Raw genomic sequence first — 85,458 nt, forward strand, 5'->3', positions numbered from 1 at the left:
GGTATGACAGATCTGTCAAGGAATTAATGCCGTTATAACCTAAACTATTAGGATTAATAATAAAAATTCATAATATTTATACAGAAATATTACTTATATAACGTAATATAAAGTACTTTTCTACAAAATAACGGAAAATTATCAGTAATAATTTACGATAGAACATATAAATCTAAGTCTGGTTCATTAGGTTTGAATTTGTAATATCCTTAAAAATAAACTGAAAGCTCCTGCGATGATCATCGTCAAGCGGTCGTCAAAGCTACAATATTGCGCAATGGAAAGATATTAACTGCTTCGCCAGTGGTAGGCTAAACTGTGAGGTCGTACCTGAAGCTTGAGATAGCGGCATCTATAATGCCTCTGATCACAGTATTCGCAACATACTGCGACCTGCCTATGCTGGCGGTTATAGCCTTACGTATCACATTACATTTTCATTTGTTGTGCCCTTCTTTCTATACTGGAAACAAAGTGAGCAGGTTATATTGCACTATCGAATGTTCGGGTAATGTCACAATTCGTGCAGCATTATAATCTTTGAATTTGCGTGCTGCCTCTTTGCGGAAATACGCATAGAGTAAAATAATGATGCCCGGGAATAGAGTCTTATTTCTCTTTTAATGCACATAACAAGAAACTGAAGCGGGACCATGATTACGTCACATATTTGCTCTAGCAAAACGAATTTCCATAACTGCATTTACCGCCACCGTGCTTCGAAGCATAACAATACCTGCAAAAATGGTCGCAGATGATCGTAGCAGACCTATATGAACTGATGCGCTGATAGTCATAGAACGAACACACAAGCTCGCACTATAAGCCGGCTCTATAGCTGAAAAGTGCACTGACAAGTTGTGTTGTAAAACATTTTGCTATTAATGGTCCTGCCAGAAATCCCGGTCAGAAATTATCTCATAAATAACGCATGTAACTTACTTTTTGACAACAGGCGAAACTGACAAGATCCTGATACAAGCCATATCTACAAAGGAACTCTGGCAACCACTTTTACTTCTATGATCTTAACCAGCGTCATGGCTGTACTCCGACAATCTTTTTGATGCTTTAGAGTACCTATACAACAATGACTCAATTTAAAATCAAAGTGCAACACAGCTCACATGAGCGTACTGCCGTTTTCCACAAACGCAACTTCACAGCTCTCCCAACTATAAAAAACCTCATCTGATAGCAGAGTAAACAACTGCTACGATGACTCAAATAACAAACATTTTTCCGATAAAGATCCATGCCTTACGCTCATGAACCAAGGAGCGATTTCAGAAGATTTGCGTAAACGTTACAACAAAGAAAGGGCAGCACATACGCTGCCCCAAACATAAGAAAAGTACACAAATGGTTTAAAAACCAGCGCGACGCTAGAACCCAAACTTCAGACCGAACACCGCTATAGCACCATCATGTGTGTTCTTATACGTCTTACCACGCTCAAACACACGACCATCAACAAGATTGTGCACATTGATACTATGCCGTGTAAAGAACATATGACAGTTCAAGAAGGTATCAAGACTTGTGGTACCTTTCTTGTATAGACTGTAAGCAAAGCCCACAACAATATCACGCAGCACGTTCTCACCATCAAAAGTAGACTTTAAAAAGTCGACTTGGTGACCAAAGTCAACCGCAGGAGGATTATGAGCCAAGATGCTTTCAAAGTACGTTACACTAGCAGAAAACGCACCCTTAGTATAAGACAAAGAGGACGCAAGATAATAGGACGGCACATCCTTGACGTAAGGTATCTTTCCGCGAATCTTATCTGTAACATATACCTTAGGACGCCCAGACTTCCCAAGATATCCTCCACCAACAGCAAACCTCAATCCCCGATAACCCGACTCGATCCCGGCAGAAACAGCCTCAAGGTTGTTATACTCTATAAACACCCCCTCTTCCTTCTTGCCGTCATCACGTCCAGGGACGAGATCAGACCTTCTCTTAGGCTTAGCATACTCCCCAGCAAGAGAAACACCCAAAGTTGCACCATCTTCTGACCCTATGTCGTAGCGGATGGCACCACTGAGTATATTCTTGTATACCGGACCGAAATCAAACCTGGGACGAGTCACAGTCAACATCTTCTTTTCGTGAACCAACTCTTGCGATGAACTTACATACTTAACACTGGTCACACCTTGATCTACAGTAAAATCGCCACCCCTAAACGTATCATCACGATACCCAGACAGAGAATAACTGAACCCAACAGTTACACCACCCATCTTTTCCGACACATAAGATAGTCTCATGGGCATAGAATTCAACACATCCCTAAACTTTGCGGAAAAGCCACTCACTCTATCCGAACTCCCTCTGGAGCGGAACAGATTCTCACTATAAAGACCAGGATACATATGGAACGGAACTCCGTTTGCATATCGCAAAAAATTCCTCAGATACCTACCCCACGCGCTTCCACTCTCTCCGGACATGTTACCCAACACATCCACCTTCATCAGAGCCTCAACACCTTCTTGGTATCCCATAGAGAAATTACCCAGAACCGTATCTGCAAACACTCTACTACCAACCCCTGGACTACCGTAAACCACAGAGCCACCACCCGAACCAGCAGGCACTATAAGAGTAAAGTCAGCACCATAGACGCTACCAAGCGCATCCCGCTTCGAGCGCAATCCCATCGACAGCACGGCATCGTAATTCGCCCCCCAGGCATTTGAATTCCTAGAAGGAGAGAAAACATCCCCATGCCCAATATACCCATAATCTCGATAGCCGACCTTAGCACCATATATCTTAAGAGCCAACTCACGACCTTCTTCACTACCCTTCACATCCCCATCGCTCAGCAGCCATGCGTACGACAAAACCTTTCCCGTTACAAACGCACGTTCCTTGTCATAAGCTTGCGGACCCGATGAAGACAAAGCAAGAACACTCTCCGACGATGCTAAAAGCAGCGACACAGCCCCACATAAAGCCGCCACAGAACTCCTCATACTAAACATCTCTACACTCCTTAAAAATCCACACTCTAGAAGGCAAGCTTAACACCAAAAACTAGCACGCCGAAATCGTACCGCAGAGGCTCTATACCTCTGTCTCCCTTACTCTTACCACCTCCCATAGAAACAATCAGAGGCGTATAATCCCACCTATCAGTGAACCCCTGTGAAAATCTATAATCAGCCCTCACCTTATGAAGCTGCGTAAACAGCACGCAGCGCATACCGTCACCCTTGTACAGCTCATAACTCATCCGCATACCAAGGTCACTAAGATTAACCAGCGTCAAGTACCCACCCTTCCTACTTCTGAAATACGCTCCATCTACACGGAAAGGACCTATAGCATACCCAGCACCAACAGCTACATAGCTTGATGGCTTTAGGGTGTCATCTGACTCAACCTCATCCCAAAATACCTCAGTCCCAGCCCACGGGCCCTCAGGATACCCAGACTTCCCAAGGTATCCGTAACTCCCACCTACGGAAAACCCGCGTACCTTAACCGATGCGGAAACTTCCGCAGCAGCAAGTGATCTGAACCAACCCTCTGGCACTATGACATCTTCTGTATGCAACTTTGGCCCCGCAGGCGCATACTCGGAGCTCAACGAAAGATCGACATTCACATCGTGACTCCCAACGCGGAATACCCTCTTCACGGACCACGCAGCACCTAAAATGCTCTTGTACGACGGAGCATAAGCATACTGTCTACCTGCGAAGCGATTATAAACCCGCCTATATTTACCCAAGTACTTGGATATCAGCCACATACGCTCCTGAAGTTTACTTATGTTTTTATGGAATGAAACCTCAACATCCAGATTAGGATGCGACATTCGTTTATCATGAAGAGTCATAATACGTGCATCTTCGGGCAACCACGCAGTAAACAAGTCAGGCGCATACCCCGTAGGAGAATAACTCAGACCCACCTGCATACCAAAGAACGACGGAGACTGGTATGCAATCCTCAGAGGAAGATTATTCACAAAATACTTACTGTAATACCTGTCCTGCCCATCTATACCATAGTAATCGAGGTAATTATTGGAACGTGAGATACTTTCACTATAAAGACCAGGATAGAGGATAGCGGTATTTGATAGCCACCACTGACCACCACCATGCGAAAAGAAATCCCCCTTGAGCAGAGGCAGCTGATACTTCAGAAGCGTAGAATCCAATCCTCTTATGAAATCATCAAAGTTGCTACGCTTCACAGACTCAGCACCCTGCTGATATCCCACAGAAAATTTACCTATGCGGGACAGCAAATAAATGCGACTCCCCCTATTCACCAACGCCTTACCAACCTCGATCGCAGAACTCACAGCCGGCACTAGCACTTGGAAATCAGCACCGTAAGAAACTCCAGAGTTGCCCAGATATTCAAAAGACATTTCTCCTGAGAAATCACAGTCGCCACTCCAACCCAAATTGCGCCGCTCCGGCTCGCCAACAACATTTACCGCGTCGCGCATATTACCTAACAAAGGGTGCTTGATGCTTGGGCGAGACGGCACATGATCAGGCATCCTAATATCAGGCACCTTACCAACACCACCCCAGTTATAGAATGTCACCCTGCCATCAAACGAGAAATTAGCCCCCTCATCTATTGCGGCAACGTCCTCGCCAGTACGGAACACATCCACCTCATCCGGCATATTTACCGTGGCATCTGCACCTAACCCTATCCCCAAAGACACAAAGCAAGAAATCGCGCACAACGCCAACCTGGTCCGCATAGCAAAAAACCCTCGAAAGCAATACACAGCGCAGGTTACAGTATTTGTATCGCTAATACAACTAAAATATACACTTGCGTTTAGGTACACCTACGCACATACAAACTCTTGGAATGAACATACGCGCAATATACCCAATCACCCGGGTTATCCACAAACAATAGATATAGATGCGAAAACAGCGCGAGTCTGTGTGTATTTTCGGATGGCAGGGCTTTTTAGGCTCCTTAAAATTATACCCTTCACACAAAACGTCAATAACGCATGCAAAAGTATAACTTCACATTTTGGAAACAAGACAGGAACAGCAGAATATAACAAAAAGAAGCTTCCTCACATGCATAATGAAGGAAATCTGGCCAATTTAACCTAAGTACATGCCATGCATAGCAACGCAGAAAGCACCAAACTCCTCACAGCTTCCCATAACTAAAAAAACAAATGCCCTAGTGCAACTACTTATACAGCACACTCCACAGTCTCTTATTGACTATGAAGACAAGTACCGTGCCTATCATGAGAGACACTACTACTTTGATACCCAATTTTTTCCTGCTTTCCATCTCGGGTTCAGCCGCCCACTGTAAGAAATTGACCACATCGAATGCCATATTCTCTACTTTAGAGGAAGTTCCGTCTAAGTAACTCACCAAATCATCGGACAGTGGCGGCGCCATAGCTATCCTACCTCCTGGAAAGGCTGAGTTAGAATATAGCCCATTCTCGTCGGCTTCTGTCCCTTTATACCCAGTAAGCAGTCTGTATACATAATCCGGACCACTGTGCCTAGCTTTAATAATCAATGATAGATCGGGCGGATATGCACCGTTGTTAGAAGCAGCTGCAGCCTCTCTGTTTGGAAATGGGCTCGGAAAGTAGTCAGACGGGATACCAGGCCGTTCAAACATGTCACCAGACTCATTGGGTCCATCAGTTACTGTGTAAGACCCAGCAATCGCCTTCACTTCCGCCTCAGAAAAACCAATTTCCCGCAAATTTCTAAACGCAATCTTCCTCATTGAGTGGCAACTTGAGCAAACTTCCCTGTACACCTGATACCCTCTCTGCACAGCAGGACGGTCAAACGTGCCGAAAATACCTGAAAACTTCCACTTAGGCACCGGGCCACTAGGTTTAACGTGAGAACCCTCAACTGCCCCCGTAATACCCACAAACAGAACAATACTTATAAGTGACACAAACCGCATCATCATACTACTTCATCTCCGGAACAGTATCACTCAGAGTATCTGGCAACTTTTTACACTTTTCGTACTTTCCAAGCACAGGCAACACAATAACGAAGTACGAAAAGTAATACAGCGTGGAAATCCTTCCAAGAGTCACAAACGGCTCCTTAACCTCCTGACCACCTACCCACATCAGGAAGCAGAAATTCAAAACAAACACCCAATAGAATACCTTAAAGACTGGCCGGTATTTACCACTTTTCACCCTGGACGTATCAATAAACGGTAACAAAAACCATACTAGTATTGAACCAAACATCGTAATAACACCCAGTAGCTTACTAGGTATGGAACGGAGCATTGCATAAAATGGCAAAAAATACCACTCGGGCACTATATGTTCCGGAGTGACCATAGGATTGGCCTCGATATAATTATCCGGGTGTCCTAGATAATTCGGAGCGTAAAAGACAAATAGGTACAAAAAAATGAAAAAGAGTCCAAAAGTAATGCAGTCCTTTATTATGAAGTACGGATATATGGGAATAGTATCGCGCTTATCCTTAACTTCAACGCCACTGGGATTCCCAGAACCAAATCTGTGCAACGCGATCACATGTAGCCCCGCAAGACCCAGTATAGTAAACGGAAGCAGATAGTGCAGCGCAAAAAACCTATTAAGAGTCGGATTATCCACAGAAAAGCCGCCCCATAGCCACCTTACTATACTTTCCCCCACCAACGGCACAGCAGAGAAAAGATTTGTTATCACAGTTGCGCCCCAAAAGCTCATTTGCCCCCAGGGTAATACATACCCCATAAACGCAGTTGCCATCATAACAAGGAATATTATTATCCCCGCAAACCACACAAGCTCCCTAGGCTTCTTGTACGAGCCGTAGTAAAGCCCCCGAAAAATATGTATGTACACGACAATGAAGAAGAAAGACGCCCCTACTGCGTGGGTATAGCGCACTAGCCAACCATAATGTACATCTCTCATTATGCGCTCTACGCTGTCAAACGCGTAATCAACATGCGGCGTATAGTGCATCGCAAGAAAGATACCAGTGATTATCTGGAGAATGAGTGCAATACCCGCAAGGGACCCAAAATTCCACGCATAGTTCAGATTTTTAGGAACTTGGTAATTAGCTAACTCCTTCAGAAAAGCACATATGGGAAGCCGGTATTCTATCCAAGCCAATACACCCTTCCCCACGTCAGAATCGTTGTTTTCGTTTTTTAGCATCTTTACCCCTGTGACGTAGAGCCTTTCTTCCCAATAACCATGACACTATCATCCACAAAATAGTAGTCTGGCACAAGAAGATTCAACGGTGCTGGCCCTGTAACTATACGGCCTGACGTGTCATATTTTGAGCCGTGACAGGGGCAGTACCACCCCTTCTCAGCACTCTTCACTTCAGTCGGGACGCACCCAAGATGTGTACATATCCCAACCATAACAAGCCACTCTTCTTTCCCAGCTTGTGTGCGCTGTTGATCACTCTGAGGATCACGTAAACTATTCACGTCAACCGCCCGAGCAATATCTATCTCCTCTTTAGTGCGTCGCCTGACGAATACAGGCTTGCCCTGCCACTTAACTACCTTAGTGCTACCTTCCTTTATGCTGGTAAGATCAACTTCAACAGAAGACTGCGCCATGACCTCAGCTGAAGGGCTTAATGACTTTAACAAGGGATATATAAATGAAAATATACCCATGCATGCCATGGAAAGTGTAGTCAGCCCCAGAAAGTCTCTTCTATGCACCTCTCCAGGAAAGCCACATCTCTCTTTACCGTCATCAGCGATCTCATCGTCAGCCATACTATCTACCCATTACACACGTTAAACCAAAACCACTGCACGCAATCAACGCGCCCACGACCATTATATTGCGACAAAAACACACAGAGAAGAAATACAACCAAATTTTAAGATTCAAATCAAGATATATTCCGCGAAACTACAACACATCAGCAACCTTCCACAATCCAGCGCAAGGCATCTGTTTATCTTACACCTAACCTGAAAAAATAGAACATACCTTATACATTAAACCAACAATACACATGTCTGCGATCACATTTTCATAACAATGTTGTTTCTTTTGTTCCACATCGCAGAGCATAGAGCGCAGCAAACACAAGAACAGCAAACCCGTAAGCGCTCACACAGCCAGCACAAACCCACTGCCACTCACGCGTATAAAGCAGCATTTGCCAAACTTTCCTGCTCTACCTCTTTCAACACCTTTTCAGCCACTTTTTCAGTGAGCGTGCCGGCCAAAATTTTCTCCTGTATGAACTCGGAAAACCGTTCCGAAACCCTAATCTCGTATCTCACCCACTCAGGAAGGGAGTTGTATATTTTAACGCTACTAACCACGCCGTCATACTTTTTTCTTTCCTTGATAAAAGCAGAACTTAGTTTTTTGCACGCATCAGCGGGCTTGGACGCGGCATTCCTTCTCTCTAAAAACATACCTGCAACACACAATATTATAAGTACACTAAATGCTGATACCGCCAAGGAATATACAGTGTTGTTACTTGCTGCGTGCCCAAGCACAAAATTATTATGTGATGAGAGTTGACGCATGATCACCAAAGCCAGTATAGCCCCTATAGAAAGGAAAAATACAACCCTATAAACCGAACCATACGCCAATTTATTGCGTTGAGACAGATTACAATTTGCAAAAGAAAACCACCTCTGCGGAATATCTGTATCAATAAGATCTTCGGTACAAAACAGCATAAAGTGATCACTAATTCGTCTCTCCATGATAAGACGCTTCAAACGTATCGCCTTTAAATCGTTCCTAAGAGTACGCTCTTTTCTTCTAGCCGCATTGTAATCTGCACCAATATCCTTTGAGGATCTGGTAAACAAAAGTAGTACACATATTGACGCAGCCACCGCGCACAATATTTTGCAGCAGTATCCAAATTTGCTCCCAAGAGCCAACTGAGACAATCCTTCCATTTCTACGCCCTTAACTATCACGAATGTAATCCAAATCATTTTACTGAGACGAATCATTAGCTACCTATCAGCTCAAGTCCTATATTTCAAGTGAGAACTTTGTACGCATTTATACACTGTATATACAAGGGTGTATTGCGCCATGGCAGCTGTTCTTACCAGTATAGTACTACTGCATCCTAATGCGCGTTAAACCACTACAATGCCACCGAGACGTATAGCTTCCGAAAGCCTCCCTTACCCGCAAAAATCTAGAACATGTCCCTGCAAGAAAGCATTCCTGTACTTAGCAAAACCAATTCACTACAGTAGGAAGACCAGTTGTGTAAAACCGTATCGTTGGCCGACTCCGGCAAAAACTCGTTACAATTGCATAACACAAGGCAAGTAGAACTTCTCCAAAAAATGTGCACAAGTTATAGGAAGGCTCAAGTTGTCGCCGTTGCGATATTATGAGCACTAAATTTCAGGTCTCAATCACTTTGCTAAAACAAGCATTAAAAAGAAAGGGCATGGCAGACACAAGTTTGAAGACATGTACTGCACCGAAAAGAGGAGTTATTGACGATGTAAAATGTGTATCAATATCCCAGATACTCACCCAGCAAAAGCGTGAGGAAACCCATATCCCAAGCAGGTACAGGGTTATTTCCTACTAAAAATCTGCGCTAGAACCAAACAGCAAAACGAAGTTATTATTGTCATAGGTCCGGGAAATGTATCAAACTTCACGGAAAGAACTAGCCCTAACATGCCAGACAGGCTCGATATTGCGGCCGATACCAACACCATCTGCAACGGAGTTTTGGAAAGCAGCCTAGCACCTGATGCTGGTATGATTAAAAAAGCAGTAATGAGAAGTATTCCAACAGACCGAGAAAATAACACTACGGCAAGTGCCGCCATGACCAAAATCTCCATCTTTATACGACGGGGATTGATTCCTGTAGACAACAATAGGTCACGACTAATCGATACCGATACCCAATATCTCCATCTGTATACTACAATGGTAACCCCAACCAGCGAGACAATAAGCATTTGAAGAAGTTCATTGTCACTCACCATAAGTATGTCACCAAACAGTGAGTGAAGTATGCGCTCTCCAGATGACGGAACAAATGACAATATAATCATCCCCAGTGACATTACGACGCTAGTCATAATGTTGAGTATGGTATCTACTGAATGAATCTTATCAATTACAAACGACATGATAACAGCGAGGATCAATGCCACAAATAGCACTGTCAACGAGGCATTTACCTGCAGCAACGCTGCTATACCCACTCCTAGCAATGAAGAGTGCGCTATGCTATCCCCCATGTAAGATAGCCTATTCCACACCATCATAGAACCAAGCGGCGCTGTGATGATGCTAGCTATGAGAATTGCGCAAATACCGTTTATGAAAAAGCTCTCCGAGAGAATGTTGAGCATGACAACCTACAACACGAAAAACAAGAAACATAAATGCATCCCGCTTTCACAAAACAGACACAATAAGCGATAGGAAAACCCTTGAACAACACACACCGCCCCTAAGCTCCGCAAAACACCAGACAGCAGCACAGAAACACAACACATGTAAATCACCACATGCTAAAATGTAACTACACTGAGAAGCCCAGCTGCTGCTACCCAATAGAAAACAGCCTATACCCTACGAGGCGCACATCACAGCCCCAGTTCTGCCCCTTCTGCTTAAGAAGATCACAGACCTTGGTCTGCCCATCAATGATGAATACCTGCTCCAAAAGCACCATATCCTCAAAAAACTTCTGCATTCTGCCATCCACTATTCTCTGCACTACAGATTCAGGCTTACCCAATGCAGCAACCTGCTTAGACACAACGCTCCTCTCGTTCTCAATTACGTCCTTACTCAACGTATCCACAGATAGCGCTTCTGGCTTCGCAGCAACAACATGCATAGCAAGCTGCTTAGCTAAATCAGCCAGCTCCACAGGATTTGCAGAAGACTCCAATGCAACAAGAGCAGCAGCCTTACCGAGACCATCGCCTATAGCACTGTGCACGTAGCTACCTATCACGCCCGGGCCGCTCAACTCGATAAAACCAATTCCACCCAAGACAACATTCTCACCAAGAACAGCTGCAGCAGAGACTACTTCGTCTGAAACACTCGGTCCTGAGCTACCATCGTAGTGAAGAGCGGAAAAACCCTCCATATCCTCAGACTTGCAATCATAAAGACGCCGAGCCAGACCTCGAGCCAAGTGGCAAAACTTCTCGTTGCGCGCAACAAAATCGGTCTCAGATCCCAATTTAACTATCGATCCCCGCGCCCCATCAACGTACACAGATACTATTCCGTCTGGAACATCCCTGTGTGACTTCTTGTACGCCTTAGACAAACCTTTCTCGCGAAGATATTCTCTAGCCTTATCTATATCACCAGAACACGCCTCAAGCGCCTCTTTGCAGTCACCAATACCCGCACCCGTTGCCTGACGCAACTCCTTGATAATCTCGACACCAACTTTCATTCCACCACCTTAAAAACAAGAAGAACAGTACAAGAGGTTACTATTTGCCAGACTCTACATCGCCGGGAACGGCACCTTCAACGTTCGTATCTTCACCACTCAGAACTTCTTTTTCAGAAACCTCAGCACCCTTCTCACGTTCCTCTGCAACAACGGACGAACCCTTACCCTTTCCGGCAGCAGCTGCAATATCTACTCCGGACTTCATCAAGTCTGAGCGTATAGCCTCAAGTATGGTATTCGACACGGCCCTACAGAAGAAGTCTATAGACCTTATAGAATCGTCATTACCGGGAATAGGATAATCAACACCCCTAGGGTCAGAATTTGTATCTAAAACCGCCACGACGGGAATCTTCAACTTATTAGCTTCCTGAATAGCGATATGTTCCTTGTTAGTGTCAATAACAAACAGTATATGCGGGATGCCACCCATCTCACGAATACCACCAAGAGACCTCTCAAGCTTTTCCCTCTGCTTGTTGAACATTAAAAGTTCCTTTTTCGTAAACTGAGCATCTGTATCGCTCAGAAGCTTTTCAAACTCGAGCAGCCGTCTGATGGAACTGTCTCCCAGTTCGTTAGCATACCGCCCAACCACCTGTGGTTTACATAATACTGACCACACCGAACAGCTTCCTCAGCAACAATATTAGCCGCCTGTACCTTAGTGCCCACAAACAGCACCCTGCCCCTACGATGTACAACATCGTACAAGACATTAAGCGCATTTTTAAGCAACACGACGGTCTTCCTCAAGTCTATGACATGAATGTCCTTGTACTTGTGCACACCGTAAATATACGGCGCCATAGCCGGATTCCACCTGCCGGACTTGTGCCCAAGGTGAACGCCAGCCTCTATTAAATCACGTATGCTAAACTCAGGTATATTCCCCATCAATCTCTCCGTAAATCACAACAGTTGAACCTCCACAGCACAACCCGCAACTAAGCAGGACCATCGTGCAGCTGTGTGCGAAATGTCGGGCCGCAGACTACGCAAGCCCACACGATACTACCAGGCGTCTATAGCTTTATCAAGGAATATGTACTAAATCGAAATATCCACTCAACAAACAGTACGTTTCATGCAATGGCAGCCCTACTACCGCAGAATACGAACCCTGCATCCAAGAAATCAGCGCGCTACTCCATCCCTGAATACTGTAACCACCCGCTTTGTTTTTCCACTGGCCAGAATGCGCATAATAGCTTATCTCGCCTTCCGACAGTCGCTTGAACTTTACTATACTAACAACACTGCGTGTACGAAACTCACCTTCGGGAGTGCTAAGACAAATCGCAGTACAAACCCTGTGTCTTCTACCCGAGACGAGTCTTAAGTACCCAATAGCCTGATCAACGTCATCCGTCTTTAACATCACCCGTCTGCCACAGTAAGCAACTGTATCAGCTCCGAGCACAAACATACCGGGCCTGGTTGCAGCCACCTTTACCACTTTGTCTTTAGCAACACGCTCAGCATACGACCTAGGCAACTCACCGCGGTTAACAGACTCATCAACATCGGGAGAAACAACCTCACCGGGCACTACCCCGATCTGCTCCAACAGACTAAGACGATACTCCGAAGACGATGGTAGTACTAAACTATCTATTTTTAGCACAATGCCCTCAGTCCTTGTTCCTAAGCCTACTGACTACTCTACCCTTACCCAATCCTTCCTTATGCACACCATACGTACTAACTTCAACTATGACCCTGTCATGCATAAGTATACGTATCTTACTCTTGCGTATTCTACCAGAAGCGTGCGCCATTATCTCATATCCATCGCTCAGCCTTACTATAAAAACTGCATCCCTGAGCAATTTCATGACAACACCTTCAACCCTTGCAACTCCCTCCTTAGTTTTCACCATTCACCAGAAAAAACGACATGGCCGACATTGTAAGATATACGTGCAACCATTGCAATCAGTTTGAGCTCTGCACACTATGAGTTATACCTTCCATTAACTCTCCATCCAGCGCATATTCATGCCCTCTAACTATCAATCTGACCTCGCCATAGGGTATACCAGAAACCCACAAATGACCTTTATTGTCGTCGTCAACTATCTCAACACCCAGAAACCTTACCGTGTCATTTTCATCAAGTATCTTGACTCCCACTACACCATCGTCACCAAGACTAAGGGATGTAGACGGTATTTTATACGCTCTCACCTCTCCCACAGCAAGACCCACTTCTGCAGACATGCCATCCGCCACGTAAGCACCATTGTCTCTGTAATCAACCAAAATTTCTACCCTGCAGGACTTGGTCTCTGGAGACACAACCCTTCCCACAAAACTCACTTCCCCAGGCAACACAACCCCGTTACGCCCCAGAGTCACTCCTGCAAGATCACCTACTCTCACATAGGGCACATCTCCCTCTGGCAAATACGTAACAACCTTGAGAGTCTCAAAATCCGCTATCCTAGCAACAAGCTGCCCTGCACCAATAACAGAGCCTACTTGAGGAAAAATTTCATCAACCACCCCTGAAAACGGAGCCCTAATAGCGGTATTCTTGTAGTTAAACTGTGCATTCCTGTGATTAGCTTCAGCATCCTTGAGCGCGACTAGAGTCGCCTGTTCATGCACCTGAGACCTGTACCCCGTAGAACCTAGCGATTCCGCAGCGTCATACTCAAGCTTTCGCTGCCTTAATAACTCTTCTGCTTGCTCCAGAAGCTCTAACTGACCATGCTCCTCTATCTTCAGAATCACTTGATCTTGCACAACAGAGCTGCCACCCTTTAGCAAAATCTCTTCTACCCTACCACCAACCTCAGATACAACTCCTACAGACCTCACAGCATGCACCTTAGCAGGCAGTATTTTCAACACTTTCCTGTTGCTAACACGCAACTCGGCAATGTCTATAATGTCACCAGAATCCGCCGTACCTACTATGGTACTATCTAACGCGCCCCTATGATAAAACCGGCCACCATTGAGCCACAACGCACATACAATAACTAATGCAATAGCTACCTTATACCTTAGCTTTAGCTTCAATGCACTCTCTGCAAGTCTCTTAGCGCTTATTGTGAGCAATCTCGCACGCATCCCTAAATACCTCATTCACATCAGGATGAGAATGACAAACATGACAGATATCCCTAGCAGTAGCCCTATAGCCCAAAGCAACAGCTGCTTCATTGATCATAGTATCGGCACTAGCGCCAACAATATGAACCCCAAGTATCACATCAGTCTCCTTACAGACAACCACCTTCACAAAGCCATCAGTATCACACGACACCCTAGCCCTACCATTAGCGGCAAAATTACTTTTCCCTACTTTGTATCCATAACCAACACTCTTGAGATAATCCTCACTTTTGCCCACAGAAGACGCAGCAGGATGTGTATATATGACCGTTGGCACAACGCCGTAGTCAACACGCGCAACACCACCTGCCAAGATCTCAGCAACAGCGTGACCTTCTATCTCCGCCTTATGAGCAAGCATCGCACCACCTATCACATCGCCTATGGCATAAATGCCTTTTATGCTAGTCTCTAACATGTCATCAACGCGCACGAAGCCCCGGTCATCCAAAAGCAATCCCGCCATCTCCACAACACCCTTAACATTGGGCTTACGACCAACAGCCACCAAGACAACATCCGCTTCAATAGTAGATGTCACACCACCGCTAACAGACTCACATTTTGCAAAAATCCCAGTTTTCTTTTTTTCAACAGAGACAACCTTCTGAGACAAGCAGAAGCTTATACCTTGCTTTTCAAGGCACCCAAGCAACACCTTGCTCACTTCCCCATCGAACCCGGCGGCAATCCTATCAGCATACTCTACTACAGTAACTTCGGCTCCCAACCTACTCCATATCGAGGACATCTCTAAACCTATGGCTCCAGCTCCTATGACCAGAAGCCTCTTTGGCACCTGCATATTCAAGGCTAAATCGGAAAAAATAACCGAAGCACCATCAACATCTATACCAGGCAATCCTGCTGGAACAGATCCAGTAGCCAAAACTACGTTCCTAGCCTGCACCTTTTGCACAGACCCATCATGCATACCAACAGAAACTGCAAAGTAGTCACCCTCTTTACCCTCAACCTTTGCAATTCCATGCAGTCTACGCACACCCGCAGACGCGAATAAACCTTCTATTCCCGAACTCAGAAGAGACACTTCTTTGTCCCTTACCTCAAACATGCTCTTAAGGTCAAAGGTCACATCCTTGGCCATGACCCCAAATTTGGGAAAATGCTTCTTGGCAGCGTAGTAGCTGTACGAGTACTCAAGTAAAGCCTTAGAGGGTATGCACCCTACTCTAAGGCATGTCCCACCACACTGGCTATTTTCGTCTATACACGCAACGCTTAGCCCTAGTTTTGCAGCCTTGAGAGCACACTTATACCCACCAGGCCCCGCTCCTATAACGACGACATCGTAGTTACAGCTACCCATGACAAATACCTATGAAATGACTATCAAGCCCCGTCTCCCCGCTGCAGCATATACGGTAGAGGCTACATGAAGTGGAGTACGTGAAAACACACCCATGCCCGGAATCAGATACGACTCCTCTAAAGCACCAGAGAATGCATTTATTCCCAAAAAATGTCCTTCACTACTCATAAGCCACAGCTTATCACCAACCATGATTGGAGAATTCCATCGCAGGCCATTCCTATTCCTGAACGATTTCAACGAAAGCTTCCAAAGATGTGTTTTACTTTCCGCATCTATAGCCAGTAACTCATCGCCTCCTGTAACAACAAACACAGATTCTTCATCTACCTTAGAGATGCCCTTAACACCAAGGACACCAGCCACCTGACTTTCTCCCGTTGTGAGATTGATGCCAACTAGCGCACCATCGCTATCAGCTGCAAATACCCAATTTCCAACAATCACTGGTGAAATGTTCACGCGACCCACAAGGCCTTCACTCACCTTATTTAGCGTACTGCCCCACATTTGATCCCCACTGTATGAATCCAGGCACAGTACCCTGCCATCCGGCAAAACGACCACAACAAAGTGCTTATCTGCAGAATACGCCACAGACAAATCGCTTCTAGTTCTAACTTGCACACCTGTCTCTTCGCGGTGCCAAAGCAACCCGCCTGTCCCTACGTCAAAGACATACAGATATCCGTCTATAGTAAATGCAGCAACGGATTGTCCTTCATTAAGAAGCACCAAATCTCCGCCCAAGAAGTTCCTCAAAACGCTCTTCCACTTTACCTGCCCAGTGCCAGGATCCAAACCATACAGTACATTGTCTATGGAGCACAAAATCACACCCTGCGAGTAGAGCAGGCTCACAGAATACGCAGGGCGCCTTCCATCGGCCAGAGCAACATACCATAAAACCTTACCAGAATCGTCTCCCCTATTAAGGGCTGTAAGCCTACCTTGATCGTCCAGCGCAATAACAATCACACCACTGTCACCAGGAATAAGCGCCAAGTGCGACGCACTTCCCTTAATAACACTAACTCGTGAAAACGTATCATCAGCTTCAGACGCCGTTTTCATTATGTTTCGCAAAAAATGCACATCTTCATTTACACCAGTGTTGGTAGATACTCCAGCAACAGCACCGGCACCATGTACAAAAGACAGACATACAAACACAGCCGCAAGAAAACGCATCTTGATTACGATTTTACAAAAAACCCGGTCCATGATCGGGCAACTGATGCAAAAAATCAACCTATTTTATGCGGCCATTTTGACTAGAACGATGAGAGTAACATTTACGAAAAGTACAATCCAGATACAGCAAAATAGGGATATGTGAGGTATTCTTTAGATTGGAAATCTATACATGCTGTTTATGGTATAACATGCTATGTAAGTTCCTGAAGTATGTGTAAGCTTCACAGTTAAGATATTGCAGGTATAATCCCTAGGGTAAGTACTACTCGGGTGTTAATTATGCAAAAAGTAGCTATAGTTGGGCTACCAAATGTTGGAAAATCTACCTTATTCAACCGACTAACAAAAAGAAAGTCTGCCATAGTTAGCAATGTACCTCACGTTACACGAGACAGAAAGGAAGCCCCTGTTAGTTTCTGTGGCCTTAATTTTATAGCAATCGACACTGGCGGAATCGCTGACGGTGACGGAATACAATCAGCTGTCACAAAGCAAGTTGAACTTGCACTTGAGTACGCTGACATAGTTTTTTTTGTCGTAGATGCCAAGAATGCTGAAGATACAAACAATTCGATATTAGGTAAGTGGCTTAGTAAAACAACCAATAAGCCAATAGTTTTGATAGTAAACAAGTGCGAAGGTAAAAAGGAATGTGCGCCACCAGTAGATACTATGGAGTACTTTGGATTCCTAGGTCCTGTGTACATATCTGCAGAACATAACCTTGGCATGCCTGACTTGTATGATGTTTTAGCTCCGCTTATAGATGAAAATAAGAAACAAAAACGAGAATCTCGCAAACCAATCGCCATATCTATAATAGGCCAACCCAATGTCGGGAAATCCACATTTTTGAACAGTGTTTTGGGAGAAAAGAGAGTAATAACGGATTCCACAGCGGGCACAACCCGTGATGCTATCAGCACTGAGTACGCATACAAGGGAATAAAACTTCTCATCACCGACACTGCAGGAATACGAAGACGAGCGAAAATCACTGAAAACATGGAGAAGCTTTCTGTGCAGTCTGCTATGAACGCTCTTTCACAATCCAACGTGGTGATATTAATGGTAGATTTTACCCAGGGCATAAATCACCAAGATCTAGCAATTGCGAGTGCTGCAATCGAGGATGGGAAAGGCATTGTAGTAGCTTTGAATAAATCTGATCTGATAGATAATAAGGCAGTAGTAGATTCAATATTGAGCGAGATCCGACAGCATAGCAGGGTGGATTTTGAAGTGCCAATATTGAAAATATCCGCATTAAAAAACGTGGGGTGTGATAAGGTCCTGGACAGAGCAATAAAGCTCTATGAGGCATCCAGTACACATATAAGCACATCAAAACTCAATAAATGGCTAGGTGCGGCTCTAGATCACCATCCGCCACATCTTCAAAGCAACAAAAGGAAGGTGCGGCTAAAGTACATATCTCAAATTGGAACCCTTCCGCCAACCTTCGTGATACACACGAATACCCTAGACCTTGAGAAAACTTACAAATCGTATCTAAAGAACCGATTCCTAGAGCATTTTTCCATGCAAGGAGTACCGATTAGAATGATCTTCAGAAAAAGCGCAAACCCTTACTCTAAGGACAACTGACACCACAAAGCGCGTTCTAACTTTCTATGCTCGCAAGTAGACACAGAAAACTGCGGTCAACTCTCACAATCACTGAACCAACAGAGAGAGACCTGTCATGGCATCAGGCTTTCTGATACCCATAAGCTCAAGTACCGTGGGCGCTACATCGCAAAGCCTTCCATCCGCAAGCTTTACCTCACGCCCTGCATTGCATATAACAAACGGCACTGTGCTTGACGTATGTGCAGTAAACGGAGAGCCATTTTGAATATCAAACATCTTCTCTGCATTTCCGTGGTCTGCAGTAATTAGCATTATGGCGCCAGTGCGATTCGCTGCATCAAAAACCCTCTGCAAACAGCTATCAACAGCCTCCACTGCTCTTTTCGCTGCTTCTATATTTCCAGTGTGTCCAACCATATCGGCATTAGCATAATTTACAACGACAAGCGCATATTCGTTGGAGTGTATCCTCTCAACAAGGGAATCGGTAACAGCAATAGCCGACATTTCAGGCTGCAAATCATATGTGCTCACCTTAGGAGAAGGTATTATGACCCTGTCCTCTCCATCAAACGGAGCTTCCCTTCCCCCATTGAAGAAAAAAGTCACATGAGCAAACTTCTCCGTCTCGGCAATACGTAGCTGCTTGAGAGAACACTCAGACACTACCTCGCCCAGAGTTCCATTCAAATCAACAGGGGCAAATAAGCTTTCAATGTTTAACTTCTTAGAGTACCTTCTCATGCCCAACATGCCACTCACTTCAGGCAACTTGCTCAGAAACATATCTAGCAGCTGTAGGACCCTGTCATTTCTGAAGTTCGTAAACAGAACACCATCCTCTGGCATAATGCCACGGTAATTTCCAATAACCACAGGCACAACAAACTCATCCGTAATGCCATCACCATAGCTTCGCTCAACAGCCTCAAGAGCACTCCCTCTCTTCTCACCCTCAGCATGCGCAATAGCACAGTATGCTTTGCTTGTCCGGTTAAGGCGGTTGTCTCTATCCATAGCGTAGTAACGACCAGAGACCGTCGCTATCTCAACGTTGAGATGACCAACCCTGGCGTTTAGACCCTCAATATACCTTTTCGCAGAGCTAGGCGGAACATCTCTCCCATCCAGGATAGCGTGTACCAACACCTTTATGTTGAACCCAGTAACTGCTTGTATCAAGGCCTCCATGTGGGCCTGATGAGAATGCACGCCTCCATCAGAGAGCAAACCGACCATGTGGCATACACCTCCCCTGTCAGCAATCTTACGCACAAAATCGAGCAACTTTGGGTTCTGGCGCACGTCCTTGATCTCAAGATTTATGCGCAGCAAGTCCTGTAGAACCACTCTCCCACATCCTATGCTTATGTGCCCGACTTCCGAGTTCCCAACCTGACCGGGAGGAAGCCCTACGTCTTCACCGCTGGCTGACAGGCTGCTGCGCGGGCAGCGCGCTACAACGGAATCCCAAAACGGTTTATGGGCCCCGTGTATGGCATCGTACTTCCCCCCAGTGCCGTTACCCCACCCATCCAGGATGCAGAGAACAACGTTATTACTACCTGTCATAATCGCCAATGCTACACGCCAAACAGGGCGATTTTACCTACGTCATGCCTACACGTAAACAACTATCACACACAACTAGAGTTTTTCCTCCTGCCCATCGCATACCAACATGTTTTTCATGGAATATGAACAAATTTCGCGCATGCATCCGACCAAAAACCGTTTGCTGTGTAACCCTAATAAAAAATCTATAGGGCTGCTTGGAAACAAAAACGACAAGTTCTCTCATCTGCTTGAGCCTTGCGCACATTATGCATCGCGATAATTTCCCACAGCTGTGGTTTCTTACATAAATGTCTGTTAATACGCCGACGTCTTTGTTATGATATGGGAGTTTGACTTTTGCGCAAGTATAGGACGTGGCATTTCATAATGCGGTGATTGTACTTTCCGATGGAAGGTACTTTTTTGGCAGATCACTCGGGAGTAGAGTAGACTGTGTAGGGGAAGTGTGTTTTACCACTGGATTCACTGGGTATCAATACACAATAACTGATCCATCGTTTGCTGGACAGATAGTTACATTCACATTCCCGCACATTGGCAATGTGGGCATAAACAATAAAGACTTCGAGTGTGGGCGTGCTCTAGCCAAAGGCATAGTGGTGCGAGAGGTCTCGTGCGCATCACATGTGTCGTCCCATACAGATCTTAATATTTGGATGGAGGCCAACTGCCTCACTGGTATAGCTGATGTCGATACTCGTGCGATTACACGTCACTTGCGTGAACATGGCACAAAGATTGGTGTGATACACCACTTTAGTGACACCGGAAAGGTAGACATCCAGGGTCTACAGGGCATTGCATGTGCTTATAAAACCCGTACTCTTGCTACCGAGCTTCCTCACTTGGTAGACCACAATGTATCCGCTGCTGGTCTTAGGGTGTGCGTGATAGATCTCGGTGCGAAGCGCGGCATATTTAGTGCGCTAACGCGGTTGGGTTGCGCAGTAGATGTTGTTGCAGCACAGCATGATTTCGCGGCTCGCGCACTTGCGCTGAAACCCCGTGGAATAGTAATATCGAATGGGCCTGGTGATCCGGCTGATCTCTGCCCTCATGCAATTGATCAACTACATATATTGCTTGACTCTGGCATTCCAATATTGGGCATATGTTTAGGCCATCAGCTTCTTGCAATGGCGCTGGGAGCGAAAACCGTAAAGATGCACCATGGCCATAGAGGAAGCAACCACCCCGTGTATAATGTTGAGACTAAAGCCGTCGAGGTAACTAGCCAAAATCACGGATATGCTGTGGATGAACAGACCCTACCGAGCAACGTAGAGATAACACATACGTCTCTCTTTGACGGAACTGTGGAGGGAATTAGGCTTACTAACAGGCCTGTTTTCTCCGTACAATTCCACCCAGAGGGTTGCCCTGGACCCACAGATTCCCATTACATTTTCCAAGACTTCACAAACCTTGCCAGGTCGACATTTGTCTAAGTACCCTGACGGTCAAAACTGCATTGTTCTGGTCTCTTCTGTCCCGAACTTGCAGCAAGTACTGTAAGTGTAAATACACATGGGTAGCTTTTTTTATTGTGCAGCCTAGTCTCTATAACGCCATCTTGCACCTGGCCATTATTCTGGGAGGCATACTGTGAACCACAGAAGCCAAACCATGTACATGACTACATTTTTCGAACCCTCCGTATAGAAAACATAAAACTCGTGCTGTAGCATGTACAAAGTCGTTCGAAATGCGCTTCCCGTAACCGTAACATGTTGTCACCAAGACAGAATGCTACGCTGGGATTATGCTACAATATGCTTACACGGCATCCTAATGTTGGGACCAAGATATTTAACGCCCAGAAACAACGGTTTTGCCGTTATACGCGCAGTAAAATATCAGCCAAGACCACTAACACGGCCAATCATTAAGACAAAGCTTCACTGCATTCTTAATCCCCATAGGGGTACCACGAATACTTGTGCTCTACAAAAAGGCCATGATGCCGATAACATTCACTGTACTATGTAACAAAAATTGGTCTCCTGTTATAGCGTATTTGAAGACACTACAGGTACTCCAAAACTACATACAGCGTTGGGTTATAACAAAAATTGAAAACTCCACAAATACACTGAGTGTGCTTTACTTACCGTATCGGTGAACTGAGAAAGTGCCATAAATCCGTGATAAAGTACGGCAGCTGATCGCTGGAAAATGCGATACACCCAGAACTTACAGTAGCATCTGTGTGTTTACTAAAAACCATCCCCCTCCAGAAAAAGCCATGCAGAAACTCACTGCACACATCATGTAACGTAATTATAGGACCTCACCACTAATGTAATCAGGAAGAAACAACACTGTTAGCAGGAAAAAATACCGGAGGGCAAAACACCTACACGAAAACCTACCGAGCGCAGCCCATTAACGCTGCGCACCTGTCAAAGTGGCAATTTTCCACTTTGAAAACAAAACCCCTAGGATCCCGTAAAGCCGTGAGTTGCTGTACAAAAAATTGCCGCAGTAACAGTTTTACAAAACAAACCTGCATGTACAGAAGTGACAAACTCAAAAACCCGAGAAAAAGGCAAAAACTTTGTGCGCACGTATAACAAACAGCATGTTGCTATCGGAATATGCGTAGCGCCAAAAGATATAGAGTTCGCCAGCGTATGCAATAGCCACCCTGCGAGCACTCTTCCTATAAAATAGCAGAAATCACTGGACCTGCTTGGAGCTATGCACGTTCATTCAGTATAACCCTACCAAAATCGGGAAATAATTCTGGTAATCCATATGTTTTTGCAGCATTACCTTAATGGCACAAACAGGAATCTCTACTATGTACATAGCATATCCGGAGCTCCAACATAGGCATCTTTACCTCTTAAAGGCTTCACCTTGGCGTGTGGAAAAGACTGTACAAACATCTTGACACATGGTAACCTGGGAAAAAGTGTGTGCGGTCGCTGTCCCGGAATTGGGTTTGACTCGGCGTCCATGTGTGTTTGGTTAATTCCTGGCATGTCTCTGATGGTAGGCGCCGTTGCGCATTGTCGTTCTGTGTCTAAAAGGAGGGTTACGCTGTGGGTTCTAGTGCAGCACAGGTAGAGATTGTGCTTGCTCAGCCTCGCGGTTTTTGTGCGGGGGTTGAGAGGGCGGTTCTGATCCTAAATGCAGTGGTTGATAAGTATTCGCCACATAAGCCTGTATATGTTCTGCATGAGATTGTACACAACTCGCACGTAGTTGAGAGCTTCAGAAGCAAGAACGTAACATTTGTGAACTCTCTTCATGAAGTCCCTCAGGGAGCAGTTCTGGTTTTTAGCGCCCATGGAGTTGCTAAGCAAGTGCGTTTTGAGGCACAGGAGCTCGGGCTGTTGCTTGTCGATGCGACTTGTCCTCTTGTTACCAAGGTACATCTGGAGATTTGTCGCTATTATAAGAGCGGTTATCAGGTCATCCTGATAGGTCACAAGGGCCACAGAGAGGTTGAAGGCAGTCTGGGGCAGGTACCCAGCAACGTGTTGTTGGTTCAGAACGCTGATGACGTGCGTAGCCTGGAGGTGGAGGATGATACAAAACTTGCTTACGTAACGCAGACCACCCTGAGCATTGACGATACACGGGTGATTATAGATGCACTGAAGGAAAGGTTTCCGAATATTGTGGGTCCGGATTTAAAGGACATTTGCTACGCTACGCAGAATCGGCAGAATGCTGTCAAGCAGCTCTCAGAAATGGTCGATGTAGTCTTAGTGGTTGGTGGGACGAATAGCTCGAATACTAGAAGGTTACTCGAATTGGCCAAGGTGCGGAATCCGCGTTCTTTCCTGGTGGGATCTCACGAAGATGTGGACATGAACTGGTTCACTGGAGTAAGCAAAATTGGCGTTACCGCAGGAGCGTCCGCCCCGGATTATGTAGTACAGGAACTCCTTGACTACCTTGGGTCAAAAATGAAGACAACTGTCTCTACGATGGACGGAGTACGCGAGAACATAGTGTTCAAGTTGCCTGAGTTAAAGGACGCGTAAAGGACAAGATAACAGCAGTGTTAAGCTAAAGTGGTGCCAGTTGAGCAGAATACTATTTCCAACCGGCGGTACGAGTTGCAGAATCAGCCTGGGTCGTAATTAGCTTGCCTAATATGTGAAAGAGAGCTATCATGCGCGTCTTGTGACTGGTTTCTACAGAAGATGAAGGTAGGTATTGTAAGAGTAGAGGGTGGAGAGAAGTTACCGCTGCCTTCTTATGCAACACAACAAAGTGCTGGTCTGGATTTGTATTCAGCACATGATGAAGAGCTCGTAATACACCCCGGTGAGAGGTGTAAGGTACGTACCGGCATAATCATTGAGCTTCCCGATGGGTATGAAGCCCAGGTCAGGTCAAGGTCGGGGCTGGCTGCAAAAGCTGGAGTAGTCGTCTTGAACTCCCCAGGAACCATTGATGCTGACTACAGAGGGGAGATAGTCGTAATATTGGCAAATTTCGGTAGTGATGCATACGTTGTTCATTATGGTGACAGAATAGCGCAGCTTGTTGTAGCTCCGGTTACACGGATTGTTTGGGAGGAAAAAACAAACATTTCTGATACCCAGCGCGGCAGCGGCGGTTTTGGTTCTACTGGCACATAAGAGGCCAATCTCAAATTAAAGTGTCACCACATGGGTTTTGTCTCTGTTCTGTTCGTGCCGGCACATTTTATTTCGTGTGCTAGCAGCTGACAGAGCACTCGGTGTCAGTGCACTTATACATGCTTGGGTAGAAAGTCAATCATTGTAAATGTGGATTATGAACATGGGTGCGTAGCTGCATATGTTTATTCTGCTGAGCATTACAAAATAAAGTGATTACCGTAAAGGATAGAGACTGGTATAAGACATTACGCTATGTACACTGAGATGTAATGCAAGAAGATATCGCAAGGTTTCCCGTAGATATATCGTACGGCTCTGTAGGCGGTCCTTATTTTTCGACAAATGTAGTCAAACTGGAAAATGACCATGAACACAGAATCATTAATTGGGTTCACTCACGCTGTAAGTACAATGTGATCTATGGTGTAAAATCTGAGGCGGAATTTTCAGCTTTGGTAGAGTTTTTTTACGCCCATAAGGGGAAAGCTATACCTTTTCGTTTCAAAGACTGGGCTGATTACAAAGCTGTACACCAAAAAATTGGCGTGGGCGACGGAATTCTATCAAAGTTTCAGCTCATAAAAAAATATTCTGCGGGCACCAATCTTTATAGGCGAACTATTACCAAACCTGTGGAAGGAACAGTAAAGATATACCTGAAAGACGCATTGCAGGCTCATAAGAAAGACTACGCAGTTGATTACAACAGCGGCCTTGTGAGCTTTACTAATCCCCCTGCACCAGGAGTAGACATATATGCAGATTTTGAATTCGACGTGCTCACAAGATTTGACACAGACTACCTTCCCTGCTCAATTGACGGCTATGGAAGATACCGATGCCCAGAAATACCGCTTATCGAGGTCAAAGACTAACCCAAATCACCCGTGCCTCGTACTCTTACCATACAACATGAGTCGTGCACCCCACTATATCTCCGATTTGGGCTTAGGTCTTATATCCACCCCCCCCTCCTCTTGGTTAAGCGATCTTATCGCAGCTTCGAGCTCTGCGATTCTCTTATTCAAATCTGCACGCTCTTTCTCCTGAAGGTTACCACGAGCAGCACGAACACGTAATTCTTGAAGCTGACTCTGTAGACGCGACATATTCCTCCTGTATTTTGCGTCATTATCCTTAGAAGTGACTTCTGCTCTGCTCCGTACCTTTCCTTCACTAGAAACTAATTCATCGGGCACAATCGATGTAACTTTCTTTTCCATGCGTTCTTTAGCACCCTCAGACACGGCGCTATCAATAATCTTGACAACATCACTCACTTCTCCACCGACCGGCTTGCCTCTACCCAAGCCCTTAAACAGTGCACTCTTCAAAGCACCTGCTGCTAGCGCTCCAACGTCAATGCCATCATCTTTCTTACGTAATTTCGCAATTGCTGAGGCAACTGCTTCTTTTTCTTTCTCCTTGCTCTTGCCAGCCTTAGGCTCTTTCTTCTTCAGTTCGTAAATGCCTCCAGACTCTTCTTTGGTCGACTCAGAACGCCCAGATCCACTCGAGCTAGCTTTTCCTGCACCACCCTTAGAACTCTTAGGGCTCATCCCAATTGGCTTCTTCATAGCTTTATGTAAGTCTTCTTCAGCAGCCTTTTCTGCGCTATATGCACTTCCATAATCATCATGCAACGCTTCCGGTGACTCATAGTGATGAAGCTTCTCTTCATCAAACAGCTTTGTAAACTCCTCGGAATGGTCGTCAAGATGCTCTAGTTCATGCTCAACATGATCCTTGGCAGCTTCACTTTCGTCAAACATCCTAGCAAAAGCTTCCGAGTAATCATCGTCCTCCTCTGCAGCTTCCCCTGCATCCGGATTTTCATCGAAGAGCTTTGCTAAATCATCTGAGTAATCGTCATCTTCCTCACCGTCATCAGCGCCTCCTTCCGTATCTTCACTGAATAGCCTTGCAAAAGCTTCAGAGTATTCATCACCCCCCAGTTCATCCTCGTTGGCAGCACCTTCTTCTGTATCTTCACTAAACAGCCTTGCGAAAGCATCGGAATAATCATCGTCGTCTTGATCAGGTTCTGCATCCCCTGCACCCTGCGTCTGATTTTCATCAAACATGCGAGCAAAGGCATCTGAGTAGTCATCGTCGTCTTCTTCGGTGGTTGCAGGAGTTTGCTGCTCGGTACCTTCTTCGTCTTTCTTGTGTACTGAGTCATCGGCTACCGGATCACCTGATTCTTCAGTTCTTTGCTGCACGCTATCAGCGCCTAAGTCATGATCCTTACCTGATTCTTCTGTAATATCACCTAAGAACTCTTCAACACCACCACGTGAACTTGTGAGCGCATTGCCTATGTTTTCCTCATCGTGGTCGCTGGTTTCACCCTCTCCTTTCTTATCATGCTCATCTGGAGACGAACTTGCAGCTTTAGCAAACCCTTCACTCTCCGACCCATTATCCCCTGCCGTAGTGTCGTTACTACTTCCATCATCATGCACCGTGCTCGATGCACCGGCCATCAAATCCTCTGTAATAAGGTCAATATCCTCAACACCTGCAGCTCTACTAACAACGGGTTCCTGGTTATCATCAACACTCGCCCCCACCTCACTGCTGCGCTTCTGGATTTCCTCATAAATAACCTCTGCCGCATCTGGACGTGCGCCAGACAATCCCTTATGCTCAACCGCAGCATAATTGAGTGCTGTAGAATCATCTCCATGCGTAGCTTCGCGCACGTCATCTCTCGTGCCTTCTTGCACAATATCACCCGTTTCTCCAGGCCCTGACACTGTGCTATATACAACAGATCCATCTCCTGGATCCTGCAACAAGTCACCATCGTACTGCTGAGCAAACCCGTGAACTTGTTCAACATGATGCTTATCGTGCCCTATGACACCCCTGCGCTCAAGGGCGCGCGCCTCCAGACCATCAAAGTCCACAGATCCGGGTGAAAATATGTATTCGCTTAATTCTGGCACTCTATCTGGAGCCTTATACGACATTACATTAATTTCATCCTTCAAGCGCTGTATATCTTCCCTTATCTTGAGCGCTGCTTTCTCATCTTTTGCGTGCTTCAGCATAACTTTGAGACCATGAAGCGTATCTACAGCTTCCCAGAAGTTATGCCTATTGATATGCATACCTCCCTTATCCCCGAAAAGCGAATCATCCCCTTTATGGCGATGCTTACCCTTACCCATAGCAGAATCCGCACGCCTGAAAGGATTATGCGTGTCATCATCAGCCTTGGCCGGCACGTATTTGCTCGGTTTGTGCTTATCAACACCAATAGTCAGAGCACGAAGATTTTTCAGCAATGTAGCACGATCCTGTCGGATGTTCTTCATAATACTTCCGCTGGTAGAACCCGTAAGCTTACCTACAGAAAACGACCCTACGTACTTCATCGCGTCCAAAGGTGATAATCCTAAGTGCGCCCCAAGCCATGCGGTAGCATAGTCAAACCTTGGAGAAATGGACTTCATTGAGTACATTTCCTCCTCTGTATACGATGCCGTTAACGCGGACGCCGTGCGTCGCATACCCGCCATTACAGCACCAAATGCACCGCCAACAACAGGAACCCTACCAAGCAATTTCTCAGGAGCCGATGCAGCTCCGCCCACTACATCCATGATCTTGGACCGAGCAAACATCCTTACCCCGTCCACACCTCTATCAACAGTTTCTATAACCCTACCTAATACCGGAACGCTGGAGAAAATCCTCGCAAACCCTTCACTGTACATAGATCCAACGGTCTGTGACATCATTCCACCACCAGATAGCATGACCGCCACATTCTGGACGAAAGCTCGCATTTGCCATATGAGGAATGTAACTAGTATTAGGCCAAAAACTTCAGACCACATTACTATCCAGCCTTGCTTGATGTTCTTGATAATATTGTAGTCATACTGCTTTTCCAGATCCTTCAAAGGTGTTCCAGGAACTGTATGATTAGTCAGTACTTGCGATGCCAATACGCTAACTAGCTGAGTTTTAAAACCTGGCTCGTCCCATCGTGTTTGATTTGTGCTAGCCCGTGCCTTATCTACAAGATCGGCAAATGTCTTTTTGGCCGAAGTGCCGACATGTTGTGACTTTTCCAGTACCTCTAGCTCTTTCTCTATTCTGCTAACTATACGTGCTATTGCATTAGCTCTCTCTGCCGCAACAAGCATATTAGTGAGTGTAGCTAAATTCTCCATAGGATTGACCTTCGGAGCAGTCGCCGCCAAAGTGCTACTAACAACACTGTCTTTAAGAACGACGCCGCCATAAACCGTACTGCTCTTCGTATCCGGATCTAAAAATGGATAGTCAACGTACCGGAAGTCTTTATACTTGTAGTCCGGTGGAACCTTTATAACCGCACCACCGCCAGTAAATGAATATCTAGCAGTAGTTCCCGCAGCTGGATAGGATCTTTTCTCTACCCCACTCCAGCCAATTTTTATTGAGTCGTACTTTTGTCCAGGAGTCCATTCATAGAATTTCTTGTCCAGGATATACAGAAACTTAAGATGCATCCACTCGTTGTAGCATGCTGTAAATCCAAAGATCCTGTAGTAGTAATGCATTATCAGCGTGCCAAACATCGCTATAAGCGTGAACATCAGTATCGCTTGCATAGAGAAGCTTATGCACTGTGTAAGCCATCCGTCGAAGAGACTTCTAAACCTAGAAAACAATGCCCCAATAAACAAAATCGGCATCAGCGATATGAGGAACGTAATACCCACAAATGCAGTTAGGTAAATAACGAACCCATACATGCATAGGCCTATGTAGAAAAGTACCGCAATTATAATGATCAGGAGCGCGAAAATTGACGACCAGTCGGCGGTGATAAGAGCCCTAGCCTTGGCTTCCCACACAACCGGAGAAAATATTCTGTCACGTATCATTATGTCCATGAAGGAGAACGGTGTATCCGCTCTGAACTCCTGACCAATGGCGTAACCATTTATTATCGCAATTATTTCGTCCACACCTTTTATGAACATCTGCAAAAGGTGGTTATAGAAAAAGTCCCAACTGTTGGGCGAAATTAAGAGCAGAACCAAAATGACTTTCAGCAACCTGACAATCAAGTCCACTAGAGGTGTCCGCACCATACCCATAACGTATACGAGGGACGTAACCACTAAGAACAACGTGATAATCGCGTATACAAGATTCTTAAAAGTCTTGTTGCTGGTTATATTCTTGAATATTCCTTGACCTGCCTTGTCGAGCTCACCTCTTACTAACTTGCGTACGTACTCAAATATGTCAGTGTTCTTCCCCCGCACTACGCCTTTGGTGAACTCGAGACTATATCCCCCCGCATTGTCATAATAGTAATTGTCTAGAATCTTGACGTATATTTTCCAGCCGGCCTGTGGTTTTATCTTCTTGCAGCCTATATCGTATATACCATTCGTGTCAGAGTGGTACATTGCTTCACCGCCTACTTGAGCACCCTCATAACCCAAATGTGTGGTGGGTGATTTCGGAAACTCTATTATGTCCAGCGTAGCGTTAGGATCCTCATCACCGGGCTTTTTGAACAACAAATACGCACCGTATCCCTGTTCCAACCAGCATGGCCGTCCATACTTGCCTACTGCAGTTTGATCTCCTGCTGGGATACTAAAGCACTGCAAATCGCAGTTACCCACCTTCTTGACATTTTTCTCATAAGGACCACACACTCTGTCAATATCAACCACAGAATCGTAGAACTCGTTTGAAAGGTCTGCGGGCCTCGATATACCCGTATTGACTGAAATCTGCGAACTACTGCTGTTTCCATGTTTTTCCCAGGGGATCCATGCACCTTGTATCTTCGCAACGATCTCATTACCATCCGTCACTAGCCCTGTATCTTGCCAACGAACCAGTTGCTTGGTTGCTCCAGGAACCGACCCATTACCAAGAGCTCCATTCTCTGCTCTAAAAGCATCAACGTTTCCCTCTCCAAAATAAGCAGACACTGCAACTGTGGTGCCACCACTGAAGTTCTCTGCAGAAACACATCTTGGAAATGGTACATCACTCCCGCATGAGGTCAAAAATAAGCAAAGCAGAACCAGCGATCCCAGTAAATTTCCGTAAGTAAATCTAATCACCATTGCCTTTCCACCAGATCGGTTCCACTTCTCTAATCCCTTCTAAAAGGACCATTATCAGGATCCTTACTTAACTTTTGCTCAAAATAGCCTTCATTTACGCTCTAGAACCGCCTTACACATCTCTTCACGTAACTAACAACCCGTTATGACCAACCGCTACGAAACATAGAATACGCATACTCACATGTCGACAGAAAGGGCCTCCTCTGAGCCCCTTCATGCGACCCTATTTATCCTTATCTTCTCCCTCTTCAGCGCCGCCACCTTCGGCTACATCCTCGTCTTTGCTATCACCTGTGCCACTACGGCTACGCACATCCTCATCTGCATCTGTGCCTTGTACATCACTCAATAAATCTTCAAACTCTCGTATATCTGCCCTGTCTCTTGTATCAGAACCCATGTCGCCATATTCTCCTGAAGCAATATCCCTTCCCTCATCACCCGAAGATCCGCTGCTTTTTGATGCGCTACGATTACGCCCCGAATCTCTTCGTTCAGAAGACCCGCCACCCATATCTTGGCGCCTGTCGGTAGCCCCAGAAGTAGCACCTGATATTTTATCGTGCTGCAGAGCTTCTCCAGCTGCATGTGCTGCACCTAACCCGTATTCTTCCCCAGAGCCGCCTCCAGCAGGAGTATTATCAACACTGCTCTGCGTGTTACCAGTAGGGGCACTAGAGCCCTGAGCTACGTCTTCAAAACTAACGTCCCTGCTACGGCTGCCACCATATTCGCCCAGCCCCACTTCTAACCTTTCAGCTCTTTCTGGGCTAGAAACAATATCCTCTGAACCTTGGCCACTGAAGCCTTGAGCAGCACTAGTTCCAGCACCACCTGCAGCACCAGAACCTCCACTAGCATTGTCCATATTCTCATATTCGCCCGAAGCTATGGACGCCGTATCGCTGAGATCGCCAATGCTCTCATATAGATGTTCATTCCGCCCACCTCTTCCCTGCATACCTGTGCCGCTACTAGTTGCATGCCTTGGAAGCTCCGAATACCTGTCATCATCCACAGTATTTCCGCCTTCCACTCTATCTTCTAGCAATTCATCTAATCCTCGTGTACCACGCCTAGCCTGAGAACCTCCAGATACTCTATCGTCGCCATGATGACCTACATCTTCACCAGATATACCGGGTACACCAGCACCATGGCGCGCAACTGCATCATGACGCGGCTGCGACAACCCCTTACCTTCAAATTTGATCTTCTCTGTGTGTGGAGGCGTCATGCTTCTAGCAGACTTGATCAGACTCTGAGTCATGTGATCAAGACCAACAACTCCCAACATCGCTTGTGTAGCACCTACTGCCGATGCAGCAATACCCGAAACGCTACCCGATATCGAATGTGCCAATGTTTCCGATATCTGCACAAATTCACTTGTGGCCTTACATGCAAGTATCAAAATAAGCACCATGGCCACACTAAACGGCAATCCCATGAAACCTGTATCATTTCTCGCAAGCCCTTCTCGGATCCTGTCGTCAACACTGAGCTCATTTGAGTATCCTATGGGTAACAATGCGGGAATGATGCATATATCCTTTTTGCCCGGAGACTCTGGGTCTTTCGAAGAGAGGTCAAAGCCCACAGCACATGACTCACATGCAGCAAAGTCAGTCACTGCATGCAAGCTCGTAACGATGACCTGGTTTAAAAATGCCAAGGCCGCAAACAGTATTATAGGCTGAAGCGCGAAGTTCACTATCATCTTCAGCCAGCCATCGAATATTCCCCTTGTATATTGGAAGAGCAGAAATGTTATGAATAACGGCGCCAGAGTAATAAGAAACGCCAGGGCAACCATTACAAAAAGATACTTGATGATCGCGCTGATCATCGCAACAAACAAAGACCACAACGCCCATGCTATTCCAAACAACAACAGCCAGCCAACGGGCCCTGCCGTTAGCAGCGATAACATACGTAGCCAGAACTCAGACGTTATAAACAAGCCAATTGTTGAATCAAGAAATACAAATGCCGAATCGCCTCCCAAATATCCATTAAAGGCAGAAATAATGTCCGGAATACCTACTGTAAATAAACTGAAACAATGTTCATTGAAAAACTTCCAACTAGAGGGCGAGACTAACATCGCGATCAGAGCCATCTTTGCAACCCTGACACTTAGATCGTACTTAGTAATTTGTATCACCCCTATAATGTATCCAAGAACAGAAAACATCAGATATAGTACTAGTACCGCCCGTGTCGCATTCCAAAACGGCTTTGAGACAACTTGGTTATTGTAAATTTGCTGTACAGCACCTATCTTTTTCTTTGTACCACTGGTACGGTCCTCACCGAGCGCTTTGCTCAAGGCTTGTGAGACATCTTGCACTTTAGAGTCATTAGAGAATACCGGTGCCTCAGTGCCATACAATACATGTAAGATTGTCCCCTGCAGATATACAAAAAATCTGGAAAAGATTGGGGTCCAGCGGGGAATCCATAACCTAACAGAATAGTAGTTGTCTGCACTGTCAGATTTCTTGAGCTCTGCCTCGTACCCAGGGTCAACATCTACAGCAAAATACAAATAGCCCTTTTTCTTCTCTCCACTATCCTTCTTATTGATAACGTAACTGCCGTTATGCATCTTGCTTCCTACCCGCTTATCCCGCTCGGCCTCGAGATCAAGTTCTACTATGTCACTACCTAGAGTTTTCCTAGCGTTTTCATCAACACCAACAGTAGGTGGGGTTTCCCCTATGTACATATATAGTTTCTTACCACCAGTAGCATAGCATGTTCTATGTACATCTAGAGCGTAAAAGCCCCGTAGTGCCGTACCAAGTTCATCTTGAGGAATTCCGACAGTTGACTGCTGAGTAGTTACCACTGCCACCTTACCCTGTTTGGGCACAGATACTTTATTGCCCTGGTCTACAATAATCGCAGGCCCTCCCGCACGTAAATCACTTAATGCATTGTCTCCAGTCCGAGCATTCTTGCTTACAGTAGATTCATCGTGATGCCAAAACCTTCTCTCTAAGTATTCATCCAACATGGTTGGTTCGTAATACTTTGTACCCTTCTGCTCCACAAACTTGTTACCACTCTTTCTGTACGCAAGAACAACTTTGGCTTTTGCAGCTTTACCTTTATGGTAAAGCTGATTCAGCTCATCTAGAGGTGGCCAGTACACCAACATCACACGACCAGCATCCTTAACTTCATAAACATGATTCAGCTTCAAGCTACCAGTAGCAAAGGTAGGAGCATTACCATCAGAAAATTTCGTACGCTGAAGACCGGTAATCGTTTCCGGCAAATACTTACATTTTTCGTTATATGAGCAGTAGTTGCTAATATTACCCTTATCCCTGTAGTTCTTGTTCTTCGGATCAACAATGACCGCCACAACACCTTCTGCCAGTTCGTATGTCTTTTCGTGAACTTCTTTAAAGCTCTTATTATCATTCTTCAATGCTTTCGTAGTTGCTGAAGATTCCAAAATCTTAATAGATTCCACAGCCTTTTTTAGATCGTTCATGTTTTTACTAGTAAGGTCTGGAATCGTGATATTAGGAGCACTACTACTCCCAGTACCCGTATTGTCGTAGAGACTAAGAGCTTTTAGATCACCAACAGGTGTAGGGCAGACTAACTTGTTGTTCAGAACACTGACAATGGTCCTTACACAATCCTTATCACCCATTTTTTTATCAGGCGAGCATATGAAACCGCAGTTACAGTTAATATCGTACTCTGTATACTCACGTAGCATCTGTGCGATTTTTTTCTTATCCTTCTCTTCAACTGCAGGCTGTCCTGGTGTCGTCAGCGTCGAGACACTGTCTGTATTTTTCTTTTCTGTTTCATACTTACGAGTATACCTGCCTCGCTCAGCTGCGTTACTTAGTTGTTTGACACTTAGAAGATTTTCCAAGGTGGTTGAAACTTCACTCTTTTTGAAAAGTTCGCAATTTTCTGTCGTGAGCTCAATAGGAACCTGCATACGGATAGTACGAGCATCGTGTAGCTTACCACTTGCCACCACATGCTTAGCAGAAGTCTTCATCACATTGGATGAAACTCTATCCACTATCCCTATATACCCAAGAGGGAATTGCAATCTGGGCATTCTAACATGGCCACCACCAACCTTAGGAAAGCTAATTTTGGCGTCTAATTCTCTACAATTGCCCCCGGCTTCCTTCATGTATAGTTTGTACTTCTTATCTTCAGCCCCACTAGGAACATCAACAATAGGAGCTGCCCCGGAAGAACAAATTTGCTCCGCTGGAATGGCTTTTTTACAGTTACCGTCTTTGAAAACCGTGTTGTCATCATAGTATATTAGTGGACTATCGCCGTTTACTATCTTGCTGCACGGAGGATAATCAAAATCATACGTATGCGCAGTAAATGTGAGCTGATCTCCCGGTAAAACGTCGATATGAGAATTGTGAAACCTCTTTGGCTCCGTAGAGAAGTAATCTTGATACATTCTAACAACAGTCGGCGGTGCCTTCGTAGACACGGGACAGAAATTTATAGTGCGCTCAACTGTAAGTTTGAGCTCTTTACCCTCCTCAACACGGTATCCTGAATTTACCCAATACCTTGCTGGATTTTTGCTATCCGCCCCCTCCGGCATCACAGGAACCTTCACCTCAGTAGAATTGGTACTCACGCCTAAGCCCGGCTCAATGCACTTTCCACCACCACAGCCCGAGAGTAGTATTACCAAAACTAAGAGTAGTAATCTCACCATTGCAAACACTCCCTAAAAGCTTGCTGGGGGATCAGCCGGATGGATGATAGGCCTCCTGCGCGTTCCACCACCTGAACCAGAAGCTGTACCACCAAACCCAGACATCGGTCCAATAAGAGAACTATCTGCCCGACCCCCGCCTGATCCCCTGTGGAAGCGACTGGACTGCAATTTGTGCTGATCCAACATATGTCCAGTCGTTTTGTCAAAGCCAAATGTGCTAAGTATCGACTGCGCAGCATTGCCGCCAACATCAGACAGATTTGTGAATGCGCCAAACATGATGCTACACATATCCCCACTGTTCAGTACAAAATCCCTAGCCGCATGAACGAGCGCCAGGAAAATCAGAATGTTAAATACCGGACCCGGTAAGCCCAAAAGAACTGTCTCACCCGTGTTTGTAATCTCCCTTATAGTGTCATTAATCGGGGTCATGGGTATAACGCCTATAGGCAGGGGGAAGCTTAACACACATATTTTAGTCAGCATTAAGTCAGCCTTGTAAACACAGGCATCACAAACCTCAAAATTAAGCATTGCGTATATCACTTCGTTAATCGCGTTAATAAGTAGCGCAATACACGAAAATATCAGAACAGGCTGAACTGCAGTCTGAAGAAGAGTTTTGATCCACATATCAAATATGTTTTTAGTCCGCTTGAACAAAACACATATGAGGAAATAGGGCGCAACACTCAAAAGTAGCGCTATTGTCATCATGGAAATCAGGTATATAACAACTGCCTGAAACAAAAACTGCACTAGAACAAAAATGCCCCAGAAGATAAGAACCACAGACAACCACCCAACAGGACCAGCAAATATCATTGCCAACAATTGAATCCAGGTCTGCGACACACTAAACCTGAACAGTATTCCGTCCATAAATCCAAAATCCCCGTCGGATCCAATGCCCCCTGTCATAGCCCCTATCAAGAATTTTGGCCCCCCGATAAAGAGGTTGAACAGTTTGCCATTGAAAAACTCCCAGCTCCCAGGCTGAAGGACCAACATCACGATCACAACCTTGGAGATCATAATCGCAAGTTGAAATACCGAAGCTCTAGAAAAACCGAGGAAGAAATACAAGGCACTCACGACAACATACAGAACTAACATCGCATTCACTGTGGCCATGAAAGTGCTTCGCGTACTGATATGCTCATACATCTTGCGCACTGCGTTATCGGAGCCACTACGCCCATACAGCGCTGCACGAACCTGGCCTTCTGTCCATGACGCAATGTGGCTAAACACCTTTGGAGGAGTCTTCATTACCTTGGCACGGATTTCAAAAAACCCTAGGTTATTCTCATAACCATCACCGTTATCCTTAACACCTATGTATAGATCCCCACTGTCTCCACCCTTTATCTGAATGGGGAAAGTAGAGAAGAAATTTATTTTTTTGTGCTGCGTATCGTTAGAACCGGGTAAACCTACGGGTATACCACTGGAAAACGTATAGTAGAGACTATTTTCTATATGAGCCGAACACTCTTTCTTGATCCTGATGTTATATCCTCCGGCTATACGTAGCTTGCTATCGTTCTTAACAACCAACGTAATTTTATGCTCCTCCTGCTGTGATTCAGTACCACTCGCATCATTAAAAACATACGCTTGATCTAAGTATAGAGGATTTCTTTCTGCCACATGCTTTACAGTGCTTGTTGTTGCAGAAGTACCGTCATACTTGCTTTTAACTTGACCCAACGCTTCAGTAAGGTTTTGCACATTACTGCCACCACGAATACTGTCACTATTGGGAAAAGTACTTGTCGCCTGACTGGCGGCTGGCGCTGTTTTTAGAGTCAAGTCGCTGCCTTCAATGCGAACCATAGGAAGTACATTTTTTCCACCTACGGTAAGTAAATGCCAACCTTTGCAGTCAGTTTTACCCACGTCGCCTTCAGTGGTTCCACCAGTCTTACCGTCACTGCCACACAATTTGCCACAGTTGACATTGATGGAATATTCATCCATGGTGTCCACCAGTCCTTCCCGCAGAGCGCGCATCTCGGCGTGCATATCTGCAAGTTTTTTTTCCTTTTCTTTTTTGTCTTCCTCGTACCTGCTTTCTCTGGTAGAGCTGGTATCGGGAGGAAAGTCCCTTTCAATCTTCTTTTTTATTTCCCCCCTGCTTAGGCAGAGCATCGTATTGCCGCGAGTGTCGCTCGGTTTCACAGTTTTTCCACTGCCGCCTGTATGCATTAAGTACGGCACAACATATTCATCTATCAAAGGTGTCCCCGTACCATCCAGTTGATACCAACTGTTCGAAAATCCATATTTAGAACTAAGCTTGCCGCTAAAGTATATGTAATGCTTGTGATTCATGTTATTTTTCAGGCATGCATCCGTATCCGTAACATGCACATCCTCGTCGTAATTTCTACATATACTCTCATCCACAATGAAATCCTTAACAGGATTAAGTGAAAATGTGATCTCTTCCCCTTTCAATATACGCACAGGAAACTTGATGTCGAACCTCTCTTCCTGCCCAGGTTGAAGCGATGCCGCCTCCGGTATGCGCAAATCATATGCTTCAACCCTAGCGTTTTCACAAAAATTCAGGTAGTAGTTGTCGATTTCTAATGTTATGTCCTTGCCGTTTACAGGAAAATCTACCTTAGTCCAGTAGCTAACCTTTCCCTCAGCACCAGAACCTGGATTTGTGTACACAACACTTCTGATAATATCCCTATATACGTCAGCCTGGGATATGCAGCCATGGTATCCGCACCCAGCTAGAAACATTACAAAAATTATGGGGATAATCCTCGGCACTACACGCTCTCTATCTACTTCAGTTACGCATCACTAAGGTCAGGAAAAACGACATGTCAACAGCCCCAAAATCACGCGAGAGATCCACCATGTCTTTTCCATCACTTACCGCAGGCCACTACCCGCCACTATCTTTTGCACCCTTTGCACGGACACTGCCACCTGATACCTTGTCTGTACCATCTGCACCCTTGTCTCCGCCACTCATGCCGCTACGGAGCCGATTTCCAAGATCCGCAGCCTTACCTGATGCAAAGCTCCTCATCGAAGCAGCTGCACCCATAGCGCCACGAGCCATACTTCGCGGATTCATACCGCCACTACCGATAGCACCAGCCCTAGGATCTCCAGCAAGCTCACCAGCTATGTATGATATAGAACTCAAGAAGTGGTAGAACAGGAAACCAATCAAAACAAAGACCCCTAGCTTAGTCCACATCTCTGCAGTAGCAGCCTTAAACTCCGGTGAACTTACAGAAATCCCCAGGAACAATGGCTTTGTATGGAATCGAACTGAATCGAACATACAAGCAAGATTGCTTTCATTCTCTGGCTTTTCGCACGCCTTACGATCTTTAAGCTCAAACCATATCTTACTGCTGGATGATCCCTGCACCTTAACGGCAGTACTATCACCACGTTTGAACTCTAATTTACCAAAATATAGGTTATCGAAAACGGTGAACATCAGCGACATAAAGGCGAACAGGATAACCGGATACAAGGAGTACGTCATCAACTGCCTAGTCCATCCATCGAAGAAGCCCTTTGTAGCCTGAAACAGACACATAGGAATCATGAGGGGCGAAATTATTGTCAAAACCGTAAGCGCGATCAGCGACAAAAGGAAGACGTACACTGTCCATATGACGGTGAATATAAGCATTAGTACCGCGAAAAACGCCACCAAACATATGATGACCTTTGCATTAATAAGTATCGCAGCAATTAATAACCCCGCGCTAAGCAGCATTGTCAGCACAATGCCCGTGCCAGTACCCATAGTCAGCTGACTACCGAGATAAAACATTACGCGACAGTCAAGCCTATCCCATGGCATTAGGTACACATACCCAGGTGCGTAATCCGATGCCTTGAAATCACAGACACCATTACTGCTCCCAGCAGCTTGCAAGACTATATCGGAAAGTCCAATCGAAAGCTTGGTAAGCTGGTCATATGCGTGAGACATCGCACTGCCCTGAGTGAAGTAGATCACCAAAGCGAACTTTATTACAGTCATGTAAAGCTCTGATGCGTTTTGTACTCCACCCAAAACTGCTTTTATAGAAAACAGTATAAGAGCCAAGATCAGCGCAGCCATCACGCCTTTTTTCAATTTTTCCTGAGCAACTTTCAAAAAGCCAGGGTTAACTGATCTCACAGAGTTAACCCTATTAGAACAGCCTTGAGGAGGCTCAAGCAGATTCTTAAGAGAGTCTACAATACATCCAACTATAACTGCAGTCACAGGGAATACAGATTTAGAGTGCAAATTTGCCACTCCCTTGCATGTCTCAGCCACATAACAGCTGTAACACGCACTATTGTCGTAGCTTTTAATGACCTCTATCCCCTCCTTCGTTGTCTCTTTGTTCGGAACAGATTGCGCGCACATGGGAACTGGCGCAGAATTGGGCCGCAACTGGCAACCAATTTCTGGCTGCCCCGCTAAGCGCATACCTGACAACTTAACCGCATCCACACACAACCTAGAGCCTCTTTCAACCGCTCTATAGGTAACATCATAAATAGTGCCTTCTTGCCCTGCTTCAAGAACTATGCAATCAACAGCATTGTCATTACTGCTCCATGCCCCTGAAACTGCGAGCTTGGCCTTATGCATGTCAACATCACCAAATGTAGACTCCCGGGGATACTTCCCCTCTTTCAGAAGTTCCGTATACGATTTATCTGCAAAGTGCATAGCAAACAGCGCGAAGGGAGATGTAACCAGAGTATTAAGAGGATGGCGATAGCATACCTCTATTTGACGCGAGCTCGAAACACGATTTTTTGGCCATGCGTACTCACTAGCTTGTTTAAATTTTCTCTCGGGGCACATTGGCTCATTCTTACTAGCCTCTTCCAAACTCGTACCAGGAGAAATACATGCGTAGTAATCCGCCATGTTTACGAATTCCTTGTTACAAGTGCCATTTTTGTATTTATCGACAATACTCGTCGCGCCACCTTTGGGATCTGTACACTCCTTGTAGTTCTTTTCCTTATGATCGGGATTTGTTTTGTACTCTTTCTCACCGCTTTCAAATCGCAGCACAGGATGGCGCACAAAGCTCCAGTGACAGGCAAAATATGGCGCTGACGCAGCAACACCTGCCGCTATGGTTGTGATGGATCCAACCATCAGTAGAGTACCAACGAACCTAGACCCAGGCAAATGTGTGTTGAATACTATAACGCCAGTGAGTCCCGCAGCCATAGCTGCACCAATGCCGGCACCACCAATTATCGCCAACTCATCTGAGCCTCCACAACGAGGATTAGTAGCCTCTGCGTGCCGGTAGTTAACTAGGTGATCATCTCCTGCATTGGCACCTTCTGCACTTTTTGTATCTACCGATGCGTACGTTGACAGCGGAACCGCCACCAGCAACACTGCCATTAGTGATATAACCCTGGCTATATTAAGCATTTTTCACCCTTCGATGAAAAATAGGCAACCATACATTAGGGTCATTACCAACCTCTTCCAAAATATCGCGAAGCACAGCAACAGTCTCAGCCCTGCCCGACAAAACATTTATTGTGTCGTCAAGCCCTCTAAGATCTATCCTTGCCACCACAGCACTAACACCCTGCTTCACAAGAAAGAATCTAGTACCAGGATCTGTAAATTTTATTAAAGAATACTCCCGTTCTGTTAGCATAAACACATCCCTGTAGGCACTGGTAGCCTTTAAGTTTGGCAAAAATATCTGCGTCGCGGTTTGCTGAACCAACGTATCACTGATCTGACTCTTGCTCGCGTCCTCCACACTCTGTGTAGCAAAGATAACAAAGGTGTTAAGCTTCCTGAGTACCTTAAGCCAGTCTTTAATTCTCGGAGCAAACACAGGATTGTCTATTAAAGCCCACGCTTCATCCAATACAATTACAGACGGTGTTCCATCCAGAGAAATGCTTATCTTGTGGAAAAGATATAACAACGTAGGAGCAAGTGCTACAGGATCCTTGAGTAGATTACCCATCTCAAAGCCAAAAACACGAGATTTTGTGAAATCTAGAACATCTTCCTCGTTGTCAAATAATGACGCATGAGATCCCTCTGAGTGCCACATCATCATGCGACTTGCTAACGTATCTTCGCCCCCTATACCCAAAAAAGGCACAAGATTACGCAGCATCCTGTCTTCTTTCTTCAGCTTGAAATTTCCTACTATAGCGTCATCAATACGCAATACATCTTCGGGTGTTAATTTGTCAGAAAGCGTAGTAGCAAGTATCTTGAACCACTCCATAAGGAAAGTCCTATTGTCCGCAGTGTCATCAAGATGAAGTGGATTTAACCCGGTAACACCCCTGGGCTCAATTACAGAGTATACGCCGTTCAGCGCCCTTATAAATATTTCAGCACCGTGATCTTTGTCAAAGAAGAATATTCTCGGGGAAAACTTCATCGCTTGAACGCACAAAAAGTTCATCAGCACCGTTTTACCGGCACCTGTAGGGCCTATAATTGCCGTATGCCCTACGTCACGTATGTGAAAGCTGAAGAAAAACGGAGTCCCTGAAGTTGTATCAAAAACGGTCACAGCTTCGCCCCAGTGATTGCCAAATTTCTTGCCACTGGGATAATTGTGCTGGGACGCAAAACCCGCCATGTTGAGAGTGCTTATGACGGCCTTCCTAACAACATACGAAAAATTACCAGGCAGCTGCGCCCAAAATGCAGGCTCCAGATTCACCTTCTCTCTAACTGGGTACACACCACAGTTAGACAATTCCGCCTCTACAAGTGAAAGAGCATTTTCCAAATTTTTCGGCGTTTTTTCTATACATAGAACCGTGAGATGGTGCAATCCAAACGCTATCTTACCACTTGTAGCATCATCCAGAGCTTTAGATATCTCATAGATCTGAGACACAGCCTTATCGGAAGACTGTATCATACGATTCTGCTGAATCTGCATTTTCGTGATCGCAGCCTGCCTATTAGTAAACTTAAAGGACTGCGTTATTATGAACTCGTACGGAAGCTGCAAGAACGCGTCCAACATACCGGCTGATGTAGTCTGCCCATATTCTTTTAGGCTGATAATACCCGCATACCTCGACTCATCATACCCAACCACCTGCACAACCTTGCGCCCAAAATATAACCTGTGCACAGGAAGTTGCCTGGAGATATCACCAAGGTTAACGGCCACATTGTGCACTGCACTACAGTTCACAATCTGTAGTAAAAATTCCATAATTTCAGAGAAGTTACCAGCAGGCGTCTGCCTTATTCCAAGCTCTCTGGGCGCATAGTTGCGCAAGCTGGTAACTACACGATTGGTCACCTCTTCGAGATCCTCATAAGTGGCCCTCATGTCGTTTCTCCAGCCTTCTGTAGCCGCCTTTTTATTTATCTTCTTGAGTAAGTTCACAAACAGCTCCGTGCTTTTCTTACTCCCCTCCCTGACAATCGTTATGTACAGCTCATTGACAAAAGACTGCTTGGTCTTATGCTTCTCTCGCCATTGTAGGTTGACCGAATCTGCAAACGCATTGGAAAACTGCTTACTGGCAAATCCTTCGGTAAATGCATTCCTCCTACGCCTTATTATGTGGAAATACAGACCAAACGAAGACGAGGACATACTGCGCAAAGTCTGGTTACGTATGGAGTTCTGTATAGTGAGATCTTCATCATCCGCAGTCTCAAACGCATATCCCGACAACTTGATAACCTTGAGCAGCGATCCGTCCTTGGTTATAAGAGTGGTGCTGTTCCAATGCCCATGATATGGAAGAAAGTGCGACTCATGACATTCCTTCTCAACGATCTTTCGTTTTTTCGTTGTCGCTATCCTTCCTATTTTTAGCATCTACATGACATCGTAAGAGTTGGCGTTGTGATAGAAGCGATTTAGACATCTGCTGCACTTCTGCATCTTTATGATGAACAAATCCATAAACAGAGGGTCTTTAGCAGATGCCGCAAATCCTAGCGCATGTATACCGGGCGCAAGTATAAACAACACCCTGAAGTCGTTGCTGTACATGAATATCATTACCGAAAGCATGAGATTGGTAATCGCAAAAGTATAGCTAACCCCGAACAGCATAGTGGGCCTAGTCAACCCCTTGAATAGCTGATCTGCTTTCACGCTACCGGACATCACTGAACCACACTTGGTACATGCAACTCTTGACAGACTCTAGCAACAAAAGGTTATCAAACTTTTAACCGCTACAAAGCTACCTTGATGCCCTACAACGCACCTATGCTCTCCAACCTCTGCAAGACAAAGTCCCAATTTAGCAAGTAATCTAGAAATACGTCAATGTATTGCTTCCTAACATTGAGATAGTCAAGATAATAAGCATGCTCCCACACATCCATGGTCACCAAAGGTACTTGCCCTGGCGTCAGTAGGGGCGAATCCGCATTGGGGGCATTGACAACACGCAACTTCTTTGACTCCTGTTCGTATACAAGCCATACCCATCCACTGCCAAACTGCCCTAATCCGCTCGCGGTAAATGCGTTTCTGAACTCATCCATCCCGCCAAAGCTGACATCTATGAGGCCAGACAACTTTTCTGGAGGGTTACCACCACCTCCACGCTTCATGGATTTCCAATAAAAATCATGATTCCATATCTGGGCAGCGTTATTAAATATCGCCCTGCCAGCACTCCCATTTTTGTGCGACCGAACTACTATATCTTCCAAGCTCTCGTTGCCAAGACCTTCAAACTCAGTACCAGCAACAAGTTTGTTCAAGACATCCACATAAGTCCTGTGGTGCCCGTTATAGTGACGGTCTAACAATTTAGCAGAGATATGAGGCTCCAAGCCATCGTAAGGAAGACTGGCTAATTCAAACATTCCTAAATCCCTCGCTGTGCAAACGTAAACTTATAACAATTATATTGTCAAAATGCAACAACTAAGCCCCTGAAGCCATCTAACCCCGCATATGGCACTTACACTTATTTTCCATTTCTGGTAGAAAATATGCATCGCCTCTTGCTCAAGAAGTTGTAAGACACATTGCCACTGCACGTAGCAGTTCTTGCCCCACAGTATCGCATCTCATGCACGAGATCCGTGGCTATTTATACAATCTGGGCGCGAAGATGAATTCTTTTTCGCACAAAACTCTTTCTAATGACTTTCAAAGGATGTAGCATCTTTACCTGAGCGTGACTATCGGTACCTAGTGGTCTGTGGTTTCTCTTTTCGCTGTATTTTCGGAACATTATGGGAAAGAACTTGGCAATGTTGCTCAGGCAACACAGAAAAAGTGTGCGTGTCTTCTTAAGAAGTAAAAAAGACCGTTTCTTCGCCCTGCTTTCTTTGTCAGCGCTAGGCACTTCCGTCGGTATGCTTGTGCTTGTACTGTGCAGTATTGTTACAAATGGCTATAAGGCCTTAACCGTGACGAAAATTTTACTCCATGTGGAAAATACCGAACACGTTAGAAAGGAAGGCTTTTATCTGAGAGAAGACTGCATAAAACTCATAAACAACGCACTGGACAAAGCTCTAGAAGATCACATTGACCTAGAAGACCCAGATGTGAAAAAAGCTGCTCGTAGCGTTATAAGCGATACAGCACATCACGATCTTGCGTGCTTCATCAGCAAGGGTTACAAACTCACTGACGGGCTTTGGCTCAATGCATCTACTGACTTCCTAAACAATGTAAAAAGCAACCCATTGTACTACGAAGTTCTGCGGACGTTGGACAAGCAACATCTGGTGAAGAGAGTCTTTAATCGCGCTTTATTCACGCGCTCTCACTCGAAAGTCCCTGAAAGTGCAGGTATTCTAGGTGCGCTAGTTGGGTCACTACTGACTATAACTGTCTGCCTTGCTATTGCTATTCCCCTGGGAATAATGACTGGCATATGCATGCAGGAGCTCCTGGCAAGCAGTAAAATCGCTTCCATAGTTGAAGTAAGCATAAACAATCTGTCTTCGGTACCGTCCATAATCTTCGGGGTACTGGGTCTTGTTGTGTATCTAAATATTTTTGGCGTTCCGCGATCTTCTTCGCTTGCGGGCGGCATAACTTTGTCTGTAATGATTCTCCCTTACCTGATAGTAACAACTCGGCAGGCACTTGCGTCCGTACCAGACTCAGTGAAGCAGGCTGCTTTCTCCTTAGGGGCTACAGATATACAAGTGATAATGCATCACTCCCTTCCTATGGCTCTGCCTTCGCTAGTTCAGGGCGTAATGGTAAGTGTTGCCAGAATAATAGGGGAATCTTCTCCATTGATTATGATAGGAATGGTGGCGTTTGTCATTGATCTACCCAAAACTTTCTTAGACCCTGCCAGCGTATTGCCAGTGCAGATCTACATATGGGCAAACAACTCAAGTGCTGAGTTCACAAAAATCTCCGCAATAGCGATCATCGCTCTTCTACTTATACTGCTAGTATTGAATATGATAGCCCATTTAATCAAAAAACGACTGGATCACTTTTCCTTCTAAGAGGTTACAAAGCATCACTGCTTGCAGTTCAATACGCGCCTAGTATGAGCATCTTCTACCACCGCTCCATATAAAGGGCTCGTTCTTTCCCACAGCTCTGATGCATCTCCACTTTAATGTCCACAAAACCCGGTTCAGGGTAATCACTACAACACACTCTGATATAATTTATCTGAGCCAATAGCCCCGCTAAAAGAAGCCACCAAGTGCTCTACCAATGCAACAACTCGTGGCTATTTGACTATACAATCCATCACCATGTTTAGTGAAACCTATACATGTAGCAACGCCTATCGGACGGACCGTTAAGGGCCTAGTATGATTATCGAAAAACACAATGCAAAAACCGCTTCCTAACGTAGACAATCCCTTGAGGTTTGTCTAAACAGGTTCAACGCGACGCTGCTTTGTCGTATGACCATAGAATTTATATCCACAAGGGCTTCACCCGGTAGATTTAGTAACCATACATGGCAGGTATCACCGGTAAGATCGCCCCTTCTACCGTGTTACCGATAACTCATGGAGATCTAATGCGTACACATTATCTATTCTGCGTTCGGTCTCGGTATACGCTGCATAGAATCCTCAGGTGCCAGAATATCAACAGTACACATTTAAACCCAAACATTACTGAGAGTAATACTGCACGTAGCCCATGCAGCTGCTTAAGCATCAGGCCGAAGTATAACGGATAGGCAATATAAATTCCCTGTTGCCACATGGTAGCGCGTACTTCCGAATTCTAATTCGCATTTAACTAAAACGTGCAAGTATTGCTGCGCGTTGACACATTGAGATCTTCAGGGCCAAGGTATTAGATTTATACATGTCTACGCGGGAATGCTTTCACACTGCATAGGCACGTTTCTGCCAACAATTAGTCATTAGGTTTCGACACTACTTCAATGTGGCAAAGGGACTCTGAAAGGTCTGCAGTAGCCTAGATTGGGAATGCATAAACCACCAACTAGTAGTCTGCAACACCTTCTCCGTAAACACAAATAGCTACAACGAGGCAACATTGCAGAGTGCACTCAGCAGGACTCGAACCTGCGACCTCTACCTCCGGAGGGTAGCGCTCTATCCTGACTGAGCTACGAGTGCATAACGTTTTCTGCCGCAACAGGAGCTGAAGCAGCATGTAGTTGAGCGTTACGAAGAGCTTTTAGCCTAAGAAAATCATCTTCCGCGTGGTACGAAGACCTCGCCAACGGGCTAGAAGCCACCATGGAAAACCCCTTTGCATACGCCATACGCTTGTATTGCTCAAATTCTTCAGGAGTTACATAACGATGCACATCTATATTAGCCTTGGTCGGCTGCAGATATTGTCCGATCACAATAAAGTCGACACCCGCGCACCTCAGGTCGTCCATAACCTGATACACTTCCTCTTTTTGCTCTCCAAGCCCAACCATTAACCCAGATTTGGTAAACACCCCCGGAGTCTTATCTTTGACCTGCCTCAACAAGTACAGAGAGTTAAAGTACTTTGCCCTTGGCCTAACCCTCGCATACAGCCTGGGCACTGTTTCCAAATTGTGGTTGTACACATCCGGACGAGATGTGGCGATAATATCAACAGCACAGGGCTTATTTTGGAAGTCTGGAGTCAGTATTTCAACAGTAATTGTAGGGTCCCTCATCCTTATTTCACGAATACACTTCGCGAAGTGACTTGCCCCACCATCGGGAAGATCATCACGATCCACAGACGTTATAACAACGTGCTTCAGCCCCAATTTACTTATTGCAGCACCAACTCTCTCAGGCTCTTTGGGATCCAATGCTCGTGGTACACCAAGCTTTACATTACAGAAGGCACAAGCCCTTGTACAAACATCGCCCATGACCATGACCGTAGCGTGACGTTTGTTCCAGCACTCGCCTATGTTTGGGCACGCAGCTTCCTCGCACACGGTATTGAGCTCGTAACGCTTGACTAACCCCCTGACCTCATCAAACACCTTACCGCCCGGCATTTTAACTCTTAGCCAACTGGGCTTACTATCCATAAACCAACACCATCAAATCCAGGGAATACAGAACCTTGCCAACCTACCACCGCAGCACGCATCCGGCTACAGCGTACAGCAAACCGGTGCACCAAAACGCCTTGCCTGTGATATATTAGCGATTTAGCACGCAATTGCAAAGTTTTACTCGTTTGGTTGATTTTACAATACATCGCCGCAGGCCCATCGTACCGGAAATTAATAACTTGCTGGGACATCTAAGAAAATTGGAAATAGTTCACGCATCACACGCCGTAATCAAAGCATCATGTGCAAAAACTGTATATTACAGACAACAGGGCTTATCTGCGCACCAGTAACGCACTGTAGATACGGACTGCCAAACAAATAATTTCATGGAATTCCGCACTCGCATTGGGTGACGCTCCACACAAGGCAGTATAAATAACATATGGAATGATAACTAGCGACAGTGAAGGAAAATTCCCAACACATATCTGCGTGCCAGCGTCATATTGCCTATGGTAAGCTAAACATGCATGAAGCTCTGTTTTCTTACAATACATTACACCTCGTACAGAACTAGAAATGGTATGGCATTTGACCGTAATATGTGACAAACCCATAATCGAAATTTTAAAACCGTGTGCCAGCGCCTCGCCAGCCACTGGGGAAGGATGTTGCACGGAACCTCATGCACTTCATGTCTATGGTGCTGAGTTTTATGGAACATGAAGTAAACTCGGCATGGAATCCGCGGTGTGCGCTTTTAAAGCTTCACAGAACACACTATTAAATTAGCTGCACTAACGGGTACCTCAAGGTCATCAGATTAAAGCGCGGAAAGCTTGTAGTCCTCTTGACAAAGAGAGAAGAGAAACCAATCCATGAAAAATCTCTTTTACGAAGTACAAGTGGCGCATAAAACGTCGAGTACACGGAACTCATGCAGAATAACAAAACCCATAGTAAGCTCACGCTCGCGCTCCTATACCAATACAGAATCAATCCTTGAATTTATGCCTCAGCAGAAAAAAATGCGTTTTTCGATTACTTATCAGTCACAGCCACACTGACATAAAGCAGGCAAAATACGGCTCTCATAGGCGTGTGTCACAGAACTACAAAAACTGTAATGCATCCGTCTCAATGAGCACTATACACACGCGCTACTTGGCCCAGATCACATTATAGAGAGCATGCCAAACATGCACCGCGTAGGTTCACGTACGTAACACATACGACAACACATCGCATAATATCACAAAACCTCTGTAAGCCCCGATGATAAACCACTTGGAACTGGGTTGATGCAACGCTATGGTACACAGCGAAGTTTAAGACATATGCATACACTTACGCCCGTGGAAGCACAATGTACGAGTTACCACAACAAGTCCACCGCCACAAACTGCATCCGGTAGCACATTTATACACTCGCACTCAGACCTATAATCCAGCCACTGTGGCGAAAGCTATTGCACTTAACCTCTACCTAACCTGCTGAGCTGCCACTACTATCTGCTGCTCCGCAGCAACAACCGTAATACTCTCCAGCGTAGAACTAGGAACTGCTCCCCTGCCAGTATTTCTGCTATAAGTCTCCCGCTCACACTGTATACCACTGTACTGCGTAGACACAAATACAGATGAATACCCAAATTCTCGAGCACTGCACCTAATACCCTCAGCGCTCTCAAAAATAACGCTGCGTTCGCATCTCTCTTCCCTCATTCTACTATGCTCAAACTGAATGTGGGCTTGTCGATGAAATGTGGATGAAGGAACACCTTGACCGGGAATGTGACAAGACTGAGTATCGCGACCTGCAACAGTCTCTTGGATCCTTGCACGATCCTGAGCCACTCCACGTGCCCTACCACCTGTTTGCCCAACAGCCGCGTCTACTCCCCTTATAACTTGCATGGTGTTTTTCACAACTTCCTGCATCACCATAAGAACACCTGTTGCTACAGCGCTCACAGCCTGGTCAAGAATCGACATAATCCTTCCAGCAACCCTGTAACCAAAGTCACCGGCCATCCTCTGTGCGTGTGTAAGTAATATACTCTCCGAGAGCACCATTCTTTCATCCCATTTGGATGCCAGCGTGCCTATATTGAACAGGTCTGCAACGCATCTATCCATACTTGACTGGTAGCCATATACGCAGCTGGCTGCAATCTGCATACTGCCAACTTCTTGCATATTGCCACGTAGTGCTATATTCTCCACATCCATAAGATGCCCCATAGACGCGGAGTATGACATGCGAGGCTCAATCCCTACAACGCTGTGATATGCATTAAGTGTCAGTGTGGCGTGAGATAAAGAGTGCGCCACCAACATAAGAAAAAATTGATCCAGACTTTGAAACGACTTAGCGTTTTTCAGCTGCACCTGCAGTTTCATCAGTAACGAAAGCCTTTCCTGTAGGATCTTACGCACCTCGGGATCCTCTTCCCTTTCCAAGGCCTCCCTAAGCTCTTTAATCTGCTCCTCTAACAGTTGCCTCAAATTTAGTGACTCTTTGCTTGAAAGCAACTTTCTGAACATCGTTATCAGCGCTTCAAGAAGCAACCTCTTCTTGCGCCGATCTCTGGATGCAAAGGCCTTATGCCCACTTTCCGAAATGTCACAATAAACAAGTTTCTCGTAGCATTCGCCAAAGAATCTGAGCAACCTCTTCACTAACGACTGCTTCAACTCTAGGCTATTTGCTCCAGTGAGACCAAGACCTAGTTCGGGTTCTGGGATCTCCGATGCGTCGCTGTGCTCTTTGTGCTCATCAAAGCCCTCAGAATACTCCTTCGCATCCGAAGATAGCGAACGCGCAAACTCCAAAAACTCCCTGGATAACTCACCGATAAACTCTTGAGCTTGCTGATCTTCAATCCTTATCCTGGCACACGCCCTGATATCGCAATCAGCGTCACTGTATGCATCGGTATCATCGTTTAAACATTGTCGCATGTCGTTCGTACCAACATCAGAGCAAATTAGATAGGAAAAGCCTTAAATTGTAAATCTTCCCAGTAAAAAATCACATACCAGAACAATACACATAACGCCACTCACCCAAACGCAAGAAAACACATCCGAAGCCCACGGTGTCTGTATAGCCGTAAAGTCAGCGAGACAAAACCTCAGGCATCAACCCTGTAATACCATGAAAAACTTCAGTACAGTGCAAAACTTCTATATTACTGCAGCAAGAAGTTTCGTTATACCCCTTCAGCCCAGACTTCTCGTTCACACACTCTTTCTCTAATTGAAGAAAAAACTCTAAACTTTCAACCGGAAGTTCCCTTTTCCTCTCACTTATAATCTTTCTCGCCAAGTGCAACTGCAAGACCGTGCAACATAGGTCTGCAACATGGTTTAATAAGGACCTCATCCCTTTTACGGCATGCATATGCGAATGGAATGATGATGTATACAGATACTGATCAACGGCATGTGAAACGTCGGAGACGCTATCTTCGTCAAAAACCATCATAGACATCACTATCTCACGGGTGAACATAGCCGCATCCTTTGGAGATACGTGAGTCCAAAAAAACTCCAGAAATTTTGTACCGCATTCAGTACTCATAAAAAACTCATACGCGGGGCTGATTCCAGCATGAGTAAGGGCCATATCCGCAAGCTTTGAATAACTACCAACATAATGCACGTACTCGCCGAAGAGATACCAAAGGCTCTTGTATGCGATAAACGACAGCGTAAAGCTCCGCAAGTGCTGGTAGCCAAAGACCTCCATAAATTTTTCTGTTGCCTTTGCTCCTCCAGATGTTACGCCCAAATTTTGACTCATGATGCTATGTGCTCTGACTGCAGCATGTGACGTATCTTCCAGCATTGCAAAATCTCTGCACATAACGTCACAAAATCTTCTGTAGCTCGCGGAGCTATGTCGTAATGCAATGGCTCGATCTATTACATTGAGAATGTGACATGTGTCTCGTATGTAGGACCGAAAATTGCTATTGATATAACAGTAAACAACACTCCTACTAACGGCACGGCCGGCCAAAAGAAGATCGCGATAGTCTTCCATCACAAGGGCGCAGTCCATCAAAGCAATAGCACAGCTCCTGTCAATTTCAGTATCGTGAAATAGAACTTCGGTACTCCTTACAGAATGTGAGATATCATGTGCAGCCATCTGTGCAATAGCCCACTTTATTGCAGCTATTTTCTCGCTTATTTCTCCGATAGTGACACCAGGCCCCACACAATGCGCGCTCTCTAAAAATGCGCGTGCGGCCGTGGGTGATGTTATTTGCGGCACATCCTTCAGCCTATTCCTGGCGTACAACACGGTGTTAAAATTGACCGCCGCAACGACATCGTAGATATCACGTCTCTTGTTGTGTGAGTTAAAAATGCTAGGATTGACAGTAACCGTAATCGAGGATTTAAGCTCTTCAGGATAGTTGTTCATAAGAAAAAAGAACTCCCTCCTTAGCCTGATATAATCTTCGTGGAATACCGTGCTTTGAGGTAGTAAAACAGTTTTTTTGAATGATTCAAGCGCTCGCAAAACTCCCGCTTTTTCACCGTAAAGCTCACTTGCAACTGTATCAGATGAATGTCTTAGTGCTTGTGTAAAAACGCCTTGGTTCCTGGCATATTCCCCTGATAGCAGCGTTATAACATCCGCAGATAAGCAAATTCCCTTTTCATTACGTAACCCCGAAGGTGTCAAATGAGAACGAATTTCTGATGACTCGAGGCCTTGTGACACAATCGCACCGCAGCTCTGTTCAGTCAGCGTTTCTTGCCTTAAAGATTCAGTCGCAACATGATCTGCACAGCGCGTCTTCAGGGAGGATTCGCCAATTTTGTTATCATTGTAGAATACCCTCTCCAACATCAGGAAACATAGGTTCTTAACCCCGTACTTGCGAGCGCGCTCATATAGAGAGCAAGATTTCTCCGCCACTGCGGAATATATTTCAACAAGCTTATTGCATACATATTCTGTAATACTGGATAGCGCACCACATAACAGAACAAAATCAAGGCTCCTGACAACTAAGCATACTACATTAATGGTCAACAAAAAAACCTGCTCGACCGCCGCATCTAACACCGCCACAGCTATCAAACTATCAAAAACCGCTTGGCATATGGGCATCAATGCGTACGTGCCAGCACCTGCAATTCCAAAATGGCCCAGAACTCGGCCCGTAATGCCGATAATAACGCAAGTAGTAACTATGACTGCCAGGCTTATACGCCATATTGGCCTTATCTTCTTAATTCTATATGCAACTTTTTCACGGAAGTTTGACATGTTACAACGCACTTTGAAGGCCGTGCTTATCATGGCCGCAGAACCGGTCCCCGCCACCAATCTTTTATCAAAATCGTCCAGGTATAAGCTTTGCGCTATACTCGAGGTAAGCCGGGTATGCGCTATGATTGACTTTTTCACAAACAGCCAGTCTTTAAAACTTGTAGCAACGTAGCCCGAGCGCGTCCTATACCTGCCGGGCATTAATAGCGGCAGCCATAACGAATGAAATGGCAAATACCTTGATATCCTATAAGCAATATCAACACTTTTCGGAATTACACTATACTCAATATCCCGAATCCACTCATGACTTCGATTTCTGATATATGTGCGCAACATGGTAAAAACTTGGTCGGTACTCACATCACTATCAAACAAACCGTCCACCACTTGTGACAGCTTTGTATCATCAGCGCCGCGTATACCATGAGTTAAATCACACAATTTGTGGGATTCTACTTTGTTGAGAAGTAATGAATTCCGTGATTGAGTATTTGCAATCCATTGACCGTTCTCGTCTACCGAAAAAATCTTCGATATGTTCTGGTATAGGCTCTTTTCCCACACACCCAGCCGCCTTTCCTCAGTACTTACGGTGACTTTTGCATACGCATCTACAAGAGACTTACATGCTTGCAGCTCTTTCCATAGCCTATTATAGGCATATACAAAGCTCCTCACCTGATCAGCGAGCTCCTTCACTTCACTCTTAGAGACTCTTATGACTGCATCTCTATCAACAGTTTTTCCAGTAGTTTCGTAATCATACACAGCTAACAGATGGCTGATATCGTCGCTGACGTTTTTGCAGGTTTTATGCAGAAATAACCGCAAATCACCAGCTGTAAGCTTGCCAATGCTCTCAGTAAGAAAAATGATTTCTGCCTCAATCATAGAGCTTATGCATTTGAAATACCGCCGATGTGCTCGTGATATCCCACTCTTCCCGACAAATTTTTGCACAAAAATGGGATTGTTAATCAGGCGTTTTACCCTATGCAGGCCTAAAATCGCATCACGTACTTCAATGGTGTCCTGAGCAGTAACTACAGGCTGCGCCTCTCCTTTCAGAGACCCATAATAACCTTTTTGCTGCTCATAAAAGTCCATCCGTAACCTGGTTACATGGCATTCTACCTGCCGCTCATACAAGCGTTCTTCCACATAACAACGAACAGCGGGGTCCCCTACTATTTCGCGCAGCATGACAACAAAATCGCAGCCTTTTATCCTTAGATTGGTTGCGGGGTTAAAGTCGGCGTTCGATATAGTATCTATAAATTTCTCAAAACAGCTTATGACACCGTTATCGTAATGACTATCAGGACCTTCTTTATTGCTCAACCCGATGTCACGTAACTGCTGCAACCTCATTTTGGCCGCTTTAAGGAGTATGCTATCTGTCGGTCTATCTGAAATTCCTTTGAAGACATAGCACATATCTTGCTTGGCAAAGCGCACCAGGCCTTCTAATAACCTCGAGTCCGGAAAACACAAAGAAATGCCCTCACAGCTCTCCCGTGCAGCAGCATCCAAATTATGATTTAAAAACCGCCCGCCATGCACCCCGTCAATGTTCTTTACCCCATCATGAAAATGTTCGTATATCTGAGTGACGTAGTCCGCAAATTGATTTGTAAACTCTAGCTCTAGGTATCTGGCAATACTCGCGCCGTATTCGTCCTCACATGCACACAGAGCCGGATTGCACATGTTCTGCGTTGTAGATATGATGTCAGATTTTTTGACCCTTACAAAAAGTTCATCAGGGCCATTTATTTTCACCTTGCCCGGCAAAGTTGAAAGCACAAGATGGAGCCTATCCCCAGGCTTACATACGAACGTATAGTCAAATGTGCCCTCTTTTAGCTCGCTGATAGCTATGCCGTCCATAAGCCTAAGTAGGCAATCTTTGACGCCTACACGCCCTTTTTTACGAAACACTATAAAGACCCCTATGCGCTATGCCAAGGCTAGACTACAATCAAAACCGCGCGATTAAACGCATTGCGCGCCACGTCACAACACCACTAGCCTGCCATCCAAAAGGACATAGAACATACGTAGAGTAAAACTTGGTCACAACGAAGTTTGCTTTTAGATCTTGTCTTTGACAAATTTCAAAATAACCTCACCGTTGGCCACGCTGCTGCCCGGAGATAGGAGAACTTCTTCCACCTCTGCTTCCACTTCGGAGCATATTAGGTTTTCCATTTTCATAGCCTCTATCACCAGCAATGGCTGACCCACGCTTACCTTGTCTCCTTTTTTTACATAAATTTCAACAATCATCCCAGCTATCGGAGAAACTACGGTATCACGGGATACCTCATCCTCCTGAGCCTCCGGCATGAACTCAAGCAACCGGTCTATACTCTCTCCGTGCACCGTGCATATTGCGCCAACCGCCATGTACTTTAGGTGATACCGGCTAGAGCTTCGGCTAACCTTTATGCAGTAAGAACTGTCATCTATGCTTATGTTCAGCATCTTGTAATTCCCAAGCCACGTTCCGGACAATACAACATATGCACCGCTGTCATCTAGTGTCGCATAGATACCTCCGTCAGTGCTCCTGGCGCTCATAGCGTATTTCCACTCGCCAACACGGGCACAGACCTTTTCGTTCAATACGTATTCGCCATATTCCCTTTTTTCCTCTTCAAGGTACATATACAGCAGCGCCAAGGCAAAGATTTTACCTATTTCAGGAGTGAGCTCATCGCCTTTAAAACCTGATTTATAAAACTGCGGAATAAACCCTGTACTTGTATCTCCCGAAACAAAAGACGGATGACAAAACACCGACAGTAGGAAATCTATATTGTTTACAACACCACCAACGTAAAAACTGGACAAAGACCTCTTCATGGTCTCTATAGCCTCAGCCCTAGTTTCGCCATAAGAAGAAACCTTAGCTATCATCGGGTCATAAAACATACTAACAGTAGAACCCTCAGTGACGCCACTATCTATCCTAAGATTAACGTTAGCAGGTGGTTCATGGTAGTGTGATATTCTGCCACTGGAAGGTAAAAACCCCTTTCCAGGATCTTCTGCATATACACGAGCTTCTATTGCAGAACCAACAAACCTCACCTCTTTCTGCGTAAACGGCAGCGGCGCGCCTTCAGCGATTTGTATCATTTTTTCCACTAAGTCTATTCCCGTGACAAGCTCTGTGACCGGGTGCTCTACTTGCAACCTTGTGTTCATCTCCAAAAAGTAAAACTCCCTGTCCGCATTGACTATAAATTCGACAGTCCCCGCAGAAAAATAATTCACTTTCTTGGCCAAATTGACACACTGTGCAAACATCGCACGTCTAGTTTTATTATCCAAAAATGGGCTGGGCGTTTCTTCTATAACCTTCTGATTATTTCTTTGTATGGAGCATTCCCGCTCACCCAAACACACAACATTGCCCTGCTTATCAGCTATAATTTGGATCTCTATGTGCCTGGGGGAGACTATATACTTCTCTATGAATATCCTGCAGTCGCTGAAACTCTTCTTAGCCTCATTGGTGGAGGAAACAAATGCCTGTTCCATCTCCTCTTCTGTATGGACAATTCTCATGCCTTTCCCACCACCACCAGCAGCAGCTTTTATCATGACTGGAAATCCGATTGACTTGGCTATGTCCTTGGCCTGGTCAACTGTGGCAACAACTCCCATGTATCCAGGAACAACCGCAACACCTGCGTCCTTGGCAATTTTCTTAGACACAACTTTATCTGCCATCATCCGCATGGAGGACGGTGCTGGGCCTATAAACTCTATACCGCACTCAGATAGCTTATCCGGGAATTCTGCATTTTCCGACAGAAACCCGTATCCCGGATGCACAGCATCAGCTCCGGTACTTACTGCTACACCACAGATCTTATCTATGTCTAGATAACTCTGGCTTGCCGGACTAGGGCCTATGTATACTGCTTCGTCAACACATTGCGTATGCAACGCGTCCCTGTCAGCGTCCGAATACACCCCTACGCACCGTATGCCCATTTTGTGAGCGGTGCGAGCTATTCTACACGCGATTTCGCCCCTATTAGCGATTAGTATCTTCTTTATCATGTAGATAATTAAAAACCGTAAGCTGATAAACTTCTCTGGCAGCCTGATGTGACAACCAGATTCTACATTTGTGCCTACACACTGCAAACAATATTTTACGTCACTGTTTGCAAAATAGCTACAGCAGTACAAAATTGCGGGAGAACGCACACGTGATGCAGGATCTCAAAGTGATTCTGGGGCTCTTAAGCCAGAAATATAGCTGCTCAACAATACTTAATACTGTAACTGATAAAGCTCCGTGATATCACAATATTGCATTACATTATACAAATGTACCTGTGCATGGTATCAGAGTCGTACAAGGTATTATGGAAATTGAGTCCATTCCCAAAAAACGCTCAAAATAACTTTAGAATAACATGGAAAGCTCGCGCACCATATCGATAGATGGCTCTACCGAAAACAAAAGGCTCGATGTCGTACTGGCAACAGCCCTAGAAACGTCTCGTAGTAAGGCACAACGCATGATGATGAACGGCTGCGTGAAGATTTTTGACCAACTAATATACGATAACAGCCATATAACAAAAGCTGGGGAGCAGTTTACGGTAGCTGTTCCCGACGAACCAGAGCATTCCCCGCTCGATCCATGCTACGATATCCCACTTAGAATAGTATATGAAGACGAACATGTAATAGTCATAGATAAAGACCACAATATAGCGACACACCCAGGCAATGGCACTCAGAACATGACCGTAGCAAATGCCCTTTTAGCACATTGCGGTAGCTCCTTAAGTTCCGTTGGCAGCAGTAAAAGACCTGGAATCGTGCACAGACTTGATAAAGACACCAGCGGCCTACTGGTGGCTGCAAAAAATAATGACGCGTACCTTAAACTTACTGCGGCACTACACGAAAAAAAATTCAAAAAAGAGTACCTGGCACTAATATGGGGATCGCCCACTCCGCAGCATGGGTTTATACAAACCTATTTAGATGTAAGGAAGTCTGACAGAACCATGATGGAAGTCACCCAGCACCGCGGCAAACTAGCATGCACAGAATACAAGGTGGAAGAATCCTTTGGTAATGTCGCAAGTATGGTTAGATGCACTCTGCATACAGGAAGAACCCATCAAATAAGGGTTCATATGAGCCACATAGGACACTCTGTTATCGGAGACCAAAAATACGGAAAAAACAACAGAAAAAGCTACAGGTGCGGGATTTTACAAGTACGCGCCTTCAAAAGACAGGCGCTGCACTCTTGCTTGCTAGGGTTTCCACATCCCCACACACAAGAATACATGATATTCCACTCAGAACCAGAGCAAGACATTAGACAACTAACCGACGCACTGCGAGAGTCAACAGCCCCCGGTAACACAGCGAGCTGCGATACATAAACCGCCCGCATCGAAGCACGAGACCACACATAGCCTTAACAAACACACTGAGACCGAACTAGCTTAAGCCACACCACCATGCAACAATACGCTGCTAAAGTAACTTCTGCTTATAACTGGTCACTTTGTTGCGACTTACCAGTAGCGATAGCAACCCTGATTTTCCTTTTGATCTTACGAGCTTCCTCAGTCAACTTCCTAGAGCTCGTATTGAGCAAATAGAGGTCCAACCCTCCTTTGTAGTCTATGGTACGCAAAGTACTGCTAGCAACTTTGACTCTGAACTTTCTTCCCAAAACCTCACTAACCAAAGTAACATTGTGCAGATTCACTAGGTAACTCCTCTTAGTCTTACGATTAGAGTGAGAGACCTTATTACCAAAAGACTTGGATACTCCCGTGATATCACAAACCCTGCTCACCAAAACCTCCGTGCACAGCAAACAATCTCCCATTCTACCAAGATGCGACAAGTAGTCAACATCGGCCTAGCATAACCCCTACAACATGCTGAGAGTCGCAATGTTGAGCCATGATTACTTTAGTATCACGGGCTATAACGCTGAAAATGCGCAGTCTGCCAATAATACTGCAAAGAGGTGCATAGCCGCAGCTGTAACACGTATGCAAACAATGTTCAAAATTTGGGCACAGCGCCAAAAATACGCTTTCCTCGCACGGAGCTATGATTTACCTGCGCTACATAGTGCAAAAGCATCGTGGCGCCATCAAATAACCAACTCCTTCTTGCGCATGGAGCTCATCAAACCCACCACAGGCTTCTCGAACCACAACAACAAAAGGGACTGCCTGATCCACATCTTTCACATATCATGGCTGTCACCACAAATGCTGCCAGCAGTGACGCTATCTGATCATCCTTACACCGACCCGCGGGTGCCTTCTTAATTGCAAACCAATGTTACCAACAATTACCACACTGATTTTGCCTCACTAAGCGCTGCGTGATCCCACTACAACAATCACTAAATCCCTCTCCGAAACCACGGCCCTTACATCCACTGCAAGCTCCAACGTAAACGTGCCATGTCGGAGAAAGTGCGCTAATCTCAGATAAAACTCATTGGGTCAACATCTATAACAACCCGTACGTGCCGAGATTGTTTGTACTTATCTCTACACTCTGAAAGCAGATTCCTCACAGAAACAATGTTTGCTACCTTCAGAAGTATACGATACCTGTGTCTGTTGTTGACAAAGCTTATAGGAGCCGGAGCCGGGCCCCACACTGTCACTTTCCCAGACATACTGCTCACAATAGAGTTGGCTATTTCTATAACCCTCAGCTCCTCTTTACCTGATACGATAATCGAAACCAGCCTCATGAATGGGGGCATCTCAGTAGTTCTTCTGGATTGCAGCTCCGTGTTGTAAAAATCTTCGCGATTATCAGATAACAAAGACTTTATGACTGTACTTTCCGGGTCATATGTCTGTAAAACCACCTGCCCTCTTTCCTTATACCTCCCTGAGCGTCCAGATACCTGGTGTAATAGTTGGTAGGTCTTCTCCGTGGCCCTTAGATCACTATTGCCCATGCCCAAATCTGCATCTATAACGCCAACCAACGTTAGCTTTGGGAAGTTATGCCCTTTAGCAATTATCTGTGTACCGATAATAACGTTAAGTTCACCAGACAATAAATGCTCTATCGTGCGGTTTGCGTCCCTGGCGCTTATGTCACTGCTGATAACAGCGGGTCGCGCCTCAGAGATTAGCTCCCGTATTCCTTCAGCGATCCTCTCAATACCGACACCATACGGGCTCATCGTGTCATGCTCTTGGCAGCTCGGGCACTGTCTAGGCACCCCGCAGGTATAAGCACAATAATGACATAACATGGCTCCCAATATCTTGTGTTCTGCCAGCCATGTGCAGCAATTAGGGCAACTTATTTTGTGACCACACTTTTTACATAGCACAAGCCTTGCATAACCCCTGCGATTTAGGAACAACATAACCTGATTGCCCTTAGCTAAAGTTGCGGAGATTTTTTCATATAAACAAGATGATAACCATGCGTTCTTCAATTCATCCTTTCGCATGTCCGCAACGATAATTTCAGGCATTACTGCCTCACCAAACCTACGCTGTAAAACCACGTGGTGGTACTTTCTTTGCCACACATTATGCATGGTCTCCAGTGCAGGAGTTGCAGAACACAACACAACGGGTATGTCAATCTGCTTTGCCAGTACAATGGACATATCTCTCGCATTATATGACATCCCAGAATCCTGTTTGTAGGAAGACTCATGCTCCTCATCAACAATGATCATTTTCAGATTTCTAAACGGCAAAAAGAGAGCTGACCTAGCTCCAACAACTATGGATGTGGTACCACATACAACTGATAGCCAATTTTCCCGGCGTTTTTTTACCGTGAGACCGGAGTGCCATTCCACAGGGTTGTATTCTGCAAAATACCCATGAAGGCGCTTCATTAGCTGCGTGGCAAGCACAATCTCAGGCAATAACACAAGAATCTGTGCGTCGCCGCTCTCGCGTAACAGCTTCCTAGCGGCCGAACAATAGACCTCAGTTTTCCCAGATCCAGTTTTTCCGTCCAGCACAGTAACAGAAAAGCCTGATAATTTATCCACGATTTTGTCGCATGCTACTGATTGTTCGCCAGACAACTCTGGCAACGTCTCAAAATCATCTACCGGGCTTTTTACGTTGCTACTTTCATCTAATATCCCATCAAAGGACAAAAACTTACCTTTTGGCATGCCCCCAAATACCATCTTTAGCACCATGCCGAGAGGAATGATATTATAGCTACTAACCCACTGGATGAATTTTATTGCAGCAGGATTTATAGCGGGGAAAAGAAGCTTATCGATTACCGTCTTGAGCTCAACCTCGCATTCAACCGTGGCCTTAATATCCACAACTAGCCCAACAGCTACTCTACCACCAAAAGGCACGCGCACATAATCACCCGCAGAAAGGCTCATGCCATCCTTGATCGCGTAGTAGAAAGTCTTGTCCAATGGAACAGGTACTATTACCTCCGCTATCATAAACAACCCTTGTTATCAGCGCGCCCTGAATAAAAGACACTGCCACTTATCAGGATCTTAAGCTCAATCGCTATATACCACTGCTCCAAGACAAACACTCCCTACCTTGTGTACACGTCGCCGTTCCCGCTAACAGCCCTACGTATCATGCGTTTGGCACTGCAAAACCCCCACACAGACCGCCGCACTATAGCATGACAGCTACGAAACTCAAAACGACTACAGGATTCTTTAAAAGTTTACCGTGAAAGGAAGTACTCAATAATTTTCGCAGCTATCTCAATGGACAGGTCCACCTCATCGTTATGCCCTACCTTTTCATCCATATTCACGAGCAAAAACTCGGGATGCATTTGCAGCAACATATTACCACGGTCATCCTCAAGTCCTTCTATGATTCCATCATCAGCAACAGCAGAAATCGTATACCCAAGTTCATGCAACCTGGACATATTACTTTTGCTGATATTAATTCCCTCACTATGCATGTCGGGGAGGTAAAACTTCAATGCTGCCCGGCCTTTTTCTGTGCCCTTAACCCCTGCTACAATCTCTGCAAGCTTACTTCCGGCAATGGCCTCAGCCCTCGTTAGCGACGCGCCAAGCTCCCTAGGATGCAGCACAGAAACTGAATGCGATTCAGCCATCTCAGGAGAGTTGAGTATCTGATCAATCCTCGATATTTGCACGTTCTGAGCGTGCAGTACCCCTTGCAGTCCCCCACAAATCGCCAGCAGTCTCAAATCATGGCGTCGCCGTATTATGTCTACCAACGAATTTGTCACCATCTGCCTGTGCGGTACCGGAGGCAGTGGCGGACTGGATATGTTATAGTAGTCGCCCGGAATAAATATCCTATCTACCTTGTGCTTAAGCAGCAATTTTTCAACACGATCAGTAACCGCATCTTGGCTCGCACCGTCGCCTAGCGCCTTCATTATGGCATTGTAGTCTATCATGACCACTTTCTTAGCACCAAACCTCAGCAGTAGATCTCTAACATCTACAGCTGTCCGGTACTCACCATCATAAGTAGAGCTACGTGTAGACAAAAGCCCAACTATAGCGTCTGTCCTGGCTGCATGTGCGCCAAAGGAAAAAAGTGCCATAGCGAAGACAATCTGTAACAAGACTGCTCTCATATTGTTTGTCAGGACGAAAAAACTAGTATTCACTTTTCTCACACACCATAAGTATCAAAAATTGTCAGCGCTGATATCAGCACTCTTGGCCCACTAATCTTCCCTAAGCTATCAAACCCTCAGAGTAATTTACACACATTCGCCACCGTAGTAAAGTCATAGACAAGTGCGAAATGATCCCAGCAGCTCAAACAACGATGCCTCCGTAGGGTGCTGTGATACAAGCACGTCCTTCCAAGGGTAAACGCTCAAGGCCTTGCTGGCTCCAAGACTTATAGTGTACGCACTTACGGAACGTGTAATTTCCTCGGAGATACCTGCATTCTTCGCAAGTCTGATAAAAATTTCTGCAGTGCGTTCAGAGTAAAACAGTATCCCAGAAATTCTCCTATTATTTATATACTCCAAACACTCAGAGCTCATTTTATCAGTAGCCACAGCCTCGTACAATACCACTTCCTCTACCGAAATGCCTACATTTCTCGCAGCTTCGCACAGATCGTGCGAGACATGAACACCCCTCGCATATAGCAGATTCGCACCCGGCATAGCGGCGCCCATGTACTGCAATATATCATCAACTCTGCCGCCTACAGTGTGTACATTGCTGAACCCAAGACTCACAGCACATTCCATGGTACTATCGCCTACAGCAATGATGCGCATGTTCCTCTCCTTTGTGGCATTGTACATGCCCCGGACGCCATGCTTACTCGTAACTATAACACCGTCGTAACTGCTAATGTCTCCAATTTCCGTTGATAGATAATACACCCGGAACATGGGCTCTATAAAGACGCTGAACCCGAGCTTTGCCAATGCATCTTTTGATTTTATGGAGTCCTCAACAGCTCTAGTCAAAAGCAGCATAAAACACCTTTTTTCGGGAAAACCTGCGGTTAGGCATAACAATATGGCCCGCACGATATTCTATACAACACTGATACAAAGCATAGCAACCTCTGTCATCATGTCGTCCATACACAATACGGGACAACTGCCAAGCGTAGCTCTGTTGTTTTAACAGCAAATTTCTAATCTCCGTCTTAACATAGATATAACGGTTTTACACACAGTACTGTGATAACTGTTGATGAATTCAACTTCCCTATCATTCATCATTTCATGATCTATAACGTTTCTGTCTAGTTAGGATATTCGTAAGCTGTCCAAACCTGAAAAAACCATTTCCATTATCTACAATATACATGGATTTCCTGCCCTAATGCCGTATGCATTATGCTTGTAGTATCCAGGATCGTTCGACAGAATAACGTATGCAAGTTGCTATAGCAGCAACAGTTATGATGTTAAAGGCAAGTGGACTTACAGTGGCATACATACTTCCGACAGCCAACTTTTAACCTCATCGCTCACATATGGCATAATAGTCTTACACACAGTACTGTGATAACTGTTGATAAACTCAATTTCGCTATTATTGAGCATTTCACGATTTATAACGTTTTTGTCTATTGGAACGCACGTGAGCTGTTCAAACCTGTAAAAACCATTTCCTGCATCTACAACGTACATGAGATTTTCTGTCCTAATGCCGTATGCATTATGCTTGTAGTATCCGGGCTCGTTCGACAACACCATTCCCGGCAGAAGCTCCACATTATTGGATGCAGAAATCGCCTGAGGCCCCTCATGCACTGACAGAAAGCTGCCTACACCATGCCCTGTAGCGTGCCCATAATTTAGCTGCTCCTTCCACAAATATTGCCTCGCCAAAGCATCTAATGCTCCTCCATTAGTGCCCCGCGGAAATACAGCACTTGCAACGGCGATAAAACCTTTCAGCACCAAAGTAAAATGCCTTATCTGCTCTGCAGAAGGCTTCCCAACTGCCACCGTACGTGTTACATCGGTGGTGCCATCGTAATATTGACCGCCTGAATCTATGAGATAAAGACCATCTCCTGCAATAACTGCATTACTACTTTGCGTTACCCTGTAGTGCACAATGGCTCCGTTGCTATTAAATCCTGAAATGGTTTCAAAACTTTCTCCCAAAAACAGGTCTTGCTGTTGTCTGTATGACCTCATTTTCGATGCTGCTTCCATCTCAGTAACCTTTTGATCGCACTCGAGCACACACTTCAGCCAATGCAAAAAGTTCACTATCGCCACTCCATCACGAATATGAGAGTTTTTCATTCCCTCAATCTCAGTTTCATTCTTTTGCGCTTTCAAATGGGTGCAGGGGTCATTATCCTCCACGAGTGACACTTTATCCTCAATTGAGGCGTATATTGACATAGGCACGGTCGATCCATCAACCAAGATATTGTTTAAACCCTCTAAGGTGCTTGATAGCTCCCGTAGATCGCGTATATTCACTGCATCATCGTCTATATCTGTATTATCCACACCGTCAATAAACAGATCTACCCTTCCATCACTGTACAAAATGGCACGAGCCAAAACAGCAGGATTGTAGGCAAATGCTAAGTTGCGTATGTTCAGAAGCCATGAAATCGAGTCCACATCTGTCATTAGGATGGCTTCACAACTCCTAACCTTAGACCATACTAGATCGCGTTTCTCACTGCTTGCGATGCCTGAAAAATGCACCGGGTGGGTTACAATCTTCTGTCGTATTTCCATGGGTCTGTCCCAAAGCCTATCAAGAGTTTTACACGTCAGCATTTTCAAGTTAAATCTCTTGAATCTTCTTACTTGGTATAGAGTAAATAATTCGCCATAATAGCCTACTAGCGCTTCCTTTTGAAGGTTCACTTCCAGCCATGATGCGACAGGTGTATCGCTTATGTCGTAGATGTCAAAGTAGGCAGGATCCACCTCCAATGCGGCCTGAATGGTATACCTGCTATCCGTGAAGAACTTACATCTACCTTCTTTACAGATGATTACCTGAGCATGGGACCCCGTAAAGCCACACAACCACCTAATTCGCTGAAAGCACTCCCCTACATAACCGGATTGGTATTCATCAACATTTTGTATGAGCAGCACTTCTACCCCATGTTCATGCATGGTGCTTCGCAAGTCATGTAGCTTTGATTTCATACAGTTGCCTCAGGTACAAGAATTAGAGTTTTACAGCGAAAAAGCATAATGTAAAAGCTTCAGGAAAATGCCATAACGAACAGTTCAAACCCCTTCACATAACCATAGGATTACGAGGTACTCTTTGCACTGAATTTTCTATACAACCTGGCATGAAGAAAAGAAGGACTTACTCAGGCATGCGGAGTGCGGTGTCAAATTCATACCGACGCACAATACCGCTTTTCCGTGTACCGACCAGAACCTTCGGTATCGAGACAAGACAGGGTGCCGTCCTTAACGGCACGTAAGGGCGCACTAAATGTCCCTGCAATTGAGCCCGTGTACTGCGAATTGGTACAGAGCTGCAAATGACAAGACGAATCTGAGACAAATATCTGGGGCTTACCACTCCTACAACTCATGTGTACCATATCTTCCCTACAGGAAAAGATCTAACATGACGTTTTTACTTCGTCATAGATATTTGGGAATCCTAGGGTTGGTCTAGCAAAGCAAAAGACAACAGACTCTGGGACGGGCGCTGATGGCGGGCAACTTATTGCCCAATTTGTCAAAACAGCCAAAGCGAATCTCTCTTCGGTATGGCTGCAGTATGAAACGTCGCGGGATTTTGCTGCAGTACATGCCAAATTGTATAGGCACAAACGCAAAACCCATCTCATACGGAAATGCTATAACCATAGCTCCAGAGTGTGTTCGCCGAAGAGAAAAATCTATAATCCGGAATATGACAAGAAATTGCATTAGAAGAAGCATACTGTGGCTCCACCTATAACTAATTACAACCACCAGGTTTTCTATCCTATATCGGGTATGTAATCTAATTGCGCATTTGGAAACTAATGGAAAATAGGCCCCTAGAGGCAATATCTAGAAAAATTTACGCAAACTTGCAGCATTAGTCACTATTTCTTATTACACGTGGCGCACAATGAGGCACTTGATAAGTCTCACAGAGCAAATAGTACCATCAAACAAAAGTGTCATCGCTTACGGTCCGGTTACGTCCTCACACTTCTTAGGAAAGAAACTGTAATATCGAAATACTATGCTCACATGCGGTAGTGGCCACGCTTGCGTAAAGGATGAGTGCCAATTTGTATAGGGGAGTGCTTTCAGCGAATTAGGTGGTTGTGTGGCTTTACGGGGTCCCATGCTCAGGTAATCATCTGTAAAGAAGGTAGATGTAAGTTCTTCACGGATAGCAGGTATACAATTCAAGCAGCATTGGAAGCGGATTCTGCCTACTTCGACATCTACGACATAAGCGATACATCCGTCGCATCATGGCTGGAAGTTAACCTTCAAAAGGAGGCGCTAATAGGCTATTATGGCGAGTTATTTATTCTACACCAAGTAAGAAGATTCGAGAGATTTGATCCGAAAATACCATTGGTAGCGGGGGTTTGAAAATTAAGCACTCAGTTTTGGTACAAAACGAGCTCATCCTTCTTCATCACAAACTGAAAATTCTTCAGGAAACTCATCCCCAATAAGGACGTCTCAAGCGGCGAGGTACTTATACTGGCCCCTACATTTCTCGCAATGAGGTTCCCGATACTAATTTCAGGAATCAAAAAGTAAGACGCCTGTATAGAGCCATTCGCTGTATGGTACGTCTTTGATGTTGTTACTGGGCGCATGTGTGCCCCAATACGCTGCGCATCTTTGTACGACAGAACAACATCGGTAGCTCCAGTATCGACTAGAAACCTTATGTTTTCTCCATTTATAGCCGCGAGTATGTAGAAGTGCCCGTCGCTGGACTTGCGGAAGGATACACCCCGGCCATGAACAGGAGATGCAATACTAACAGCAGTAGCCCCGGTGTTTTGCAGTATTTTATGTCTAACGTCATATACAAAGGCTATGCCCACAGTGAGCCCCAGCCAGAAAACAATGTACTTAGCAGACTTCATTCCAGAATACCTCCTCAGGCGTACTCACAATACCACCCAATAACTGAACAGCGCAAACCTAAATGAGAACCTATTTAAAAGTGCAAAGCGCAGAAAAGCCGCACCGAAGCCCAATAGCCATTCGAGTAAGCGTAATACTAAATCGCTGTATTACGACCCGTCCGAAGAATTTTGACGCAAAACTAAGAATGTGTCATGTAGACATCTCTTGTGCCGCGGCTATGACCGCAAAGTCTTCCTATACGATTTAAAAGCACTTGCAAACTGAGCTCGCATGCTCCCGCGCTCACAAGAGGGAACATAAACGAAACACTAAACCAAGCGTACCCCCACAGTATTAACTTCAACTTATCAAGTGTACACACTATGAGGTGTAAACGACGTCTGCCGATAAAATCTGCATCGAATCTAATACACACAGTATATATGTTATGCTTCAGCAACACCACTCAGGACGCTGGTAAAAACATCTTCCCTTTTGATACCCGCTCCCACTCGCTTTTGAAGCCAATCATGTGCTCTAAACCGCTATTATCCAGGTACGTTAGCATAGATTCAACACATTCATTGTAGCAATTAGTCGTTATCCTTTCTTGATGATGCATAAGTCTTAAGTACACTAGGTAGGTGTTAATAACGTCGGTCTCGCAATAGTCGCGGATTTTTGACAACTCACCCCTGTCATACATGTCAGCAACATCTGACCCAGACGCACCATACTTCCCTGGAAAACCTAAAACAGCGCATACTTCATGCATTTTCACTCTAGCAGAAGTCCCAAAGTCCGAAAGGCAATCTAGCAAATCACAATGCCAATCAACGCTATATCGCTGGAAGTAGTTGTTCCACTTATCACCCGATTTGTATAAATATCCAACCTGTACTCCATGCAGCATAGCCCTATACTTTAGCACCGGAAGATCAAATGTCCTGCCGTTGAATGTTACTATCCTAGGACGAATTGAAGCAAGGTAGCTAAAGAACCCCTTCACCAAATCATATTCAGAAGACTCAACAGTTCCTCCAGAGCGTATTTCTTGCAAAGCAAAGTATTCGTGACCACCCTCTCTCCTGATGTTTGCCCGCAAAAAACTGACCGCAACTATTTTGTGGAAAGGCTGCCGAAGAAAAGGGTTTTGACCATTTGTGATTTCTAGGTGGTAATTTACCATAGCTTCGCGCTTAGCAAATATATCCGCATCGGCGTCAAAAGAGTCGCCTAAAAGATTGTCGCAGCTATCAACATCGGGAATGGTCTCTATATCAAAGACCAACAAAGAGTCTAACACGACTTCACCTCCTTACTTACACAGATACTAGCGCGGGGCCTCCAAACAAAACAGATACGCTTTGCTCTCCTAAGCATACCCCACGCACTCTTCGAGATGGTCCTGCCACAGCTTACGTACCTTCACAAACAGATAAAGATGTACTTCCTTGCCGAGAATTTGTTTAAGTTCTGCCCTTGCCACAGTGCTTATTGACTTTATAAGCTCAGCATCCTTGCCCACAACAATCGTCTTCTGGCTTTCTTTCACCACATATATAACTTGTTTGATGATTATACCCTTGCCTCGTTCTACCACTTGTTCTGTAACCACAGATAACGAATATGGCAACTCGTGGCGCAACGCTAAAAACAGTTTCTCCCGAGTAATTTCAGCAGAAAAAAACTCAAGCGTAGCGTCGGTACGATACCCATCAGGATATAGCCAAGGGCCACTGCACGCTGATTTTTGCAAATATCCCAAGAGCTCCTGAACACCCAACCCATGCAAGGCAGAAATCGCAAAAACTTTATCGAATTTGTGCATGGACTGCACTTTCTCGATTATGGACCTAATACCCCTATCATCAAGGAGATCTATTTTGTTTATAATAGCAATAGCCGGAATGTTGGAATGGGCAATCCTCCGCACAATCCGCTCAACATGGCTGCATAAATAACGCTTAGCATCCAGGACCAGCGCCACTTTGTCAGCGCCTTTTATGGACATCCATGCATTCTTGACAATAAACTTCTCTAGCTTAGTTGTAGGAGAAAAAACACCCGGTGTATCAGTAAAAATGAGCTGAACATCACCATCGTTGCGCACCGAATTCATCCTAACCCGTGTGGTGTGCACCTTATGGGTAACTATAGACGCCTTAAATCCCACCAACTCATTGATCAATGTGGACTTTCCAGCGTTTGTCACGCCCACCACGGCAACAAGGGAGCACCTTGTCGCTCTCGTATCTTCCCCTTCCACAATCATAACCAAAATCAGAACAAAACAGCTAGCCCTGCATACCACAGGCTACTGCAGAAACTCTCTAGAAACACGCACACCCGCCTTCGGGGCTGTGACAACAGCACTGATGGGTCTACATACCCATCTTCATCTGACCACCAAACTTGCCTATCATGGAGTTGACCTGATTGTACTGCTTTATCAACGCGTTCACAACATCAACTTTTACTCCTGCACCTTTTGCTATCCTAAGCTTTCGCGCCCCGTTTAGTATCTTCGGATTTGCTCGTTCCTCTTTTGTCATGGAGTTTATGACCGCAATATAAATGTCAACCTTACTGTCATCCGCAATGCCAGCAACCTTACGCTTTATATCGTTACCAAAAGATGCTGGTATGAACTTCATGATATTGGCAATTCCACCCATTTTATTCAATGCTTTGAGGTGTAGCACCAGGTCATTCAGGTCGAACTCCCCACTCTTAGCCTTTGCCTGTAGGTCGTTCATAGCGTCTTTTCCAAACGCCTCAACAGCTTTCTCCACCAGAGATGCCACATCTCCCATATTCAGAATTCTACGAGCTACCCTTTCTGGGTAGAAGTCATCCAAATCTTCAGGCTTTTCACCCGTTGACATAAACTTGATAGGACAGCCTGCTACCATTTTCATGGAAAGTATTGCACCACCCCTGGCATCACCATCAGCTCGAGTGAAAATCACTCCAGTCACGCCCAGATCATCGTTGAACTTACGAACCATAACCACAGCGTCCTGCCCCATAAGCGCATCAACAACTAGTATTGTTTCCGCTGGTGACACTGCAGACTTAACAACTTTTAACTCGTCGATCATGTCCTGATCTATGTGCAGTCTACCCGCAGTATCGAGAAGCACAACATCATATCCTCCGCTGCTAGCCTCCTTAATCGCACGCTTTGCAATGTCCAATGGCTTCTGCCCCTCTGTTATCGAAAGGCTGCTAACTCCAACATCTGCAGCCAGAATCTTGAGCTGTTCCTGCGCTGCGGGCCTATACACATCCAACGAAGCAACCAGAGGCTTCTTTGAATCTTTCTTCAACTTTAGGGCTACCTTCACGGTATTTGTGGTCTTACCAACACCTTGAAGACCAACCATCATGATAACCGCAGGCACTTTACCCTTAAGATCAAGAGCGCTCCTCTCATTGCCCAAAACTTCTATCAGGCACTCTTCAACACGCTTGATGACCATTTGTTCGGGCGACACGCCCTTAACTACGGCACCGCCGACGACTTTGTTTTTTACATTGTCTACAAATTCGTCAACAACGCTCAGACTAACGTCGGCATCTAACAACGCCTGGGTTACATCCTCCATAACGAGATCAAAGTCCTTACTTGATATCTCCCGCTTGCCGCTTAACTTCTGCAGCGCCGAGGAAAGACCCTTGGTCAAAGAATCAAACATAAAACCACACCAATACAACACATATGCTTAACATAACAAGAAGCAACGTCGAGGTTATAATTCCCGAAGGCGACGTCGAAAGAGATACGGTATCACACCCACAAATAAAGACGCCCGGGACGCCATTCCTGCCAGCGACAACTTGCGACGAAGGCTTGATACGCCAAAGCCCACGATCCAGCCTTTCACGAACAGAAAGAAACACACCTTGAACCCAACTCTCTACGGAAGTAGCTGAAGAGCACCCGAGGAACTTGCTCCTAAACAAAAAGAAACACAAAATTACAGCCGATATCAACGCTAATTTAGCTCCTACATCGTGTAATGTATACACAAATTTAGGTTCTGAAAAGAGAATGCCCTGCCCGTATATCAATCCAAGAATTATAAGTGACAGCGACAAAATTACGGTAGATGTACCCGCTAAAAAACCCTCCGATGTCTTCAGCTTAGATGAAGTATGTGCCCTTAAAACGCAAAACCAAAAGAACTTCAACGCAACACTTGCAAATAACAACAATACTAACACTGGCTGAACATACTTGAGAACAAAGTATCCTGTACTTTCTAAGTCCATGTGAAGCATCAACGCTTTTGCAACAAAACTAGCAGTTCCAGGACAGGCCCCTATGTTTAACACAGCCACAAGACAACCTACAAATTCAATAGACCCTATTCTTATACTTCCCACCATTTTATCCAGGTCGGTCTGAGCTGAACGCATAACGACAGAATCCGCTATTAAAATAAACAACAGCTGGTACAAAACTGAGAATACCATCTGAGCCATAATAACATCAGCAGGAATTCCGTTGCATCCTATAGACATCAGTACAATGCCAACCTGCCCAATAATCCCGTAAGACACCAACCTGCGCACATTAGTCTCAACGAAAGAACTCACGACCGCGTACGCTGCCGTCAATATCCCTGCTACCAGGACTATGGGTTCTCCAGCAAACATCTTCAGCAGAAAGTACATCGCAACTTTGGTTGTGAAAAGGGAAAGAACGGGCATCCCAAATCGAGATGCTCTAGGGTACGCACTTATCAACCAAGATGACATCGGAAATGCAGCAGCGTTTATCAGCAAACCAATCATGAAGAAGACCATGGGTAAGCCTTCTAGGTATCCACTATATGCATACTGACACGCCCCAACTAGTAGTAACGCCCCTGAAAAAAAATGCATACATGCGTAATGCAAAAACGCAATTTTTCTGCCCTCGCAACCTCCAGAAGCAATTAAGAACATGGCAGCCAGGGCCATGAACTCAAACCCTATTACAATAGTGATAAGATCAGAAGAAATTAGAACAGCCGAACTGCTGGCAGAATACATGAGCGCACATAAAACCTCCTTGCTGCTCCCTCTCACCCTGAGAAATATGCACAATAGCGCTAAAACAAAAGACACAAGAAGCGGTAGTGCATCCCCCGCCTTAGAGAGAAAAGCACCGTATTTTCCCAGTTCAAATGACTTGGGAACAATAGACATAGCTGTCTCCGCAACAGCGTACAATCCAAAACCCACAGAAAATCCTCACAGCAACAACTAGCCCACCCCTATATACCTGTACAAATTCACATGAACAAGCCTATAAAGGTTCTGAAGCAAAGTAGCTACATGTAACCAAAAATTACGAGATTTACGAGTGCCTTGTGACTCCCAAGTTGGAAAACAGCCAGATATCTTGTAACTATCCCAAAAGCTTGTAGGCTCTATCCCTAAAAGCGCGCGTTATGCTCTCGATCGCGTTGTCAGATGCCAAATTGAATGCAAGCTGCAAAACCTTGTTTTTAAAGGCAAAATCCACAAAAAATTTGACTAACGTCTCCTTCTCCTTCACCGGGAAAAAACTCCATTTACACTTTAGAGTTTTGAACACTCCATCGCTAGATTCCGCCCGTATCCATCCTGGCCTACCAACATCCGGAGCCAAAAAGCTGACATGTGATGTGTACCGGCCTTCAAGTGACATAAAACCAGCAACCAAATCCACTTCCATGAGGCTTTTGCCTTTACTGAGAATAACAACATCCTTGCACCACGGAAGAAACTCAGGATATTTCTCCACGTCAAGAACAATAGAGAAAAGCTCTCCCGCAGGAAAACGCAAGACCTCCGCCTTGCTCACCCCGCTACTCTCTAGAGCCATATCAACACAAATCGAAAACTAAGTGGGGATCCGCCTTTGCCGTAACTCTTTGCTTAGTGTCCTGAGACTAAAGCTAAGGTGGGCGCCGTGTAATGACCTACTCGAGATCACCAGGGACAGCTCCCTATGAGAACAAAACGGGCTCGAGGAACTTTCAATCTACACGCACAACGCAGACCCCCGCTGCAGAATAACAAACCACCAGGTATTTATCAACACCTAACTGTCCTTCTTTCCCTCATCCTTGTTAATTTCCTGATACTCCGAATCTACAACACGTTCTTCAGGATTATCGGAACTAGCACCGCTTGTAGAAGCACCTTCAGTAGCCCCTGATTCCTTACTGGACGCGTACGCAGCTTCACCCAGCTTCATGGAAAGATTCATGAGAGAATCGTACTTCTGCTGTAAACCATCAGTACTACTGTCTTCACCACCCATATACTCTCTGAGATCCTTTATGGAACTTTCGATGTTAGACCTATCTGCTTCGCTAACCTTGTCACCATAATCCTTAAGCGACTTCTCTACGGAGTGAATTAGCCCTTCAGCACTGTTCTTAAGTTCCACATGCTTCTTGCGCTTTTCATCTTCTTCAGCACGATCCTGGGCATCTTTAACCATCTTCTTGATCTCATCGTCACTGAGACCTCCAGACGATTGGATCTTTATGGTCTGCTCCTTACCTGAGGCCTTATCTTTAGCTGATACATGCACTATACCATTCGCATCTATATCGAATGTAACCTCTATTTGAGGTATTCCACGCGGCGCAGACGGTATGCCTTCCAAACTGAACTGCCCCAGCAGCTTGTTATCTGCAGCCATCTTCCTCTCACCCTGGAATACCTTAATTGTAACTGCAGTCTGACCATCCTCGGCTGTAGAGAAGACCTGAGACTTCTTAGTAGGAATAGTGGTATTACGCTCGATCAGCGGAGTGAACACACCCCCCAATGTCTCGATACCCAAAGATAGCGGAGCGACATCTAGTAGTAGAACGTCTCTGACGTCTCCTGTTAGGATACCACCCTGTATAGCCGCACCTACCGCTACAACCTCATCTGGGTTTACTCCCTTACATGGCTCCTTACCAAAGAAGTCCTTCACCCTTTGAACAACCTTAGGCACCCTTGTCATGCCCCCGACAAGCACAACTTCATCCACCTTGCTGTTGTCAGTTATCCCTGCGTCACTCAACGCCTTTCTACATGGCTCTATGGTGCGCTCTATCAACTCATCAACTAAACTCTCAAACTTCGCCCTGGTCAGCTTCAAACTTAAGTGCTTAGCACCGGTACTGTCGCTTGAAATAAACGGCAGGGTAATATCGGTTTCCAACCTAGTGGATAACTCTATCTTCGCCTTTTCCGCAGCTTCTTTTACCCTTTGCACCGCCATAGGATCATTACGGAGGTTAATCCCGGTGTCTTTCTGGAAGCTACTAATCATGTACTCCATAATGGCATTGTCAAAATCTTCGCCACCAAGGCAAGTATCACCATTGGTAGCCTTCACTTCAAACACGCCATCAGCTATTTCAAGTACAGAGACGTCAAATGTTCCACCACCGAGGTCATACACGACTATTGTCTTCTGCTTATCACTTTTGTCTAACCCATACGCTAACGCGGCAGCTGTGGGCTCATTTATTATCCTAACAACATCTAATCCAGCTATTGTGCCCGCATCTTTTGTTGCCTGGCGCTGAGCATCGTTGAAATATGCGGGAACCGTAATAACAGCCTTCTTAACTGGAGAGCCAAAATACCTTTCCGCAGTTTCCTTTATCTTCTCCAGAACAAATGCACCAATCTGTACAGGAGAATAACCCTCCCCTTTTGCCTTTATCCATGCATCTCCATTCTTTGCAGGAAATATCTCATAAGAACACTTAATATCCCTTGTGTCATCAAACCTACGACCTATGATTCTCTTACTGGCATATATCGTATTTTGGGCATTGATATTGGCCTGCCTCTTCGCTAGTTCCCCTACCAATCTTTCATTCTCAGTAAAAGCAACAACTGATGGGGTAGTTCTCGAACCTTCGCTATTTTCTATTACTTTTGCAGTACCCGCTTCCATAACAGCAACACAGGAATTCGTAGTACCCAGATCTATACCTATAATACGCTCAGCCGCCATGATTACCCCCACACGAAACTAAATAAAAAACCCTGACACGGTAGATATAATCACCAAAGCCCCAAATTACAACCCCATCTTTAAAAATTAGAGAAATATGCGGCACAACCCGATTGCTCCCCACTGCACGCACCTACATCAAAAAGATTACAAAGGGCACATTGCAGCCTGCTTCTACACGACACACAACATGAACATTGCCTATCTGTGACAACCCTGGGAAACCAAGAACGGCCTTCTAAGACACACTCGCCAAAATGCGAGTAAGCCAGCGATCAACCCATGTAACAGACACAGGCTTTTCTTCAGCAGGTTGTGCATCAGGTTTGTCACACTCGTTCGAGCCAGAACTGGTGACCTGCTCACTTTTCGCCTCAGTAGCATACACAGGAGCTACACTGCCCGCCCAGTCCTCGCTGAGAGCGCTGCTATACCCTTTTTCGGTGCGAATATCAAAGTCCGTAATACTGTTGTTCTCATCCACATCCAGCCTGATAAGCACCTTAAATTCACTCTCTATATCACTGATACGCCTGCGCTTATGGTTGAACAAATGCGACATAACCTGCGGAGCAACAGTTACCACCACGATCTTTTCTGTGTTCTTGTTCGCAACGTAGCTTACATCCCTGAGTATGCTCGCAGAAATGGACTCCAAAGAGCGAACCCTGCCAACTCCCTTACAATGTGAGCATTGCACCGTGCTTGTGTCCAGTATGCTCTGCTTAACCCTCTGTCTAGATATCTCCATCAGACCGAATGCGCTTATGTAACCAAACTGCACCTTGGCTTTATCTCCCTTGAACGCCTCTCGTACTTCAGCCTCTACCGCCCTACAATAGCGGTATTTTATCATATCTATAAAGTCTATCACGATAAGACCAGACAGCCCCCGCAAACTAACCTGCCTGGCAATTTCTTTAACAGCCTCCATATTGGTACGGTACGCAGTCTCCTCTATACTGTCTTCTCCCGTCATTTTGCCGGAATTTACATCTATTGAAACTAAGGCTTCCGTAGGAGTTATGACTAGATACCCCCCAGATGGTAGGTGTACCTTATCAGTGAACAGCTCCAAAATCTGAGAGCTCACCCTATAGTGCGTAAATATCGGCACACTGCCTTTGTACATTCTAACGCGCAGCTTATTTCCGAACATGGATTTTGCATAGTCTTTGACAACACTTAGCGCCTTGCTTCCCGCAACCACAACCTCATGGACATTCTCGTCGCAATAATCCCTCAAGGTTCGTTTTATTATGTCAGCCTCAACGTACAGCAGGGACGGATGCTCCACGCTTGCACAATTTTCACATACCGCCTTCCAAGTTGCTTGCAGATACGACAAATCCTGTTCTATTTCTCGCTGACTCCTGTTATTGCCAGCAGTTCTTATGATAACTCCAGCTTCTTTCGGCAGTTTCATAGTATCCAGAAACTCCCTGAGACTTCTTCTGTTATCGCAATCTTCAATACGCCGAGAGATCCCACTGTTCTTATTTCCAGAGTTCGGCATAAAAATGCAGTACCTACCAGCAAGAACTATGTATGTCGAAAAAGTCGCACACTTACTACCTCGCTCCTCCTTGATGATCTGCACCATGAGCTTCTGGTCGACCTTTATGACATTCTGCACCTTGTACATTTTGTGCAACAACGGTTTGGACTTGCCGTTCTTTCCTGTAGACGCGGCACCCCTTTTGTCTGCAGCATCCTCCACAGCAACCTCTGGTGAATCCGGAGAATATTCCTCTTCTGGCGCACCCGCAGTGCCAAATTCCTCCTCTTCAACCGACTTGTCGGGGGCAGAATCGTCGCCGTAAACACTCTTCAACAAGGCATCCTTCTCTGCCTGAGGAATCTGGTAATTTTCTACTGATATTTCGGAAAACGGCAAGAACCCGTGCTTTCCTATACCATATTCAATAAAAACTGCCTGCAACGACGGCTCAATACGACGTACCACTGCGTAGTATATGTTGCCACCACGTTGCTGCCTTCTATCCTTCAATTCCTGATCAAATTCTACTACCTTTCCCTCATCAATAACCGCAACTCTTATCTCATCCACGTATACGGCATCAACTAATATTCTCTTTCCACTTGTACTATTAGACACAAAACACAACCAAAACTAACTAAATCAAAAAAAACTCCTCAGACGCGACACTGCCACTCCGGCAGAACAATAGAATATTACCCTTTTACACTCACCCAGGCTCAAGAAAACTTCTCGATCCTAATAACCATAGCAAGACCCACCGCCATGGTAGCCACTCCTACAACTATGGCAGTTAACATCAAAACGCTAGGCAAAGGATTACTATAAGACAGCACAGCATCTACGTCATCACTGGCCAGTATAGGAACGCGGGATTCACTAACATAGCCTAACGAAACATAAAATAGCAGCGCAGAGGTCTGAAAAATGCCAAGACCCATCAATTGCTTAATGCGATTACTTCCAACGACAACAGTAAAAATACCTATAGATGCCAAAAATGCGCTAACAATATAGTTCACCTGCGACACAATAAAGTAAGACATCAGCACTTCCCTATGCAAAAGCTCGAGCCCTATAGCAGTTGCTACCAACGCTCAAGCTAGCTTGTAACGTCACGAACATGAGTTTATATCATTTTTCAACGATGCAAAGTCAAAATACACGCTCATCACAGACGCGCACACCGTTAACCCAACGCCTATCTCAACAATAAATATCCCTACCTTCTGCCCTGTAATAGCGGAACAGACCATAAACAGATAGGATAAAAATCTACCACCAAAAAAAATAGAAAATATCCCCGTACCGCCGTAAATGAACAGTCCCACAGCTCCAAGCATACCCAAATCAGGGAGCGACACCCTTACTCTTGTATCATCAAAAATCATAGAGTATAGGATAATCGCTGATGCAATAATCACCCCACCTTGGAAACCACCTCCTGGGCTGTAATCCCCGTGAATTTGTACGTAGAACCCATATATCAGCATTACCGAGAACATGAAGGACGCCACATAACGCAGGGCGTAGTCTGAACTAAATATCCTTAGTGACTTACTCATGGGCTCCTATAATTTCTTCCAATCAATAACGACACACTGATCGCGGCCGTGAAAACCACAACGGTCTCGCAGAGAGTATCGTATCCCCTAAAACTTGCTAAAACTGCAGTCACAAGATTGGGTATCCCAATAAAAGAGTAAGTGTTACTAGTGTACGACACCCTCGCTGCAATGTTAGCCGGAGATCCCGCATCTCCATATACTGGCAGGTCTAAAACTACGGGAATAAGTGAAAAAAACATCAGCAAAGCGCACGTTCCGGCCGTGACAAGCTTTAGCCCCGCGCCACCGCCAAAAATATCCGCAGAGCCCGAAATCTTCCAACCATGACCTAAATAAGATAGAACCAATAACATCAGCACCGTACTAAAACCTGCTCCGACGGCTGCCTCAGTTATAGCCACATCAGGCGCATTCATTACCAAATACAACGTGGCCATCGTGGTGCTAAAGGCGCACATAACTATGGTGTTAACCAGCAAATTCTCTGAAAACGCCACAGCGCACGCTGAAACAACAAGAAAAAGCAGCAATACAAAGTCAACAACAGTGGTTAACATCTATATATCTGACCTATCATCACTTTTCACACTGCATGCGGCATTAGTCAAAATGTTACACATAGCTATATTAGTGACAAGCAACAAGCCACACAGAACCATTATTTTGAGCGTGAACATCGAAAGTCCGTACTGCATAGCAAGCCCCACAAGTACCAGAGCCATACCCACAGAGTCCACTATGCCAGCAGCATGAACTCTGTGGTAAAACGTCGGCATCCGAATTACGCCCACAGTAGCGATAACAACGAAAAAAATACCAACGCCTAAAATTCCCATTCCTAGCATAGAAAGCACGTTCTACTATTTCCCCCAACCACCATACAGAAAGAACTTGGCGAACCCCACAGAAGCCACAAGACCAACACACGCATACATGAGAGACACATCTATGAAGAACTCCGCAGAGCCATCTATTGTTCCGAGTATCATAATTGTTATCACGATACACGTGTTAAAAACGCTTACCGCTAGCATTTTGTCATACACATTGCTGGCACTAACAATTCTCAGCAGCATCGCGGCTTTGCACACTAGCAGAACAAAAACAGCTAAAGTAAGCAACTCTATCCCCACAATTATCTAAACGATAGAGTGAAGTCTCGCCAGAATCTTTGCAACTAAATTATCTCCAGTAATACCAAAATGCTCATATAGGTCTTTATATTTACCAGAAGCACCAAACTCATCAACGCCAACAAAGATGCCACCTTGCCCTATATACTTGTGCCACCCAATAGAGCTGGCCGCTTCTACGGCTACCTTTAGACTATCATTATTCAGAATGCCTGCAATATATCCGGCATCCTGCTGATCAAATAGCTCCCAGCATGGCATGGATACAACGCGCGTACCCACGTTATAATCACGGTTAAGGATCTCACTCGCATGAACAGCAATTTCCACTTCAGAACCAGTAGCAAAAATAGTGACCTTCAGCTTACCTTCGCTCTCTCTCATGACGTACGCACCTCGCTCAGAAGAACTCGTGTCAGAGTCTCTTGAACGAAGCAGCGCCACACTTTGCCGCGACAACACAAACAAAGAAGGTGATTTCGTGAGACGCAGCGCAGCCTTCCAGCACTCCAAAACCTCCACAGCATCTGCTGGTCTAAAAACATAAAGATTCGGTATGGCTCGCAACGACGCAAGATGCTCAACCGGCTGATGAGTTGGCCCATCCTCGCCTACGCCTATTGAGTCATGCGTCATAACGTATATCACCTGAAGAGACATCAGCGCCGATAACCTTATCGACGGCCTGCAATAATCAGAAAATACCAAAAAAGTTCCTCCATAGGGGATCATGCCCCCATGCAAGGCAATTCCATTCATACACGCGGACATGGCGTGTTCTCTAACACCGTAATGTATATAGGAGCCAGAAAAATCCCCACGCGTAACAACGCGCATATCTCTCGCCTTGGTATTATTAGAAGAGGTGAGATCCGCCGAGCCACCAACAAACTTGCTCACCCTGCAGGACAAAAACTCAAGCACCCTGCCAAAAGACTTTCTGGTCGCCTCGGAAATACCGATTGTAGCTCGCAGCTCTTCAAGCTCAGAAATGACACTCTCAGGAACTCCACGCTCCATGATATTATCGAGATCCGCTGCCTTTGGACTATCCCTATATGCCCTAGCCCAGTTTTCATAATCCTGATTTGCCCTAACTTTTATTTCTTCCCACAAAACACGAGCTCTTGAATCTACCTCAAAAGCCATCCCCTGATGCCCAAGAGCATCCCTAACAGATCGAGCATCTTCATCCGTAAAAGGCCAACTGTGTGCGGCAGACGTGTTTTCTTTAGAGCGCATGTACTTGCCTATGACAGTCCTGCACGAAATTAGGGACGGCTTGTCTGTCCCACGAGCAGTCTGAATAGCCAGCGCTATTTCCTCAGGATTATGACCATCGACCTTCCAAGTATCCCATCCGTACGCAGTAAACCTCGCATCTGTATCGTCAGACGTGGAAATACTGGTCTTTCCATCTATGGAGATACCATTGTCATCAAAAAGTACAATCAACTTACCAAGACCCAAGTGCCCAGCAAGCGACGCTGCTTCATGACTAATGCCCTCCATAAGACATCCATCACCCACCATCACATACGTGTAGTGATTTATGAGATCAGTACCAAATCTCTTGGCAAGCATCTGTTCCGCTATAGCCATGCCCACGGCGCAGCCTAGCCCCTGCCCCAATGGCCCGGTAGTTGCTTCAACACCCGGAGTGCAACCATACTCTGGATGTCCAGGAGTGATAGAGTGAAGCTGCCGAAATTTTTTAATGTCATCAATTCCTAAATATCCCAAAAGATGCATTATCGCGTACAGCAGCATTGACCCATGCCCGTTGGAAAGCACCAGCCTATCGCGATCTACCCATGCAAGGTCATTGGGATTGAATCTGAGAAATTTTGAAAACAAAACCGTGGCCACATCTGCCATACCCAGAGGCATACCCGGATGGCCAGAAGCAGCTTTTTGAATCGCATCTATAGACAAAAGCCTAACGGCCCCTGCCATCACCTCGTGAGGCTCACGCACATCTAAACCTTGATCACATGACTCAATATAGTAACTTACATACTCAGGTATCTGCTCACCAAGTGGTTCTTGTATGCCTCTGAGTCTAGACGCCGCCCGGTTATCTTCTTAAGTATCATGGTACTGCTGTAGCGGCCACCATGAGAGTATATATACCTGCTTAGCCAAGATATCAGATCAGAAAAGTTACCCTTCTCAACATTGCACAAAACATCAACTTTGTGCCCCTTTATAGAAGCAAAGATTTGAGTTGCCGCAATGGCACCAAGTACTTTACTAGGTAGATACCCAAAAACACCGCTGACCCAGTAGTCATCCTGCAAAAAGCCTTCCCTTTCATCATCTGGTGCTTTACCAAAGTAATACTGCATACCCTGCATCCACGCATCAGAAAGATCATCGACTGCAAGGTCCCCGTTGACTAGCTCCTTCTCCAGCGCGTACCGCAACATTATATGCGCCAGAGATGAGACCTCATCAGACTTCTCCAACAAAAAGTCATGTTTCACTTCCGTCAAATATGAGCGTATGCCTGCCAAGTCTGCAGATTTTCCACGCAAAGAAAATAATTTCTTCAATGCAGGAAGGATAAACGTCAAGAATCTCTCATCATGCAACAGATGACATGACATCAAAAACCCTTGCGCCTCATACATTATGCTGCCCGCAAAACCTCCAACAGGTTGCTCTTTCCATTTCTTTGGCAGATTGACCCCATATAGCGCACGACCTATCTGTTCCAGAGAGCCCTTGAGCCCTGTTTTGTAACCAACTTCATCGTAGTGAACATTAAAGTCCGCATCCAAACCATCAACCAAACATCTGCGCTCTTCACCTTGCGCATCTGTAGAAGCAACCCCTGCATAGATGGACGAGGCAAGACTCTCATGAAACGCTACCTGTCTATCGCAAGGTATAGGCTTCACTGCATGGGCCTTGTTGCTGCCCTGTTTTTCAAGCACTTCACCAAAAAACTGCCTAAAGAACGCACCTATGTCAGTAAAAATCTCATCAACTCTCTTGGTGTCCATGTCGCCATCATAGAGCTTAAGCATGATGTCATATTTGTTTCCCACACCAATATCCCCCGCTTTCACGGAAGCAATTTCGGAGGATAGTTTCACAACGTCAGCCAAGTGTTTAACAACACCTTTCGCAGATTCTCCCCCGTCACGGAACGAGACCCAGGAACTCTTGCAGTGCAGTTTAGCCACGGTAAGGGCATTCTGAACATCCGCTGGTATGCGTTTTAGATTCTTGTGCATCCTGCTGATACAATGCAGATTAGCAACCTCCCAGTCCCCAAGCTGCCCTTTATTCCCCAGAGCGATGCCGATTGCTTCTTCCACAACCTCACTATCGATAATCTCCTGCCTTATCTCTTGTAGCGTACACACCTTGTCCATACAGTCTACTGTGCCTAGTTTGCCGTGGCAGAGCTCATTTATCACATCACTGATATTGCGCACCCTGACAAAAACCTGCTCCAAAAACTTATAATGCTTCATATGTGCAACAACCGAAAATCCCCTACCTTTTTGTAAACGCGACACTAGAGAATCACGAACCAGCCCATAAAGGCAAAAATACCCCCAGGACCACGCATGCCGTAACGCCACCTATGACCACCACTATACACAAGCCACAGGAAAGTGCGCTCTAAGTTTTTAGCATACATACCAGGTAAAGCCACAATAAATCGGTAAAATGGATTGAAATTATTTGCTTGACTTGGTGTAGTTTTAGGCAATGATCTGTTCCACAGTGTGACTTTTTAGTGATTGTTGTGATGAAATTGGACTGTGGCCGGGGGTTTTCTGCGCTGCAAGGGTGTGCCACTATTTGTTTATTGGTACTGTTTACACTTAGTGGTTGTATAGGGTTGCATTCAGGCCGCGTAGGCCCCGTACACGAGGAGGCAGCATTCACTAAAAGAGTGGAGAAGGTTTACTTTGACTCTGGAAAGTACAATTTAAAGGGCTCCGGCAAGAAGGTACTTCTCGGGCTGGTTGAGCGTATGCAAAAAGATGAAAGTGTAACACTTACCATCGTTGGGCACACAGACTCTGTTGGTACTGAGGAATGCAGTCGGGATCTTGGCGCTAAGCGGGCAAACGCTGTCAAGCAATTCTTACTTGGTTGTGACAGATCTCTGGTACACAGGATTTATACCCAATCGCGTGGGATGACGGAACCCGAGGTTTTGGTATATTCCAGCGATGCCAGTGAGGTTGAAAAGGCCAATGCGCAGAATCGCAGGGCTGTGATTATAATTCATTCTGCAGCCACGCCGCATAGCTATGCTAAGTCCTATGGAATCTCACGCGGTAACACTCCAAGTTTTGTTCTTGGGCACCAGTAGACAACACAAATTTGGTTTACTCTGAGACTTGGACTTTGCTCTAAACCACGTTGCCGGTGTTCCCCTTAAAAACCAATTGAGTCCGAGCTTTTAGGTAAGTTTCGGTATGAAATGTGAAAGCAATCCTAGCCAGAGTTCGCACCCCTTTTACTGTACAAAACTTCAGACATACAGGCTCGCAATAGCTGGTTCTTCGGCTGTCTCCATAGTAAGCGGTACAGTCACAAATTTTCACAGAAACATTAGTGGTCTTATTGGAAAGGACTTTTGCAAATTAACATGTATTACCATAACGCTGTTTTTGTGCATTCCATAGGACGTATCGTACCTGTATTTTCCAATATTCAAGGATGCGACTTTTCGTGTGTGCAGCACACAAAGTATAGACCGACTTTTCATCATTCTTTTCACTCAGGCAACTCACTCTTCCTGGCACAGGTCTTAAACTTGATGTCTATTTAACACCACGAATTTGGCAAAACTCGACAGCGTCGTTTTTAATCTTTAGACCATATTAAAAAGTGCCAGTTCAGGCCATACGTGCAGAACACGTTCTAAACGTTGCAGTAGGCTTTTACCTAATAACAACAAGAAAATACAAAAAATCCCTAGGCTCGTATGCATAATGCGTTGCGCATTTCGTAAGCGTTGTGAATAGATGCTGGTTACCGTACATAGTGGCCGGTCTTTACCTACTATATCACCAAACCGCGCCCTTGCGTGAAGCCATGATTCACCATAACACACAGCTTGCAAACAACCCAACAATAGAGCCCTATATGATGTTGAGGAATCATAAATTACATCGGGACAAAATAACTAGCCAGAGGTCCAGAGGTCCAGAGGTCCAGAGGTCCAGAGGTCCAGAGGTCCAGAGG

Annotated in this window: 55 protein-coding genes, 1 tRNA gene, 1 other RNA gene and 1 pseudogene; 9 read left to right on the plus strand and 49 right to left on the minus strand. The window is 45.3% G+C overall.

Annotated elements, in window-relative coordinates; genetic code table 11:
* Nucleotides 1-1,385: 1,385 nt before the first annotated feature.
* The 14 genes and pseudogenes from PGW94_RS00005 to PGW94_RS00070 form a co-directional block, all read right to left on the minus strand.
* Nucleotides 1,386-2,999, minus strand: a complete 1,614-nt coding sequence (locus tag PGW94_RS00005) for a hypothetical protein (RefSeq protein WP_271757068.1) — start codon at nt 2,997-2,999, stop codon at nt 1,386-1,388.
* Between the two features lie 26 nt (nt 3,000-3,025).
* Nucleotides 3,026-4,750 carry a porin gene (locus tag PGW94_RS00010; RefSeq protein WP_271757071.1) on the minus strand — a complete coding sequence of 575 codons (1,725 nt, stop codon included), beginning with the start codon at nt 4,748-4,750 and terminating at the stop codon, nt 3,026-3,028.
* A 455-nt stretch (nt 4,751-5,205) separates the two neighbouring features.
* Complete coding sequence (locus tag PGW94_RS00015) at nt 5,206-5,964, minus strand: cytochrome c1 (RefSeq protein WP_271757074.1); 759 nt, start codon at nt 5,962-5,964, stop codon at nt 5,206-5,208.
* 1 nt (nt 5,965) lies between these two features.
* On the minus strand, nt 5,966-7,192 hold the full coding sequence (locus PGW94_RS00020; protein WP_271757077.1) for a cytochrome b: 1,227 nt from the start codon (nt 7,190-7,192) through the stop codon (nt 5,966-5,968).
* A gap of 2 nt (nt 7,193-7,194) precedes the next feature.
* Complete coding sequence (gene petA / locus PGW94_RS00025) at nt 7,195-7,776, minus strand: ubiquinol-cytochrome c reductase iron-sulfur subunit (RefSeq protein ID WP_271757079.1); 582 nt, start codon at nt 7,774-7,776, stop codon at nt 7,195-7,197.
* Between the two features lie 372 nt (nt 7,777-8,148).
* Entirely contained in the window at nt 8,149-8,994 is an 846-nt protein-coding gene (locus PGW94_RS00030) for a hypothetical protein (protein WP_271757081.1), read from the minus strand.
* Nucleotides 8,995-9,582: 588 nt separating this feature from the next.
* Entirely contained in the window at nt 9,583-10,377 is a 795-nt protein-coding gene (locus PGW94_RS00035) for a metal ABC transporter permease (RefSeq protein WP_271757084.1), read from the minus strand.
* A gap of 197 nt (nt 10,378-10,574) precedes the next feature.
* Entirely contained in the window at nt 10,575-11,447 is an 873-nt protein-coding gene (gene tsf, locus PGW94_RS00040; RefSeq protein ID WP_271757087.1) for a translation elongation factor Ts, read from the minus strand.
* 40 nt (nt 11,448-11,487) lie between these two features.
* A pseudogene (gene rpsB / locus PGW94_RS00045) lies at nt 11,488-12,347 on the minus strand (30S ribosomal protein S2).
* A gap of 139 nt (nt 12,348-12,486) precedes the next feature.
* Nucleotides 12,487-13,077: a Maf family nucleotide pyrophosphatase gene (locus tag PGW94_RS00050; protein ID WP_271757091.1), complete on the minus strand. Its 591-nt coding sequence runs from the start codon at nt 13,075-13,077 to the stop codon at nt 12,487-12,489.
* Nucleotides 13,078-13,084: 7 nt separating this feature from the next.
* Nucleotides 13,085-13,333: a translation initiation factor IF-1 gene (gene infA / locus PGW94_RS00055; protein ID WP_271757094.1), complete on the minus strand. Its 249-nt coding sequence runs from the start codon at nt 13,331-13,333 to the stop codon at nt 13,085-13,087.
* 55 nt (nt 13,334-13,388) lie between these two features.
* Entirely contained in the window at nt 13,389-14,531 is a 1,143-nt protein-coding gene (locus tag PGW94_RS00060) for an efflux RND transporter periplasmic adaptor subunit (RefSeq protein ID WP_271757096.1), read from the minus strand.
* Nucleotides 14,500-15,906, minus strand: a complete 1,407-nt coding sequence (gene lpdA, locus PGW94_RS00065) for a dihydrolipoyl dehydrogenase (protein ID WP_271757099.1) — start codon at nt 15,904-15,906, stop codon at nt 14,500-14,502. The genes PGW94_RS00060 and lpdA overlap by 32 nt, the downstream gene beginning before the upstream one ends.
* Before the next feature lie 9 nt (nt 15,907-15,915).
* Nucleotides 15,916-17,100 (minus strand): PQQ-binding-like beta-propeller repeat protein, encoded by a 1,185-nt coding sequence (locus PGW94_RS00070; RefSeq protein ID WP_271757101.1) that lies wholly within the window; start codon nt 17,098-17,100, stop codon nt 15,916-15,918.
* Between the two features lie 285 nt (nt 17,101-17,385).
* On the opposite strand from PGW94_RS00070, the gene der reads away from it, so the two are divergent.
* Nucleotides 17,386-18,714, plus strand: a complete 1,329-nt coding sequence (gene der, locus PGW94_RS00075) for a ribosome biogenesis GTPase Der (protein WP_271757103.1) — start codon at nt 17,386-17,388, stop codon at nt 18,712-18,714.
* Nucleotides 18,715-18,783: 69 nt separating this feature from the next.
* Here the strand turns inward: der and gpmI are convergent, their stop codons facing one another.
* Nucleotides 18,784-20,271, minus strand: coding sequence for a 2,3-bisphosphoglycerate-independent phosphoglycerate mutase (gpmI, locus tag PGW94_RS00080; RefSeq protein WP_271757105.1), 1,488 nt, complete (start codon nt 20,269-20,271; stop codon nt 18,784-18,786).
* A 359-nt stretch (nt 20,272-20,630) separates the two neighbouring features.
* Between gpmI and carA the strand changes: the two genes are divergently transcribed.
* From carA to PGW94_RS00100, 4 genes are all read left to right on the plus strand, one after another.
* Nucleotides 20,631-21,725 carry a glutamine-hydrolyzing carbamoyl-phosphate synthase small subunit gene (gene carA / locus PGW94_RS00085; protein ID WP_271757107.1) on the plus strand — a complete coding sequence of 365 codons (1,095 nt, stop codon included), beginning with the start codon at nt 20,631-20,633 and terminating at the stop codon, nt 21,723-21,725.
* Nucleotides 21,726-23,324: 1,599 nt separating this feature from the next.
* The gene (gene ispH / locus PGW94_RS00090; RefSeq protein ID WP_271757110.1) at nt 23,325-24,275 is read left to right on the plus strand and encodes a 4-hydroxy-3-methylbut-2-enyl diphosphate reductase; all 951 of its coding nucleotides are present in this window, start codon (nt 23,325-23,327) and stop codon (nt 24,273-24,275) included.
* Nucleotides 24,276-24,437: 162 nt separating this feature from the next.
* A complete protein-coding gene (gene dut / locus PGW94_RS00095; RefSeq protein ID WP_271757112.1) occupies nt 24,438-24,878 on the plus strand; it encodes a dUTP diphosphatase in 441 nt (146 codons plus the stop codon).
* A gap of 272 nt (nt 24,879-25,150) precedes the next feature.
* Nucleotides 25,151-25,756: a DUF2460 domain-containing protein gene (locus tag PGW94_RS00100; RefSeq protein WP_271757115.1), complete on the plus strand. Its 606-nt coding sequence runs from the start codon at nt 25,151-25,153 to the stop codon at nt 25,754-25,756.
* Nucleotides 25,757-25,810: 54 nt separating this feature from the next.
* Here the strand turns inward: PGW94_RS00100 and PGW94_RS00105 are convergent, their stop codons facing one another.
* The 7 genes from PGW94_RS00105 to PGW94_RS00135 all read right to left on the minus strand — a co-directional run bounded on the left by PGW94_RS00105 (nt 25,811) and on the right by PGW94_RS00135 (nt 44,568).
* The gene (locus tag PGW94_RS00105; RefSeq protein WP_271757118.1) at nt 25,811-30,976 is read right to left on the minus strand and encodes a type IV secretion system protein; all 5,166 of its coding nucleotides are present in this window, start codon (nt 30,974-30,976) and stop codon (nt 25,811-25,813) included.
* Nucleotides 30,977-31,202: 226 nt separating this feature from the next.
* Nucleotides 31,203-35,711, minus strand: a complete 4,509-nt coding sequence (locus PGW94_RS00110; RefSeq protein ID WP_271757121.1) for a type IV secretion system protein — start codon at nt 35,709-35,711, stop codon at nt 31,203-31,205.
* A 12-nt stretch (nt 35,712-35,723) separates the two neighbouring features.
* The gene (locus PGW94_RS00115; protein WP_271757124.1) at nt 35,724-38,477 is read right to left on the minus strand and encodes a type IV secretion system protein; all 2,754 of its coding nucleotides are present in this window, start codon (nt 38,475-38,477) and stop codon (nt 35,724-35,726) included.
* Nucleotides 38,478-38,625: 148 nt separating this feature from the next.
* Complete coding sequence (locus tag PGW94_RS00120) at nt 38,626-41,163, minus strand: type IV secretion system protein (protein WP_271757127.1); 2,538 nt, start codon at nt 41,161-41,163, stop codon at nt 38,626-38,628.
* Nucleotides 41,156-43,561 (minus strand): VirB4 family type IV secretion/conjugal transfer ATPase, encoded by a 2,406-nt coding sequence (locus tag PGW94_RS00125; RefSeq protein WP_271757129.1) that lies wholly within the window; start codon nt 43,559-43,561, stop codon nt 41,156-41,158. Before PGW94_RS00125 ends, PGW94_RS00120 begins: the two co-directional genes overlap by 8 nt.
* Nucleotides 43,562-43,858 carry a type IV secretion system protein VirB3 gene (locus PGW94_RS00130; protein ID WP_271757133.1) on the minus strand — a complete coding sequence of 99 codons (297 nt, stop codon included), beginning with the start codon at nt 43,856-43,858 and terminating at the stop codon, nt 43,562-43,564.
* 89 nt (nt 43,859-43,947) lie between these two features.
* Nucleotides 43,948-44,568, minus strand: a complete 621-nt coding sequence (locus PGW94_RS00135) for a superoxide dismutase (protein ID WP_271757136.1) — start codon at nt 44,566-44,568, stop codon at nt 43,948-43,950.
* A 375-nt stretch (nt 44,569-44,943) separates the two neighbouring features.
* Between PGW94_RS00135 and pstA the strand changes: the two genes are divergently transcribed.
* A complete protein-coding gene (gene pstA, locus PGW94_RS00140; protein WP_271757138.1) occupies nt 44,944-46,185 on the plus strand; it encodes a phosphate ABC transporter permease PstA in 1,242 nt (413 codons plus the stop codon).
* Nucleotides 46,186-47,217: 1,032 nt separating this feature from the next.
* On the opposite strand, the gene PGW94_RS00145 is transcribed toward pstA, so the two are convergent.
* From PGW94_RS00145 to PGW94_RS00165, 5 genes are all read right to left on the minus strand, one after another.
* Nucleotides 47,218-47,292: transfer RNA gene (locus PGW94_RS00145), tRNA-Arg, on the minus strand.
* Nucleotides 47,283-48,203, minus strand: coding sequence for a lipoyl synthase (gene lipA, locus PGW94_RS00150; protein WP_271757141.1), 921 nt, complete (start codon nt 48,201-48,203; stop codon nt 47,283-47,285). Before lipA ends, PGW94_RS00145 begins: the two co-directional genes overlap by 10 nt.
* A 1,452-nt stretch (nt 48,204-49,655) precedes the next feature.
* Nucleotides 49,656-51,137, minus strand: a complete 1,482-nt coding sequence (locus tag PGW94_RS00155) for a hypothetical protein (RefSeq protein WP_271757145.1) — start codon at nt 51,135-51,137, stop codon at nt 49,656-49,658.
* Between the two features lie 157 nt (nt 51,138-51,294).
* The gene (locus PGW94_RS00160) at nt 51,295-55,362 is read right to left on the minus strand and encodes a hypothetical protein (protein ID WP_271757147.1); all 4,068 of its coding nucleotides are present in this window, start codon (nt 55,360-55,362) and stop codon (nt 51,295-51,297) included.
* Between the two features lie 204 nt (nt 55,363-55,566).
* Nucleotides 55,567-57,549, minus strand: a complete 1,983-nt coding sequence (locus PGW94_RS00165) for an acetyl-CoA carboxylase biotin carboxylase subunit (RefSeq protein ID WP_271757150.1) — start codon at nt 57,547-57,549, stop codon at nt 55,567-55,569.
* A gap of 362 nt (nt 57,550-57,911) precedes the next feature.
* Between PGW94_RS00165 and PGW94_RS00170 the strand changes: the two genes are divergently transcribed.
* Nucleotides 57,912-58,901 carry an RluA family pseudouridine synthase gene (locus tag PGW94_RS00170; protein WP_271757153.1) on the plus strand — a complete coding sequence of 330 codons (990 nt, stop codon included), beginning with the start codon at nt 57,912-57,914 and terminating at the stop codon, nt 58,899-58,901.
* Nucleotides 58,902-59,011: 110 nt separating this feature from the next.
* Here PGW94_RS00170 and rpmB read toward each other — a convergent pair whose 3' ends face one another.
* From rpmB to PGW94_RS00195, 6 genes are all read right to left on the minus strand, one after another.
* A complete protein-coding gene (gene rpmB, locus PGW94_RS00175; protein WP_271757216.1) occupies nt 59,012-59,323 on the minus strand; it encodes a 50S ribosomal protein L28 in 312 nt (103 codons plus the stop codon).
* A gap of 648 nt (nt 59,324-59,971) precedes the next feature.
* Nucleotides 59,972-61,948 (minus strand): primosomal protein N', encoded by a 1,977-nt coding sequence (gene priA, locus PGW94_RS00180; RefSeq protein ID WP_271757156.1) that lies wholly within the window; start codon nt 61,946-61,948, stop codon nt 59,972-59,974.
* A gap of 239 nt (nt 61,949-62,187) precedes the next feature.
* The gene (locus tag PGW94_RS00185) at nt 62,188-63,123 is read right to left on the minus strand and encodes an amidotransferase (protein WP_271757159.1); all 936 of its coding nucleotides are present in this window, start codon (nt 63,121-63,123) and stop codon (nt 62,188-62,190) included.
* A gap of 123 nt (nt 63,124-63,246) precedes the next feature.
* On the minus strand, nt 63,247-63,960 hold the full coding sequence (locus PGW94_RS00190; protein WP_271757161.1) for a uroporphyrinogen-III synthase: 714 nt from the start codon (nt 63,958-63,960) through the stop codon (nt 63,247-63,249).
* A gap of 150 nt (nt 63,961-64,110) precedes the next feature.
* On the minus strand, nt 64,111-64,224 hold the full coding sequence (locus PGW94_RS04510; protein WP_410519508.1) for a hypothetical protein: 114 nt from the start codon (nt 64,222-64,224) through the stop codon (nt 64,111-64,113).
* A 192-nt stretch (nt 64,225-64,416) separates the two neighbouring features.
* Nucleotides 64,417-66,126 (minus strand): aminopeptidase P family protein, encoded by a 1,710-nt coding sequence (locus PGW94_RS00195; RefSeq protein ID WP_271757164.1) that lies wholly within the window; start codon nt 66,124-66,126, stop codon nt 64,417-64,419.
* A gap of 1,092 nt (nt 66,127-67,218) precedes the next feature.
* Between PGW94_RS00195 and PGW94_RS00200 the strand changes: the two genes are divergently transcribed.
* Nucleotides 67,219-67,539, plus strand: coding sequence for an aminopeptidase P family N-terminal domain-containing protein (locus PGW94_RS00200; protein ID WP_271757169.1), 321 nt, complete (start codon nt 67,219-67,221; stop codon nt 67,537-67,539).
* Between the two features lie 11 nt (nt 67,540-67,550).
* Here the strand turns inward: PGW94_RS00200 and PGW94_RS00205 are convergent, their stop codons facing one another.
* The 16 genes from PGW94_RS00205 to PGW94_RS00280 form a co-directional block, all read right to left on the minus strand.
* Nucleotides 67,551-68,048 carry a TIGR02281 family clan AA aspartic protease gene (locus PGW94_RS00205; protein WP_271757171.1) on the minus strand — a complete coding sequence of 166 codons (498 nt, stop codon included), beginning with the start codon at nt 68,046-68,048 and terminating at the stop codon, nt 67,551-67,553.
* A gap of 449 nt (nt 68,049-68,497) precedes the next feature.
* Entirely contained in the window at nt 68,498-69,337 is an 840-nt protein-coding gene (locus PGW94_RS00210) for a 3'-5' exonuclease (protein WP_271757174.1), read from the minus strand.
* Between the two features lie 69 nt (nt 69,338-69,406).
* The gene (era, locus tag PGW94_RS00215; protein WP_271757177.1) at nt 69,407-70,306 is read right to left on the minus strand and encodes a GTPase Era; all 900 of its coding nucleotides are present in this window, start codon (nt 70,304-70,306) and stop codon (nt 69,407-69,409) included.
* A gap of 109 nt (nt 70,307-70,415) precedes the next feature.
* Nucleotides 70,416-71,732 carry a signal recognition particle protein gene (gene ffh / locus PGW94_RS00220; RefSeq protein ID WP_271757180.1) on the minus strand — a complete coding sequence of 439 codons (1,317 nt, stop codon included), beginning with the start codon at nt 71,730-71,732 and terminating at the stop codon, nt 70,416-70,418.
* The gene (locus PGW94_RS00225; protein ID WP_271757182.1) at nt 71,725-73,266 is read right to left on the minus strand and encodes a proton-conducting transporter membrane subunit; all 1,542 of its coding nucleotides are present in this window, start codon (nt 73,264-73,266) and stop codon (nt 71,725-71,727) included. Before PGW94_RS00225 ends, ffh begins: the two co-directional genes overlap by 8 nt.
* A 166-nt stretch (nt 73,267-73,432) precedes the next feature.
* Nucleotides 73,433-73,891 carry a type II toxin-antitoxin system RatA family toxin gene (locus PGW94_RS00230; protein WP_271757185.1) on the minus strand — a complete coding sequence of 153 codons (459 nt, stop codon included), beginning with the start codon at nt 73,889-73,891 and terminating at the stop codon, nt 73,433-73,435.
* 23 nt (nt 73,892-73,914) lie between these two features.
* Nucleotides 73,915-74,073: non-coding RNA, 6S RNA (gene ssrS, locus PGW94_RS00235), on the minus strand.
* Between the two features lie 37 nt (nt 74,074-74,110).
* A complete protein-coding gene (gene dnaK / locus PGW94_RS00240) occupies nt 74,111-76,039 on the minus strand; it encodes a molecular chaperone DnaK (protein WP_271757188.1) in 1,929 nt (642 codons plus the stop codon).
* Between the two features lie 238 nt (nt 76,040-76,277).
* Nucleotides 76,278-78,158 (minus strand): ribonuclease E/G, encoded by a 1,881-nt coding sequence (locus PGW94_RS00245; protein WP_271757192.1) that lies wholly within the window; start codon nt 78,156-78,158, stop codon nt 76,278-76,280.
* 101 nt (nt 78,159-78,259) lie between these two features.
* Nucleotides 78,260-78,586 (minus strand): cation:proton antiporter subunit C, encoded by a 327-nt coding sequence (locus tag PGW94_RS00250; protein ID WP_271757195.1) that lies wholly within the window; start codon nt 78,584-78,586, stop codon nt 78,260-78,262.
* A gap of 69 nt (nt 78,587-78,655) precedes the next feature.
* A complete protein-coding gene (locus PGW94_RS00255; protein WP_271757198.1) occupies nt 78,656-79,105 on the minus strand; it encodes a Na(+)/H(+) antiporter subunit B in 450 nt (149 codons plus the stop codon).
* The gene (locus PGW94_RS00260) at nt 79,102-79,665 is read right to left on the minus strand and encodes a DUF4040 domain-containing protein (RefSeq protein WP_271757200.1); all 564 of its coding nucleotides are present in this window, start codon (nt 79,663-79,665) and stop codon (nt 79,102-79,104) included. Before PGW94_RS00260 ends, PGW94_RS00255 begins: the two co-directional genes overlap by 4 nt.
* Nucleotides 79,666-79,953: a monovalent cation/H(+) antiporter subunit G gene (locus PGW94_RS00265; RefSeq protein ID WP_271757203.1), complete on the minus strand. Its 288-nt coding sequence runs from the start codon at nt 79,951-79,953 to the stop codon at nt 79,666-79,668. It lies immediately after the preceding gene.
* A 15-nt stretch (nt 79,954-79,968) separates the two neighbouring features.
* Complete coding sequence (locus PGW94_RS00270) at nt 79,969-80,241, minus strand: monovalent cation/H+ antiporter complex subunit F (RefSeq protein WP_271757207.1); 273 nt, start codon at nt 80,239-80,241, stop codon at nt 79,969-79,971.
* Between the two features lie 6 nt (nt 80,242-80,247).
* Nucleotides 80,248-82,197: a transketolase gene (gene tkt, locus PGW94_RS00275; protein WP_271757218.1), complete on the minus strand. Its 1,950-nt coding sequence runs from the start codon at nt 82,195-82,197 to the stop codon at nt 80,248-80,250.
* A gap of 56 nt (nt 82,198-82,253) precedes the next feature.
* Nucleotides 82,254-83,726, minus strand: a complete 1,473-nt coding sequence (locus PGW94_RS00280) for a carboxypeptidase (protein WP_271757210.1) — start codon at nt 83,724-83,726, stop codon at nt 82,254-82,256.
* Between the two features lie 281 nt (nt 83,727-84,007).
* Between PGW94_RS00280 and PGW94_RS00285 the strand changes: the two genes are divergently transcribed.
* Nucleotides 84,008-84,580, plus strand: coding sequence for an OmpA family protein (locus PGW94_RS00285; protein ID WP_271757213.1), 573 nt, complete (start codon nt 84,008-84,010; stop codon nt 84,578-84,580).
* Nucleotides 84,581-85,458 lie beyond the last annotated feature (878 nt).

Origin of the sequence: Candidatus Anaplasma sp. TIGMIC (assembly GCF_028204095.1) — a bacterium.
Classification (GTDB): Bacteria; Pseudomonadota; Alphaproteobacteria; order Rickettsiales; family Anaplasmataceae; genus Anaplasma.

Bases quoted from the DNA above. Each gene is read 5' to 3' on its own strand.
- PGW94_RS00005 (WP_271757068.1), bottom strand. From the start codon at position 2,999: ATGTTTAGTATGAGGAGTTCTGTGGCGGCTTTATGTGGGGCTGTGTCG.
- PGW94_RS00010 (WP_271757071.1), bottom strand. From the start codon at position 4,750: ATGCGGACCAGGTTGGCGTTGTGCGCGATTTCTTGCTTTGTGTCTTTG.
- PGW94_RS00015 (WP_271757074.1), bottom strand. From the start codon at position 5,964: ATGATGATGCGGTTTGTGTCACTTATAAGTATTGTTCTGTTTGTGGGT.
- PGW94_RS00020 (WP_271757077.1), bottom strand. From the start codon at position 7,192: ATGCTAAAAAACGAAAACAACGATTCTGACGTGGGGAAGGGTGTATTG.
- petA (WP_271757079.1), bottom strand. From the start codon at position 7,776: ATGGCTGACGATGAGATCGCTGATGACGGTAAAGAGAGATGTGGCTTT.
- PGW94_RS00030 (WP_271757081.1), bottom strand. From the start codon at position 8,994: ATGATTCGTCTCAGTAAAATGATTTGGATTACATTCGTGATAGTTAAG.
- PGW94_RS00035 (WP_271757084.1), bottom strand. From the start codon at position 10,377: ATGCTCAACATTCTCTCGGAGAGCTTTTTCATAAACGGTATTTGCGCA.
- tsf (WP_271757087.1), bottom strand. From the start codon at position 11,447: ATGAAAGTTGGTGTCGAGATTATCAAGGAGTTGCGTCAGGCAACGGGT.
- infA (WP_271757094.1), bottom strand. From the start codon at position 13,333: ATGGTGAAAACTAAGGAGGGAGTTGCAAGGGTTGAAGGTGTTGTCATG.
- PGW94_RS00060 (WP_271757096.1), bottom strand. From the start codon at position 14,531: ATGCGTGCGAGATTGCTCACAATAAGCGCTAAGAGACTTGCAGAGAGT.
- lpdA (WP_271757099.1), bottom strand. From the start codon at position 15,906: ATGGGTAGCTGTAACTACGATGTCGTCGTTATAGGAGCGGGGCCTGGT.
- PGW94_RS00070 (WP_271757101.1), bottom strand. From the start codon at position 17,100: ATGCGTTTTCTTGCGGCTGTGTTTGTATGTCTGTCTTTTGTACATGGT.
- der (WP_271757103.1), top strand. From the start codon at position 17,386: ATGCAAAAAGTAGCTATAGTTGGGCTACCAAATGTTGGAAAATCTACC.
- gpmI (WP_271757105.1), bottom strand. From the start codon at position 20,271: ATGACAGGTAGTAATAACGTTGTTCTCTGCATCCTGGATGGGTGGGGT.
- dut (WP_271757112.1), top strand. From the start codon at position 24,438: ATGAAGGTAGGTATTGTAAGAGTAGAGGGTGGAGAGAAGTTACCGCTG.
- PGW94_RS00100 (WP_271757115.1), top strand. From the start codon at position 25,151: ATGCAAGAAGATATCGCAAGGTTTCCCGTAGATATATCGTACGGCTCT.
- PGW94_RS00105 (WP_271757118.1), bottom strand. From the start codon at position 30,976: ATGGTGATTAGATTTACTTACGGAAATTTACTGGGATCGCTGGTTCTG.
- PGW94_RS00110 (WP_271757121.1), bottom strand. From the start codon at position 35,711: ATGGTGAGATTACTACTCTTAGTTTTGGTAATACTACTCTCGGGCTGT.
- PGW94_RS00115 (WP_271757124.1), bottom strand. From the start codon at position 38,477: ATGTTTCTAGCTGGGTGCGGATACCATGGCTGCATATCCCAGGCTGAC.
- PGW94_RS00120 (WP_271757127.1), bottom strand. From the start codon at position 41,163: ATGCTTAATATAGCCAGGGTTATATCACTAATGGCAGTGTTGCTGGTG.
- PGW94_RS00125 (WP_271757129.1), bottom strand. From the start codon at position 43,561: ATGCTAAAAATAGGAAGGATAGCGACAACGAAAAAACGAAAGATCGTT.
- PGW94_RS00135 (WP_271757136.1), bottom strand. From the start codon at position 44,568: ATGTTTGAATTAGCCAGTCTTCCTTACGATGGCTTGGAGCCTCATATC.
- pstA (WP_271757138.1), top strand. From the start codon at position 44,944: ATGGGAAAGAACTTGGCAATGTTGCTCAGGCAACACAGAAAAAGTGTG.
- lipA (WP_271757141.1), bottom strand. From the start codon at position 48,203: ATGGATAGTAAGCCCAGTTGGCTAAGAGTTAAAATGCCGGGCGGTAAG.
- PGW94_RS00155 (WP_271757145.1), bottom strand. From the start codon at position 51,137: ATGCGACAATGTTTAAACGATGATACCGATGCATACAGTGACGCTGAT.
- PGW94_RS00160 (WP_271757147.1), bottom strand. From the start codon at position 55,362: ATGGACGGCATAGCTATCAGCGAGCTAAAAGAGGGCACATTTGACTAT.
- PGW94_RS00165 (WP_271757150.1), bottom strand. From the start codon at position 57,549: ATGATAAAGAAGATACTAATCGCTAATAGGGGCGAAATCGCGTGTAGA.
- PGW94_RS00170 (WP_271757153.1), top strand. From the start codon at position 57,912: ATGGAAAGCTCGCGCACCATATCGATAGATGGCTCTACCGAAAACAAA.
- priA (WP_271757156.1), bottom strand. From the start codon at position 61,948: ATGATAGCGGAGGTAATAGTACCTGTTCCATTGGACAAGACTTTCTAC.
- PGW94_RS00190 (WP_271757161.1), bottom strand. From the start codon at position 63,960: ATGCTGCTTTTGACTAGAGCTGTTGAGGACTCCATAAAATCAAAAGAT.
- PGW94_RS00195 (WP_271757164.1), bottom strand. From the start codon at position 66,126: ATGAAATCAAAGCTACATGACTTGCGAAGCACCATGCATGAACATGGG.
- PGW94_RS00205 (WP_271757171.1), bottom strand. From the start codon at position 68,048: ATGAAGTCTGCTAAGTACATTGTTTTCTGGCTGGGGCTCACTGTGGGC.
- era (WP_271757177.1), bottom strand. From the start codon at position 70,306: ATGATTGTGGAAGGGGAAGATACGAGAGCGACAAGGTGCTCCCTTGTT.
- ffh (WP_271757180.1), bottom strand. From the start codon at position 71,732: ATGTTTGATTCTTTGACCAAGGGTCTTTCCTCGGCGCTGCAGAAGTTA.
- PGW94_RS00230 (WP_271757185.1), bottom strand. From the start codon at position 73,891: ATGGCTCTAGAGAGTAGCGGGGTGAGCAAGGCGGAGGTCTTGCGTTTT.
- dnaK (WP_271757188.1), bottom strand. From the start codon at position 76,039: ATGGCGGCTGAGCGTATTATAGGTATAGATCTGGGTACTACGAATTCC.
- PGW94_RS00250 (WP_271757195.1), bottom strand. From the start codon at position 78,586: ATGTCTTACTTTATTGTGTCGCAGGTGAACTATATTGTTAGCGCATTT.
- PGW94_RS00255 (WP_271757198.1), bottom strand. From the start codon at position 79,105: ATGAGTAAGTCACTAAGGATATTTAGTTCAGACTACGCCCTGCGTTAT.
- PGW94_RS00260 (WP_271757200.1), bottom strand. From the start codon at position 79,665: ATGTTAACCACTGTTGTTGACTTTGTATTGCTGCTTTTTCTTGTTGTT.
- PGW94_RS00265 (WP_271757203.1), bottom strand. From the start codon at position 79,953: ATGCTAGGAATGGGAATTTTAGGCGTTGGTATTTTTTTCGTTGTTATC.
- tkt (WP_271757218.1), bottom strand. From the start codon at position 82,197: ATGGCAGGGGCCGTTAGGCTTTTGTCTATAGATGCGATTCAAAAAGCT.
- PGW94_RS00280 (WP_271757210.1), bottom strand. From the start codon at position 83,726: ATGAAGCATTATAAGTTTTTGGAGCAGGTTTTTGTCAGGGTGCGCAAT.
- PGW94_RS00285 (WP_271757213.1), top strand. From the start codon at position 84,008: ATGAAATTGGACTGTGGCCGGGGGTTTTCTGCGCTGCAAGGGTGTGCC.